The sequence below is a fragment of the Kitasatospora sp. NPDC096128 genome (assembly GCF_040303105.1).
Lineage (GTDB): Bacteria > Actinomycetota > Actinomycetes > Streptomycetales > Streptomycetaceae > Kitasatospora.
The window spans coordinates 1-81,208 of record NZ_JBEOSP010000041.1 but is presented as its reverse complement, the minus strand read 5'-3'; the positions used below and the strand labels follow the sequence as shown (position 1 = coordinate 81,208).

At 74.5% G+C, this 81,208-nt stretch carries 71 protein-coding genes; 35 read left to right on the top strand and 36 right to left on the bottom strand.

Going from position 1 to position 81,208, the window contains the following annotated elements:
• The first annotated feature begins 492 nt into the window (after positions 1–492).
• Together ABTY61_RS33605 and ptsP are read left to right on the top strand one after the other, a co-directional pair.
• Positions 493–942, top strand: a complete 450-nt coding sequence (locus ABTY61_RS33605) for a PTS sugar transporter subunit IIA (RefSeq protein ID WP_350508929.1) — start codon at positions 493–495, stop codon at positions 940–942.
• Positions 943–1,045: 103 nt separating this feature from the next.
• Positions 1,046–2,716: a phosphoenolpyruvate--protein phosphotransferase gene (gene ptsP, locus ABTY61_RS33600; RefSeq protein ID WP_350508928.1), complete on the top strand. Its 1,671-nt coding sequence runs from the start codon at positions 1,046–1,048 to the stop codon at positions 2,714–2,716.
• Positions 2,717–2,801: 85 nt separating this feature from the next.
• Here ptsP and ABTY61_RS33595 read toward each other — a convergent pair whose 3' ends face one another.
• The 3 genes from ABTY61_RS33595 to ABTY61_RS33585 form a co-directional block, all read right to left on the bottom strand.
• Complete coding sequence (locus tag ABTY61_RS33595) at positions 2,802–4,820, bottom strand: acetoacetate--CoA ligase (RefSeq protein ID WP_350508927.1); 2,019 nt, start codon at positions 4,818–4,820, stop codon at positions 2,802–2,804.
• Positions 4,821–4,949: 129 nt separating this feature from the next.
• Positions 4,950–5,498, bottom strand: a complete 549-nt coding sequence (locus ABTY61_RS33590; protein WP_350508926.1) for an NUDIX domain-containing protein — start codon at positions 5,496–5,498, stop codon at positions 4,950–4,952.
• A gap of 21 nt (positions 5,499–5,519) precedes the next feature.
• Positions 5,520–6,470: an NUDIX hydrolase gene (locus ABTY61_RS33585; protein WP_350508925.1), complete on the bottom strand. Its 951-nt coding sequence runs from the start codon at positions 6,468–6,470 to the stop codon at positions 5,520–5,522.
• A gap of 161 nt (positions 6,471–6,631) precedes the next feature.
• On the opposite strand from ABTY61_RS33585, the gene mmuM reads away from it, so the two are divergent.
• The 5 genes from mmuM to ABTY61_RS33560 all read left to right on the top strand — a co-directional run bounded on the left by mmuM (position 6,632) and on the right by ABTY61_RS33560 (position 12,902).
• The gene (gene mmuM / locus ABTY61_RS33580) at positions 6,632–7,576 is read left to right on the top strand and encodes a homocysteine S-methyltransferase (protein ID WP_350508924.1); all 945 of its coding nucleotides are present in this window, start codon (positions 6,632–6,634) and stop codon (positions 7,574–7,576) included.
• A gap of 149 nt (positions 7,577–7,725) precedes the next feature.
• Positions 7,726–8,490, top strand: coding sequence for an IclR family transcriptional regulator (locus ABTY61_RS33575; protein ID WP_350508923.1), 765 nt, complete (start codon positions 7,726–7,728; stop codon positions 8,488–8,490).
• A 300-nt stretch (positions 8,491–8,790) separates the two neighbouring features.
• On the top strand, positions 8,791–9,498 hold the full coding sequence (locus tag ABTY61_RS33570) for an MIP/aquaporin family protein (RefSeq protein WP_350508922.1): 708 nt from the start codon (positions 8,791–8,793) through the stop codon (positions 9,496–9,498).
• Between the two features lie 113 nt (positions 9,499–9,611).
• Positions 9,612–11,132, top strand: a complete 1,521-nt coding sequence (gene glpK / locus ABTY61_RS33565; protein WP_350508921.1) for a glycerol kinase GlpK — start codon at positions 9,612–9,614, stop codon at positions 11,130–11,132.
• A 174-nt stretch (positions 11,133–11,306) separates the two neighbouring features.
• Entirely contained in the window at positions 11,307–12,902 is a 1,596-nt protein-coding gene (locus ABTY61_RS33560) for a glycerol-3-phosphate dehydrogenase/oxidase (RefSeq protein ID WP_350508920.1), read from the top strand.
• Between the two features lie 178 nt (positions 12,903–13,080).
• Here ABTY61_RS33560 and ABTY61_RS33555 read toward each other — a convergent pair whose 3' ends face one another.
• Positions 13,081–14,301 (bottom strand): metal-dependent hydrolase family protein, encoded by a 1,221-nt coding sequence (locus ABTY61_RS33555; protein WP_350508919.1) that lies wholly within the window; start codon positions 14,299–14,301, stop codon positions 13,081–13,083.
• A 77-nt stretch (positions 14,302–14,378) separates the two neighbouring features.
• Between ABTY61_RS33555 and ABTY61_RS33550 the strand changes: the two genes are divergently transcribed.
• Positions 14,379–15,002 carry a TetR/AcrR family transcriptional regulator gene (locus ABTY61_RS33550; RefSeq protein WP_350508918.1) on the top strand — a complete coding sequence of 208 codons (624 nt, stop codon included), beginning with the start codon at positions 14,379–14,381 and terminating at the stop codon, positions 15,000–15,002.
• Positions 15,003–15,085: 83 nt separating this feature from the next.
• Here ABTY61_RS33550 and ABTY61_RS33545 read toward each other — a convergent pair whose 3' ends face one another.
• Positions 15,086–16,477, bottom strand: coding sequence for a GntT/GntP/DsdX family permease (locus ABTY61_RS33545; RefSeq protein ID WP_350508936.1), 1,392 nt, complete (start codon positions 16,475–16,477; stop codon positions 15,086–15,088).
• 2 nt (positions 16,478–16,479) lie between these two features.
• A complete protein-coding gene (locus tag ABTY61_RS33540; RefSeq protein ID WP_350508917.1) occupies positions 16,480–17,034 on the bottom strand; it encodes a gluconokinase in 555 nt (184 codons plus the stop codon).
• Positions 17,035–17,188: 154 nt separating this feature from the next.
• Here ABTY61_RS33540 and ABTY61_RS33535 point away from each other — a divergent pair, with 154 nt between their 5' ends.
• Positions 17,189–17,884, top strand: coding sequence for a FadR/GntR family transcriptional regulator (locus tag ABTY61_RS33535; RefSeq protein WP_350508916.1), 696 nt, complete (start codon positions 17,189–17,191; stop codon positions 17,882–17,884).
• Positions 17,885–18,052: 168 nt separating this feature from the next.
• A complete protein-coding gene (locus ABTY61_RS33530) occupies positions 18,053–18,391 on the top strand; it encodes a hypothetical protein (RefSeq protein ID WP_350508915.1) in 339 nt (112 codons plus the stop codon).
• A 46-nt stretch (positions 18,392–18,437) separates the two neighbouring features.
• On the opposite strand, the gene ABTY61_RS33525 is transcribed toward ABTY61_RS33530, so the two are convergent.
• The 4 genes from ABTY61_RS33525 to ABTY61_RS33510 all read right to left on the bottom strand — a co-directional run bounded on the left by ABTY61_RS33525 (position 18,438) and on the right by ABTY61_RS33510 (position 26,294).
• Positions 18,438–19,196, bottom strand: coding sequence for a phosphodiesterase (locus ABTY61_RS33525; RefSeq protein WP_350508914.1), 759 nt, complete (start codon positions 19,194–19,196; stop codon positions 18,438–18,440).
• Between the two features lie 19 nt (positions 19,197–19,215).
• Positions 19,216–23,781, bottom strand: a complete 4,566-nt coding sequence (locus ABTY61_RS33520; RefSeq protein ID WP_350508913.1) for a hypothetical protein — start codon at positions 23,779–23,781, stop codon at positions 19,216–19,218.
• A 49-nt stretch (positions 23,782–23,830) separates the two neighbouring features.
• Positions 23,831–24,706, bottom strand: a complete 876-nt coding sequence (locus ABTY61_RS33515; RefSeq protein WP_350508912.1) for a hypothetical protein — start codon at positions 24,704–24,706, stop codon at positions 23,831–23,833.
• A 79-nt stretch (positions 24,707–24,785) separates the two neighbouring features.
• Positions 24,786–26,294: a hypothetical protein gene (locus tag ABTY61_RS33510; RefSeq protein WP_350508935.1), complete on the bottom strand. Its 1,509-nt coding sequence runs from the start codon at positions 26,292–26,294 to the stop codon at positions 24,786–24,788.
• 220 nt (positions 26,295–26,514) lie between these two features.
• Here ABTY61_RS33510 and ABTY61_RS33505 point away from each other — a divergent pair, with 220 nt between their 5' ends.
• From ABTY61_RS33505 to ABTY61_RS33495, 3 genes are all read left to right on the top strand, one after another.
• Positions 26,515–27,552: an IPT/TIG domain-containing protein gene (locus tag ABTY61_RS33505; RefSeq protein WP_350508911.1), complete on the top strand. Its 1,038-nt coding sequence runs from the start codon at positions 26,515–26,517 to the stop codon at positions 27,550–27,552.
• Between the two features lie 189 nt (positions 27,553–27,741).
• Positions 27,742–28,266, top strand: a complete 525-nt coding sequence (locus tag ABTY61_RS33500) for a hypothetical protein (RefSeq protein ID WP_350508910.1) — start codon at positions 27,742–27,744, stop codon at positions 28,264–28,266.
• 142 nt (positions 28,267–28,408) lie between these two features.
• Positions 28,409–29,185, top strand: coding sequence for a LamB/YcsF family protein (locus tag ABTY61_RS33495; RefSeq protein ID WP_350508909.1), 777 nt, complete (start codon positions 28,409–28,411; stop codon positions 29,183–29,185).
• Positions 29,186–29,402: 217 nt separating this feature from the next.
• Here ABTY61_RS33495 and ABTY61_RS33490 read toward each other — a convergent pair whose 3' ends face one another.
• A complete protein-coding gene (locus ABTY61_RS33490; protein ID WP_350508908.1) occupies positions 29,403–30,191 on the bottom strand; it encodes an alpha/beta fold hydrolase in 789 nt (262 codons plus the stop codon).
• Positions 30,192–30,306: 115 nt separating this feature from the next.
• Between ABTY61_RS33490 and ABTY61_RS33485 the strand changes: the two genes are divergently transcribed.
• The 3 genes from ABTY61_RS33485 (at position 30,307) to ABTY61_RS42060 (ending at position 32,006) form a co-directional block, all read left to right on the top strand.
• Complete coding sequence (locus ABTY61_RS33485; protein WP_350508907.1) at positions 30,307–30,840, top strand: PadR family transcriptional regulator; 534 nt, start codon at positions 30,307–30,309, stop codon at positions 30,838–30,840.
• A gap of 57 nt (positions 30,841–30,897) precedes the next feature.
• Complete coding sequence (locus tag ABTY61_RS33480; protein WP_350508906.1) at positions 30,898–31,614, top strand: class I SAM-dependent methyltransferase; 717 nt, start codon at positions 30,898–30,900, stop codon at positions 31,612–31,614.
• Between the two features lie 86 nt (positions 31,615–31,700).
• Positions 31,701–32,006, top strand: coding sequence for an undecaprenyl-diphosphate phosphatase (locus ABTY61_RS42060; protein WP_502895471.1), 306 nt, complete (start codon positions 31,701–31,703; stop codon positions 32,004–32,006).
• Between the two features lie 90 nt (positions 32,007–32,096).
• On the opposite strand, the gene ABTY61_RS33470 is transcribed toward ABTY61_RS42060, so the two are convergent.
• A complete protein-coding gene (locus tag ABTY61_RS33470; protein ID WP_350508905.1) occupies positions 32,097–33,593 on the bottom strand; it encodes a HEAT repeat domain-containing protein in 1,497 nt (498 codons plus the stop codon).
• Positions 33,594–33,880: 287 nt separating this feature from the next.
• Between ABTY61_RS33470 and ABTY61_RS33465 the strand changes: the two genes are divergently transcribed.
• Positions 33,881–34,396 (top strand): PAS domain-containing protein, encoded by a 516-nt coding sequence (locus tag ABTY61_RS33465; RefSeq protein WP_350508904.1) that lies wholly within the window; start codon positions 33,881–33,883, stop codon positions 34,394–34,396.
• Between the two features lie 57 nt (positions 34,397–34,453).
• On the opposite strand, the gene ABTY61_RS33460 is transcribed toward ABTY61_RS33465, so the two are convergent.
• Entirely contained in the window at positions 34,454–35,935 is a 1,482-nt protein-coding gene (locus ABTY61_RS33460; protein WP_350508903.1) for a DNA-binding protein NsdB, read from the bottom strand.
• A 473-nt stretch (positions 35,936–36,408) separates the two neighbouring features.
• On the opposite strand from ABTY61_RS33460, the gene ABTY61_RS33455 reads away from it, so the two are divergent.
• A complete protein-coding gene (locus ABTY61_RS33455; RefSeq protein ID WP_350508902.1) occupies positions 36,409–37,620 on the top strand; it encodes an aminoglycoside phosphotransferase family protein in 1,212 nt (403 codons plus the stop codon).
• 22 nt (positions 37,621–37,642) lie between these two features.
• Here the strand turns inward: ABTY61_RS33455 and ABTY61_RS33450 are convergent, their stop codons facing one another.
• From ABTY61_RS33450 to ABTY61_RS33435, 4 genes are all read right to left on the bottom strand, one after another.
• A complete protein-coding gene (locus ABTY61_RS33450) occupies positions 37,643–38,869 on the bottom strand; it encodes an acyl-CoA dehydrogenase family protein (protein WP_350508901.1) in 1,227 nt (408 codons plus the stop codon).
• Positions 38,870–39,115: 246 nt separating this feature from the next.
• Entirely contained in the window at positions 39,116–39,199 is an 84-nt protein-coding gene (locus ABTY61_RS33445; protein ID WP_350508934.1) for a putative leader peptide, read from the bottom strand.
• 66 nt (positions 39,200–39,265) lie between these two features.
• Positions 39,266–39,760: a hypothetical protein gene (locus ABTY61_RS33440; RefSeq protein ID WP_188295628.1), complete on the bottom strand. Its 495-nt coding sequence runs from the start codon at positions 39,758–39,760 to the stop codon at positions 39,266–39,268.
• A gap of 782 nt (positions 39,761–40,542) precedes the next feature.
• Positions 40,543–40,788, bottom strand: coding sequence for a DUF397 domain-containing protein (locus ABTY61_RS33435; RefSeq protein WP_350508933.1), 246 nt, complete (start codon positions 40,786–40,788; stop codon positions 40,543–40,545).
• Positions 40,789–41,163: 375 nt separating this feature from the next.
• On the opposite strand from ABTY61_RS33435, the gene ABTY61_RS33430 reads away from it, so the two are divergent.
• Positions 41,164–41,703 carry a PTS-dependent dihydroxyacetone kinase phosphotransferase subunit DhaM gene (locus tag ABTY61_RS33430; protein WP_350508900.1) on the top strand — a complete coding sequence of 180 codons (540 nt, stop codon included), beginning with the start codon at positions 41,164–41,166 and terminating at the stop codon, positions 41,701–41,703.
• A gap of 24 nt (positions 41,704–41,727) precedes the next feature.
• On the opposite strand, the gene ABTY61_RS33425 is transcribed toward ABTY61_RS33430, so the two are convergent.
• Both ABTY61_RS33425 and ABTY61_RS33420 read right to left on the bottom strand, forming a co-directional pair.
• Positions 41,728–42,216 carry an NUDIX hydrolase gene (locus ABTY61_RS33425; protein WP_350508899.1) on the bottom strand — a complete coding sequence of 163 codons (489 nt, stop codon included), beginning with the start codon at positions 42,214–42,216 and terminating at the stop codon, positions 41,728–41,730.
• A gap of 319 nt (positions 42,217–42,535) precedes the next feature.
• Entirely contained in the window at positions 42,536–42,805 is a 270-nt protein-coding gene (locus ABTY61_RS33420; RefSeq protein ID WP_350508898.1) for a hypothetical protein, read from the bottom strand.
• Between the two features lie 339 nt (positions 42,806–43,144).
• Between ABTY61_RS33420 and ABTY61_RS33415 the strand changes: the two genes are divergently transcribed.
• The gene (locus ABTY61_RS33415) at positions 43,145–44,335 is read left to right on the top strand and encodes a polysaccharide deacetylase family protein (RefSeq protein ID WP_350508897.1); all 1,191 of its coding nucleotides are present in this window, start codon (positions 43,145–43,147) and stop codon (positions 44,333–44,335) included.
• Positions 44,336–44,474: 139 nt separating this feature from the next.
• On the opposite strand, the gene ABTY61_RS33410 is transcribed toward ABTY61_RS33415, so the two are convergent.
• Positions 44,475–45,245 (bottom strand): glutamate racemase, encoded by a 771-nt coding sequence (locus ABTY61_RS33410; protein WP_350508896.1) that lies wholly within the window; start codon positions 45,243–45,245, stop codon positions 44,475–44,477.
• A gap of 57 nt (positions 45,246–45,302) precedes the next feature.
• Here ABTY61_RS33410 and ABTY61_RS33405 point away from each other — a divergent pair, with 57 nt between their 5' ends.
• Both ABTY61_RS33405 and ABTY61_RS33400 read left to right on the top strand, forming a co-directional pair.
• Complete coding sequence (locus ABTY61_RS33405; protein ID WP_350508895.1) at positions 45,303–46,451, top strand: glycosyltransferase; 1,149 nt, start codon at positions 45,303–45,305, stop codon at positions 46,449–46,451.
• Between the two features lie 57 nt (positions 46,452–46,508).
• Positions 46,509–47,255 carry an SAM-dependent methyltransferase gene (locus ABTY61_RS33400; RefSeq protein WP_350508894.1) on the top strand — a complete coding sequence of 249 codons (747 nt, stop codon included), beginning with the start codon at positions 46,509–46,511 and terminating at the stop codon, positions 47,253–47,255.
• 18 nt (positions 47,256–47,273) lie between these two features.
• On the opposite strand, the gene ABTY61_RS33395 is transcribed toward ABTY61_RS33400, so the two are convergent.
• From ABTY61_RS33395 to ABTY61_RS33385, 3 genes are all read right to left on the bottom strand, one after another.
• Positions 47,274–48,149: an alpha/beta fold hydrolase gene (locus ABTY61_RS33395; protein ID WP_350508893.1), complete on the bottom strand. Its 876-nt coding sequence runs from the start codon at positions 48,147–48,149 to the stop codon at positions 47,274–47,276.
• A gap of 91 nt (positions 48,150–48,240) precedes the next feature.
• Positions 48,241–48,915: a thiol:disulfide interchange protein DsbA/DsbL gene (locus tag ABTY61_RS33390; protein ID WP_350508892.1), complete on the bottom strand. Its 675-nt coding sequence runs from the start codon at positions 48,913–48,915 to the stop codon at positions 48,241–48,243.
• Between the two features lie 110 nt (positions 48,916–49,025).
• The gene (locus tag ABTY61_RS33385; protein WP_350508891.1) at positions 49,026–50,228 is read right to left on the bottom strand and encodes a glycosyltransferase family 4 protein; all 1,203 of its coding nucleotides are present in this window, start codon (positions 50,226–50,228) and stop codon (positions 49,026–49,028) included.
• Positions 50,229–50,681: 453 nt separating this feature from the next.
• Between ABTY61_RS33385 and mscL the strand changes: the two genes are divergently transcribed.
• From mscL to ABTY61_RS33365, 4 genes are all read left to right on the top strand, one after another.
• The gene (gene mscL / locus ABTY61_RS33380; RefSeq protein ID WP_350508890.1) at positions 50,682–51,131 is read left to right on the top strand and encodes a large conductance mechanosensitive channel protein MscL; all 450 of its coding nucleotides are present in this window, start codon (positions 50,682–50,684) and stop codon (positions 51,129–51,131) included.
• A gap of 400 nt (positions 51,132–51,531) precedes the next feature.
• Positions 51,532–52,329: a DUF6643 family protein gene (locus tag ABTY61_RS42055; protein WP_502895469.1), complete on the top strand. Its 798-nt coding sequence runs from the start codon at positions 51,532–51,534 to the stop codon at positions 52,327–52,329.
• A 280-nt stretch (positions 52,330–52,609) separates the two neighbouring features.
• Positions 52,610–53,485 (top strand): MOSC domain-containing protein, encoded by an 876-nt coding sequence (locus tag ABTY61_RS33370; protein ID WP_350508889.1) that lies wholly within the window; start codon positions 52,610–52,612, stop codon positions 53,483–53,485.
• Between the two features lie 323 nt (positions 53,486–53,808).
• Positions 53,809–56,262, top strand: a complete 2,454-nt coding sequence (locus ABTY61_RS33365; RefSeq protein WP_350508888.1) for a right-handed parallel beta-helix repeat-containing protein — start codon at positions 53,809–53,811, stop codon at positions 56,260–56,262.
• 92 nt (positions 56,263–56,354) lie between these two features.
• On the opposite strand, the gene ABTY61_RS33360 is transcribed toward ABTY61_RS33365, so the two are convergent.
• Both ABTY61_RS33360 and ABTY61_RS33355 read right to left on the bottom strand, forming a co-directional pair.
• A complete protein-coding gene (locus ABTY61_RS33360; protein WP_350508887.1) occupies positions 56,355–57,521 on the bottom strand; it encodes a PLP-dependent cysteine synthase family protein in 1,167 nt (388 codons plus the stop codon).
• Positions 57,522–57,645: 124 nt separating this feature from the next.
• Positions 57,646–58,821: an ROK family protein gene (locus ABTY61_RS33355; RefSeq protein WP_350508932.1), complete on the bottom strand. Its 1,176-nt coding sequence runs from the start codon at positions 58,819–58,821 to the stop codon at positions 57,646–57,648.
• Between the two features lie 116 nt (positions 58,822–58,937).
• Between ABTY61_RS33355 and ABTY61_RS33350 the strand changes: the two genes are divergently transcribed.
• Positions 58,938–60,215: an MFS transporter gene (locus tag ABTY61_RS33350; protein ID WP_350508886.1), complete on the top strand. Its 1,278-nt coding sequence runs from the start codon at positions 58,938–58,940 to the stop codon at positions 60,213–60,215.
• Positions 60,216–60,336: 121 nt separating this feature from the next.
• Entirely contained in the window at positions 60,337–60,939 is a 603-nt protein-coding gene (locus ABTY61_RS33345) for a HutD/Ves family protein (protein ID WP_350508885.1), read from the top strand.
• A gap of 61 nt (positions 60,940–61,000) precedes the next feature.
• On the opposite strand, the gene ABTY61_RS33340 is transcribed toward ABTY61_RS33345, so the two are convergent.
• The gene (locus ABTY61_RS33340) at positions 61,001–61,882 is read right to left on the bottom strand and encodes an esterase/lipase family protein (protein ID WP_502895470.1); all 882 of its coding nucleotides are present in this window, start codon (positions 61,880–61,882) and stop codon (positions 61,001–61,003) included.
• 202 nt (positions 61,883–62,084) lie between these two features.
• Here ABTY61_RS33340 and ABTY61_RS33335 point away from each other — a divergent pair, with 202 nt between their 5' ends.
• Complete coding sequence (locus tag ABTY61_RS33335) at positions 62,085–63,506, top strand: PucR family transcriptional regulator (RefSeq protein ID WP_350508884.1); 1,422 nt, start codon at positions 62,085–62,087, stop codon at positions 63,504–63,506.
• 58 nt (positions 63,507–63,564) lie between these two features.
• Here the strand turns inward: ABTY61_RS33335 and ABTY61_RS33330 are convergent, their stop codons facing one another.
• Both ABTY61_RS33330 and ABTY61_RS33325 read right to left on the bottom strand, forming a co-directional pair.
• Complete coding sequence (locus tag ABTY61_RS33330; RefSeq protein WP_350508883.1) at positions 63,565–63,930, bottom strand: peptidoglycan-binding domain-containing protein; 366 nt, start codon at positions 63,928–63,930, stop codon at positions 63,565–63,567.
• Between the two features lie 202 nt (positions 63,931–64,132).
• Positions 64,133–64,888 carry an acyltransferase gene (locus ABTY61_RS33325; RefSeq protein ID WP_350508882.1) on the bottom strand — a complete coding sequence of 252 codons (756 nt, stop codon included), beginning with the start codon at positions 64,886–64,888 and terminating at the stop codon, positions 64,133–64,135.
• Positions 64,889–65,078: 190 nt separating this feature from the next.
• Here ABTY61_RS33325 and ABTY61_RS33320 point away from each other — a divergent pair, with 190 nt between their 5' ends.
• On the top strand, positions 65,079–65,840 hold the full coding sequence (locus ABTY61_RS33320; protein ID WP_350508881.1) for a maleylpyruvate isomerase family mycothiol-dependent enzyme: 762 nt from the start codon (positions 65,079–65,081) through the stop codon (positions 65,838–65,840).
• Positions 65,841–65,931: 91 nt separating this feature from the next.
• Here the strand turns inward: ABTY61_RS33320 and ABTY61_RS33315 are convergent, their stop codons facing one another.
• Positions 65,932–66,705 carry an enoyl-CoA hydratase family protein gene (locus tag ABTY61_RS33315; protein ID WP_350508880.1) on the bottom strand — a complete coding sequence of 258 codons (774 nt, stop codon included), beginning with the start codon at positions 66,703–66,705 and terminating at the stop codon, positions 65,932–65,934.
• Positions 66,706–66,927: 222 nt separating this feature from the next.
• On the opposite strand from ABTY61_RS33315, the gene ABTY61_RS33310 reads away from it, so the two are divergent.
• The 3 genes from ABTY61_RS33310 (at position 66,928) to ABTY61_RS33300 (ending at position 70,787) form a co-directional block, all read left to right on the top strand.
• Positions 66,928–67,725, top strand: a complete 798-nt coding sequence (locus tag ABTY61_RS33310; RefSeq protein ID WP_350508879.1) for an ATP-grasp domain-containing protein — start codon at positions 66,928–66,930, stop codon at positions 67,723–67,725.
• Between the two features lie 73 nt (positions 67,726–67,798).
• Positions 67,799–68,203: a RidA family protein gene (locus ABTY61_RS33305; RefSeq protein WP_350508878.1), complete on the top strand. Its 405-nt coding sequence runs from the start codon at positions 67,799–67,801 to the stop codon at positions 68,201–68,203.
• A 280-nt stretch (positions 68,204–68,483) separates the two neighbouring features.
• Positions 68,484–70,787 (top strand): glycosyl hydrolase family 18 protein, encoded by a 2,304-nt coding sequence (locus tag ABTY61_RS33300; RefSeq protein WP_350508877.1) that lies wholly within the window; start codon positions 68,484–68,486, stop codon positions 70,785–70,787.
• Positions 70,788–70,819: 32 nt separating this feature from the next.
• On the opposite strand, the gene ABTY61_RS33295 is transcribed toward ABTY61_RS33300, so the two are convergent.
• Positions 70,820–72,142, bottom strand: coding sequence for a geranylgeranyl reductase family protein (locus ABTY61_RS33295; RefSeq protein ID WP_502895468.1), 1,323 nt, complete (start codon positions 72,140–72,142; stop codon positions 70,820–70,822).
• A 157-nt stretch (positions 72,143–72,299) separates the two neighbouring features.
• On the opposite strand from ABTY61_RS33295, the gene ABTY61_RS33290 reads away from it, so the two are divergent.
• Positions 72,300–73,664 (top strand): dipeptidase, encoded by a 1,365-nt coding sequence (locus ABTY61_RS33290; RefSeq protein WP_350508876.1) that lies wholly within the window; start codon positions 72,300–72,302, stop codon positions 73,662–73,664.
• On the opposite strand, the gene ABTY61_RS33285 is transcribed toward ABTY61_RS33290, so the two are convergent.
• Complete coding sequence (locus ABTY61_RS33285; RefSeq protein ID WP_350508875.1) at positions 73,640–74,476, bottom strand: DUF4184 family protein; 837 nt, start codon at positions 74,474–74,476, stop codon at positions 73,640–73,642. The genes ABTY61_RS33290 and ABTY61_RS33285 overlap by 25 nt on opposite strands.
• A gap of 61 nt (positions 74,477–74,537) precedes the next feature.
• Positions 74,538–75,608, bottom strand: a complete 1,071-nt coding sequence (locus tag ABTY61_RS33280) for an NUDIX domain-containing protein (RefSeq protein WP_350508874.1) — start codon at positions 75,606–75,608, stop codon at positions 74,538–74,540.
• A 434-nt stretch (positions 75,609–76,042) separates the two neighbouring features.
• On the opposite strand from ABTY61_RS33280, the gene ABTY61_RS33275 reads away from it, so the two are divergent.
• Positions 76,043–76,957, top strand: coding sequence for a PfkB family carbohydrate kinase (locus tag ABTY61_RS33275; RefSeq protein WP_350508873.1), 915 nt, complete (start codon positions 76,043–76,045; stop codon positions 76,955–76,957).
• Positions 76,958–77,036: 79 nt separating this feature from the next.
• Here the strand turns inward: ABTY61_RS33275 and ABTY61_RS33270 are convergent, their stop codons facing one another.
• The 4 genes from ABTY61_RS33270 to ABTY61_RS33255 all read right to left on the bottom strand — a co-directional run.
• Positions 77,037–77,942, bottom strand: a complete 906-nt coding sequence (locus ABTY61_RS33270) for a C40 family peptidase (RefSeq protein ID WP_350508872.1) — start codon at positions 77,940–77,942, stop codon at positions 77,037–77,039.
• A 334-nt stretch (positions 77,943–78,276) separates the two neighbouring features.
• Positions 78,277–79,698, bottom strand: coding sequence for an acyl-CoA synthetase (locus ABTY61_RS33265; protein WP_350508871.1), 1,422 nt, complete (start codon positions 79,696–79,698; stop codon positions 78,277–78,279).
• Between the two features lie 178 nt (positions 79,699–79,876).
• Positions 79,877–80,839: an electron transfer flavoprotein subunit alpha/FixB family protein gene (locus ABTY61_RS33260; protein WP_350508870.1), complete on the bottom strand. Its 963-nt coding sequence runs from the start codon at positions 80,837–80,839 to the stop codon at positions 79,877–79,879.
• 39 nt (positions 80,840–80,878) lie between these two features.
• Positions 80,879–81,208 (bottom strand): electron transfer flavoprotein subunit beta/FixA family protein (locus ABTY61_RS33255; protein WP_502895467.1); only part of this gene is annotated, 330 nt, incomplete at its 5' end.

Sequence of the window (81,208 nt, the reverse complement as noted above, 5' to 3'; positions counted from 1 at the left end):
TGGCACGCTGTTGAGTTCTCAAGGAACGGACGCTTCCTTCGGACCGCCTTCCAGCGGGCCCTCCGGGCGCTTCGTTCTTTCGTGTTTCCAGCTTACCAGATGTTTTCCGCTCCGTTTACCGGGGCTTTCCGCATCTGAAATCTGGTGTTAACCGCCGAGTTGCGGCGACTCGGCCAACCATAGCGGGTCGCCAGCCGGAGTGCGAATCGAGGCGCGCTCGGGGTCACCCGGGTGGCGGCATGATTTGTTGCTCTCGCGAGCATATACAGCAATGGTCCTGATTCGCCAAGATGCCTGTAGAGTGCGGCGCATCGACCAAGAGGACTAGACCAGTCGCGAGTCGATGTGACGCCGGTCGGTAGACGGGCGGGGGCGTGGGTCTTCGCCCAGGAATGTCGACAGATGTCCGAAGTTGACATGATTTAGGCTTCAGTTGATCGTGTGCCGCACCTCGCGGCCGCTCGCTGAAATGCGCACTTGGGAGGCACAACCATGACCACTGTGACGTCGCCGCTGACCGGGCAGGTCGTCGGGCTCGCCGGCGTGCCGGATCCGGTGTTCTCGGGTGCGATGGTCGGCCCGGGCACCGCGATCGACCCGGTTCGTGAGCCCACCGAGGCGGTCGCTCCGGTGGACGGCGTCGTCGTCTCCATGCACCCGCACGCCTTCGTGGTGGTGGACGCGGACGGGCACGGTGTGCTGACCCACCTCGGGATCGACACGGTGCAGCTGAACGGCGAGGGCTTCGAGCTGCTCGTCAACAAGGGCGACACGGTGACCCGCGGTCAGGCCGTCATCCGGTGGGACCCGGCTGCGGTCGAGGCTGCGGGCAAGTCGCCGATCTCGCCGATCGTGGCGCTGGAGGCCACTCCCGACTCGCTGGGTGGCCTGGTCGAGTCCGGCAAGGTCCAGGCGGGCGACGAGCTGTTCAGCTGGAGCTGACCCCTCAACCACCGACACACACCCGCCCCGCAGGAGTTGACGGGGCGACCCGGCACTCAGCGGTTCCCGGCGGGGCCGCTCCTCTCAGCGGAGATATAGGTACATGGAGAAGACACTGCGCGGCGTGGGTGTCAGCCACGGGGTCGCGATCGGCCAGGTGCGGCACATGGGCACGGCGGTGCTGGAGCCCCCGACCACCCAGATCCCGACCGAGGACGCCCCGCGCGAGCAGGCTCGCGCCCAGGCGGCCGTCGAGGCCGTCGCCGCCGACCTGATCGCACGCGGCAATCTGGCCGGCGGCGAGGCGCAGGCCGTGCTGGAGGCCCAGGCGCTGATGGCGCAGGACCCCGAGCTGATGGCCGACGTGTCCCGCCGGATCGCCGTCGGCAGCAGTGCCGAGCGCGGCGTGTACGACGCCTTCGCGGCGTACCGTGCGCTGCTGGCCTCCGCCGGGGAGTACCTGGCCGGGCGCGTCGCCGACCTGGACGACGTGCGGAACCGAATCGTGGCGCGCCTGCTGGGCGTGCCGATGCCGGGGGTGCCGGACAGCGACGAGCCGTACGTGCTGTTCGCACGGGACCTCGCGCCGGCCGACACCGCGCTGCTGGACCCGACGCTGGTGCTCGGCTTCGTGACCGAGGAGGGCGGGCCGACCAGCCACAGCGCCATCCTGGCGCGGGCCATGGGCGTGCCGGCCGTGGTCGCGCTGCCGGGGGCGACGGATGTCGCCGAGGGCACGGTCGTCGCGGTGGACGGCAGCTCGGGCGACGTGCTGCTGGACCCCTCGCAGGAGAAGCAGGACGAGCTGCGGGCGGTCGCCGCCGAGCGCAAGGCCGCGCTGGCCGCCTCCTCCGGCCCGGGGCAGACCTCGGACGGGCACCGGGTGCCGCTGCTGGCCAACGTCGGCGGCCCGGCGGACGTGCCGGCCGCGCTGGAGAACGGAGCGGAGGGCGTCGGCCTGTTCCGTACCGAGTTCCTGTTCCTGGACGACTCGGCGAAGGCTCCCTCCGAGGAGAAGCAGGTCGAGGCGTACCGCAAGGTGCTGGAAGCCTTCCCGGAGGGCCGGGTCGTGGTCCGGGTGCTGGACGCGGGCGCCGACAAGCCGCTGGACTTCCTGACCCCGGCCGACGAGCCGAACCCGGCGCTGGGCGTGCGCGGTCTGCGCACCCTGCTGGAGCACCCGGAGGTGCTGCGCACCCAGCTGCGGGCGCTGGCCACGGCGGCCGAGGGCCTGCCGGTGCACCTCGAGGTGATGGCCCCGATGGTGGCCGACCGCAAGGACGCCGCGGACTTCGCGGCCGCGTGCCGCGAGGCCGGCCTGGACGCCAAGTTCGGTGCGATGGTGGAGATCCCGTCGGCCGCGCTGCGCGCCCGGTCGATCCTCCAGGAGGTCGAGTTCCTCTCGCTGGGGACCAACGACCTCGCCCAGTACACCTTCGCCGCCGACCGCCAGGTCGGTGCGCTGGCCCGGCTGCAGGACCCGTGGCAGCCCGCTCTGCTGGACCTGGTCGCCTCGGCCGCCGAGGCGGCGCAGGCGGTCGGCAAGAGCTGCGGCGTCTGCGGCGAGGCGGCCTCGGACCCGCTGCTGGCCGTGGTGCTGACCGGTCTGGGCGTCACCAGCCTCTCCATGGGCTCGGCCTCGATCCCGTACGTGCGGAGCACCCTGGCGAAGTACACGCTGGCGCAGTGCCGCCGGGCGGCCGAGGCCGCCCGGGCCGCGGACAGCGCCGAGGAGGCGCGGGCCGCCGCCCAGCAGGTGCTCTCCGGCGAGTAGTAGACGAGTAGGAGACCGGTAGCCGCCGAAGGGGCGCCCCCACCACACCCGGTGGGGAGCGCCCCTTTCGGCGTTCCCGGGCCGGTCAGGCCTGGCGGTCGACCCGGAGCCGCTCGAAGAAGCGCAGGTGGTCGAGGTTGTCGACGGAGCCGGGGTTGACGGCCTGCTCCAGCGGGGTGCCGGAGAGGATCCGCTTGACCGGGACCTCGATGCGCTTGCCCGTGAGGGTGTGCGGCAGGCCGCGGACGGCGATCACCTCGTCCGGGACGTGGCGCGGGGAGAGCTCGGTGCGCAGCGTGGTGCGGATGCGGCCGATGAGGTCCTGGTCGAGTTCGGCGTCGCGGGCGAGGACGACGAACAGCGGCATCCAGTAGCCGCCGTCGGGCTCCTCCAGGCCGATGACCAGGGATTCGGCGATCTCGGGGAGGCGCTCGACCACCTCGTAGATGTCCGAGGAGCCCATCCGGACGCCCTGGCGGTTGAGGGTGGAGTCGGAGCGGCCGTGGATGACGACGGTGCCCCGGGAGGTGACGGTGATCCAGTCGCCGTGGCGCCAGATGCCGGGGTAGGTGTCGAAGTAGCTGTCGTGGTACCGGGTTCCCTCGGGGTCGTTCCAGAAACCGGTGGGCATCGACGGGATGGGCTCGGTGACGACGAGCTCGCCGACGGTGTCGGTGTGCGGGTGGCCCTGGACGTCCCAGGACTCGACGGCGGCGCCCAGGCAGGGGGCCTGGATCTCGCCGAGGTACACCGGCAGGGTGGGGACGCCGCCGACGAAGCACGAGCAGACGTCGGTGCCGCCGCTGACCGAGGCGAGCCAGACGTCCTGCTTGACCTCGTCGTAGATCCAGCGGAAGCCGTCGGGCGGCAGCGGGGAGCCGGTGGTGCCGATGCAGCGGACGGCGGAGAGGTCGAGTTCGCGGCCGGGGTGGAGCTCGGCCTTGCGGCTGGCGATGACGTACGCGGCGGAGGTGCCGAGCACGGTGGCGCCGGTGCGGGCGGCGACGGACCACAGGGCGCCGGTGTCGGGGTGGCCCGGGCTGCCGTCATAGGTGACGATCGTGGCCCCGACCAGGAGGCCGGCCAGCAGGAAGTTCCACATCATCCAGCCGGTGGAGGTGTACCAGAGGAAGCGGTCCTGGGGGCCGAGGTCGAGGTGGAGGCCGGCCTGCTTGAGGTGTTCGAGCAGGATGCCGCCCTGGCTCTGGACGATGGCCTTCGGCAGGCCGGTGGTGCCGGAGGAGTAGAGGACCCAGAGCGGGTGGTCGAAGGGGACGGGCTCGAACACCGGCTCCACGTCGTCGGCGACCAGGTCGTCCCACTGGAGGGCGCCCTCGGGGGCCGGGGCGCCGAGCAGCGGGACGTGCACCACGGTGTGCAGGCTCGGGAGTTCGCGGCGCAGCTCGGCGACGACCTCGGTGCGGTCGTGGTCCTTGCCGCCGTAGTGGTAGCCGTCGACGGCGAAGAGGACCGCGGGTTCGATCTGCTGGAGGCGGTCGAGGACGCTGCGGGCGCCGAAGTCGGGGGCGCAGCTGGTCCAGACGGCGCCGACGGCGGCGGTGGCGAGCAGGGCGACGGCGGCCTGCGGGATGTTGGGCAGGTAGGCGCTGACCCGGTCGCCGGGTCCGACGCCGCGGGCGCGCAGGGCGGCGGCCAGGGAGCCGACCTGGCGGCGCAGCTCGGACCAGGTGAGGACGGCCGGCTGCTCGGTGGTCTCGTCCAGGTGGAGGATCGCCGGGCGGTCGGCGTTCCCGGGGTCTTCCGCGGCGCGCAGGGCGTGCTCGGCGTAGTTGAGGCGGGCGCCGGGGAACCAGCGGGCGCCGGGCATCGCCCGGTCGGCGAGGACGGCCTCGGGGGCTTCGGTGAAGCGGACGTCGAACCACTGCGTCACCGCCGTCCAGAAGCGGTCGAGGTCAGCGGTGGACCAGGCGTGCAGGTCCGCGTAGCGCTGGGCGGCCTGCTGGTCGTCGGCGGCCGGGGCGAGCGGGGCGGCCGGGGCGCCGTGGTGTTCGGCGGCCCAGGCCTGGAAGGCGACCAGACTGGTGGCGGCGGCGCGAGCGGGGTTGGGGCGCCAGAGCGGCTGGTCCTGGGAAGGGGTGCTCACGGTGGTGGTCTCCCGGCCGGTGGTCGGGACGGGTGAGCTCGTGGCCAACCCGTCCGGTTGGGCTGTCGGTGCAGACCATGCCATGCGAGCGGCCGCTGCGCCAGGGTCGGCGGGTGGTGCCGGGGCCGCTCAGCGGGGGGTGAACTCGCCGTCGAACCAGCGGCGCAGGATGCCGTTGTGGAAGTCCCAGACGAGCGCGGTGTCGGCCGTGGCGAGCAGCCAGCCCTCGGTCTCGTCGGTGGGGAGCGAGGGCGGGAGCTCGGCGAGCGGGCGGGCGGGGAGCAGTCCGCAGAGCATCACGAAGCGGCCGTTGGGGTCGGAGGCGGTGTGGATCAGGCGGACGTCGGAGGCGTCGGCCAGGATGCCGGTCTCCTCGGCGAGTTCGCGCACGCAGGCCTGCTGCCAGCTCTCGCCGTAGTCCATGTAGCCGCCGGGGAAGGCGAGTTCGCCGTAGCCGGGTTCGATGGTGCGGCGGATGACGACCAGGGCCGGGTCGGCGTCGGGGCGGGTGACGGGGAGGACGGTGACGGCGACGGGCAGCGGGTTGCGGTAGCCGATCTCGGCGCAGCCGGGGCAGGTGCGGGGCCAGCCCTCGGTGCCGGGCGGGTACGGCGTGCCGCAGAAGTGGCAGTGGGAGAACGGCCGGTGGGCGGTGCGGGTCGCTTCGTCGGTGGTCATGGGCGGATGGTAGCCCGGTGCTCAGCGGGGCCGGTCGTCGGTGCCGGGTGCTTCGAGGCCCTGGCCGTCCTCGCGGGCCGGGCGGAGCAGCGCGGGGTGCAGCAGCTGGGCGTCGCCCGCGTGGTAGGTGCGGGCGCGGGGGCCGCCGCGGGCGCCGCCGCGCTCGGTGGTGGAGCCGGTGCTCTCGACGAAGCCGGGGACGGAGAGGACCTTGCGGTGGAAGTTGCCGGGGTGGAGCTTCTCGTCCCAGACGGCCTCGTAGACGGCGCGGAGGTCGGGGATGGTGAAGTCGTGGGGCAGGAAGGCGGTGGCGAGCGGGCTGTACTCCAGTTTGGCGCGCACCCGGTCGAGGCCGTCGGCCAGGATGCGGGCGTGGTCGAAGGCCAGCCGGATCGGGTGCGGTGCGACCGGCCGGGGGCCGGTGTGCCCGTCGACGCCACCCCCGTGGGTGTCGGCGGGCACACCGGCGGCTGGGGCGCGGTCGAGGGACCGCGGGGCCGGGTCGAGGTCGGCCACCGGGTGCCAGGCGGCGGCCGCGGCGTCCGTTCCGGCCTGCGGGTCGGGCAGGTCCGGGGCGAAGGCCAGGTAGGCGACGGAGACGACGTGCATCCGCGGATCCCGCTCGGGGGCGCCGTAGGTGCCGAGTTGTTCGAGGTGCAGGCGGCAGAGCGCGGCCTCGGCCTCGGAGACGCCCTGCAGGCCCGTCTCCTCGGCGAGTTCGCGGGCGGCGGCCTCGTCGAGGCCCTCCTCCCCCGCTCGCAGGAAGCCGCCGGGCAGCGCCCAGCAGCCCTGGTAGGGCGGGGCGCCGCGTTCGACCAGGAGCACGTGCAGTCGGCCGTGCCGCAGTGTCAGTGCCACCACGTCGACGGTGACGGCGATCGGGGCGTAGGCGCGCGGGTCGTACGCGGCGAGCCACTGCTGCTCGGCCGTGGGCCCGGCGGCGGGCTGGGGGGACGCGTCGTCCGCTGCCATCGCCGGCTCCTCTCCGCGCCCCTGGGGCACTTGGTGCTGTCGTTCTCGGGATGAGCACAACGTAACGACTTCGTTCCCCGGCGGCAAACGGTTTTCCCGGTCGTCGGAGGTCTCCGGCTTCTAGGCTGTGACCAGGAACGACCGCGCCCGAGGAGGCCGAGATGCCCACTGCTGCCCCGCCGGACTTCGCCGCCGCGCTGGCGGCCGGCCCGCTGGTCCTGGACGGCGGGATGTCCAACCAGTTGGCCTCCGCCGGGCACGACCTGTCGGACGCGCTGTGGTCGGCGCGGTTGCTCGCGGACGACCCGGAGGCGGTGGTGGCGGCGCACCGGGCGTACTTCGCGGCCGGGGCCGAGGTCGCGATCACGGCGAGCTACCAGGCGAGCTTCGAGGGCTTCGCCCGGCGCGGGGTGGGGCACGCGGCGGCGGCCCGGCTGCTGGCGAGCAGCGTGGAGCTGGCCAGGGAGGCGGCGCGGGCCGAGCCGGGCGGGCGGCGGCGCTGGGTGGCGGCCTCGGTCGGCCCGTACGGGGCGGTGCTGGCGGACGGTTCGGAGTACCGCGGCCGGTACGGGCTGGACCACGCGGAGCTGGTGGCGTTCCACCGGCCGCGGCTGGAGGTGCTGGCGGCGGCCCGGCCGGACGTGCTGGCGCTGGAGACGGTGCCGGACGCGGACGAGGCCCGGGCGCTGCTGGAGCTGGTGCGCGGTCTGGGGGTGCCGGCCTGGCTGTCGTACAGCGTGGCGGACGGCCGGACCAGGGCCGGGCAGCCGCTGGCCGAGGCGTTCGCGCTGGCCGCCGAGGCGGACGAGGTGCTGGCGGTGGGCGTCAACTGCTGCACCCCGCAGGACGCGGACCTGGCGGTGGCGGTGGCCGCCGAGGTGACCGGGAAGCCGGTGGTGGTCTACCCGAACAGCGGGGAGCGGTGGGACCCGGACCGCCGGGACTGGCGCGGGGAGTCGACCTTCCGCTCCGCCCGGGTGGGCGGCTGGCTGGCGGACGGCGCCCGGCTGGTCGGCGGCTGCTGCCGGGTGGGCACCGACGGGATCGCCGCGCTGGCGGCGGAGGTGACCGTACGGCGCGGGGTGCTGAGCGGGGCGGACAGCTGAGGCGTGTCCCGGCGGCGGGACGGAAGGTTAACACCCGGCTGAGTGCGGGTTACCGAGGGGGAAGGTGCACGGACGGACGGCGGCCTGGCAGACTCGTCCCGTCACCACTGCGGTCGACAATGTCGACCGCCTGTCGCCCGGAGGTATCCATGCCCGGCCCGATCCAGTCGCTCTCCCGGGCCGCCGCGATCATGCGCCTGCTGGCCGGCGGCGAGCGCCGCCTGGGGCTGTCCGAGGTCGCGACGGCGCTGGGCCTGGCCAAGGGCACCGCGCACGGCATCCTGCGCACGCTGCAGCAGGAGGGGTTCGTCGAGCAGGACCCGGAGAGCGGGAAGTACCAGCTGGGCGCCGAGCTGCTGCGGCTGGGGCAGAGCTACCTGGACGTGCACGAGCTGCGGGCGCGGGCACTGGTGTGGGCGGACGACCTGGCCAGGGCGGCCGGCGAGACCGTCTACCTGGGGGTGCTGCACCAGCAGGGCGTGCTGATCGTGCACCACGTGTTCCGGCCCGACGACACCCGGCAAGTGCTGGAGGTCGGTTCGATGCAGCCGCTGCACAGCACCGCGATCGGCAAGGTACTGGTGGCCTACGACCCGGTCGCGCGCGGGGAGTTGGGCGACGGGCCGTACGAGTCGTACACCGTGCGGACGTTGACCGGGGCGAGCGATCTGGACGCCGAGTGCGCGCTGATCCGCGAGCGCGGCTGGGCGGACTCGATCGAGGAGACCTGGGAGGGCGTGGCCTCGATCGCCGCGCTGATCCAGGACCGCCGGCGCAACCCGGTGGGCGCGGTGTGCATCAACGGGCCGGTGGAGCGGGTCTGCGAGGACGGCTTCGTGAAGCCCTCGCTGGTGGCCTCGGTGCGCAGCGCGGCGCGGGCGATCTCCCGCGACCTGGGCGCCGGGCGGTTCTGAGCAACGCGGTCGATTCGTCACGCTGAGGCGCGGACGGGCGGTGAGCCTGTCCGCGCCTTGGCGTTTTGCCCCGATTCAGGGCGCTCCGCTGGGTAACTTCGGGGCATGCGCCGAGGCAAGGGTCACAGCTGCGTAACCCCGCCTTGACGCGGGGGCGACCTGCGGAGGAAGCTTCCGCATGACGGTCGACATTGTCGAACGACGGCCGGGAAGATCACTCCCCCGATGCGCTCACCCGCACAGGGATCGACCCGCCGCCTGCCCCCACCCGCACCTCCGGGCCATGACAAGGGAGTCTTTGTGTCCGCGTTCTCCAACGGCGACGTCTTCGTCGGCGAAACCCTCGGCACCGCCGCCCTGATACTCCTCGGCGGCGGCGTCTGCGCCGCCGTGACGCTCAAGAAGTCGAAGGCCTTCAACGCCGGCTGGCTGGCGATCACCTTCGGCTGGGGCTTCGCGGTCCTGGTCGCCGCCTACATGTCGGCTTCGAAGTCCGGTGCCCACCTCAACCCGGCCGTCACCATCGCGCTCGCGGTCAAGAGCGGCGACTGGAGCCAGGTGCCGCTCTACATCGGCTCCCAGATGCTCGGCGCGATGATCGGCGCCACGCTCGTCTGGCTCACCTACCTCGGCCAGTTCCAGGCCAACGAGGAGCCCACCCTCGGCATCTTCTCGACCGGGCCCGAGATCCGGAACCCGTTCCAGAACGTGATCACCGAGGTCATCGGCACCTTCGTGCTCTGCATGGCGATCCTCACCCTCAACCCGGACCTCAAGGCCGGCGGCACCGTGATCGTCGCCCTCACCGTGGTCGGCATCGGCCTCTCCCTCGGTGGCCCCACCGGCTACGCGATCAACCCGGCCCGCGACCTCGGCCCGCGCATCATGCACTCCATCCTGCCGATCCCCGGCAAGGGCGGCTCCGACTGGTCCTACGCCTGGATCCCGGTCGTCGGCCCGATCCTGGGCGGCCTCGCCGCCGGCGGCGTGTACAACGCCCTGTTCTAAAGGCCCGGTTGGAAACCGCCGAGCACGGGGACTGACCGGACGTACGGGTACCGAACGTCCGTGTCAGGCCCACCCACCCCGTAACCCCCGAACTTGAGCCGAGGACCCTCCACATGACCTCCACTGGCAACTACATCGCCGCGATCGACCAGGGCACCACCTCCAGCCGCTGCATCATCTTCGGCGCCGACGGCCGGATCGTCTCCGTCGACCAGCAGGAGCACCGGCAGATCTTCCCCCAGCCCGGCTACGTCGAGCACGACGCCGCCGAGATCTGGACCCGGGTGCAGTCGGTCGTCCGCGGTGCGCTGGAGAAGGCCGGCCTGACCAAGGACGACATCCGCGCGATCGGCATCACCAACCAGCGCGAGACCACCGTCCTGTGGGACAAGAACACCGGTGAGCCGGTGCACAACGCGCTGGTGTGGCAGGACACCCGCACCGAGGCGCTCTGCCGCGAGCTGGGCCGCAACGTCGGCCAGGACCGCTTCCGCCGCGAGACCGGCCTCCCGCTGGCCAGCTACTTCGCCGGCCCGAAGATCCGCTGGCTGCTGGACAACGTCGAGGGCCTGCGCGAGCGCGCCGAGGCCGGCGACATCCTGTTCGGCACCATGGACACCTGGGTGATCTGGAACCTCACCGGCGGTGTGAACGGCGGCAAGCACGTCACCGACGTGACCAACGCCAGCCGCACCATGCTGATGAACCTGAACACCCTGGCCTGGGACGAGAAGATCGCCGACTCGATGGGCGTGCCGCTGGCCGTCCTCCCGGAGATCCGCTCCTCGGCCGAGGTCTACGGCGAGGCCGTCGGCGACCTGGCCGGCGTCCCGGTCGCCGCCGCGCTCGGCGACCAGCAGGCCGCGCTGTTCGGCCAGACCTGCTTCAACGAGGGCGAGGCCAAGTCCACCTACGGCACCGGCACCTTCCTGCTGCTGAACACCGGCGAGAAGATCGTCAACTCGTACCACGGCCTGCTCACCACGGTCGGCTACCGGATCGGCGACCAGGCCCCGGTGTACGCGCTGGAAGGCTCGATCGCCGTCACCGGCTCGCTCGTCCAGTGGCTGCGCGACCAGCTCGGCATCATCTCCACCGCCGCCGAGATCGAGACCCTCGCCAACACCGTCGAGGACAACGGCGGCGCCTACTTCGTCCCGGCCTTCTCCGGCCTGTTCGCCCCGTACTGGCGCTCCGACGCCCGCGGTGTGATCGCCGGTCTGACCCGGTACGTCACCAAGGGCCACCTGGCCCGGGCCGTCCTGGAGGCCACCGCCTGGCAGACCCGCGAGGTCGTCGACGCCATGCAGAAGGACTCCGGGGTCGAGCTCACCGCCCTCAAGGTCGACGGCGGCATGACCAGCAACAACCTGCTCATGCAGAACATCGCCGACGTCCTGAACGCCCCGGTCGAGCGCCCGTACGTGGCCGAGACCACCGCCCTCGGCGCCGCCTACGCGGCCGGTCTCGCCGTCGGCTTCTGGAACGACCTCGACACCCTGCGGGCCAACTGGCACCGCGCCGCCGAGTGGACCCCGCGCATGGACGAGGCCACCCGGGAGCGCGAGTACAAGAAGTGGCTCAAGGCCGTGGAGCGCACCATGGGCTGGGTGGAGGAGGAAGAGACCAACTGACCGACCAGCCGGCCGGGGCCCCGCGCCCCGGTCGGCCGCCCGCTGTTCCGGCACCGGGCGACACCGTGTTTCACCGGCCCGCCGCACCGGGCCGACCGGCCTCTCCAGCAGGGGCCGCACCGCACCCGAGAGGAGTAACGGCGCAGCCGGAACAGCGCGCCGTACACAACCACCATGGCAACCATCCCGACCCTGGGCGCCGAGCGCACCGCCGGCCGCACCGCCTCCCGCGCCGAGACCCGTGAACTGCTCGGCAAGGCCACCTACGACCTGCTGGTGATCGGGGGCGGCATCCTCGGCACGGCCGTCGCCTGGACCGCGTCCCAGGCCGGCCTGAAGGTCGCCATGGTCGACGCCGGCGACTTCGCCGGTGCCACCTCCAGCGCCTCCTCCAAGCTCGTCCACGGCGGTCTGCGCTACCTGCAGACCGGCGCGGTCAAGCTGGTCGCCGAGAACCACAAGGAGCGCCGCGCGCTCTCCACCGACGTGGCCCCGCACCTGGTCAACCCGCTGACCTTCTTCGTGCCGGTCTACAAGGGCGGCCCGCACGGCGCGGCCAAGCTCGGCGCCGGCGTGTTCCTGTACTCCGCGCTGTCCGCCTTCCGCGACGGCATGGGCCGGGTCTCCACCGCCGCGCACGCCGCCCAGCAGGTGCCCGCGCTGCGCACCGAGGGCCTGCGCTCGGTGGCCGTCTACGGCGACCACCAGATGAACGACTCGCGCGTCGCGGTGATGACCGTGCGCGCCGCCGTCGACGCCGGCGCCGTGGTGCTCAACCACGCCGAGGTCACCGGCCTGCGCTTCACGGGCAGCCGGGTCACCGGCGCCGAGCTGCGCGACCGCCTGGACGGCAGCGAGTTCGGCGTGAACGCCCGCCTGGTGCTCAACGCCACCGGCCCGTGGGTCGACCACCTGCGCAAGATGGAGGACGCCGGCGCCGCGCCGTCGATCCGCCTCTCCAAGGGCGCCCACGTCGTCGTCAAGCGCCGCTCGCCGTGGCGCGCCGCGCTGACCATCCCGATCGACAAGTACCGCGTCTCCTTCGCCATCCCGTGGGAGGACCACGTCCTCCTCGGCACCACCGACGAGGAGTACACCGGCGACCCGAAGGACGTCCGGGCCACCGACGCGGACATCGACCAGATCATGGGCGAGGCCGCGCACGCGATCCGCGACGAGCACCTCGACCGCGACCTGATCACCTACTCCTTCGCTGGCCTGCGCGTGCTCCCCGGCGGCCCCGGCGACACCGCCGCCGCCAAGCGCGAGACCGTCGTCACCGAGGGCCGCGGCGGCATGCTGTCGGTCTCCGGCGGCAAGTGGACCACGTACCGGCACATCGGCCGCGCCGTGCTGGAGAAGCTGGCCCACGTGCCCGGCACCGGCCTCGCCGAGGACATGTCCCCGATCGCCCCGACCGTCCCGCTGCCGGGCGTCGGCGCGCCGAACGCCGTCGCGCACCGCCTGCTGATCGACCGCGAGCCGGGCTCCCGGATGGAGCCGCTGGTCGCCAAGCACCTGGCCAGCCACTACGGCACGCTCTCCTTCGACATCGCCCGCATGATCGACGAGAACCCGGAACTCGGCCGGCCGATCCACGAGGACGGCCCGGACGTCTGGGCGCAGGTCGCCTACGCGGCCGAGAACGAGTGGGCGTACACCGCGGACGACGTGCTGCGGCGCCGCACCACCATGACGGTGCGCGGGCTGGACACGCCGGAGATCCGGGACGAGGTCGAGGCCTTCCTCGCGAAGCGCGGGACCAAGTAAGCACGGCCTCGCGAAGCGCGGGACCAAGTAAGCACGGCCTCGCGAAGCGCGGGACCAAGTAAGCACGGCCTCGCGAAGCGCGGGACCAGGCAGGAACGCAACTGCGGTACGGCGGGCGGGCGTTCGGGGTTTCCCCGGGCGCCCGCCCGGCGTTTGGGCAGGACCGTTTGGGCAGGACCTAGACGACGGCGCCGGCCTTCACCACGTGCCGGAGGTGCCGCTCGGGGCGGGTCAGTACGGTGAGGTCCGCCAGCGGGTCGCCGTCGACGACCAGCAGGTCCGCGTGCGCGCCCGGCGCGAGGGTGCCGATCTCCCCCGCCAGCCCGAGCAGCCGGGCCGCGGTGGTGGTGGCCGAGCGGAGCACGTCGGCGGCGGGCTGGACCTGGGCACGCAGGGTGAACTCCGCCAGCTGGGCGTGGTGCAGCGGGCCGAGCAGGTCGCTGCCGTAGACCAGGTTGACGCCCGCGCGGTGGGCGCGCTCCAGGGCCTCCAGGCCGCGGTCGCGCACCTCGGCGAGCTTGGCCAGTGAGGCCGGCGGCAGGCCGGAGGCGGCGCCGAGCTTCGCGGTCTGCTCGTAGGCGACCAGGGTGGGGACCAGGAAGGCATCCTTCTCCAGCAGCAGCGCGACGGTGGTGTCGTCCAGCAGGTTGCCGTGCTCGACGCAGCGCACGCCGGCCCGCAGGGCGCGGTCGATCGCCCGCGGGTGGTAGGCGTGCACGGTGACGTAGCGGTTGTGGTTCTCCGCCTCCTCGACGGCCGCCCGGATCTCCTCCTCGCTGTACTGGACCGCGGCGATCTCGTCGTGCGGGGAGGCGACGCCACCGGAGAGCAGCACCTTGAGGTGCCGGGCGCCCTTGCGGAACTCGTCCCGGGCGGCGGCGCGCACCCCGTCCACGCCGTCGGCGATCCGCCCGAAGTGGGGGCGGGCCTCGCAGCAGGGCAGCGAGTCGTCGCCCAGCGGGCGCAGGTCGCCGTGGCCGCCGGTCTGGGAGAACGCCTTGCCGCCGTGCAGCAGGCGGGGGCCGGGGACGAGGCCCTCGGCCAGGGCGCGGGCCATGCCGTGGTCGGCGCCGCCGACGTCGCGGACGGTGGTGAAGCCGCGGCGCAGCATGCGTTCGGCCTCGGCGAGGGCGCGGACGGTGGCGTAGCCGGGGGTCCAGTCCGCGACGTCGCGCAGGTCGAGCGAGGTGACCAGCAGGTGGACGTGGGCGTCGATCAGGCCGGGCAGCACGGTGCCGCCCCGCGCGTCGAGGATCCGGACCCCGTCGGTGGCGGCCGGCGGGCGGCCGGTGCCGGTGGCGGTGATCCGGCCGTCGGCGGCCTCCAGCCAGCCGGGCTCGGTGCGGGCGCCGTCCTCGGGGTGGAGGAGGTGGGCGTTGGTGATCAGCAGGCGGTGCATGGCTCAGTGCCCTTCGCAGTTCAGTACGGCTCGTATTGAATACGACTCGTACTGAATACACCATGTATCGTGCTGGTGTGAACCCACCCCCCGCCGACACCGCCGCTCCCCGCCCGCCCCGCCGACGCGTCCACACCAGGGCCCGGCTGCTCGCCGCGGCGGGCGAGCTGTTCCTCACCGTGGGCTTCGCCCGGACGAGCATCGAGGACGTCTGCGCCGCCGCCGGGTACACCCGCGGGGCCTTCTACTCGAACTTCGGCGGCAAGGAGGACCTGCTGCTGGCGCTCTTCGACGACCAGGCCGCCGAGCGGATGGCCGAGCTGGAGCGGCTCGCCGCCGCCTGCGAGGCGCTGGCGCCGCCGGAGCGCGCCCGGCTGCTGGTCGAGGCGCTGCTGCGGGTCGAGCCCGCGGAGACCGGGTGGATCCTGCTGTTCCTGGAGTTCCGGCTGGTCGCGGCCCGGTCCGAGGCGCTGGCCGAGCAGGTCGCCGCGCACGACCGGACGGTGGCGCGGGCGCTGGCGGACGTCCTGGAGCGGGCACTGCCGGAGCTGGTGCCGGCCGGGGCCGACGCCCGGCAGACGGCGGCGGTCGTCCTGGCCGCGCGGGAGGGGCTGCTGGCCCGGACGGCGGCGGGCGGTGCGGCGGCCGAGGACCTGCTGGCGGCGACCGCGGCGGTGCTGTCGGGGCTGCTGGGGCACTGAGGGCACCGGGGTCATCGACCGGAACGCCGAGGGGCGGCACCCGTTACGGGTGCCGCCCCTCGGCGGTGCTGCGGGTGGGCGCGCTAGATGATCAGGCTCAGCGGCATGATCAGCGCGATCGCGACCACCGAGATGATCGTCTCCATCACCGACCAGGACTTCAGCGTCTGCCCGACGCTCATCCCGAAGTACTCCTTCACCAGCCAGAAGCCGGCGTCGTTGACGTGCGACAGGAACAGCGAGCCGGCCCCGATCGCGAGCACCAGCAGGGCCGCGTGGGTCGAGGACATGTTCGCGGCGAGCGGGGAGACGATGCCGGCCGCGGTGATGGTGGCGACCGTCGCCGAGCCGGTGGCCAGGCGGATCAGCACGGCGATCAGCCAGCCCAGCAGCAGCGCCGAGATGTGCCACTTGCCGGACCACTCGCTCACCGCGTTGCCGACGCCCACGTCGATCAGGGTCTGCTTGAAGCCGCCACCCGCGCCCACGATGAAGACGATGCCGGCGATCGGACCGAGCGCCTTGCCGACGGTGTCGGAGATCCGGGCCTTGTCGAAGCCGGCCGCCCGGCCGAGGGTCAGCATGCCGAGCAGGGTCGCGGCGAGCAGGGCGATCAGCGGCGAGCCGACGAAGTCGAGGACCCGCTGGCCGGTCGCCTTCGGGTCGTCGATCACCACGTCGGCCAGCGCCTTGCCGAGCATCAGCACCACCGGCAGCAGGATGGTCGCCAGCACCGCGCCGAAGGACGGGGTGCGCTCCTGCTTGACGGCCTCCTCGGGGGCCGTGGCGGCCGGGATCTCCAGCGGGCCGACCCAGCGCTCGGCCACCCGGGCGAACAGCGGTCCGGCCACGATCAGGGTCGGGATCGCGATCAGCAGGCCGAGCGCCAGGGTGATGCCGAGGTCGGCCTTCAGCGCGTCGACGGCGACCAGCGGGCCCGGGTGCGGGGGCACCAGGCCGTGCAGCACCGACAGGCCGGCCAGGGCCGGGATGCCGACCCGCATCAGCGGCACGTTGCCGCGGCGGGCGACCAGCAGCACGATCGGGATCAGCAGGACCACGCCGACCTCGAAGAACAGCGGCAGGCCGAGCACGGCGGCGATCAGCGCCATCGCCCACGGCAGCGCCTTGTTGCCGGTCCGGGACAGCACGGTGTCGGCGATGATGTTGGCGCCGCCCGAGTCCGCGAGCAGCTTGCCGAGCATCGCGCCCAGGCCGATCAGCAGGCCGACGCTGGCCACGGTTGCGCCGAAGCCCGTGGAGAAGCTGTTCAGCAGCTTGTCGAAGGGGACGCCCGCGACGGCGGCCAGCAGGCCGGAGCCGAGCGTGAGGGCGAGGAACGGGTGCAGCTTCAGCTTGGTGATCAGCACGACGATCGCGCCGATGCTGAGCAGCACCGCGATCAGCAGCTGGGAGTCGCTGCCGGTGTGCGGCAGGGCCGGTGGGGGGGCCGCGGCCAGGAGGGTGGGGGCGATGCTCACGCGAGGTCTCCATTGACGGGCCGCAGCAGCGCCACGGCCATCTCGACGAGTTCTTCGGGGGACGGGCCCACGTCCAGGACGGCGCCGCGCTCGTCCGCACCCAGGGGCTCCAGGGCGGCGTACTGGGATCCGAGCAGCGACGTCGGCATGAAGTGGCCGGAGCGGTGCGAGAGCCGGTCCTCGACCAGCTCGTGGCCACCGCTGAGGTGCAGGAAGAAGGCGCCCGGGGCGTCCGCGCGCAGGATGTCGCGGTAGCCGTGCTTCAACGCCGAGCAGGTGACCACGCCGCCGGTGCCGGCCTCGGTGCGCTCCTTGAGCCAGGCGCCGATGGCGCGCAGCCAGGGTGCACGGTCCCGGTCGTCCAGCGGGGTGCCGGCGGACATCTTGGCGATGTTGGCCGGCGGGTGGAACTCGTCCGCCTCGGCGAAGGGGAGGTCGAGGCGGTCGGCCAGGAGGCGGGCCAGGGTGGTCTTGCCGACACCGGAGACGCCCATCACCACGACGGTGAGGGGGGTGCCCGGCAGGGCGCGGTTCTCGACGTTGAGAGCCATCGGTGGTGCTCCTTCGTTGCAGGCCGCCACTATCGCCTCAAAGATATGACGTATTCAAGTGGGGGAAACCAAATCGTCATACTTTTACTTCCTCGCCGCGAGGGACCCGCGGGCGGGGTGGGGGCTGGTGACGGGTGGCGTCTAGGCTGGGCGGATGGAGATCCAGGGGCTGCCCGGTCGGGTGCTTGACGAGCTCGGGCCGGCGATCGCCTCCGGGGAGATCCCCGAGGGCGCGGTGCTGCGCGGGGAGGACCTGGAGGGACGGTTCGGGGTGTCCCGGACGGTCGTCCGGGAGGCGGTGCGCATCCTGGAGGGGATGCGCCTGGTGGCGTCCCGGCGACGGGTCGGGATCACCGTCCAGCCGAAGTCGCTCTGGGACGTGTTCGACCCGATGGTGATCCGCTGGCGCCTGGCCGGCGCGGACCGGCCCGCCCAGCTGCGCTCGCTCGGCTCACTGCGGGTGGCCGTCGAACCGGCCGCGGCCGCGCTCGCCGCGAGCCACGCGACCGACGACGACCGGCGCGAACTCAGCTCGCTGGCCGTGGAATTGACGGTCGCCGCCCGGGAGGCCGACCTCACCACCTTCCTCGGGTACGACATCGCCTTCCACGCCCTCGTACTGCGCGCCTCCGGGAACGAGATGTTCGCCCATCTCGGCGACACCGTCGGGGCGGTGCTCACCGGCCGCACCGAGTACCATCTGATGCCCCATCAGCCGGAGCCGTACGCGATCAGGCTGCACCGGGAGGTCGCCGACGCGATCTGCGGCGGGGACGCCGCGCACGCCGAGCGGGCGATGCGGACGATCGTCACCGGCGCCCTGGAGGAGCTCAACCTGCAGCTGGACTAGCCCCCGGCGGCCGCCCGCCCGGATGACACGGTTTGGCGGCAGTTCGGTGGATTCGGACGCATGGTCCGGGTTCGACGGGGCAGAGTGAGGCGAGGGGGCGCATTTCGTGTGCACCCTTCCCGTGTCCACCACCCGTCCACCACCGAACCCGCGCCTGGGGGTCGCCCGATGCCCGTGCCACGCCGACGCCGACGCCGACGCCGCCTGCCCGACGAGGTGCGCTCCGCCGCCGTCCGGGCGGTGCTCTGCCTCTCCTTCACGCTGGTGGGCGTGGTGGTCGCGACCCTGGCCTCGTACGCGGGCAGTTGGCTGATGACACCCGCGCTGATGGCGATGGGGCTCGGGGTGTTCGGCACGATGTGGTGCCTGCTGGAGATCCTGGTCTCCCGCCAGGTCGCCGCCCAGCGGATGCGCGGGCCGAACTCCGCGTCGCCGATGGCGGGCAGCCGGGGCGCCCCCGAGCCGCTGGCCGCCCGCCCGTTCCCCCGGCCGGGCCCGCGGACCTGACCCCGCCCGGGGAACCTCCGCGGACCGTACGGCGATCGGCGGATCGTCAGAGAACGATCCGGTAGTGGGTGGTGAGTCGGCCGTCGCCGTCCAGGACGTGGAAGGCGAGCATCGGCGGGTGGTCGAAGGTGATGCCGCGGCCGCCCTCGCAGGGCAGCGCGATGGTGGAGACCACCCCGGGTGCGACCAGCAGCGGCAGGCCCGCGAAGGTGGTCGCGGCGGGGGTGTGGGAGTGCCCGCAGAGCAGCGCGGCGACCCGGGGGTGGCGGCGCAGCACCTCCGCCAGGCGCGCCTCGCCGAACTGGCGGATCCCGTCGACGTACGGGACGTGCAGTTCGACCGGCGGGTGGTGGAAGGCCACCAGCGCGGGCAACTCCTGGCGGCCGGACGTCAGTTGGGCGTCCAGCCAGGCCAGGGTCGGGTCGTCCAGCAGGCCGTCGTGCTGCCCGGGTATCGAGGAGTCGAGCATCAGCACGTCGGCGCCGGCCAGTCGGTGCAAGCGGTTGACCGGCTCCGCCGAGGGCTCCTCGCCGAGCAGCACCTGCCGGTACGGCGCCCGGACGTCGTGGTTGCCGGGGCAGGTGAGCACCGGGTGCCGCGAGGTCAGCGCCTTGGCGACCTGCTCGTACTCCTCGGGCAGGCCGTGGTCGGCGAGGTCGCCGGTCACCAGCACCGCGTCCAGCGGGCCGGGCAGGGCGTTGAGGTACGCCATCACCTGCTCGGCCCGCCGCCGGGCGCGCTTGCCGCCGTCCCGGCTGTGGACCTGGCCGAGGTGGATGTCACTGAGGTGCGCGATCGTCAGCATGGCGATCACGCTAACCAGTTCACGGCTGGGCGGGAACCTCCGCGGGGCGCTTGAACATCCGGGTGGCGGTGATCTCGCCGTGGATGGTCGGGCCGTCCGGGTCCTGGGGGGCGGGCAGGCCGGGGCGCAGGTGCTCCTCCACCGAGATGTACTTGAGGCCGGCCCGCAGGTCGGCGTCGTTGCGCAGCCGGATCACCAGCGGGAACTCGGCGAGCGCGGTGGTGTCGAACAGGCCGGTGGTGTAGATGAGCTGGACGCCGAGCGCGTCCGCGACCGCGCGCTGGAGCTCCAGCAGATAGGTGGCGTTGGCGCGGCCGATCGGGTTGTCGAGGAACAGCGTGCCGGCGTGCCGCAGTTGGGACTGGCCGCGGTCGTTGGCACGCAGCGCGGCCATCGTGCAGTAGAGCGCGATAGCGGCGGTGAGCAGCTGGCCGCCGGAGAAGACGTCGGACATCTGGCCGACGCTCACCCGCTCGGCACGCAGCACCGCGTCGGGCTTGAGGATCTCGACGCTGACGCCCTTGGGGCCGATCGCGGCGGCGACGCCGCGCAGCAGCAGGGACATGCCGTCGCGGCGCAGGTCGCTGTTCTTCCGGACGGCGGCACGGGTGGCCTCGTCGATGACCTCGCCGAGGCGCTCGACCAGGGTGGCGTGGTCCGGGTCCTCGAAGCGGATCCGCAGGAACTCCTGTCCGGACCACTCCCCCAGGCCCTCGGGCAGCCGGGACAGCCGCTGGGCGGCGCGCAGGGTGGTGAGCGAGGACTCGACCAGTCCGCGCAGCCGGTCGACGATCGAGCCGCGGTTCTTCTCCAGCTGGGTCAGCTCGTCGGTGAGCACCCGCAGCCGGGGGGCGAAGGCGGCGGCCCAGGCGGCGGCGTGCTCGGGCAGCGCGGAGGCGGGCAGTTCGCGGATCTGCTGGCGGGCGGGGGTGCGGACGGCCTCGTAGCGGGCGGCGTTGGCGTGCCGGACCAGCGCGTCGGAGGCGTCCCGGACGGCGAGTTCGGCGGAGGACAGCTCGCCGACGGCGGTCCGCAGGCCGCGGCGGGCGTCGGTGGAGGCGTTGCGGGCCTCGGGCAGCGAGCCGAGGTAGGGCTCGACCGGCTGGCCGTCCTCCTCCTGCTGCTCGCGCAGGCCGTCGCGCAGCTGGCCGGCCAGCTCGTCGAAGTCGGCGCCGGCGGACTGGGCGGCGTCGAAGGTGCGCTGCAGGTCGGCGTGGGCGGTGCGGGCGGTGTCGACGGCCTCGCGGCACTCGGCGAGCCGGCCGGTGGCGGTGCGCAGCAGGGCCTGGGCGTGCTCGGGGTCGGTGGGGACGAGGTCCTCGGGCAGTTCGGTGTGCGCCTCGCCGTCGGCGGGAGCGGAGCGTTCGACCTCGCCGCGCAGCCGGCCGAGCTGCTCGCTGGCGGCGGCGGAGCGGGCCTCGATGGTGGCGACCAGTTCCTCGGCGCGGGCGACGGCGGCCTGGCGGGCGGGGCCGTCGGCGCCGTCGGGGCTGCCGAGGAGTTCCTCGGCGCGGGTGCGGACCTTGTTGGTGAGGCGGTCGAGCTCGGTCGCGGCGGCGGCCTCGTCGCCTTCGGCGCGGGCCTGCTCGGCGCGCAGGTCGGCGCCGACGCCGACCTTCTCGTACAGCTGGGAGGCGGCCCGGTAGGCCTCGCGCAGGGCGGGCAGCGCGGCGGGGGCGGTCTGCCCGGCGGGCTCGTCGGCCTGCTCGGCGGCGGGGATCTCGGCGCGTTCGGCGCGCAGCGCGCGCACGGTGCGGCGGGCGTCGTCGGCGGCGCGCTGGGCGGCGCGGCGGTCCTCGTCGCAGGTGCGGGCGCGTTCGGCGCAGACGGCCTGGCGGCGGTCGCACTCGGCGGCGTCCTCGGCGAGTTCGCGCTGGCGGCGGGCCCAGTTGGCGCGCTCGCGCAGGCGGAAGGCGAGGCCGGAGAGGGCGTCGGCGCGGCGGCGGGCACGCTGGGCGGTCTCGCGGTGCTCCTCGTGGGCGGAGGCGGCGGCCGCGTGGTCGGTCTCGGCCTCGTCGTGGTCGGCGCGCAGGGTGGCCAGGGCGGCGGCGGCCTGCTCGGCGTGCTCGCGGGCGGCTTCGGCGGCGGCGGCGAGTTCGGCGAGGGTGCCGGGCGGGCAGCTGGCGTGCCAGGAGGCGAGGCGGGCGGCGAGGGCGCGGTCGGCGCCGAGCCGGCCGGCGAGTTCGCGGATGTGCTCCTCGCGGGCGGCGGCGCGGGCGCGCAGTTCGCGGCGCTCGCCGTCGGCGGCGGACTCGTCGTGCATGGCCGGGTTCGGCGGCACCAGGAAGAAGGCGGGCTCGTCGGTGATCGGGGCGATCAGCGAGGCGGCGGCGCCGACGGCGACGGTGGAGCGCGGCAGCAGGGCGGCGGCCTGGAGGGCCTCGCGGGCGCGTTCCAGCGAGGACGGGTCGGTGACGACCACGCCGTCGACGAGTTCGGGGCGGGCGGCGAGGATCGCCTCGTGGTCGGTGGGGTCGACGGACTGGGCGAGGTAGCGCCAGCCGGGCAGGGCGGGGATGCCGTGCTCGGCGAGGTACTCGACGGTGGCCAGCACGTCGGGGCCGGGCGGCAGCAGGCCGCCGTCGCCGAGGGCGGCGAGGATCCGGGAGTCGTCGGCGGCCGCGGTGCGCAGGTCGAACAGGGTGCGTTCGGCGGTCGCGATGGCCTCGTCGAGGAGTTCGCGCAGGTACTCGGCGTTGCGGTCGAGCACGGCGGGGGTGAGGAAGCCGGCGTCCTCCTCGGCGTCCTCCTGGTAAGGGGTGAGGGAGAGCAGGTCGGCGAGCCGCTGCTCGGTGGCGAGCAGGGCGGCGGTGCGCTGCTCGGCGGCCAGCGCGCGGGCGGCGTCCTTGCGGGCGTCGCCGGCCCGCTCGGCGGCGAGTTCGGCGCGGGAGGTGGCGGCGGCGGCCTCGCGCAGCCGGACGGCGCCGGCCTCGGCCGCGGCGCGGGCCTGGGCGAGGGCCGCGGCGGCGGCCTTCTCCACGTCGGCGGCGTGCAGGGCGGCGCGGGCCGGGTCCACGTCGCCGTCGGAGTCGATGAAGCCGGCCTCGACGGCGGCCTCGGTCTCCTGCTCGACCTCGGCGAGGCGCTGGCGCAGGTGCTCGGCCTCGCTGCGGGCCTTCTGGGCGGCGGTGGCGGCCTCGGTGGCGTCGGACTGTGCCTTGGCGCCGTCCTCCTGGAGCTCGCTCGCGCGCTGCTCCTCGGTGTCGGCGCGGGTTTCGGCGGCCGCGGCGGCGGCCTCCAGGGCGCGGGCGAGCGCGCTGGCGGCGCGGGCGCGGGCGGCGAGCGCGGGGGCGGCGTCGAGTTCGGCCTCGCGGATCGCGGCGGCGACCCGGGCGACCCGGTCGGCGGCGGCGCGCTGGCGCAGTACGGCCTCGGCGGCCTGCCAGGCGGAGTGCAGGGTGCGGGCGTCGATGAGCTCGCGGCGCAGGGCGGCGGCCTCGGCGGTGGCCGCGGCGAGGCTCAGGGTGGCGTGCCGGTGGGTGAGTTCGTCGGCGATCAGGCCGTGCCGGGTGCGGTCGGACTCGGCGGCGGTGACGGCGGCCGCGGCGGCGGCGACCTCGACGGCGAGGTCCTGGGCGCGGTCGCGCTCGGCGGCGGCCCGGGAGGTGAGGGCGTGGGCGAGGCGGCGGGCGCGGCGTTCGGCGGTGCGGTGGGCCTCGCGGACGGTCTCGCGGGCGGCGGTGGCCTCGACGATGCGTTCCAGCAGGTCGAGCGAGCCGGCGGTGAAGTCGCGTTCGGCGGTGAGTTCGGAGCGCAGGCCGAGCTTGGCGGCGAAGCCGTGGACGAGGTCGGCCAGGCCGTCGGTGTCCCGGGTGTCGGTGACGGCGCGCAGCAGCAGGTCGGTGAAGTCCTTGTCCTGCTTGACCGCGAAGAGGCCGGCCGCCTCGCCCTCGTCGGCGTTCATCTCGCGCTGGTAGCGGAAGAGTTCGGGGTCGAGGCCGAGTTCGCCGAGGTGTTCGGTCCAGCGGTCGTGGCCGTCCTCGAAGACCAGGTCGAGGTGCGGGTGCGCCTTGCCGGCCTCGGTGAGGGCGTCACGGAAGCCCTTCATGGTGCGGCGGCGGCCGCGGGCCTTCTGGTCGCCGGCCAGGCTGACCCGTTCGGCGACCGGCAGGGAGTCGAGGGTGAGGCCGGGGCCGGGGCGGAAGGAGTACCAGGTCTCGGCGAACTTGCGCGGGTCGGAGGAGACCTGGCGGCCGCGCCACTCGCTGACCTTGCCGACCACGATCAGTTCGCCGGTGACGGTGTGCTGCCACTCCAGGGCGACGTGGCCGCAGTCGTCGGCGAGCAGGAACTTGCGCAGCACGCCGGAACTGGCGCCGCCGAGGGTGTTGCGGTGGCCGGGGAGCATCACCGAGAAGATCAGCTTGAGCAGGACGGACTTGCCGCCGCCGTTCTCCAGGAAGAGCACGCCGGCCGGCGCGGGGCGGCGGACCGGGCCCTCGGTGTCCTCGCCGAACAGGCCGATCTGCTGCGGGGCCGGGTCGGCGACGGGCTCGCCGACGCCGCGCAGGTCGAGCACCGTGTCGGCGTAGCGCGCGCCGGCCGGTCCGATCGAGTAGAGGCGGACCCGGTTGAGCTCGTACATGTGCGGCGGTTCTCCGTGCGTCTACGTGGGTGTCAGAACGGTGGGGTGGTCAGAGCGAGTGGAAGGGCAGGCCGGCGTCGGCGACCAGCTCGTCGGAGGTGTCCGGCGGCAGCAGGCTGGCGGTGCCGTCGGAGACCGGAACGATGCCGAGGTCGAGCAGTTCGGCCATCGCGGCGCTGCCGGCCAGGTCGCGGACCTGGAGCTGGTAGCGGGCGGTGGTGCGGTAGGTGCCGCCGGAGTCGTCGGAGACCTTCTGCAGGAAGCCGGAGTCGACCAGGAACATCACCGCCTTGGCGACGATGCCGATGGTGGAGCCGGAGAGCCGGCGGGCGTCCTTGGTGGCGCCGGTGGCGGTGCGCCGGGCCCAGACCCGCCAGGCGGCCTCCAGGCCGGGGGCGTCGCTGGCCGGGTCGGTGTTGGCGCCGTCGGCGTCGGCCTGCTCCTCCAGGCGGCGGCAGGCCTGGCGGACGAAGGAGTCGACGCCGTTGACGGTGATCCGGCCGAGGTAGCCGTCGTCGGCGAGGTCCTCGGGGCGGGGGAAGGCCATCGCCGCGACGGCGAGGTGGGCCAGTCCGTGCAGGAAGCGGTCGGTGCTCTCGGAGGCGGCGCGGCGCGAGTAGTCGCCCATCCGGACGGCGAACAGCGACTCCTCGGCGGCCGCGACGGCCATGCCGGCCCGCGGCGAGACCTCCAGGACGACCAGGCCCATGCCGGTGGCGATGGCGTCGGCGAGCCGGGCGAACGGGGGGTCCTCGCGGTGGCGGCGGACGAGTTCGGCGTACTCGGCGTCGCGGGCGGGGAGCAGCTTGGCCTGGAGGCCGAAGGAGACCAGCCGGGCGGCGTCGGCGACGTCGGCCGGGGTGATCGGCGCGGGGGCCGCGGGTTCGGTCTCGGCCGCCCAGGACGTGTCGTGGTGGGTCGTCACGGGCGGTGCTCCTCGGGGGTGGCTCGGTGGTGGTGGTTCGTCACGGTGGTGCCTGTGGTTGTGTCGCGGTCGGGCCCGGTCAGCCGGCGTCCTTGCGGTCGGCGGCCATGCCGACGGCGTCGAGCAGGGCGCTGCCGACGATCAGGTCGGCGCCGCCGAACTCCCGGTCGCGCAGCGGGGTGCCGTCGTCCACGGCGAACAGCAGCCGCTCCTCGCCCTGGCGGTAGGCGGTGCCGACCGGCGGGCTGGCCGCGTGCACGGCCAGCAGGGCGACCAGGTAGGGGAGTTCCGGGTCCTGCTTGCGGGCGTCGGCGAGCAGGCCGGAGAGCCGGCGGGGGGCGTCCGGGGGCAGGTCGAGGAGTTCCTGGGCGGCTTCCAGCTGGGCTTCGGAGAAGCGGCTGTCGTCCGGGGTGGCGACCAGGTCCGGATCGGGCAGTTCGGCGCCGAGGTGCTCGCGCTCGACCGGCGGGGTGAGCAGCAGGTCGACCAGGTCGGCGACCCGCACCGAGACGGGCGTGCGCAGGCCGGCGCCGCGGGCGAAGAAGGCGCCGGTGGGGCGGACGGCCTGCTCTATCGGCAGCCGCAGCACGGGGGCGAGCAGCTGCCCGTACAGGTCGATGCCGCTGCGGGCGCCGGGGGTGGCGAAGGCCTGCCGGTCCTGCTCGGCGCGGAACAGCGGGCCGGCCTCCAGCAGGCGGGTCTGCAGCTGGGTGTGGCGGCGGATGCAGTCCTTGACGATGTCGACCAGCTCGGCGGCGCGGCGCTTGTGCTCCTGGTCCTCGGCCTCGTCGCGGGCCTTGCGGATGTTGGTGAGAATCGCGTTCTCGTGCCGGTAGCGGTCGGCGATGTGGTCCAGCGCCTCGTCGATGAGGTCCGGGACGGCCTGCATCCAGTCGACCGCGCGGACGTTGCGGCGGGTGGCGTCGAGGGCGCGGCGCAGCGTCTCGGCGTACTGGACGGTGCGGTAGCGGGCCTGCTCGGCGGCCAGCTGGGCGTCGGCCAGGCGGCCGCGGCGGATCAGCACCTCCAGCTTGACCTCGGCGGCGATCTGGGCCGAGGTGACGTCGGTGTCGAGCGCGCCGACCAGGACGTTGACCGCCTCGTCGGTGGTGCGCAGGTAGACGCCGCCGTCGGGGCCGGGGACCTCCTCGATCAGCTTGAAGTCGTAGTCCCGGCGGACGTACTCGCCGTCGGCGCCGAAGGTGCCGTAGACGGCGCGGAAGCCGCGGTCCACGCTGCCGACGTTGATCAGCGACTCCAGCACCCAGCGGGCGACCCGCTCGTGCTCGGGGGCGGGCCGGCGCGGGGCCTGGGCGGCGACCCGGGGGAGCATCCGGGCGAGCACTATGTCGCGGTCGGCCCCGGTGTCGAAGTCCATGTGCAGGGTGACCAGGTCGATCGCGGCGAGGCCGACCTCGGCCATCGCGTAGCCGCCGTACTCGCCGGCCAGGTTGACCTTGCGGCTGTCCAGGTCGTGCAGCGGGGCGGTGCAGGCCAGCGCCTTGAGCCGGCGGGCCAGGCCTTCGTCGGCGGCGGGGCCGGGCGCGGGCCGCGGGGCGGGCACGGCGGCGCCGGCGGCCGGGCGCAGGCCGGGCTCGGTGGGCGGGTCAGCGATGACGGTCACGGAGGACAAGATTAGAGGTTCGCACCGACATCGACCGAAACGGCCCTTGTGGACGGGCGGCGCGGCAGCTGAGCGGCACCGTACGGGGCCGAATCAGAACGGGGTTTCGACGGGATTCCGCCATTCTCGAACGGGCATGCGAGAAAGCCGTGGGCCGGCGCGACGGTTCGGTGATGATCGACCCATGATCACCCGACTCGCGAAAGCCGGCCTCGCCGCCGCGCTGTCCGTGACCACCCTCCTCACCGGCGCCGCCGTCGCCGCGGCCGCGCCGACCGACGCGCCCGGCCCCTCGGCGCAGCACGTGACGGTCTCGCTGAACGGCTACCTGCCGAGCACCACCCCGCCCGGGCCGGGCGGGTTCTCGGTCAGCTGGAGCTCGGCGGGGACGGCCGACCTCACCGGGCCGACCCACATCACCCTCGACCTGCCGCAGGGGCTCACCACCGACGGCGCGATGTTCTACTCCACGCCGTACGACTACACCTTCACCGAGACCGTCTCGCCGGACGGCCGCCACCTGGACGCCGTGCTGGTCGGCTCCCGGCGGGTCGGGTTCTCCGAGTTCATGAAGCTGAAGGTGTACGGCGACCCGACCAAGGCGTCCGGCCAACTGGTCGCGACCATCGGCAACCCGAACGACACCGACCCCGCCGGCCACGTCGCGATCGCGACCCTGGACGGCAGCACCCCGGCGCCGGTCGTCCCGGACGCGCCGTCCGTGACCGGCCTGGACACCACCACCGGCCCGGGCACCGGCGCCACCCCGGTCACGGTCAGCGGCAGCAACCTGAGCCACGGCATGGTGCTGGTCGGCGGCGTTCCGGCGCCGGGCAGCTGCACCGACACCGCCTGCACGGTGACCACGCCCGGCGGGTCGGGCAGCGCCCCGGTCAGCGTGGTGACCCCCGGCGGCACGGCGGCGGCGCCGGTCGCCTTCGACTACACCGGTGCCGCCCCGCCGGCGCCGCCCGTGCCGACGGTCACCTACCTGGGCCCGGCCAGTGGGCCGGCGGCCGGCGGTACCTACGTCGCCATCGCGGGCGCCGACCTGACGTACGGGTCGGTGCGGTTCGGCGGGGTGCCGGCCGGCCGGGTCTCCTGCGGCCCGAGGTTCTGCACGGCGTACGCGCCGTCGGCCGCCCAGCCGGGGCCGGTGGACGTCACGGTCACCACGGCGGGCGGCACCAGCGCGCCGGTGACGTTCACGTACACGGCGTAGCCGCTCCTCCCCCGATGCCCGGGTGCCGCTCCGGCGCCCGGGCATCGGTGCGCGCGGGCACCGGCGGCCCGAGGAGATAGTTGAACATGTTCAAATCGAGGGTCCAGAGTCGACCGTACGCAGACGGGACAAGGCCCGGCTGCACATTCGGCATGGGCGCGCGCCCGGCGCGCGCGGGAGGTATGCGTGATGGACGGCGATCCTGCGGTCATCCTGCGGCGGGCCCGGCGGTGGCTCCGGTTCTTCCTGGTCTGCCTGGTGCTGAGCGGCCTGACCGCCTTCCCGCTGGAGACCGAGACCCGCTGGCTGGTCGAGCTCGCCACCGGCCCGGCCGCCCCGCTGACCGACCACCTCCCGGCCGTCACGGCCTGGTTCGAGCGGGTCCACACCGGCATCGCCGAGACCGACCGGCAGTACCCCTTCCTGGCGTACGGCACCGACTGGCTGGCCTTCGCCCACCTGGTGATCGGCGCCGCCTTCTGGGGGCCGCTCAAGGACCCGGTCCGCAACATCCGGGTGATCCGCTGGGCGGTGCTCGCCTGCGGCGCGGTGATCCCGCCGGCACTGATCTGCGGACCACTGCGCGGGATACCGCTCGCGTGGCGATTCATCGACATGTCGTTCGGTGTCTTCGGCGTCATTCCGCTGCTGATCGTGCTGCGCGCCCTGCGTCCGCTGGAACGTTCCTTCCAGGAGCGCCTTGCCGCGAACTGAGTCGGTGGCCCACAGCGCCGCCCCGGGGCGCGAATGACCAGGCCGCGCGCCGGGGGGCCCGTCGGCCGTCCGGGTCACGGCCGACGGGCTTCATCGCAAGGCCCTACCATCTGGCTCAACAGCTGCTGGGAGGCGGACGCGCGTGGCCGATGCGGTGATCGATCTCAATGCGGACCTCGGAGAGGGGTTCGGGCGCTGGACCCTGACCGACGACGAGGCGCTGCTGTCGGTGGTGACCAGCGCCAACGTCGCCTGCGGCTTCCACGCCGGGGACCCGTCGACGATGCGCCGGGTCTGCGCCCTGGCCGCCGAACGCGGCGTCCGGATCGGCGCCCAGGTGTCCTACCGCGACCTCGCGGGATTCGGCCGCCGCGCCATGGACGTCCCGCCGGAGGAACTGGCCGACGAGATCGCCTACCAGATCGGCGCCCTCCAGGTCTTCGCCCGGGCCGCCGGCTCCCGGGTCTCCTACGTCAAACCGCACGGCGCGCTCTACAACCGGGTGGTCTCCGACTCCGAGCAGGCCGAGGCCGTGGTGGCCGGGGTGCTGCGGGCGGGCGCGGTCTGCGACGGGCCGCTGCCCGTCCTCGGACTGCCCGGCTCCCGGCTGCTCGCCGTCGCCGAGGGGGTCGGACTGCCGGTGGTCGCCGAGGCCTTCGCCGACCGCGCCTACACCTGGGTCGGCACCCTCGTCCCACGCCGCGAGCCCGACGCGGTGGTGCACGACCCCGAGACGGTCATCACCCGCGCCGTCGGGATCGCCCGGGACGGCACGGTGGAGGCCGTCGGCGGCGACCGGATCGCCGTCGAGGCCCGCTCGCTGTGCGTCCACGGGGACACCCCCGGGGCCGCGCAGCTCGCCTGGCGGATCCGCGGTGCCCTCGCCTCGGCCGGGGTGCGGGTCGAGGCCTTCTCATGACGAGTGGGCCCGGCGGGCCCGGCGGGCCGACACGGCCGGGCGGTTCGGGTCCAGGCGGTTCGGGTCCAGGCGGTTCGGGTCCGGGCGGTTCGGGTCCGGTGCGGCGGATCGGCGAGCGGGCGCTGCCGGTCGGGCTCCCGGGCACCGCCGAGGTCGCCGACGGACACACCGGCGCGAGCCGAGTCGAGCGAACCGCGGGCGGCGCGGCCCGGGCCGCCTAGGCGGGTGCCTGCCCGCCCTCGTCCGCGCCCAGGGCGACGGCGGCCGCAGCCGCGAAGCCGTCCGGGTTGTCGAGCATGATGTTGTGCCCGCAGTCCGGCACCTCCACCACCCGTACCCCGGCCGCGCGCAGCCCGTCGGCGCCCGAGGGGCCGTCCGCCTCCGGGTGGATGAAGGTGCGCGGGAGGTCGAGCCCGAGCAGCATCGCGCGCATGGTCGGATCGCTCCCCCGGGCGAGGTGCACGGCGCTGCGGTACAGGCCCTCGGGGCCGGCCAGCCGCATGGTGGACCACCAGGACGGGCCGACCCGTTCGGCGACCTGCGCCCGGCCGCCGGCCAGGAACTCGGCCTCGGTGTAGCCCGCGATCCCGCTGCTGCCGATCCGCTCGGGGTCGGGCGCGATCGGGTCGAGGTTGGCGTCCACCAGCACCAGCCGGGAGACCAGCCCGGGGTGGCGGTGGGCCAGGACGATCGCGATCGCGCCGCCCATGCTGTGGGCGACCACCTCGACCTGGCGGAGTCCGGCCGTCGTGACGGCCGCCGCGACCGTGTCGGCGTGCTCCTCCAGGGTGTAGCCGAAGTCGGCGGGCCGGTCGCTGATCCCGAAGCCGAGCAGGTCGAGCAGCAGGGAGCGGCGCCCGGCGAGCAGCGGGTGGACGGCGGCGGCCGCGAAGTAGACGGGCGAGCTGGCGCCGAGGCCGTGCAGGTAGAGCCGGGCGGGCTCGGCGCCGGGCAGCTCGACCCAGCGGATCCGGTCGTCGTTCGGGGTGACGGGGATTTCGCGCACGCTCACACGCTCCTGGGTCGATCGGTGCTGTCGAGGCGACACGATACCTCGACACCGAGGTATACCGGAACCGATATATCGCCACACCGAGACGCGGATCTGGGAGAGTGACCCCATGCTCAAGCTCGCGATCCTCGGGTTCCTGTACGACCGGCCGCTGCACGGCTACGAACTGCGCCGCCACCTCGCCGCGCTCACCGGCCACATCCGCCCGATCAGCGACGGCTCGCTCTACCCCGCGATCAAACGGCTGGAGGCCGACGGCCTGCTGGTCCGCGAGACCGAGCCCGGCAGCGCCGCCGCACCCCGGCACACCCTCCACCTGACCGGGGCCGGCCGCACCGCGCTGCTCGACCGGCTGCGCGAGCCCGAGCCGCTCGACATCAGCGACGGGAACCGCTGGACCACCGTGGTCTCCTTCCTCCGCCACCTCGACGACCCGGCCGCCCAGGCCGCCGTGCTCCGCCGCCGCCTGGCCTTCCTGTCCGAGCCCGCCAGCTTCTTCTACGAGGGCGACCGCCCGCGCACCGCCGAGGAGTTCACCGACCCGTTCCGGCGCGGCCTGCTGTTGACCGCCCGGGCCACCACCGAGGCCGAACTCGGCTGGCTGCGCGCCACCCTGGCCGAGCTGGAGCTCCTGACGGGCTGACCGAAAGCCGCCCGGACGCCCTTCCCTCCCCGCCCCGGGCGTGCTCCGATGACCGCCATGGGCAACGACTTCGACGAGAACGACGATCGACGCGAGGGCTACGACGGCACGGGCACGGGCGCGATCACCCCGGACGGCTGCTCGGTGGAGGTGTGGACCCGGCTCCCGGCGGGCGACATCCCGGACGTGATCGAGGCAGCCGTCCCGCCCGGCGCCAGCATCCTCGAACTGGGCTGCGGCGTCGGCCGGATGACCCACCCCCTGATCGAGCGCGGCTTCGCCGTGACGGCCGTGGACGAGTCCGCCGAGATGCTGGCCCGGGTGCGCCCGGAGGTCCGCACGGTGCGCAGCCCGATCGAACGGCTGGACCTCGGCGAACGCTTCGACGTCGTGATGCTGGCCTCCTTCCTGGTGCACGCCGGCGATCCGGCCGTGCGCCAGGGCCTGTTGGAGACCTGCCGCCGCCACGTCGCCGAGGACGGCTGCGTGCTGGTGCAGCGCGAGGGCGAGGACTGGCACCGCAACGTGCCCCGGGAGAGCCGGATCGCCGGGACGGACGGGGTGGCACGGATCCTCTCCACGACACCGGTCGGTTCCGGGGTGAATTCGGTCCGGTCCGAGTACGTATTCCCGGACGGCACCTGGACCCAGACCTTCCTGTCCCGCCCGCTCACCGCGGCGGCCTTCGAGGAGGCCCTGGCGGACGCCGGACTGCGGGTCGAGACGTACCTGACGGAGGACCGCACCTGGGTCCGGGCCCGACCGGCCGGCTGACCCGGCTGAGAACCCGGCACGGATCCGACTGAGAACCCGGCGCGGATCCGGCGCGGGCCGGACGTGAACTCGGCACGGCGGCACGGATCCGGTACGCAAAGGCCGGTCAAAGGGCGAACAAAGAACTGTCACCTCCACCCCGTACCATCGGCCGCGCGCCGGGCGCTGGAGCTGTTCAGGATCGGCGAGGGCCCGGCCCCGGCCTGGGGCCGACGATCCTGGCCGCCCTGATCGCCTTCGCGGTCGGCTACGCGGCGATCGCCTGGTTCCTCGAGTACATCTCGAACAACAGCTTCCTGCCGTTCGTGGTGTACCGGGTACTGCTCGGCACCCTGATCATCGGCCTGGTGGCGGGCGGCGCACTGGCCCCGGACGCGGGCCCGGTCAAGTAGAACCCAGTTCCACCGACGGCCGCCCGGGCGGCGACGCAGTGGGGCCGGGGCACCGTGTCGGTGCCCCGGCCCCACTGAACGCTGACGGGCCTACCGGCCGGAGTCCCTGGCGGTCAGCCGGCCGCGTACGGCGGCGTGGACCTCGGCCTCCTCGGCCGGGTCGGCGGCGAGCCTCCGCAGCCGCTCCAGCACACGCGCGTCGCCGGTGGTGGCGACATGGCGCGCGGCGAGCTCGCGGGTGGACTCCTCGCAGTCCCAGAGGCACTCGACGGCGGGCCCCTCGGGGAAGTGCACGTCGGTCACGGCGAGCGCCCGGGCGGCGCGGCCGCGCAGTTCGGAGGAGGCGGCCTCCCCGTAGATGTGGCGCAGGACCGGGACGGCGTCGGCGGCGGCCAGCCGCCCCGCACCGTCGACCAGGGACCCGAGCCCAGCACCGCTGACCCCGCGCACGGAGATCCAGCGGCGCAGTCCGGCGACCACCAGCGGGGCGTCGGCCGGCTCCCCGGCGTCGGCGAGCAGGCGCACGGCGGTCTCGCCGAGCGCGCTGTCGGCCCCTCCGCTGGCCGGGTCGGCCCAGCGGCGGGCCTGGGCCAGCACCTCGGGGCCGCGCATCCGGCCGAGCAGCTCCAACGCTGCCCGGACCATCCGGTCGTCCACGTCAGCTGCTGCGGCCTCGATCAGTTCGAGGGCGGCCGGGTCGCGCTGGTCGACCAGGTAGCGCAGGGCGGCCCGGCGGGCGCCGGGCAAGCCGTCGCGAGCGGCCTCCAGCAGGACCGGCCGGTCCTCGGGCCGGACCACGGCGGTCAGACAGCGGGCGGCCGCGGCGGCGCGGCGGTCCACCGCGTCGGGGCCGGAGCGGTCCTCGTCGGTGCGCACAGGCTCGGGGCGGCTCAGGAAGGCGCCGGCGCCGAGGTCGCCCAGCCGGCCCTGGTCGGCCCAGGCCAGGACGTCGGCGGTGGACCAGCCCGGGGTGACGCCGCCGCGGTTGAGCTGGCGCTGCCAGAGGTCGAAGGGCGACTGCTCGCCGGCGGCGGCCACCCTCGGGTGGTAGGCCGCCCAGAGCCGCCAGGGCCGGGGCTCGTAGGCGTTGCGGATGAAGTCGCGCAGCTCGGCGTCGCCCTCGGGGCCCGGCGGGAAGCGGTCCAGCACGGCGGTGCCGAGCAGCAGCAGGCCCCGGTCGTCGTCGCGCAGGGCGAGCTCGTCCAGGGCCCAGGCCCAGTTGGCGCCCGTGGCGGCGTACTCGCGCAGCATCAGCAGCGCGTCGCGCCGGCCGTACGCGGCGAGGTGGCCCAGGACGGAGAGGGCGAGGCCGGTGCGGCTCTCGTCGTCGCTGACGAGGTCCTCGGCGGAGTGGAGGTGGTCCTCGATGCCCTCGAGGGAGGCCTCCAGCTCCATGTAGAGGCGTGCGTAGTAGAGGGAGCGGCTCTCGACCTGCCAGTCGGCCCGCGGATCCCTGGTGACGCATTCCTCCAGCGCGGCGATGGCCTCGGCACGGTCGGCAGCCAGCGCATGGAGCTGCCCGTCTCCACGGCCTCGCTGAAGGAGGCCAAGGAGGCTGGCGCTAGGTGCTATCACTGGCTCGAACATGAGGTCAGCATCCGTTGCGGCGGTCGTAGTGGCAACGGGATTTCCGTCGCCGGGGTCTCTGGTCGGTACTGCGGTGGGCGCCCGGGCGCCGGAATCACCGAAGGTTACCGCCTCGGGCCCCCTTCCGCACACAGGGCAACGAAGGCCCCTGCCAGGGTGGCATATGCCAGAGGAATTTTGCCTGCGTTCTGTCCAAATCGCCCACGCCGGTCGCGACGCTGTGCGACAGTCTTCTCACCACCACCACGCCCCGCGCACGGCGGGGCACACCGAGCGATGGACCCGTCATGAACATGCCCTTAGGCACCGCCCGCCCGCCGGACACCGTCACGGTGGACGGCGCCCGGGCGGGCGCGGACGGCACCGGCACGGACTCCGCCGACGACGGCTCCGCCAGCGGAACGGACGGCAGAGTGGACGGCACGGCGCAGGATCCGTCCGGCCCCCATCTCGGCAAGGCCGGCACCGGGGACGACCGGGCCGTCGGCTCCGCCGAGTGGGACCTGCTCACCGACCGGGTCCGCTGGGACCAGGCGACCTACCTCCTCCTCGGCTGCGACCCGGGCCACGGCCCGCTCAGCCTCGACCGGCTGCCCGACCGCCTCCCCGAGGCGGACCGGCCGCTGCTGCGCCGGATGATGACCGACGCCCTGGTGCACGGCCGCCCGGCCGCCGGCACCCTGCGGATCCGCCGCCCCTGCGGACGGCACGACCACGTCGAGTGCGCGGGCGAACCCGTGCTCGACGCCGACGGCACCGTCACCGCGCTGCGGATGCTGCTCCGGCCGGCTCCGTCGGCCTGAGCCCGCGCCCTTCCCCGGGACAGCCCCTCCCGAGCCCTCCCCGACCGGCCGCCCGTCTCACGACGGTCGCGGCCGGTTCTTGGCGTCCGCCGCCCGCAGCTCCCGGCCGAGTTCCGCCCGCAGCTCGTCCACCACCGGCAGCCCCCGGTAGCGGGCGGTCAGCCGGTACATCTCGCGCAGCCGGTCCCAGGTCCGGTGCGAGGAGTTCTGGCCGATCAGGTTCATCACCATCTTGGCCTGGAACTCCGCCGCGTCCGGCTCCCCGGTGATCCAGTGCACCGAGGCCAGGGTGATCCGGTCGAACAGCGCCGAACGCAGCTGCCCGGTGCCCTCCCGCAGGGTGATCACCCGCTCCGCGTGCCGCCGCGCCTGCGGGGCCGCCGCCGGGTCGTGCTCGGACAGGGTGCGCAGCACCAGCGCCTGCATGCCGCGCAGTTCGGCCTCGTCGAAGACCTGCATCCAGGACGGCGGCGGCTCCGGCGAGTCCTCGGTGAACAGGTCCTCCGCCTCGCCGAGCAGCCGGTAGGTGTCCTGGGAGTGCCCGATCGAGGCGTGCGCCCAGGCCTCGACGGTGTTGAACATCGCCCGCGTTCTCGGCAGCACCAGGCCGCCCCCCGCCTTGGCCGCCGACATCAGCTCGATCGCGTCGTCGGCCCGGCCGAGGTGCACCATCTGCCGCGCGGCCCGGGAGATCGCCTCGCCGGCCCGCGGCCGGTCGCCGGCCTCCTTGGCGGCCTCGGCCGCCATCATGAAGTACCGCTGGGCGGTGGGCTCCAGGCCCACGTCGTGCGACATCCAGCCGGCCAGCACGGCCAGGTCGGCCGCGACCAGCCACAGCCGCTGCTCCACCACCGGCGCGTGCCGGTGCGTCAACAGGCCGCCGACCTCGTTGAGTTGACCGACCACCGCCTTGCGCTGCAGCCCGCCGCCGCGGGCCGCGTCCCAGGCCCGGAACACCTGCACGGAGCGCTCCAGCGACTCCACCTCGTCGAGCCCGACCGGGCCCGCGTCGTACACGTCGACCACCGGGCGCGCGCCGCCCCCGGTGACCACCTGGCGCTGGCCGGGCAGGGCCGCCGCGTACGCGACCGCGTCCCCGCCCAGCCAGCCCCGCAGGGAGTCGGCGACGACCGCCCCGGCCGTGAGCGCGGCTCCGGCACCCATCAATCCACGTCGGTTCAGCATGAGGTCCATTCCCGTGAACTCGGTGAGGACCGCGGCTGTTCGATCCGGCGACCATGGCACTGCTGCGGACGGCTCCGCTCCGGACCTGGTGGGCCGGTGTCGTTCCAGACCGAGGTCCTCAGTGGTGACGACACGTCCGAGCCGCTCCGTGAACACGGCCGCCAGCACCCTCGGCACCGGATCGCGCGGGATCTCCCCCTGCTCGATCCACCGCCGTACCCTCGACGTGTCGGTGGACAGCTGCTGCTGCCCCAGCGCGGCACCCCGACGGTTGACCAACCGGGCCAGTTCGCCCTTGGACCATCCGGTCAGGACGAACAGATCGGCGAGTCGGGTGTTGGGTTCCCTGCTCAAAATGAAGCCCCCAGGTTCCTCGGCACTTCGAGGCTAGAGGCTCCGGCAAGTGCCAGGCGAGCATTCGCCACCGTTCGCCAGGGCCCGCCAGACTACTAAGCCAGTGCCCGACGGGTGTGTTGTAGGGATGCGCCACCTCGCCCCTCGGGTCGGGCGGCGTCCCACCGGCGTCGGGGCAGTCCCCCGACCGTGGCACGGGACGCTCCCGGTCCTCACCCGAGGGGGTGGCGCGGCCGGGTGGCGCGGGGGCGCCGGGCACGGCCACGGCAGTCCGGTCGACCGCATTCCCCAGGGTGCGGACGGCCGGAGCACTGTCGAACAGGGGTTCCTGACCCCGCGTCCGTGCCCGGCGCCCGCGCACCACCCACCGACCGAAGCAGGGCCGCCGTCACGCCAGGAAGCACGCGGCGCCAGCCCTCCCCCGCCCCGCGGGGCGAACCCGCAGACGGACCGGAAGGGACCACCCTCAGCCCATGTACTCCTCAGCGACGACCCCCACGCCGACCGCGACCCGCACCGCGCTGCGCCCCCCCACCGCAGCCACCGGCCGGCCCGGCCCCAAGCAGGTGCCCCCGACGAGCCGCCCGGCGGCTCCGCGCGGCACCGAGGGCCGGTCCGCGGACACCCGGGTCCCGACCGGGCGCACGGCGCTGGGGCTGCGCACCCCCGAGGCCGCCCCGCCGCCCGGCCACCGCCTCCCGCTCGCCCGGCTGGCCGACGGCCAGGTGCTGCGCACCCGGCGGCCCGGCCAGCCGGCCGGGCCCGAGCGGATCGACCCGGCGGCGCTGCAGACCCCGTCGGTGCGGGCCGCGCTGGGGAGCATCGCGCGGATATGTCCGGCGTTCACCCCGCGCCAGGTCCTGCGCGAGGGCAGCCGCCACATCCTGGTGGCGGGCACCATCGGGCGGGCTCCGGTGGTCGCCAAGTGCCTGGCGCCGCAGGCGGTGCGGAGTGAGTACTTCGAGCAGCTGGTGGCCGACTTCCACCACGAGGTCTCGGTCTACCGGGCGTTCGTCCGGCACCGCCCGCCGGTGCGGCTGCCCCGGCTGGTCGCGGCCGACCACGACCGGTGCGTGCTGGTCATGGAGCGCGTCCCCGGCCGCCCGGCCGCCCGGGAGCGCCACCCGGTCAACGCGCCCACCCCGGGCGAGGTCCGGGCGCTGCTCGGCGCCGTCCGGACGCTGAACCTCTGGCGGCCGCCGAGCGACGTCTTCCAGCCGCGCCTGGACTACCAGTTGGAGATCGCCCGCTACCACTCGGTGGGCCAGCTCACCGACCGGGACGCCGGCGACCTGCGCGGCCTGCTGCACGGCCTGGGCCACACCCCGCTGCAGCTGTGCCACGGCGACGCCCTGCTCAGCAACATGCTGCTGGCGCCGTCCGGGCCGGTGCTGGTCGACTGGGAGCAGGCCGGCTGGTACCTGCCGGGCTACGACCTGGCGGTGCTGTGGAGCGTGCTCTCCGGCGACACCGCCGCCCGCCGCCAGATCAGCCAACTCGCGCAGAGCGGCGGCACGATGGCCCGGGACGCGTTCCTGGTGAACCTGGTGCTGGTGCTGATGCGGGAGATCCGGCTGTACGACGTGCCGGGCGCGGGCGAGGAGCAGCGGATCATGATCCGCCGGCTCTACGACGACGCCGCGCTGGCCCGCCGCGCGGTCCGGGCGGCGGTCGGCACCCGCTGAACCCCCGGGCCGCCCTGGCGCGCTACGCCTTGGCGCCGCGCGCCAGGGCGGCCCGGCCGGCGTCGTCCAGCACGGCCTCCTCGGGCGCCAGGTGCACCCGGCTGCTGAGCACGTCCCGCAGGTAGCGCTCGAGCGGGTGACGCCGGCTCAGCCCCGGGTTGCCGGTGAGCGCGACGGCCTGCTGAACGGCCGTCACGGCGGCCCGGGTGGCCAGCAGGTGGGCCGGACCGGTCCGGCCCACGGCGTCCGGTTCCCCCCGGTCCACCCGGGGGGCCAGGCCGTGCAGCAGCTCCTCGGCACCGATCAGCTGGGCGTCGATCTCGCCGAGGGCGGCGCGGTAGCGCGGCAGGGTGCCGAGCGGTTCGGTCAGATTGGCCGGAGTCCGCTGGTTCAGGAAGCGGATCAGCCAGGCTTCGGCGGCCCGGGCGACCCCGACCGCCACCGCGGCGAGGGCCAGGTCGTGCCAGGCGCGGGCGAGTTCGGCCTCCGCGCCGTCCTCCTGGCCGGGTGTGCGCAGTCCGAGCCCGAGTTCGAGCGGGACCCGCACCGCGTCGAGGACGACGTCGTGGCTGGCGCTGGCGCGCAGGCCGAGCTGGTCCCAGGTCGGGTCGATCTCCAGGCCCTCGCTCTCGCCCCGGACCAGGAACGTGCCGACCCTCGGCTCGGGTTCGTCGGTCCGGGCGGTGACGGCCATCCAGGCCAGCGCCTCGGCGCCGGTGCAGTACGTCTTCCGGCCGGTCAGCAGCCAGCCCTCGTCGTCCCGTCGGGCGACCGTCGTGGGCAGCGCTGCGGTCGGTCCGCCGGGTTCCGCCCGCAGCGTGTTGACCAGCGCGGGCCCGCGCCGGGACTCGGTGAGCAGCCGCCGGTAGCCGGCCGCCGGCCAGCTCGCGCGGCGGGCCTGCTCGGCGTGCTGGAGCAGGGTGAAGGCGGTGACCACGGCCACCGAGGCGTCCCCGCGGCCGAGTCGGGCCAGCACCCGGACGGTGTCGGCGAGTGTGCCGCCCGGTCCGCCGTACCGCTGGGAGACGGTCAGGGCGAGCAGCCCGGCCTCGTGGACGGCCTCGATGCCCTGGTACGGGAAGGTCGCGTCGCGGTCGTGCTCCTCGGCGCGGGCGGCGAGCAGGTCGACCACCCGGGGCAGCCCGGCCAGGGCGGCCTCGACCGCCGAGCGGTCGGGCCCGGGGGCGGCGACCGGGACGGGCGGCACGGGTGCCGCGGGCCGGACGGGACGGGTGGGGACCGAGGGCACGGGGTGGCCGGAATCCGATGATTCGGTTCGATCACGATCGTTCGGTGAGCGATCGTCGGCGGCGATGGTCGTCATGGGGCTGGTGCCTCCGGGCGGCAGCGTGGGCTCAGCGGATGCGGGCGGCACGCCGTACGGGCGGCGCGTGGAACGAGCCGGCGGCCCCGGAGGCCGGCCCGCGGCCCACCCCCGGCTTCGGCGCCGACCCGGTCCGGTCGGCCACCCGCCGCCACGGGGGCGAGATCCCCCTCAGCGGCCCGGACACGCCGCGCCGGCGGTCCGGCACAGGTCCAGATGCCTGCGACGGGTCAACAGCGGGAGACGGCACGGCATGTCCGCGACTGTACGAACCGGTGATCGATACCGTCAAGCAGCGTCCGAGCCCCGGGCGGGGCCCGGTCAGCCCTGCTGGAACATGTCGGCCGGAAGCGGCTTCAGCAGCTGATACAGGTCGTCCGAAATCGGTCGGTCCCAGGACGCGATGGTGACCAGCACGCCGTCGCTGCGGCCGAACTGGGCGCAGAACACGCGCTCCTCGCTGACCTTGACCTTCTTCACGATCAGCAGGTCGTCCCCGAGCATCACCGGGAAGTCCTCGGCCGAGGCGAACTCGACCGGCTCGTCGTTCTCCAGCGCCGCGAGCAGCTGCCGCACCTCGAAGGGCACGTCGTCACCGGTCTCCCGGGCGGGCGAGCCCTCCGGGAGGTTGCCGATGAACATCGCCGGGCCCCTGCCGCCGAACAGGTCGTAGCGCAGGAAAATCCCCTGGCAGGAGCCGTCCGGGCCGGTCATCATGGCCGCACCGAAGTCGCCGGGCCAGTCGCCCGGGTCCATCGCGAGCACGTCGAAGTCCGGGCCGGCGGGCTGTCCGGAGCGACGGCGGAGAAAAGACATGGGAACATCGTACGTGTCCGGCACACCGCACTCGCGAGGCGGGTGGGACTCCGACGGGGGACGGGCGGGAGGTCGACGCTCAGAGACCAATGTTGACTCTGAGCAACCGTCCGGGCTACGTTCGGTTCAGCACGACAGCCGTTCTGGGTTTCACCCTCCGGGGGGACGGCATGTCGCAACGCGGCCCTACACGCGTATCCCTCACTGTGCACTTGTCGTGCCGAACTGCCGAGCACCCAGCTTCGTCATCGCACACTGCACAACACACAAGCCAACAGTTCCATTGCAGTTCCGTGCAACAAGAGCCAGATCCGCGGGGCCCCGGCCCGTCGCTCCCGTGGATCTGCTCGGGACGCCGCCGCGTGGGGGCGTGCGGGTCCCGAGCAAACGGTGCCGTCTCCGAGTCGCTCTCGGCGTCGGCGCCAGCCTCCCGGCGACTGCCGGCCCCTCGTGGGCCGGGACCGGCCGACGCACCCCGGTGCGCAGGGGATGACTGGGAGGATGGCCTGGCAATGCTGCCGGGCCGCAACAGCAGGCGCCGTGTCTGGCCGCGTGGGGGCGGTGGGCACGGCGTCTGCCTGTGCTCATACTCTGAGCTGCGTTTGTCTAACAGTCAACAGAAATTCTGACGGGGCACGCTCAAAAGATCATCGGTTGTGATGTTCGGTACCGGGATCCGCGGCCCGACCGACCCCGGACACACCGGCGGAGCGGACCCGGACGCCGCAGGTCTTCCTGCAGCTCGGACCGCTCCGCGGGGGCGCCCGGACGGCGCGGGTGGCTCAGGTGAGGTCGAACTCGCCGTCCCGGGCGCCGAGCACGAAGGCCCGCCACTCGGCCGGGGTGAAGACCAGGACCGGCCCGTCCTCCTGACGGCCGTCCCGCATCCCGATGTACCCGTCCACGAACGCGATCTGGACATCCCCGACGCCCTGGCTGCTGCACAGCCACTCGGCGCCGGTGAAGTCCACCTTCGGCTTCCCGTTCCGCGCGAGCTCCGGCTCGGCGCCGACCGCTCCGCCGTTCACCCCGCCGTTCACCCCGGCGTCCACCCCGGTGTCCGTCCCGCTGTTGACTGCCACTGACCGATCTCCTCCCGACGGCGTTCCAGCGCCAGCCTAACCACACCTCCCGGCCCCGGTCAGCGGGTTGGCGAGGACTCCCCCGCGCGGGGAGGAGGGGGCGGCGGGCGGTGGAGGAGCGGTCGGGGGCCGGTGGGGCGTGTCCCGACCGACCCGGCCGCCGGCAGCTGCCAGAGTGCTGCCAGGACGCGTACGGACCCGCCCTCCGGGCAGCCATCCCTCGGCGGGCGTCCTGGCGGCCGGGCCGCCGGGGCGGCCCCTCCAGGCCCCCCGGGGCCCCGACGACCACCTCGCCCACCACCTCGCCCCAGGGAGCAGCCGATGAGCCGCCGGGACGGCACCCGCGCCGACGTCATCCCCATCTCCGACGCACCCTCGGCCCACCCGCCGGCACCCCGCACCCCGCTCGCGCCCACCCCGCTGCCCCGACCCGCCCCGGCCCGGCCCGGCGCGCACGGCCGGGTCGGGATCGTCCTGGTCTCGCACAGCCAGGAACTGGCCACCGCCGTACGCTCCCTGGCGCTCACTCTGACCGGATCCGACTCCCCCGCGCCGGTCGCCGCGACGGGCGGCGACCCGGCGGACGGACCGGGCATCAGCGCGGTACTGGTGGCCGCCGCCACCCGGCGGGTCGACCAGGGCCACGGCGTGGTGGTGCTCGCGGACCTGAACGGAGCCGTCAGCACCGTGCGGGCCCTGCTGTCGGAGGCCGACGAGCACGGCCTGCCGTTCCCGGTCCGCTTCGCGAACGCCCCCTTCGTCGAGGGCGCGGTGGCCGCCACCGCGACCGCCACCGCGGGCGGCGACCTGGCCGCGGTCCTGGACGCCGCGGAGGAGGCCTACCGGCAGCAGAAGGGCTGAGTCCGGCCCGGCCCGGACCCGGCCTCAGGGGCGCTCCCGGCCCTCCCAGGTGAACACCGCCGGGCCCTCGCACTCCAGTGCGTGGCGCAGCCGCGCGTGCTCGAAGTCGAGCATCGGCGGCAGCTCGTCCAGCCCGAACCAGCCCACCTCCAGGGACTCGTCGTCGTTCACCCGGGCCTCGCCGCCGACCGCCCGGCAGCGGAAGGTCAGCACCAGGTACTGCGTCACGTCGCCGTTCGGGTAGTGGACCGGCGGGGTCACGGTGGCCGAGGCGAGCAGCTCGGGCACGACCTCCACGCCGGTCTCCTCCAGGCACTCGCGCACCACGCCGTCGGCGGGCTGCTCACCGGGGTCGAGGATGCCGCCGACCGAGGCCCACCGGCCGTCGTCGGCCCGGCGGGCGAGCAGCACCCGGTCGCGGTCGTCCACGACGATCGCGGCGACGGCGCTCAACCAGAGCGGGCGGGTGCCCACGAGGGAGCGGAGTTCGAGGAGGAAGGGAGGAATCGCCATGTGACGCAGCCTATCCAGCCCGCCGGGCGGCTCCCCGGGGCCGTCGCCGCCGGAATTCATGAGGCGAACACGACAATTTATGGCTGTCTCTCGGCACTTCCCCGCCGGGCGTTCCGGATCGCGAGAACGCATTCATGACAGAGGAGCGGAAGCGGTTGTCCGGGAATGCGGAGGAAGGGGGTGCGAGATTGTCGGAAGCGATGAAATTCGGTCGTTCTGACCAAATTCGCTCTATCTGTTGATCCGTCTGTTGATAAGTTGATCAACCGTATACGACCATCCGGCCCGGCACCCGCCGGAGTGACCCGCCGGGGCACCCTCAGAGCGCGGCGCCCCGCCGACGGACCACCCCGAAGACGATCCGGCCGAGCAGCAGGACACCCGCCGCCAGGCAGCCCGCCACCGCCATCGCCCACGCCGGACCGTCACTGTCCGGAACTATCACGGCCACCACGATGCCCAGCACCAGGCAGGCCACACCCGCCGCCGCCAGCGGAATCCGGTGGGTGACAAGGGCTCCGCCGCTGCACGCGCGGTTCCACCGGGTCGCCCCGTGCAGGTGGAAGGGATCACGGTCCGCATCTGCCATGAGCCCAAGGTACCCCGGGCGAGCCCCCGAAGCAGCCCGCAGGGAGTGCGGCTCCGCGCACCCTGCGCAACCGCCCCGTGAGGCTCCTCCCGGACCGCGACCACGTGTACGGGCTCCACAATCAGTCCACGAAAAATCCTCGTCCCCCCGGTACAACCATCCGCCCGGTGGAGCGGTCTCAATGGCATCGAGTGATCCAGGAGCCGTTCACGGGAAGGGTGAAAACCCCCACCGAGAACCGGAATACCCAGGGAGCGGAGCCGCCGCCCCCTGGAGTCGGAGGCCGGGCTCCGTCCTCCGGCGGTACCGCCACGCCGCTCGGCGACCAAGGGGGAACCGTTGCCGCAGACCCAATCCACCCCATCGACCGCCACCGCACGCGCCAGGCCCCGACCCGGCATGCGGCCGCTCCCACCACCCACCGGCTGCGCGTCCGACCACCACGGCGACGGCCGACCCCGCCCGGCCGTCGAGACCACGCTCCTCGACCCGGACCTCCTCGAGACGGCATGGCTCGAGAAGCCCCGGGTCGAGACGGCACTGCTCGACGCCACCCGGCTCGACGGCAAGCGCCTCGAGACGAAGCACGTCGACGCGAAGCACACCGACCCGGAACAGCAGGACGCACGGGGCGAATGGCTGCGGTTCGCCCCCGTACAACCGCTGTTCCGGGCCCGGGCCGCCCAGCGACTCGCCGTCCTCGCCTACCACGGGGTGACCGACCACCGCTCCTTCGGCGCCCAGCTCGACCGGCTGCGAAGGCTCGCCACCCCGGTCTCGCTGCAGGCCGTCCTCCAGGCCGTCACCGAACGGCGGCCGCTGCCGCCGCGCAGCGTCCTGGTCACCTTCGACGACGCCGACCGGAGCGTCCTCACCCACGCCCTGCCCGCCCTCGACACCCGCGGCATCCCCGCCACCGCCTTCGTCATCTCCGAACTCATCGGCACCGAACGCCCCTTCTGGTGGCACGAGGCCGACTTCCTCGCCCGCCACGGCGGCCGCGCCCGCTCACTCGACTGCGGCCACCCCTCCCAGCTGCTCCCCCGGCTCAAGGCCATGCCGGACCCGGACCGGCGCCGCAGCCTGCACGAACTGCGGGTCAGCGCCGACCGCCGGCCCCCCAGCCAGGAACAGCTCACCCCCGCCGACCTGCTCGCCCTGCGGGACGGCGGGGTCGCCATCGGCAACCACACCCAGGGGCACCCGTGCCTCGGCCGCTGCGACGACACCACCGTCCGCACCGAGATCACCGGCGCCCACGAGGCCCTCACCCACTGGCTCGGCGAACCCCCCATCGCCTTCGCCTACCCCGACGGCGGCCACGACCCCCGTGCGGAAACCGTCCTGCAGGAGCTCGGCTACCGCCTCGGCTTCCTCTCCGACCACCGCCTCGGCCCCCGGCTCCCGGACCACCCCCTCCAGATCAGCCGCCTCCAGGTCGACTCCACCACCAGCATCCGCCGCTTCGACACCATCCTCTCCGGCCTCGAGCCCGCCTACCGGCGCTGGCGCCGCCAAGAGGTGGCCTGACCGGTGACACCGCCGCGCAGGAGGTCGGCCGGGTCGGCTTCCTGCGCGGATCGGCTTCGAAGGATGCGGCCGTGCCGGCGCCCGGGCGCCCGGGAAGTCGGCCTCGTCGACTCCTCCGGGTCGACTCCTCCGGGCCGGCTCAGGCGGGGACGGCGGTGAGGGCGAGGCCCTGGGGGTACAGGGTGGCGGTGGGGGGGAGGGTGGCGGGGACGCCGGCGTGGAGGACGGTGAGGGTGCCGGTGCCGGTGCGGGTGGGGTCGGCGACGCGGCGGAGGGCCTGGGCGGCGACGGCCTCGGCGGAGCCGTGCAGGACGAGGGCCGGGGAGGCGGCGGGAGCGACGGCCGCGCGGATGCGCTCGGCCACGAGTTCGTAATGGGTGCAGCCCAGCACGAGGACGTCGGTGCCCTCCGGCGTGCGGGCCGCTGCGTCGGCGATGGCCGCGGTGGTGGCCTCGTCGTCGCCGTGTTCGACGGCGTCCGCAAGGCCGGGGCAGGCGACCTCGGTGACCTCGGCGGTGCCGCCGAAGTCGCGGATCAGCCCGCGCTGGTAGGCGCTGCCGGTGGTGGCCGGGGTGGCCCAGATGGCGACGCGGCCGCCGAGGGCGGCGGCGGGCTTGATCGCGGGGACGGTCCCGATGACGGGCAGCCCGGGTTCGAGTTCGGCGCGCAGGGTGTCGAGCGCGTGGACCGAGGCCGTGTTGCAGGCGATCACCAGGGCGTCGGGCTCGAGGGCGGCCGCGGCCCGGCAGCAGCCGAGGGCCAGCTCGGTGACCTCTTCGGGCGTGCGCGGCCCCCACGGCATCGAGGCCGGGTTGGAGGAGAGCACCAGATCGGCGTCCGGGCGCAGCTTCCGAATCGCGGCGGCGGCGGCCAGCAGGCCGATTCCGGAGTCCATCAGTGCGATCTTCACGAGGCAAGACTTTAGTCGATCCACCTCTCGCGGCCGGTTCTGCGGCAGACTGCCGGGGTGACCGTCCTGCTCTGGATCGCCGCCTCCTCCCTGCTGGTCTGGCTCTGGCTGGCGTGCTGCCACGGTTCGTTCTGGCGCACCGACGTCCGGCTGCCGCCGCGTCGTCCGCCGGCGCGGTGGCCGGAGGCGGCGATCGTGGTGCCGGCCCGGGACGAGGCGGCGGTGCTGCCGGTGAGCCTGCCGTCGCTGCTGGCGCAGAAGTACCCGGGGCGGGCGCGGGTGATCCTGGTGGACGACCACAGTTCGGACGGCACCGGCGCGCTGGCGGCGGAGCTGCGGACGCTGGACGGGCTGGAACTGACCGTCACCACCCCTCCCCCGCTGCCGGCGGGCTGGACGGGCAAGCTGTGGGCGCTGCGGCACGGGGTGGAGCTGGCCGGTCCGGACGTGGAGTACCTGCTGCTGACGGACGCGGACATCGCGCACGGCCCGGACTCGCTGGCCGAGCTGGTGGCCGCGGCCGAGTCCAACGGGCTGGACCTGGTGTCGCAGATGGCCCGGCTGCGGGTGGAGACCGGCTGGGAGCGGCTGGTCGTCCCCGCCTTCGTGTACTTCTTCGCCCAGCTGTACCCGTTCCGCCGGAGCAACCGTCCGGGTTCGCGGACGGCGGCCGCGGCGGGCGGCTGTTCGCTGGTGCGGCGGGAGGCGCTGGAGCGGGCGGGCGGGGTGGCGGCGATCCGCGGGGCGGTGATCGACGACGTGTCGCTGGCCCGGGCCGTGAAGTCCACGGGCGGGCGCACCTGGCTGGGCCTGGCCGGGGAGGTGGACAGCGTCCGCCCCTACCCTCGGCTGGAGCAGTTGTGGCGGATGGTGTCGCGCAGCGCGTACGCCCAGTTGCGGCACTCGCCGCTGTTGCTGCTCGGGACGGTGCTGGGGCTGGCACTGGTCTACCTGGTGCCGCCGGTGGCGACGGTGGCCGGGCTGGTGGCGGGGGTGCCGTGGGTGGCGGTGGCGGGCGGGGCGGCCTGGGCGCTGATGGCGGGCACCTACCTGCCGATGGTCCGGTACTACGGCCGGCCGGCCGCGGCCGTGCTGCTGCTGCCGTTCACCGCCTCGCTGTACCTGCTGATGACGGTGGACTCGGCGGTGCAGCACTGGCGCGGCCGGGGCGCGGCCTGGAAGGGCCGGACGTACTCGCGGGCGTGAGGCCGGACACGGGGAAAAGCCCGGCACGACGGGCCGGACGGGGCCCATACTGCTCGGATGGACCGTCAGCGGATCTCCCGGCTCGCCCACGCCCACCACCCGATCGCGGCGCCCCTGGCGGACGGGTCGGTGTCCCGGCTGCTGGAACGCGCGCTGGGCGGGCGGGAGACCGGCCGGGTGCTGGACCTCGGCTGCGGCGAGGGCGCCTGGCTGCTGCGGGCGCTGGCCGCGCGGCCGGGCTGGCGGGCGGTGGGGGTGGACGTGGACGCCGAGGCGCTGACCCGGGCCCGGGAGACGGCGACGGCGCTCGGCGTGGTGCGCCGGATCGGCCTGCACCACCGGGACGCCCGGGAGTTCACCGACCGGGAGCCCTTCGACCTGGTGCTCTGCGTGGGCGCCACCCATGCCTTCGACGGGCTGCTGCCCACGCTCGCGGCGGCGCGTGAACTCCTGGCGCCGGGTGGGCGGTTGCTGGTCGGCGAGGGGTTCTGGGAGCGGGATCCGTCCCGGGCCGCGCTGGCCGCGCTGGGCGCCGCCCCGGAGGACTACGCAGACCTGGCGACGACCACCGACCGGGTGCTCGCGGACGGCTGGACGCCGGTCCACGGGCACGTCAGCACGGCACGGGAGTGGGACGACTACGAGTTCTCCTGGACGGGTTCGCTGGCCGAGTGGGCCCTGGACCACCCGGAGCACCCGGACGCGGTGGCCGCCCGCGCGGCCGCGGACCACCATCGCGGCAGGTGGCTGCACGGCTACCGGGGGACGCTCGGCTTCGTCACCTATCTGCTGCGCCGCGACTGAACCACCCCGACAGCCGCGCTACTTCTGCGTCCGGGCGAGGAAGTCGTCGATCAGCGGGGCGATTTCGGGCAGCTTCTCCTCCAGCGCGAAGTGCCCGGTGTCGAAGACGTGCAGTTCGGCCTCCGGCAGGTCGCGCAGGTAGGCGCGGGCGCCGGCCTCGGTGAAGAAGGCGTCGTTGCGCCCCCAGATCACCAGTGCGGGCGGCTGGTTGGCGCGCAGCCAGGCCTGCCACTCCGGGTAGAGGTCGACGTTGGAGAAGTAGTCGAGGGCCAGTTCGACCTGGATGTCCTTGCGGCCGGGCAGGTCGAGGAAGTGCTGGTCGAGGGTCCAGCCGTCGGGGGCGACCAGGCTCGGGTCGCCGGTGCCGCCCTCGTACTGGCCGCGGGTGACGTCCAGGGTGAGGATCGAGCGGGCGGCGTCCTCGGCGCCGGGAACACCGCGCCGCTGGGCGATGAACCCCCGTGCCAGGTCGGAGAGTCCGTCCTCGTAGGCGTTGCCGTTCTGGACCACCAGGCCGGTGATCCACTCCGGCCGGCGGGTGGCCAGGCGCAGGCCGACGGGGGCGCCGAAGTCGAAGACGTACAGGGCGAAGCGATCCAGGCCGAGGGCGAGGCAGAAGCGCTCGATGACGTCGGTGAGGGTGTCGAAGCGGTAGCTGAAGGCGTCGGGCGCGGGGCTGTCGCTGTGGCCGAAGCCCGGATAGTCGGGGGCTATCAGGCGGTAGCGGGTGCCGAGGGCGTCGAGCAGTCGGGCGTACTGGTGGGAGGCGGCGGGGAAGCCGTGCAGCAGCAGGAGGACGGGGGCGTCGGCCGGGCCGGTCTCGCGGTAGAAGACGCGCAGGCCGTCGAGGTCGATGTGGCGGTGGTGCACGTGGGGGATCGTCAGCTCGCTCATGCTAACCATTAAAGCGCATATGAATGGTTAGGCATAGGGCTTTCGCGGAAGCGAGCCGAAGCGGACTGACCGATCGTCATCCACCGGCGGTTCAGTGCTTCTGCAACTGCTCCCGCTGCACCAGGTAGTCGAGCACCTCGGGCATCGCGTCGACGCCGCCGGCCTTGGTCGGCGAGGTCCGGTACTCGCCCTGGACGACCACCGTCGGCAGCTCGTTGACGCCGTAGCGGACGAACTGGGCGGCCGCGTCGTCCACCGACTGCCGCACCGCGGTGGAGCGGTAGGCCGCGCGGAAGCGCTGGGAGTCGACGCCGTGCCGCACCGCCCAGTCGGTGACGGCGGTCTCGGTGGTGAGGTCGGCGTGTTCGGTGTGGATCGAGCGGAAGGCGCTGCTCTGCAGTCGCTCGACCAGGCCGAGCCGCTCCAGCGTGTAGTACAGCCGGGCGTGGGCGCGCTGCACGCCCTCCTCCGGACTGCCCGGCCAGATCGCCGGGACCCGGCGCAGCGCGACGTCGGAGCGGTGCTTCTCGGCCCAGGCCTGCAACGGCTGCTCCAGCGCCTGGGAGTGGCCGCAGTCGTACCAGAAGAACTCGACGGCCTCGGTACGGGTGTCCTCACGCACCGGCTGCGGGTGGTCGAGCTTGACGAACTGCTTTCCCTCGGAGGGGGGTTGGTGGGTCATCGCACTGGCCTGGAGAGGGGAGGCGGCGATCCCGGCGGCAATGACGAACAGGACGGTGGAGCGCAGCAGCGACTTCGAGTTCACACCGGGCAGTGTGGTGCCGACGGCCCGTTACCGACGAGTCGGTACGGGGCGGCGGGCCCGGATTCCCCCGAAAGGCTCAGCTGGGCCCGCAGGCCTTGACGCCCCGCGACTCAGCTCGGTGGGCCGCCCGTCCACACCTCGGCGACCAGCCGCTGCCAGTCATCCACCACCGCGCCCAGCTCGAAGTGCTCCAGCGCGTGCGCCCGGGCGGCCGCGCCGAGGCCCGCGCCGTTGCAGGCCAGCACCTTGGCCAGCGCCTCGGCCAGCGCGAGCGGGTCCCCCGGGGCGACCAGCGCTCCGGTGGCGCCGTCCCGGACCACCTCGCGGACCCAGCCGACGTCGGTGGCCACGGCGGGCACCCCGGCCAGGGCCGCCTCGATCAGCGCGCCGGGCACCCCCTCGCTGTCGCTGGTGAGCAGCAGCGCGTCGGCGGCGCGGTAGAGCGGGGCCGGGTCGGGCAGCGGGCCGAGGAAGTGGGCGCGGGCGGCGGCCGGGTGGCGGGCCAGGGCCTCCAGCAGCGGGCCGTCCCCGGCGACGGCCATCCGGACGTCGGGCAGCCGGTCGAGCACGTCGAGGGCGAGGTCGAGCCGCTTCTCGGGGGCTATCGCGCCGATCCAGGCGACCAGCAGGACGTCGGCCGGCAGGCCCAGGGCGTGCCGGGCGGCGCGCCGGTCGTCCCGGCCGTCGGCGGGCGGATAGCTTTCGGCGGCACGGGAGTTGGGGATCACCCGGACCTTGCCGCCGGGCAGCGCGAACTGTTCCTCCAGCACCCCGCGGGCCTCCTCGGTGAGTGTGGTCACGGCGGCGGCGAGGCGCATCAGGGCACCGCCGCGCAGTCTGCGCAGCCGGTTGGCGGTCCAGTAGCGGGGGTGGCCGACCGAGACGTAGACGAAGGGGGTGGGGGTGCCGGCCAGGGCGAGGGCGCAGGCGGCCAGGGTGTCGGAGCCGTGGGCGAGCACCACGTCGGCGGCGCGGGCGGCGGAGCGCAGGGCGAGCAGGGTGCTCGGGCGCAGGCGGCCGGGCCCGAGGACGGCGGCGGCGCGCGGCCGGGCGGTGTCGGGGCAGCCCTCACCGCAGGTCCCCGGCACGGCCGTCCCGGCGGTGCACACCCCCGGGGCGCCCGCGGTCGGCCGGGCGGGTGGTACGGCGGGGTGCGGGGCGAGGGCGCACAGCGCGGAGGCCTGGCCCCGGCGGCGCAGTTCCCGGTGGAGGTCACGGGCGAAGTTCTGGGCGCCGCCCCGGCGTTCGTCGCTGATCAGGTGCAGGACGCGCGGGCGTGCTCCGGCCGAATCGGCCGCCGTATGGTCGGGCATGGACCGACCTTGGCACAGCGCCCCGCCCGGTACAGCCCCTTCGCGCAACCTGGCGGTGGCCCGTGCGCCCGCGCCCGTACACCCACTGTGCGCTGAGGACCCGCCGTCGTGCGCCGGTTGCGACCGCCGTGCGCCCCGCCTCGCCCCCGCCGCTCCGTGCGGCCGCCCTCCGCTCCCCCGCACGCCGCGCCGGGGACCGGCTCACGCCGCCGGCGGCGGCCCGCACCGGCGCGTCACCCCAACGGGTCAACCGCGGACCGGCGGCGGCCGGACGGCCGGTACGCGGACGGCCCGTGCCCCGCCCGGGCCCGCCGGGACCGGTCCGTCGCCCGGTTACGCGGATCGGGTGAACGCGGTTGGACCTCGACCCGCGCCGGTCGGCAGGATGTCCGGCCGGGGCGCCCGCCGTTCTGCCCCATCTCCCCCTTCCCCGCTCGGATTTGGAGTCACCCGGTGTTCAAGGGATTCCGCAGCTTCCTGCTGCGCGGCAACGTGGTGGACCTCGCGGTCGGCATCGTGATCGGCGCGGCCTTCACCGCCGTCGTCACCGGGTTCGTCAGCGCCTTCCTCACCCCGCTGATCGGGGTCGCCACCGGCGCGGTCGGCGACTTCACCCAGAAGACCTTCGAGGTGGGCGGCACCAAGTTCCCGTACGGCCTCTTCGTCAACGCGCTGATCGGGTTCGTGCTGGTCAGCGCGCTCATCTACTTCGCCGTGGTGGTACCGGTCGGCAAGCTGCAGGAGCGCTTCGAGAAGGCCGCGCCGGCGCCGGCCGCCAAGGCCGACTGCCCGGAGTGCCTGAGCTCGATCCCGGCCGCCGCGACCCGCTGCTCCTTCTGCACCACCGAGGTGGCCGCCCGGCCCGGCCTGCCCGCGCAGTCCCAGGCGCTGCAGTCGCACTGACGCCCCGACGACGGGGCCGACCGGCGGCCGGGAGGAGCCCCCGACCGCGTCCGGATCCACCCACTGTGGGCGCTCACGGGAAATTTATTCCCCAAACATTCACGAGCCCCCGCCGGACCGTCGGCGGGGGCTCGAATGCGCCGGCGCACGCCCCGTCCGCAAAAGTTTCTCCATGAGGCCCCCGAGCGTCCACCGGCCGGTCACCGCAAGGCCTTGCGACAGCTGCGTCCGGGTGCTGTTCGACCACTGACAGGGCATCAGGACTGTCCGGAACTGAGTGCCGGTATGTCCGTTCTTCCTACTTTCGAAACCTTTGTGCGGGCGAAGACTGTGTAAACACTCGAACTGCTCCCCCTCCCGCTCTCCTCAGCAGGCGCATTGTGGGCTTACCGTATGCCCCATGACCTCGCCCCGCTCCTACGACGGAGTCGGCTACCCCTCTCCGTCCTTCTCCTCCGGCACGCCGATTTACGACAGCCTCGTGGCTGAGCGCGGTGTCCCCCAGATCGCACCCATCAACGTGCCGGCCGCCCTGCCGCCGGCCCTGTCCTCCGGTTACGGATCCGGCCTCGGCCAGACCTACGACAACCGGTACGGCAACGGGTACGAGAGCGCCGGCAGCAACCTCCCCGCGCTGCCGCCCGCCCGCCTCGCCCTGGGCCCCGGCCCGAGCAGCGGCCCCTCCGCAGGTCCCGCCACGGCGTACATCCCGGCGCAGCCCGCGCCGGCGTACGCCTCCGCGCCGCAGCCGCCCGTCCCCGGTTACGGCGCCCCCCAGCCGTACCAGCGGCAGCAGCCCGCCGCCCCCGCCTTCGCGCAGACCGCCAGCGGCGGCTACCAGCCGTCCGGCGGCCAGAGCTTCGGCGGCCAGAACACCTTCATCGGCCAGGGCGGCCAGCAGACCTTCGGCGCGCAGCCGACCGGCGGACCGGCCGGTTTCGGCCAGGGCCAGCCCGGCGGCCTCCCGCAGGGCGGTCCGCAGAGCTTCGGCGGCCAGCAGTCCTTCGGCGGCCCGAACCCGGCCGGCCCCGGCTTCCAGGGCCAGGGCGGCGACCAGGGCTTCGGCGGCGGCCAGCTGCGCCCGGCGATGGCCCCGGTCGCACCGGTCCGGCCGATGCAGCCGCAGCGCCCGGGCCCGTACGGCGAGCCCAACGGCTACCAGCAGGGCGGCTACCAGCCGCAGGGCCAGGGCTACTGAGCCCACCCGCACCACGGGGCCGACCCCACCGGCCCGCACCCGCACCACCTGAGCACCACCCGGCGCCCCCCGTACGCCGGGCGAACGGAGAACGGGTCATCCACGGACCGCCCGGCACGCCCCCACGGCGTACCGGGCGGTCCGTGCGCGTACGGAGCCTCCGGAGCGGCCGCACCGAACCGAACCGAACCGCACCGTACCGAACCGCACGGAACCGCACCGGCCCGGGCCGCCCCGGGGCAGCTGCGTCCGGTCGGATCACTGCTGGCAGGATGGGGGAATGCACCTCACCGGACTTCACGTCTACCCCGTCAAGTCGATGTACCGCCTGAGCCCGGACACCGCCGCGGTCCATCCCTGGGGCCTGGCCGGAGACCGCCGCTGGATGCTCGCCGACCCCACCGGACGCTTCGTCAGCCAGCGTGAGAACCCCGCCCTCGGACAGGTCCGGGTCGACCTGCTGCCCGCCGGCGCACTGGCGCTGACCGCCCCCGGCGGCTCCCGGATCGAGGTCGCCGCCCCCGCCGCCACCGCCGGTGACCCGGTCGCCGAGGTCGAGGTCTGGGGCACCCGCTTCCACGCCGTCGAGGCCGCCAAGGACGCCCACGAGTGGATCGCCGACCACCTCGGCGACTACCGCCTGGTGCACCTGGACGACCCGCGCGCCCGGCCCGTCGACCCGGAGTACGGCCGGGACGGCGACACCGTCTCGATGGCCGACGGCTTCCCGCTGCTGCTCACCACCACCGCCTCGCTGGACCGGCTCAACGAGCTGATCGCCGCCGAGCACCCGGAGGGCCACGAGACCCTGCCGATGGAACGTTTCCGCCCCAACGTGGTGGTCGACGGCTCCGCGGCCTGGGCCGAGGACGGCTGGCGCCGGATCCGGATCGGCGCGCTCACCTTCCAGGTGGTCAAGCCCTGCGGCCGCTGCGTGGTCACCACCACCGACCAGGAGAGCGGCGAGCGGCGCGGCCCCGAACCGCTGCGCACCCTGGCCCGGCACCACAAGCTGATGCGCAAGGCCGCGTTCGGGCAGAACCTGATCCCCGAGCGCCCGGTCGGCGTCGAGGGCGACGTGCTGGGGACGCTGCGCGTCGGCGACGACGTCGAGGTCCTGGAGGACGGGGCGCACTGGCCCGCCGACGGGCGCTGAACCGCCGCCGCGCCCTGCCCCGGCCCAGCGGCCGGTCGGCCGGTCGGCCGGACCGCCCCGACCGACCCGGACTTTCGCGACCGGCCCACCCGGACGGAACTCCGGCTGTGCGCGCTCGTTGAAACCAGTGGTCGGAACCTGTGACCGGGGTGGGCGCCTCCGGTGTCCGCGCCGCGACGGACCGCCGGGCCGAGCCGCCCGGGCCGGTCCGCGCGAGCGGACGGATCACCCGTCCGGGCGCGCTACGGTGGGCGGACGGCCCGCGCACCCCCGCGCCCACGGCCCGTTCGCCGGCACGACGAAGGTGGGGACGACAGACCGTCATGGCTGAGCACAGGGTCCGGGTCACCCAGGACAGCGCATCCCGCTGGCGCCGCCGCGCGGGCGAGTACGACACGCTCACGGAAGCCCTGGCCGCCGCCGAGCCGGGCGACACCGTGACCGTCCGGCCCGGCACCTTCCGGGAGAACCTGCTGCTGGACAAGCCGGTGACGATCGTTCCGGCCCAGGGCCCGGGCACCGTGCGGATCGAACCGGCCTCCGGGGTGGCGATCACCGTCACCGCCGCCGCGACCGTGCGCGACCTGGTGGTCGAGGGCGGCGACAGCTCCGCGCCCGCCGTCCTGGTCACCGGAGCGCAGGCGACGCCCGCGTTCAGCGGTTGCCGGATCGAGACCCGCTCCGCCACCGGCGTCGAGATCAGCGGCGGCGCCCGCCCGACCCTGCGCGGCTGCGTGGTCGCCAACCCCGGCGGTCTCGGCCTGCGGCTGCGCGGCGAGGGCACCGCCGCCGCCTTCGAGGACTGCGAGGTCGCCGCGGCCGGCCAGGCCGGACTCGCCGTCCTCGGCGGGGCCACCGCCGCCCTGGACCGCTGCCGCATCCACCACGCCTCCGGCGCCGGAGTGCTGCTCTCCGACCCCGGCAGCGCCGCCGAGCTCACCGGCTGCGAGATCTACGAGATCCGCGGCAGCGGCGTGCAGGCCGAGGCGCAGGCCGGCGGGCGGCTGGTCGACTGCGACATCCACCGGGTCACCGGCAACGGCCTCACCCTGGACGGCGAGGCCGAACTGGTGCTCACCGGCTGCCGGGTGCACGACCTGCCGGAGAACGGCGCCGACCTGCGCGGACGCGCCAAGCTCACCCTCTCCAACAGCACCGTGCGGGACTTCGGGCGCGGCGCGCTGTCGGTCTGGGACCAGGGCACCGAGGCGGTCGCCGAGTCCTGCCGGATCCACGGCTCCAGCGGCGAGTACCCGGCGCTGTGGGTCAGCGACGGCGCCCGGCTCACCCTCACCGACTGCTCGCTGTACGACCTGCCGGACGCGCTGTTCGTCCTCGACCGGGACTCCGCCGCCGTCGCCCGGGGCTGCTCGTTCAGCCGGATCCGCAGCTCCGCGGTCTCGGTCAGCGGCGGGGCCACCGTCGAACTCGCCTCCTGCCGGGTGCAGGAGGCCGGGACCGGGCTCTGGTTCCGCGACCACGGCAGCGGCGGACTGCTCACCGACTGCGAGATCTCCGACGTCGCCACCGGGGTGATCGTCACCAAGGGCGCCGACCCGGTCCTGCGCGAGTGCACCGTACGGGCGAGCACGGACGCCGGGGTGTACGTCTCGGCCCAGGGCCGCGGCACCTTCGAGGACTGCCGGGTCTCGCACGGCAAGGGCTTCGGCTTCCACATCATCGACGGGTGCCGCACCCAGCTCATCCGCTGCCGGGCGGAGCAGAACGAACGGGCCGGATTCGAGTTCTCCGAGCCCGGACCGATCGCCGAGGGGTGCACCTCGGACGACGTGGCACCGCTCGCCCCGAACGGCCCGCCGACCTCCGGGCGGCCCGAGCTGCCGACCCCGAGGTCGTCCCGACTTCCGTCGGCCGTACCGGTGTCGACCGCCCCCTCGACGGTGTCGGCGGCGACCCCCGCAGCCGCAGCGACGGCCGCGATCGCCCCGATCCCGGACTGCCGGCCGGCCGACGAGGCGCTCGCCGAACTGGACTCGCTGGTCGGCCTGGCCACGGTGAAGCAGGAGGTGCGCACCCTGATCGACCTGATCTCGGTCGGCCGACGGCGCCGCCAGGCCGGCCTCAAGGCCCCCTCGCTGCGCCGGCACCTGGTCTTCACCGGCGCCCCCGGCACCGGCAAGACCACCGTCGCCCGGCTGTACGGCGAGATCCTCGCCTCGCTCGGGGTGCTCCAGCGCGGACACCTGGTCGAGGTCGCCCGGGTCGACCTGGTCGGCGAGCACATCGGCTCCACCGCGATCCGCACCGCCGCCGCCTTCGACCGGGCGCGCGGCGGGGTGCTGTTCATCGACGAGGCGTACACGCTCGCCCCCGAGGACGGCGCCCGGGACTTCGGGCGCGAGGCGATCGACACCCTGGTCAAGCTGATGGAGGACCACCGGGACGAGGTGGTCGTCATCGTGGCCGGCTACACCGCCGAGATGGAGCGCTTCCTCTCCGCCAACCCCGGCGTCTCGTCCCGCTTCTCACGGACCGTCACCTTCCCGGACTACTCGGCGGACGAGCTGCTGGAGATCGCCCGGGCGCAGTGCGCGGAGCACGAGTACGCGCTCGCCGAGGCGGCCGAGGGCGCGCTGCTGGACCACTTCGCCCGGCTGGAGCGCGGTCCCAACTTCGGCAACGGGCGCACCGCGCGGCAGGTGTTCGAGACCATGGTCGAGCGCCACGCGGTGCGGGTGGCCGCCCTGGCCGACCCGTCCACGGAGGAGCTGCAACTGCTCGTCCCGGCCGACCTGCCGACCGCGCCGCTGCCGTAACGGGCGGGAACTCCCCCACCGGAGCGGGGCGTTGGGCCGGGCACGGCAATGCTTCCGCACGTGTCGACCCGGCACCCCGCCCCCGTGGGGCGTCAGCCCGTCCAGGCGCCGCCCGCCAGGAAGGACTCCATCGCGGAACGGTACGGCGCGATGTCGATCCGCTCGCCGGCCAGCCAGTCGTCCGAGTAGTACTTGTCCAGGTAGCGGTCCCCCGGGTCGCAGATCAGGCCGACCACGCTGCCGGTACGGCCGGCCGCCCGCATCTCGGCGACGATCCGCAGCGCGCTCCACAGCCCCGTCCCGGTGGAGGCCCCGGCCTTCTTGCCGAGCACCTGCTCCAGCACCCGCACCGCGGCGATCGAGGCGGCGTCCGGCACCTTCATCATCCGGTCGACCGCCCCCGCCACGAAGCTCGGCTCCATCCGGGGGCGCCCGATGCCCTCGATCCGGGAGCCGCTCCCGCAGACGGCCTCCGGGTCGTGGTTCACCCAGCCGTCGAAGAAGCAGGAGTTCTCCGGGTCCGCGACGCAGATCCGGGTGTCGTACTGCATGTAGTGCACGTACCGGGCGATGGTCGCCGAGGTGCCGCCCGTCCCGGCGGTGGCGACGATCCAGGCCGGCTCGGGGTGCGGCTCCAGGCGCAGCTGGGCGAAGACCGACTCGGCGATGTTGTTGTTGCCGCGCCAGTCGGTGGCCCGCTCGGCGTAGGTGAACTGGTCCATGTAGTGCCCGCCGGTCTCCTCGGCGAGCCGCGCGGAGGCCTCGTACACCTCGTCCGAGCGCTCGACCAGGTGGCACTCGCCGCCGTGGAACTGGATCAGGTCGATCTTGGCCTGGCTGGTGCTCTTGGCCATGACGGCGATGAACGGCACCCCGATGAGCTGGGCGAAGTACGCCTCGGAGACGGCGGTGGAGCCGCTGGAGGCCTCGATCACCGGCTTGCCGGGGCGGATCCAGCCGTTGCAGAGCCCGTAGAGGAAGAGCGAGCGGGCCAGACGGTGCTTGAGCGAGCCGGTCGGGTGGGTGGACTCGTCCTTGAGGTAGAGGTCGATCCCCCACTCGGCCGGCAGCGGGAAGCGCAGCAGGTGGGTGTCGGCGGAGCGGTTGGCGTCGGCGTGGACCTTGCGGACCGCTTCCTTGAGCCAGGCGCGGTACTGCGCGTCGGAGCGGTCGACGTCGACGGTCGGCTCGATGCCGACGGCGGGCGTGGTGCCTGCGGTCGACTCGATGCCGGCGGTCCCACCGAACTGGGTGCTCATGGTCACTACTCCCTCGTTGCGGCCCCCCGCTGCTCACTACGAGTGTACGAGGGTCACGATAAGTGACCGTTTTCGGATATCCAGCTTCCGCTTATTGCCCCTCCGGCAACACCGGATGCCAGCGCTACACCGGCACCGACTGCGGGTCCGCCAGGTACGGCCCCCAGCCGAGCTCGGCGGCGCCCGCGAGCGCGCCGTGCGCCAGCTCCGCGCCGACGATCGGCACCCGCCCGCTCCGCCCCCACAGGCTGCGGTCGGCGACCACCGCGCGCAGCCGGTCCGGGGCGGCCTCCAGGAGGTCGAGGTGGAGGCCGCTGAGCACCACCCGGTCCGGGTTGAGGATGTTGGCGACCCCGGCCAGTCCGAGCCCGAGCCGGTCGATCACGTGCTCCACCGCGGCCCGCGCCCGCTCGTCCGTCGCGGCCGCCCAGCACAGCTCGCGGGCCTGGTCGAGCAGCGGGCGGCCCGGCTCCGGGGTGCGGCCGGCGGCGGCGAACAGCGCGTCGGGGTCGGTCTCGGCGTTGAGGCAGCCCCGGTTGCCGCACGCGCAGGGGCGGCCCTGCGGGTCGACGGTGAGGTGGCCGACCTCCAGGGCGAGCCCGGCGCTGCCGGTGTGCAGGTGCCCGTCGATCACCAGCGCGCCGCCGACGCCGCGGTGGCCGGAGGTGACGAAGAGCAGGTGCCGGGCGCCGCGCCCGGCGCCGTGCCGGTACTCGGCGAGGGCGGCGAGGTTGGCGTCGTTGGCGATGGCGGTGGGCAGCGGGTGCACGGCCTTCGGGCCGTGGTCGGCGCGGCCGACCTCGACGTCGTACAGGTCGGCGACCGGAGTGCCGCTGGGCCAGGCGAAGTGCAGCGCGGCGAGCGCGGTGCCGTCCGGCTCGGTGACCGGGTTGGGCAGTGCGAGCGCGGCCGCCAGGCAGCGGCGGTCGGTCGCGCGGGCCAGCTCGGCACCGGCCTGGGCGACGGCGCGCAGCATCCGGACCGGGTCGGTGGCGGCGGGCAGCGGCAGGTGGACGGGCGGGTCGAGCAGTCCGCCGAGGCCGGCCAGGGTGACACTCAGCCCGTCGGCGTGGATCTGGCCGGCGACCACGACCGGGCCGCGCGGGTCGATCGCCAGCCGGTGCGAGGGACGGCCGCGGCCGCCGCCGGCCGGGCGGGAGTCGACGGTGATCAGACCGAGCGCCTCCAGTTCGGCCGTGACCGCGCCGGCGGTGGCCCGGGTGACGTCCAGGGCGCGGGTGAGCGCGGACCGGGTGGGCGTCTGACCGGTGTGGATGAGCGAGAGCGCGGGGCCGAGCAGCGTCCGACCGCGGTCGGGGGCCGCGCGGCGGTGGGCGTCACGCTGCGCGTCGGAGTCGGCCGCGGAGCGGGGCCGCGGGCTTGATGGTGAGAGCTGCACACCCCTATTGTGACTTTGTGCCGCTTCGAAACAAAATCCGTTCCCACCGCCACGCCGACCCGTCCTCCCACCAGTCTCGCAGCACACCCCCGGCCGCGGACAGACCCTGGAGCCCCGCACGGCTCGCACTCACCGCCTTCTTCGCCGTCGACGGCTTCCTGTTCGCCGCCTGGGTCGTCCGCATCCCGGACGTCCGCAGCCAGGTCAGCGCCACCCACAGCGCCCTCGGCCTGGCCCTGCTCTGCCTGTCCGTCGGCGCCGTCCTGACCATGCCGCTTGTCGGCCGGCTCTGCCTGCGCTACGGCTCGCGACCGGTCACGGTCGGCTCGCTCGCCCTGCTCAGCCTGGCCGTCCCGCTGCCCGCGCACGCCCACTCGGTACTCTCGCTCGGCGGCGTACTGCTGCTGTTCGGCGCCGGGTACGGCGGCGCCAACGTCGCCATGAACAGCGCCGCCGTCGACCTCGTCGCCCAGCTGCGCCGGCCCGTCATGCCCAGCTTCCACGCCGGGTACAGCCTGGGCGGGCTGCTCGGCGCGGGCTTCGGCGGGCTGCTCGCCGACCGGCTGACCACCGCGTGGGCGCTCGCGCTCGGCGGACTGCTGGGGCTCGCCGTCACCGTCGGCTCGGGCGTCGTCCTGCTGCGCAGCCCGGCGGCACCGATGGTCGCGCCGGAGCGCTCCGGCGGCTCGACCGGCGCTGCTGAGGCCGCCACCGACTCGACCGCCGCCGGCCCGACCGCCGCCGCGACGACCGGGGCGCCCGTCCGACTGCTGGTGCTGCTGCTCGGCCTCACCGCGCTGTGCACGGCGTACGGCGAGGGCGCGATCGCCGACTGGACCACCCTCCACCTCACCGACGACGTCCACGCGAGCGCGGGAACGGCCGCCGCCGGGTACGCCGCGTACGCCTTCGCCATGACCAGCGGGCGGGTGGGCGGCACCTGGCTGTCCATCCGGCTGGGCCAGAACCGGCTGATGCTGCTCGGCGGGCTCACCGCGGCGGCCGGCATGCTGCTCGCCGCCCTGGCCCCGTCGGTGCCGGCGGCCATCGGCGGGTTCGTCCTGGTCGGCCTCGGGCTGGCGAACCTGTTCCCGCTCGCCATCGCGCGCGCCGGTGCGACGGGCGGGCCGCAGGGCGTCGCGCTCGCCTCGACGCTCGGGTACGGCGGGATGCTGATCGGGCCGGTGGTGATCGGCTTCCTCGCCGACGCGGTCGGGCTGCCGCTGGCGCTGACCACCGTCGCGGTCGCGGCCACCGCGGCGGCCCTGCTGCCGCTGACGGTCGGACGGCGCTGACGGGCGGACGGCGCTGACGGGCGGACGGCGCTGACGGGCGGGCGACGCCGACCGGCCCGCGGGCCTGACGGGTCGGCGGGCCGGTGACGGCGGCGCTCCGGAAGTGGCAGGATGCGGCCCCATGACCACCACCGGAGGCATCCAGGTACTGCGGGCGAGCGAGCGCCCGGCCACCCCGTGGCTCAACGGGGGCGGGGTGACCAGGGAGGTCGCCGGGTTCCCCGCCGGGGCCGGGCTGAACGCCTTCGACTGGCGGGTGAGCCTCGCCGATGTCGCCTCGGCCGGCCCGTTCTCGCCGTTCCCCGGGATCGACCGGGTGATCACCCTGGTCGAGGGCGCGGGCATGGCGCTCACCGTGGACGGCGTCGAGCAGCTGGTCGACGCCCCGTTCCGCCCCTTCGCCTTCTCCGGCGACGCCGGGACGGACTGCCGGCTGCTCGGCGGTCCGGTGGTGGACTTCAACGTGATGACCCGCCGCGGCCGGGTCACGGCCGTCGTGGAGCTCCTGACCGGGCCCGGCACCGTCCCGGTCCCGTCGGCCGCGACCGTCCTGCTGGTCTGCCTGGCCGGGTCGGCCACCGTCGACCGCGGCACCGAACTGACCTGCTACGACGCCGCGTTGATCGACGCGCCCGGCGCCCACGAGCTGCGGCCCGAGGGCGTCACCGCCGCGATCACCTTCCGTCCCGCCGCCCGTACCGCCGCCAGTACCGCCGCCCGCTGAGCGACGCCCGCCCGTGCCCCCGGTTCCGACGGGGGCACGGGCGGGCGCGGCACCGGTGCGGTCAGCCGCAGAACACCGGCGTGGCGTGCGCCGGGTCCAGGGCGTCGGTCACCAGGTGCAGCGCCGTCGGCGAGAACGCGATGGCGACGTGCTCGGCGAGCGTGACCGGGCAGTGGTCCTGCAGCACCTCGTTGTCGACGGCGGGCCCGTTCAGGAACTGGGTCCGCCACGGGGTGACGACCTCGTCGTACACGGTGGAGATCACCGTGTAGTGCACCCCCGGCACGGTGTCCGGCCGGGAGGCCATGGCGGCGTTGAAGTCGGAGCCCACCGCCTGGTCGCGGCAGGCCTGGCAGAGGGTGTAGATCAGGTCCGCCGCCCCGGGGAAGTACGGCGCCAGCTTGGTGATCCCGTCGAGGGTCGTGCCGTGGTTGGACGGCGCCAGGCCGATCAGCTTGTCCACCTTCGAGGCCCCGCCGAGGAACTTCAGGTAGTAGTTCGGCAGCATACCGCCCTGCGAGTGCCCGACGATGTCGACCTTCGCCGCACCGGTCGCGGACCTCACCAGGTCGACGAAGCGGGCGAGTTGCGCCGCCGACGCGGGCACCGGCCCGAGGCCGCCGATCGGCAGCAGCAGACCGCTGCCGGTGGAGGTGACCCCCGGGACGGTGCCGTAGTCGAGCGCGAAGACGCAGTACCCGAGGCCCTTGAGCAGCGGGGAGAGCGCCAGCCAGTTCTCGTAGCGGTTGGCGAAGGTGCCGTGCACCAGCACCACCGGGTCGGGGTGCGCGGCGGACGGCCGGCAGCTCCAGTCGTTGGCGCCGGGCGGCGAGGCCACCGAGTCGCCGTCGGGCGGGAGTTCGGCCGCGGTGGCGGCCGGGGCAACGGCCGGGGCGACGGCCGGGCCCGCCGCTGCGGGGGCCGCGGCGGCGCCGGCCAGCAGCGCGCCCGCCAGGACGGTCGCGCCGAGGGCTCCGCCGAGCCGACGGCGCAAGGGACTTGCGGAGAAGCGGAGAAGTGGGGTTCTCAACTGTTGCCTCCACGGCCGAAGTTTGTTACCAACAGGTAACTCGAGTGGCTCAATGATGCGGTCGCCCCTCCGGCCCGGCCCTTGGGCGTCCCCCAGACCTGGACGGTGTTTCCCTGTGACCGGTCACAACGCACCTCACTGCACCCCCACCGGCCGCCCCGCCGACATCCCCGCGCGCCTGCCCGCCGACGCCCTCGCGCACCGGGCCGCCGACACCCCCGCGGAGACCGCCGGGCCCCGCTCGCCGTGGCACGTCCCGGTGATCGGCGGCCTCCCGGCCGACCAACGACTCCTCGGCGGCGTCCGCGAGTTGGCCGCCACCGTGGTCGCCGCCCTGCTGGAGCGGGTGCCGGTCTACCACCGCCTCCCCCGTGAGCAGCTCACCGGCGAACTCACCCGGGACACCGAGCGCCGCATCCGCGGCCTCGCCCACGCCGTCCGCACCGGACTCCCCGCCCCCGCAGAGGAGTTCACCGCCGTACGGGAGGCCGCCGCGCGCCGCGCCGAGGAGGGCCTGCCGCTGGACGCCGTCCTGCTCGCCCACCACCTCGGTCTGGAGGTCTGCTGGGAGTTCGTCACCCGGGACGCCCACGCCGGGGACGCCGCCGACCTGCTGGTACTCAACCGCCTGCTGCTCGACCAGCTCCGCCGGGCCACCACCGCCGCCGGCACCGGCTACCTGGACGGGCAGCGCTCGGCCGGCGACCGGAGCTCCACCGCCCGGCAGTCCCTGCTCACCGCGCTGCTCGCCGGCACCCCCGCCGAGGAGGCCGCCGCCCGGGCCGGCACCGAACTGCCGCCCGGTTACGCCGTGCTGTGCCTGTCCCTCGCCGACCACCCGGACGAGCACTCCCCCGGCATCGACCCGGTCGTCGCCGCCCGCCGCAAACTGCGCCGCTTCGGCGCCGAGCTCGACCACAGAACACGGCGGTCGGCGCTCTCCGCGCTCACCTCCTCGGGCGGCCTGCTGCTCGTCCCGCTGCCGGCCCCGCCGGACCGGGCCGGCGAGCCGACCGACCGGACCGACCGCACCGACCGCGACGCCGACGAGACGGCCTGGCCGCTGCTCGCCGCCACCCTCGCCGCCGCCGCCCGCGCCGCGGGCGTGCCCGTCCTGGCCGGGGCGGCCGCCGCGGTGCCCGCCGAGGTGCCGGACGCCGCCGCCCTCGCCTACGAAGTCCTGGACGTCGCCCGGGCGTTCGGCCGCCCGCCCGGGCTGCACCGGCTGGACGACGTGCTGCTGGAGTACCAGCTCACCCGGCCCAGCCGGGCCCGTGCCCGGCTCGCCGCACTGCTCGAACCGCTCACCGACGGCGGGGAGTTGCTCACCACCCTGCGCACCCACCTGGCCGGCGGCCTCAACCGCCGGCACACCGCGAGCGCCCTGCACCTGCACCCGAACACCGTCGACTACCGGCTGCGCCGGATCGCCGTGCTGACCGGCCTGGACCCGGCGAGCCCGGCCGACATCCTGCGGATCACCGCCGCCATCGCCGCGCGGACCGCCGAACAGCCGGACCCCGCACGCCGGTTGTGAAGGCGAATGCCCGCACCACCGAAGACTCGGTGGTGCGGGCGTCGGTGACGAGTGGCGCTCAGCAGTTCAGGTTGCTGTGGGTGATCACCCAGGAGTTCAGTGTGGACCAGGTCTGCGGCCCGACGACGCCGTCCTGCCCGATGCCGGCACAACGCTGGAACGTCCAGACGGCCGAGTCGGTTGCCGGGCCCCACATGCCGTCCACGTCCAGGTTCGGGCTCCCGGAGGAGTACGGGACGTGGTTGAGCTCGCACTGGAGCTGCCTGACGGCGTCGCTGGTGGGCGAGGCGGAACTGAGCGTGGGCTGGGAGTTGGTGTAGCCGCAGTACTGCGAGGCCTGCGCCGAGGCGGTGGGCGCGGTCGCGAGGCCGGCCGCGAGCACGAGTCCGGCGGTGACGAGCCCGCCGACGAGACGGTTGCGCATAGGAGTCCCCCGTTCGATGGATCGATCGTTCGAAGTCATGGCAATCTTCGAACGAACGGCACGCTAGCCGACCGATCGTCAGGAAACAGGAGCATTCAGCTAAAAGATCAACAAAACGATGGCCCCGGAGCTCCGTCACGGAACGCCGTTCACGCCGTCACGGACCGCCGCGACCGCCGTGAGCGCCGGGACGGAACGGCCGTCAGTCCCGCTCCCCCGGCAGCCGCAGGTCCCACCCGACCAGGGCCCGCAACTGCTCCGCCGTCACCCCGTCCGGCACCGGGCTGGGCGGTTCGTGGCGCAGCGGCGGCTGCCAGCCCTCCTCCTCGGTCCACCGCCGGACCACCTTGGCCGGGGCTCCGGCGACCACGCTGTGGTCGGGCACCTCGCCGCGCACCACCGCACCCGCCGCGACCACCACGTTGCGGCCGATCCGGGCCCCCGGCATGATCACCGCGCCGGTGCCGATCCAGCTGCCCGCGCCGATCTCCACCGGCTCGTTGCGCGGCCACTGCTTGCCGATCGGCAGCTCGGTGTCCCGGTACTCGTGCGCCTGGTCGCTGACGTACACCCCCGGGCCGGTCCAGACGTCGTCGCCGATCACGATCGACTGGTGGCCGACGATGTGGCTGTCCCGGCCGATCACGCAGCCGCCGCCGATCCGCACGATCGGCTCCGGCCCGAGGTCGAGACCGGGCAGGAAGCCCGCGCTGATGGTGACCCGCTCACCGATGATCGAGAAGGGCCCGATGGTGATCCACTGCTCGTTGAACACCGCCCCGAGCGGGAACGCGAGGGTGGTGCCGTCGCCCAGCTCGCCGAACCGGTACGGGCCCGGGTTCCGGTTGCTGACCGCACCGGTCCGCTGCATCCAGCGCCAGCCCCGGTGGACGAGGCGTCCGGCGGCCCGGCGGCCACCGGCCCGGACTGCGGAGAGGAGGGAACGGGTTATCGGCATGCGCTCACGTTACCGGCCCGTAGCGTCCACCCGGCGGCCGGGAGGCCGACATCACACCGGCCCCGCCGCCCCCTCGCGCACCACCCCGGGCCGTCCCCACCGAGACCTTTCCGCACCCCGGCCGGACCGGCCCCCGCGGCCGTCCGAAATTCCGCCACCGATGTCGGACGACAGTGGAAGACTCCGTCCCATGGAGATCACCGAGCACATCGACGCAGTGCGCCGCGAGGGCGTCCTGCTGGCCGACGCCGCCGCCCGCGCCGACCTCACCGCCCCCGTCCCGACCTGCCCGGACTGGCAGTTGGGCGACCTGCTGCGCCACATCGGCACGGTCCACCGCTGGGCTGCCGCCTACCCGTCGAAGGGTCTGCGGGCGCCGTTGGACGAGCCGGGCCGACAGGCCGTCGTCGGCCCGGACCCCTCGGACGCCGCCCTGATCGACTGGTACCGCGAGGGCCACGCCGCGCTGGTGACGGCCCTGTCCGAGGCCCCGGCCGACGTCGAGTGCTGGGGCTTCCTGCCCGCGCCGAGCCCGCTGGCCTTCTGGGCCCGGCGCCAGGCGCACGAGACCGCCGTCCACCGCTTCGACGCCGACGCGGCGGCCGGTTCGCCGGGCCCGACCGTGGACGGCGCGCTCGCCCTGGACGGCATCGACGAGCTGCTGCGCGGATTCATGCTCCGCGGCCGGCCGAAGGTGCACAGCGACCAGCCGCGCACCATCCGGATCCGGCCGACCGACGGCCCGGGCTCCTGGTACCTGGCGCTCTCCCAGGAGCCGCTCACCGTCACCACGGAGGAGCGCCCCGAGCCCGCCGACCTGACCGTCACCGGCCCGGCGGCCGAGCTCTACCCGCTGCTCTGGAACCGGCTGACCGTCGAACGGGCCGGGCAGGTCGAGCTCAGCGGCGACCTGGACCTGTTCGACCACTGGCGGACCACCGCGGCGATCTGACCGCGGCCCCGTGCCGGTCGGTCCGCCCGCAAGGCCGGCCCGCCCGTCAGCCGGGCCGACCGACCGTACGGCGGGCCGGTGGCCGGGCGGCTCAGCGCACCCAGGCAGCCGGCCGCTTCTCCAGGAACGACCGCATCCCCTCCTGCGCCTCCGCCGATCCGAACAGCCGCGCCGACAGCTGCACCAGCTCGTCCGCGTCCCGCTGGAAGGACCGCGCCACCTCGGCGTTGGCCAGCCGCTTCGACTCCGCCAGCCCCTGCGGCGAGCCCTGGCGCAGCGCGTCCAGCAGGCCCTTCAGCACCACACCGGTGTCCTCGCTGGACTCGGCCGCCTGGGTGATCAGACCGATCCGGGCCGCCTCGGCCGCGTCGAAGACCTCGCCGGTGAGGTAGTAGCGGGCGGCGGCACGCGGCTCCAGCTTGGGGCGCAGCGGCAGCGAGATGACGGCGGGCGCCAGGCCGAGCCGGACCTCGGTGAAGGCGAAGGTCGCGGCCGGTCCGGCGACGGCGAGGTCCGCCGCGCCGATCAGGCCCAGGCCGCCGGCCCGGGCGTGCCCGTCGACCACGGCGATCACCGGCTTGGTGCAGTCCACGATCGCCTTCTGCAGCTCGACCAGGCCGCGCGGGCCCACCGTCGGGTCCGCACCGGTCGCCTCGGAGAGGTCCGCGCCCGCGCAGAACACCTTGCCGGTGTGGGTGAGCACCACCGCGCGGACGTCCCGGTTCGCCGCGGCCAGCGCCAGTCCGGCGTGCAGCTCGGACATCAGGCGTGAGGAGAGCGCGTTGCGGTTGTGCGGCGAGTCGAGGGTGAGCGTGGTGACGGCGTCCGCGGTGCTGACGCGGACGAGGGGCTCTGCGCTGGTCATCGGCGTGGGCCTGCCTTCCGGCTGAGGGTGGGTCGGACTGCGGGCGCGGCCCGGGGTGCCCGGACCGCGCCCGCACGACTCTGGCACGCCCACCCGCCCCTCGGCCAGAGCCGGCCGCCGTCCAGCGGCCCCGGCCGCCCGCCGTCCACCGGCGCCCACCGCCCGGCGGCCGGACCGAAAACCGCTGGTGGCGGTGCTCGCCCACCCGGCAGCATGGGCGCCATGACCACCGACCCCCCGGTCCTGCTGCTCGCCCCGCGGATCAACGAGACCGGCCTCCAACTGCGCACCGCCGCCGGGCTGCGCGGCCTGCGCGCGTACACCGCCGCCTCCTGGCAGGCCCCGGGCGACCTGCTCGGCGCCGCGGTGCACGTGTACGGCGGGCCGCTGTTCGCCGACGCGGTCGGCCGCGAGCTCGGCCTCGCCCTGCTGGAGCCGGCCGAGGACTGGTTGGCCCGGCTGCCGCTCGCGCTGACCGGTCGGCGGGTGTCCGCGACCACGCTGGCCGGGGCCCGGACACTGCGCGGCCCGGCCTTCGTGAAGCCGCCCGCGGACAAGCTGTTCGCCGCCCGGGTCTACCCCGACGGCGGCGCACTGCCCGGGCCCGAGCTGCTGGACGGTGACACCCCGGTGCTGGTGAGCGAGGTGGTGCGGTTCCGCGCGGAGTACCGGCTGTTCGTCCTGGACGGCGCGGTGCGGACGGGCTCACGCTACTCGGTGGACGGCGACCTCTCCGTCGCACCGCTCGGTCCGGACGGCGCCGAGGTGCTCGCCTTCGCCCGCGACGTGCTGGCCGCCTCGGCCGCGCAGGCCCCACTGCCGAGCGCGGTGGTGGTGGACGTCGGGCGGACGGACGGCGGCTGGGCGGTGGTCGAGGCCAACGCGGCCTGGGCCAGCGGCGGTTACGCCGCCGAGCCGGACGATGTCCTGGACGTGGTGCTGCGCTCCGCCGGTCCCGCCGCCCAACTGGCCGCGGCCGACCGGCCGTTCCTGCGCGAACTGCCCGAAGTCGTGCGCTGAGGGGCGGGTTGGCAGGGGGTGACGGGGGCCACCGCTTGCGGTCAGGGCGCACGGTGGCGCACGATCGGGCACCATGACCACCACGCACCTCACCCACATCACCGAGCCGCCCGGCGTCGCCCCCGGGACGGGATACACCCACGTCGTCACCGGTACCGGCCGGCTGGTCCAGGTCTCCGGGCAGGTCGCCTTCGACGAGCAGCGGAACCTGGTCGGCGCGGGTGACCCGAAGGCCCAGGCGCGCCAGGTCTTCGAGAACCTGCGCCGCTGCCTGGCCGCCGCCGGCGCCGACTTCTCGGACGTCGTCAAGTTCACCTTCTTCATGACCGACATCGCCCACCTCGCGGCGATCCGGGAGGCCCGCGACGAGTACCTGGGCGACCTGCCGCTCCCGGCCGCCTCCGCGATGCAGGTCGCGGCCCTGTTCCGGCCCGACGTGCTGATCGAGATCGAGGCGATGGCGATCGTCGAGGAGTAGCGGAGCAGCGACGCCGGGCGCCACCCGGAGCCACCCCTCCCGCCGTCCGGCCCACCGGGCGGCGGGCCCTCGCCGAGCACCGCTGGGCGCCGAGCACCGCTGGTCGCCGAGTACCCCCAGGGCTCCACCAACTCCCCACTGGTACAGACCTGTTGACGCATTGGTCCAGTCCTCCTACAGTGCCCATGCCCCGCCTCCCCACGACGCGGGCACCGATCGCCCACGGAGCACCCCCGGTTCTACGTCACCCTGTCCAACCCCCACAGCCACAGGGAGAACCATGCCCGCTCGATCCCGGGCGGGACGCCCACGCCTGCGCGGCAGACTGCTCGCGCTGCTGTCCGTCCTGCTCCTCCCGCTCGCCGCCCTGACCGCGCTCGCCGCCCCCGCGAGCGCCGCCGGCAGGCTCACCGCCACCTTCACCACCGCCGACAACGGCTCCTGGTGGCAGGGCACGTACATCGTCCACAACGACAACGCCACCGCCGTCACCGGCTGGACCCTGGACTTCGACCTCCCGCCCGGCGTCACCATCGGCAACAGCAGCAACGGCACCGCGACCGTCAACGGCCGGCATGTCACCGCCACCGCCGCGTACTACAACGCGACCGTCAACGCCCACAGCACCACCGAGCCGTACAGCTTCTGGTTCGTCGGCACCGGCCCGGTCTCCACCCCGCTCAACTGCCGCATCAACGGCGACAAGTGCGACGGCTCCGCGGACGTCCCGCCGTCCGCGCCGGGTATCCCCACCGTCACCGGGTCGACCGCGCACACGCTCGCCCTGAGCTGGCCGGCCGCCACCGCAGGGGACTTCCCGGTCGCCTCCTACGACGTGCTCAGCGGCACCGCCGTGCTCGCCTCCAGCCCCACCGCCGGCGTCCTGGTCACCGGACTCACCCCGGCCACCACGTACACCCTGACCGTCCGCGCCAAGGACAGCCGCGGCAACACCGGCCCGCCCAGCGCGCCCGTCACGGCCGCCACCTTCGACCCGTCGACGGACACCGTCCCGCCGACCGCGCCGACCGGCCTCCGTGCCACGGCGGTCGGTTCCTCGGACCTGACGCTCGCCTGGGACGCCGCCACCGACAACGTCCGGGTCGCCGGGTACGACGTCTACCGGGGGGCCACGCTGGTGACGACGGTCGACGGCGGCACGCTGACCGCGGCCGTCGGCGGCCTGTCGCCGTCCACCGCCTACACCTTCACGGTGGTCGCCCGCGACCCCGCCGACAACACCTCGCCCGCCTCCGCCCCGCTCAAGGTGACCACCGCGGACATCGTCGGCGCCGGCAAGTACGCCCGGGTCGGCTACTTCGTCCAGTGGGGCATCTACGGCCGCCAGTACTTCGTCAAGAACCTCGACACCTCGGGCAGCGCCGCCAAGCTCGACATCGTCAACTACGCCTTCGAGAACATCGATCCGGTCAACCTGACCTGCCTCGCGGGCGTCACCAAGGGCACCACCGCCAACCCGGAGGACCCGGACCAGGGCACCGGCGCCGGGGACGCCGACGCCGACTACGCCCGCCCGATGAGCGCCGACCAGTCGGTGGACGGCGTGGCCGACGACGGCTGGGGCAAACTCCGCGGCAACTTCAACCAGTTGAAGAAGCTCAAGGCCAAGTACCCGAACCTGAAGGTGGTCGTCTCGCTCGGCGGCTGGACCTACTCCAAGTACTTCTCCGACGTCGCCGCCACCGACGCGTCCCGGCAGAAGTTCGTCAAGTCCTGCGTCGACACCTGGATCAGGGGCAACCTGCCCGCCTACAACGGCGCCGGCGGTGACGGCACGGCGGCCGGGATCTTCGACGGCATCGACCTCGACTGGGAGTGGCCCGGCTCCGGCGACGGCCACCCGGGCAACCACTGGAGCGCGAACGACAAGGCGAACCTGACCCTGCTGGCGGCCGAATTCCGCAAGCAGCTCGACGCGTCGGGCGGCCCGCACAAGCTGCTCACCGCCTTCACCCCGGCCGATCCGGCGAAGGTCGCGGCCGGCTGGGACCTCACCAAGGTCTTCGACTCGCTCGACATCGCCAACGTCCAGGGCTACGACTTCCACGGCTCGGGCAGCGACAACTCCTGGGAGCCCAACCGCACCGGCCAGGCGTCCAACCTCTACCCGGACCCGAACGACCCCTACACCTTCCACTTCAGCGTGGACACCGCCGTCCAGACCTACCTCGGAGCCGGGGTCAACCCGCGCAAGCTGACCATCGGCTTCCCGTTCTACGGGCGCGGCTGGCAGGGCGTGGCGGACGGCGGCGCCAACGGCGCCTGGCAGTCCGCGAACGGCGCGGCACCCGGCCAGTTCGCCGAGGAGGCCGGCACCCGCGGGTACCAGAACCTGATCACCGGCGTGCCCGGCCTGACCGTCTACCACGACCCCAAGTCCGTTGCCACGTACGGCTACACCGGCGCGAACGGCCAGTGGTGGACCTTCGACGACAGCTGGTCGATCGCCCGGAAAGCGGCCTACCTCAAGTCCAAGAACCTGCTCGGCGGCATGATCTGGGAGATGTCCGGCGACACCCCGTCCGGCACCCTCATGTCGGCCCTCGACACCGGGCTCAAGTAGCCTCCGCCGGACAGCGAACCGGGCCGGAGGACCTACCGCGAGGCCATCGCCATCAGCTTGCGCGCCGCCGGGTTCTGCCGCAGCAACTGCGCGAAGGTGGTGTGCCCCTGGGTGGTCCGGGCGAACGCCCGCCACGCCGCCGGCACCGAGGTGACCGCCACGTGGAACAGGTACGGCCGCCGTTCGAAGGCGCCGAGCAGCTGCTTGCCCGCGCGCATCTCCACGCCCAGCCCGGCCTTGATCGCGAACGCGTAGTTCAGCGCCTCGCGCCGCACCGAGGCCGCGTCGCCCGCCTCCGCGACCCGCACCGCCCACTCGCCGGCCAGCCGGCCGGAGCGCAGCGCGTACGAGATGCCCTCGCGGGTCCACGGCTCCAGCAGTCCGGCCGCGTCGCCGGCCACCAGGACCCGGCCGCGGGAGAGCGGCGAGTCCTCGGCCCGGCAGCGGGTCAGGTGCCCGGACTCGATCCGCGGGGTGAAGCCGGACAGGCCCAGGCGCCGGATGTAGTCGGCCAGGTACTGCTTGGTCCGCTCGCCGTCGCCGCGCGCCGAGATGACGCCCACGGTCAGGCTGCTGGTCTCGGTCTTCGGGAACACCCAGCCGTAACTGCCGGGCAGCGGGCCCCAGTCGAGGTGGATCCGGCCCGACCAGTCGGCGGCGACCTGCGGCGGCACCGGGATCTCGGCCTCCAGGCCGAGGTCGATCTGGTCGAAGGTGACGCCCACGTGCCGGGCGATCCGGCTGGCGCTGCCGTCCGCGCCGACCACCGCGCGGGCCTCGAAGGTGCGCCCCTCGGCGGCCGTCACAAGGGCCGTCCGGTGCTCGCCGCCGCGCTGCTCGACCCCGGTGACGGTCACTCCGGTGACCAGCACCGCCCCGGCCTGCTTGGCCGCCTGGACCAGCCGCAGGTCGAACTCGTCCCGGTTGACCAGCCCGAACAGCATCCGCTTGGAGCGGCGGGTCCTGGTGTACTGCCCGTCGTAGGCGAAGGTGACGGCCGACACCCGGTCCTGCAGCGGCAGTTCGAAGTTCGGCGGCAGGCTGTCCCGGGAGGGGCCGATGATGCCGCCGCCGCAGGTCTTGTAGCGGGGGTGCTCGGCCTTGTCGAGCAGCAGCACCCGGCGGCCCTGCACGGCGGCGGCGTAGGCGGCCGAGGCCCCGGCCGGTCCGGCGCCGACCACCACGACGTCCCAGACGCCGTCGGGCGGCTGCGGCGCCTCGTCGAGCGCCTTGTCGAGCGGGCCGTCCGACGGGCCGTCCGACGGGCCGTCCAGCGAGCCGTCCAGCGAGCCGTCCAGCGGGCTGTCCAGCGGGCTACGGGAATCAGGGCTTCCGGAGTCAGTCACGTCGACCAATCCTATGCGTCCGCCCGGCCTCCCGGACGCCGCACCACCCGCCGACCGGGAAGCTCCCCGATGCCCTCCGAACGGCTCCGCCTATGATCGGCGGTACCCCAACCGCCACCTCCGCCCGCACCACCCCCCGGGCGGACCAGTCCCCTTCGGAGCCCCGATGTCACAGCCCCTGGCCGACGCCGTCCGGTCCCTGATGGACCGTGCCCGCACCGACCTCGCCGAGCTGGTCGCCTTCCCGTCGGTCGCCGACCCGCGGCAGTTCCCGGTCGAGGAGTGCCAGAAGGCCGCGCACTGGGTCGCCGAGGCCTTCGCCGCCGAGGGCCTGACCGGCATCCGGCTGCTGGACACCCCGGACGGCACCCAGTCCGTCTACGGCGAGCTGCCCGGCCCCGAGGGCGCCCCGACCGTCCTGCTCTACTCGCACTACGACGTCCAGCCCCCGCTCGACGAGAGCGGCTGGCACAGCCCCGCCTTCGAGCTGACCGAGCGCGACGGCCGCTGGTACGGGCGCGGCGCCGCCGACTGCAAGGGCAACATCCTGATGCACCTGACCGCCCTGCGGGCACTGCGCCAGGTGTACGGGGACGGCTACCCGGTCGGCCTGAAGATCATCGTGGAGGGCTCGGAGGAGCAGGGCACCGGCGGCCTGGAGCGCTACGCCGAGGCCCACCCCGAGCTGCTGGCCGCCGACGCCATCGTGATCGGCGACACCGGCAACTTCGCCCCCGGCCTGCCGACCGTGACCGCCTCGCTGCGCGGCATGACGGTGGTCGAGGCCTCGATCTCCACCCTGGCCGGCAACCTGCACTCCGGCGCCTTCGGCGGCGCCGCCCCCGACGCGCTGCAGTCGCTGATCAAGGTGCTCGCCTCGCTGCACGACGAGAACGGCGACGTCGCGGTCGCCGGGCTGGCGGCCGACCAGACCTGGGAGGGCGTGCAGTACGCGGAGGAGCAGTTCCGCGCCGACGCCAAGGTGCTCGACGGCGTCGCCCTGACCGGCACCGGCAGCGTCTCCGACCGCCTGTGGGCCCGCCCGTCCGTCACCGTCCTGGGCATCGACGCCCCGCCGGTGATCGGCGCCACGTCCTCCGTGCAGTCCGCCGCCAAGGCGCTGATCAGCCTGCGCGTCCCGCCGGGCATGGAGACCGAGGCCGCCCAGGACGCCCTGGTGGCGCACCTGGAGGCGCAGGTTCCGCTCGGCGCCCGGCTGACCGTCCAGCGCCAGGGCAACGGCGCGCCGTTCCGCGCCGACACCGACGGCCCGGCCTACGAGGCGATGGCCGAGGCGATGGCCGAGGCCTTCGGCACCGCGATGGTCGCGGCCGGCGAGGGCGGCTCGATCCCGCTCTGCAACACCCTGCGCTCGCTCTACCCGCAGGCCGAGATCGTGCTGATCGGCGTCGAGGACCCGACCACCCAGATCCATGCCGTCAACGAGAGCGTGGACCCGCAGGAGCTGGAGCGGATGGCCCTCACCGAGGCCCTGTTCCTTCGCCGCTACGCGGAACTGCGCACCGTCTGACGGGAGTTCGCACCGGTCCCGGGCCGCCCGCCGCGCCGACGGCGGGCGGCCGCGACCACCGCCGCGTAGCCGACCGCGCCCACCGCGAGCCCGGCACCGGCCCCGAAGCACACCTCCGGGACGAGGTTGCGCCGCAGCGGGCTGAGCCGGTGCAGCACCCCGGCCGCGGTGGCCGCGGCCAGCACCGCGGTGGCCGTCCGCCTGGTCCGCGGCGCGAGCCGCACGGCCGGCCGCACCGGTTCGACGGCCCGCACCGCGCGCGCCGCCCAGCCGCCCATCGCGGCCAGCGCGAGCGCCGAACTCCCGTACTGCAACGCCTCGTAGACCGGGACGCCGGCCACCGTCCGGTCCAGTACGGGCAGCAGCCGCACCCCCAGTCGGCCGCCGTGGGTGAACGCGTCCCAGCCGACGTGAGTGAACGCGCCGACCGCCGCCGAGGCCAGGAACCAGGCCGCGTCCGCACCCCGGACGCCGGCGCAGCCGGCCCCCGCGCCCCCGGTCCGGCGGGCCGTCAGCGCCTCGGCGCCGCCCGCCCACCGCTCGGGCAGCAACCCCACCAGCGGCGCCCGCAGCAGCCCGTGCCACCCCGCCACCAGCGCGCCGGCGATCGCCACGTCCAGCGTCGGCACCGCCCACCAGGCGTGGGTCAGCCCGCCGTGCCGGTACGCCCCGGGCAGCAGCGACTCGGCGAAGAACGGCACGTCGGGCGCCATCGACCCGGCCACCAGCGCCGAGGCCACCAACGGCCCGCGCCGACCGGCGGCACGCAACAGGGGCAGGACGGCGGCGGGATGGCTCAGCGTGAACGGCATGCCCTCATCCTGACGCCCGCACCGCCCACCCCACCAACCGGGGGCCGGGCCCGCAGCGCCCCTACGCGGCGTCCGCCGTACTGGCCAGGCGGCCGAGCGCCACCCGGCAGCCCGCCTCCAGGTACCGCAGCTCCCCGCTGCGCCGGGCCTCCAGCGCGGCGGCCAGCCGCCGGTAACGGCTCGGCGGCAGCAGGTCGGCCGACTCGTCGAGGGTGACGAACCGGCAGCCGCGCAGTTCCTCCTGCTGCAGCAGCAGGTTCCGCCGGCCCGTGTCGTCCAGCAGCCCGCCGTCGTACATCAGCCGCAGGCCGCCGCGGCGCGGGCCGGTGCGCGGCTCCCAGTCGACGGCGAGCAGCCGCAGCACCGAGGGGTCGAGGCGCAGCCCGAGCTCCTCGGCGGTCTCCCGCAGGGCGGCGTCGGTGGGGGCCTCGCCGCGTTCGACCACGCCGCCGGGGAAGTCCCAGTCGGGCTTGTAGACCGGGTCGACCAGCAGCACCCGGTCCTGCTCGTCGAAGAACAGCACGGCCGAGGCCACGGTGTCGCCGGTCGGGTCGGGGGTCTGGACGATCGGGCAGCGCGCGTCGCCGACCCGGACGAGTTCGGCGATCCGGTGCGCGGTCTCGCGCGGGGTGAGCCCGCTGGTGTCGAGCATCCGGGCGTCGCCGACCAGCCAGCGGCGGGCGGCCCGGTAGCGGGGCAGGTGCTCGTAGCACCAGGTGCGGACCCGCTCGCTGCGCTCCGGATCGCCCGGGCATTCGTCGCGGTGCGCGATGCGCTCCCGCAGGATCGTTTCTTCTGGGTCCAGCACGAAGTGGTGCACCGCGATCCCGTGGGTGGCGAGATCACCGAAGATCTCGTCCCGGTAGTCCTCTCTGAGCAGGGTCATCGGCACCACCAATGGTCCGCTGACCTCCCCGAGCAGCGCGGCGGCCGTCTCGGGCACCAGCCGACGCCAGGCCGCGAGGTCCTGGAAGTCGGACACCGTGGCCAGCCGGTCGGCCGGAAGCATCCGGCGCAACCCGAAGCCGACCAGCTCGGGATCGAAGAGCACGCTCCCGGGCAGCAGTTCCACCAGCTCGCGGCAGGCGCTCGTCTTGCCCGCCCCGAATGTGCCATTGACCCAGACGATCACAACGTCCCCTGCCCTCGACTTGCCCCGATGCCGTTCGCACCGGGCAGCGCCCCCGTCGGCCGAACCAGCGCCACCCGTGGTGGTACCCGCGCCACGCCGCTCCCCAAAACTGCTCGTCGCGCCCGCCCGCGCGCCCCGGCCCGCCCCTTGACAGCGGCATGTGCCCAGGCCACGGGCCCGGTACGGATATATGCGGACCGGCCGCCATCAAAGCCGCACCCTGCCACCACACCGTTCGCACAGGAAGTCGGACCGGCCGACTTCCGGCGCGCGCCCCGACCGTACGCCGCTCGCGCCGCCCCTGCGCCCTCCCGCTCCCCTCCGGCCGAGGTTCCCGCACCGCCGCCGCGCCCACCGGGACAACCGGCCCCGCGCGGACAACGAGCCCCGCGCACCACTTGCGCGGCCCGCACCCCGCCGCGTACAGAGGAACGATGAAGCTGCACCCCGCCGGCCGGGTCATCGTCATCGGCTCGGTCAACACCGACCGGATCCTCCGCTGCCCCGTGCTCCCCGCGCCCGGCGAGACCGTCCTGGCCACCGACGCCACCCGGGGGTTCGGCGGCAAGGGCGCCAACCAGGCGGTGGCGGCGGCCCGGATGGGGGCCGCCACCCACCTGGTCGCCAAGGTGGGGCGCGACGCCGAGGGCGAGGCGGCGCTCGACGACCTGCGCGGCGCGCAGGTCGAGACGGGCGCCGTCCGCATCCACCCCGACGCGCCCACCGGCCAGGCGATCGTCATGGTCGACCCGGCCGGCGAGAACAGCATCGTGGTGGTCCCCGGCGCCAACGCCCGGCTGACCCCCGACGAGGTCACCGCCGCCCTGGCCCGGCTCCACCTGCTCCCGGTCGACGTCCTCCTCACCAGCAACGAGGTCCCGGCCGAGTGCGTCCGCGCCGCCGCCGCGGCCCTGCCCGCCGCGGGAGCACGCGGCGGCACCCGCTGGCTGCACAACACCGCCCCGGCCGGGGCCCTGCCCGAGCCCGGCCCCACCGGCCGCCGCCCCCTGGTGGTCGCCAACGCCGTCGAGGCGCGCCAGCTCACCGGCGCCGCGGACGCCGTCGGGGCGGCCCACGCCCTCGCCCGGCAGGGCGAGGGGGCGGTGGTGACCCTCGGCGGCGAGGGCGCCCTGGTCGTCACCGGCGGAGTACTCACCCGGCTGCCCGCGCCCGCCGTCCGGGTGGTCGACACCACCGGCGCCGGCGACGTCTTCTGCGGCGCGCTCGCCGCCGGCCTGGCCCGCCTCGCCGAGCTGCCCGACGCGGCCGCCACCGCCGTCGCCGCCGGGGCCTTCGCCGTCACCGCGCTCGGCGCCCGCGGCGCGCTCCCCCGCCCGACCGACCTCTGACCGCCCGTCCGGACACCGGCACGCGGGTGCGGGTGTGCGGGGCGTCCGGCCGACCGGCCGGACGCCCCGCACCCGTGCGCTACGGCCGTCCCATGAACGCCGGGTAGTACCCGCGGCTGATCCCCGAGATCCGGATCAGCGTGCCGGGCCGCGCGGCCTCCACGTACTGGTTGTTCCCCAGGTAGATCGCCACGTGCTGGATGCCCCGGGCGGTGCCGTCGGGCGACCAGAACAGCAGGTCACCGCGGCGCAGCTGGCTCGCCCTGATCGGCGTGGTCGCCGCGTACTGGTCGTTGGCGACCCGCGGCAGGTCGATGCCGCCGCGCCGGAAGGCCTGCTGCACCAGGCCCGAGCAGTCGTACCCGTCCGGCCCGTTGCCGGCGGTCCGGAACGGCTTGCCCAGCTGGGCGAGCGCGTACTCCACCGCGGTCTCGACGTCCTGGTCCTCCGCCACCTCGTGGGAGGAGCCCGAGGAGCCGGCGGAGGACCCGGAACCGCCGGTCCGCTGCAGGTAGATGTCGTAGTGGGAGGTCCAGCGCCACTCCCCCTTGCTGTTCTTGAACCAGTACCGCGAGCCGTCCCAGCCCTGCTTGATCCCGCCGTTCGAACCCTTCGAGGAGGAGCCCGACTTCGACGAGGACTTCGACGAGGACTTCGACGAGGACTTCGCGCCGCCGGTCCGCGCCTCGTACACGCTGTAGTGGGTGGTCCAGCGCCACTGCCCCTGGCTGTTCTTGAACCAGTACCGCGAGCCGTCCCAGCCGGCGTGCGCCGGGGCCTTCTCGGCCGCGGCGGGGGTCACGCCGGTGCCGAGGCCGATGGCCCCCGCGCCGACCGCGATCACGGCCGCCATGCCTATCCCCCGGCGGATCCGCGCGGCCCGCGAGGGACGGGCGGTGTCGGCGGGGCGGGCGGCGGTGGCGGGGGCGTGCTGCCCGGTCGGTTCGTCGGCGGCATCCGGTGCGCCGGTGTTGACGGTGGTCATCCCTGCTGACTTCCTTCACTGCTGCGAACGCACTGCGGCGTACGGCCGCCGGAAGGGCGGCTGCGGAAACTGCTGCGGACACGCGGTACGCCCCGGCAGGGCCGGTCCGTACCCTCGGCAGACCCCCGTCCGACCTGCCACGGCCTCCGGCTGTGCGACCGGGGGCCGCGGCGTGCCGGACGGGGGTTCAGTTCTGCCTGCGTGTCACGTTAGGCACGCGTCCGCTCACGGCGCGCAGTGGAGTGCGCCAAAGGGAGGTTTCCCGGGCGGCGGCCCCCGACGGCGCATCAGGGTGAGGACCCGTCACCGGCCGGGCGTGTCCGACGCCCCCTCATCAACGCCCGTCGGCCTCCGCCAGCAGCTGCTTCTTCAGCACCTTTCCCAGGGCGTTCCTGGGTAGTTCGGGCACCAGCACGACCCGGCGCGGGCGCTTGTGCGCCGAGAGCCGCTCCGCCACGAAGGCCGTCAGCTGTTCCCCCGTCACGGCGCCGTCCGGGATGACGTACGCGACGATCGCCTGTCCGAGGTCCTCGTCCGGCGCGCCGACCACGGCCGCGTCGGCGACCGCCGGGTGGTCGCGCAGCGCGGCCTCCACCTCGCCGGCGCCGATCCGGTAGCCGCCGCTCTTGATCAGGTCCACCGAGGCGCGGCCGACGATCCGGTGGAAGCCGTCCGCCCCGATCACCGCCACGTCCCCGGTGCGGAACCAGCCGTCCGCCGTCCAGGCCTCGGCGTCCGCGTCCGGCCGGTTGAGGTAACCGCTGAACAGCGTGGGGCCGCTGACCTGCAGTTCGCCGACGCTCTCGCCGTCGTACGGCACCGGCTCGCCGTCCTCGCCGACCAGCCGGGTGCGCACCCCGTCCACCGGCAGCCCGACGCTGCCGGGGCGCCGCTCGCCGTCCGCCCGGGTGCTGACGGTGATCAGCGACTCGGTCATCCCGTAGCGCTCGATCGGGGCGTGCCCGGTGAGCGCCGCCAGCTTCTCGAAGACCGGTACGGGCAGCGGCGCGCTGCCGGAGACCAGCAGCCGGGCCGTGGCGAGCCGCCCGGCCGCCTCCGGGTCCGCCGCCAGCCGGGACCAGACGGTGGGCACGCCGAAGTACAGGCTGCCGCCCGCCTCCGCGTACCCCGCCGGGGTCGGCCGTCCGGTGTGCACCAGCCGGCTGCCGGTGCGCAGGGCGCCGAGCACGCCGAGCAGCAGCCCGTGCACGTGGAACAGCGGCAGCCCGTGGACGAGGGTGTCCTCGGCGGTCCATTGCCAGGCGGCGGCGAGGGCGTCCAGGTCGGCGGCGATCGCGGCCCGCCGGATCACCGCGCCCTTGGGGGCGCCGGTGGTGCCCGAGGTGTAGAGCACGAAACCGGTCGCGTCGGGGGCCGGCTCCGGGTAGCCGGTCGCCGAGCGCTCGGCGAGGTCGACCGGCAGGGCCTCCACCGGCCCCGCGTCGGGCACCGGCTCCCCCACGGCGTGCGCCAGCAGGACCGCGCCCGAGTCGCGCAGGATGTGCTCCCGCTCCTTGGGGCCCGAGTCGGGCGGCAGCGGCACCACCGGGACGCCCGCCAGCAGTCCGCCGACCACGGCGGCGACCGTCTCCACCGTGGGCCGGGCGAGCACCGCGAGCGCGGGAGCCCCGGCCACCCGGTCGGCCACCGCGGTCGCCGCGCCCAGCAGCCCCTCCCGGGACAGCGCCCGGCCGTCGATCCGCAGCGCGTCCGCAGCGTCGCCGTGGTCGCCCTGAAGTGCCGTCAGCAGTGCCATGCTTCGGTCCTCGCCCTCGTCCTCGCCCTGATCGCCCCGGGGCTCCCGCCCCCTGGCACCGTCGGGCCGACTCTACGGGCCGGTGCGGCGCTCCCCGCCGCCCGGGGCACAACGGCGGAGGGCGCGGCACCGAGCACCCGGTACCACGCCCTCCGGTCCATGGGACCCGTTCCGCGGATCAGCCCTTGCGGGTCTTCACCTCGGCGGTGAGCTGCGGCAGCACCTGGAAGAGGTCGCCGACCACGCCGTAGTCGACCAGCTCGAAGATCGGGGCCTCGGGGTCCTTGTTGACGGCCACGATGGTCTTCGAGGTCTGCATGCCGGCCCGGTGCTGGATGGCCCCGGAGATGCCCGCCGCGATGTAGAGCTGCGGCGAGACCTGCTTGCCGGTCTGGCCGACCTGGTTGCTGTGCGGGTACCAGCCGGCGTCGACGGCGGCGCGCGAGGCACCGACGGCCGCGCCCAGCGCGTCCGCGAGGTCCTCGACCACGCCGAAGCCCTCGGCGGCACCGACGCCGCGGCCGCCGGAGACCACGATGGCGGCCTCGGTCAGCTCGGGGCGGCCGGTGGAGACGCGCGGGGTGCGCGAGGTGACCTTGGCCGCGTTGCCGGTGAACTCCACCGACACGTTCTCGACCGCGCCGGCCGCCGGAGCGGCCTCCGGGGCGACGGCGTTCGGCTTGACGGTGATGACCGGCGCGCCCTTGGTGACCGTGGACTTCACCTGGAAGGACGCGGCGAACACCGACTGGGTGGCGACCGGAGCGCCGTCGCCGGCCTCCAGGTCGATCGCGTCGGTGATGATGCCGGAGCCGAGGCGCAGCGCGACGCGGGCGGCGATCTCCTTGCCTTCGCCGGAGGACGTCACCAGGACGGCGGCCACGTTGTTGGCCTTGGCGATCTGGGTCAGGGCGTCCACCTTCGGGACGACCAGCTGGTCGGTGAACTCGGTGCCGTCCGCGATGTACACCTTGGCGGCGCCGAACTCGGCGGTCTTGGCGGCGATGTCGGCGGCGGCGGTGCCCGCGCCCAGCACGACCGCGGACGGCTCGCCGATGCGGCGGGCCAGGGTCAGCAGTTCCAGGGCCGGCTTGCGGAGCGCGCCGTCGGCGTGGTCCACCAGGACGAGAATCTCAGCCATTGCTCTATGTCTCCGTGTTTCGCTGGGTCGGGGGCGGGGCTAGATGAACTTCTGGTCGGCGAGGAAGGCGGCGAGCTGCTTGCCGCCCTCGCCCTCGTCCTTGACGACCGTGCCCGCGGTGCGCGCCGGGCGCGCCGCCACCGAGTCGACCGCCGTCCACGATCCCGCCAGGCCGACCTCGTCCGCCTCGATGCCCAGGTCGTCCAGGTCCAGCGACTGGACCGGCTTCTTCTTCGCCGCCATGATCCCCTTGAACGAGGGGTAGCGCGCCTCGCCGGACTGGTCGGTCACCGACACCACCGCCGGCAGCGCCGCCTCGACCAGCTCGGTCGCCGCGTCACCGTCCCGACGGCCCTTCACCACGCCGCC

Excerpts from the sequence above, each read along its gene's own strand:
- ABTY61_RS33575 (WP_350508923.1), top strand. The coding sequence starts at position 7,726 with ATGCCCGGCCCGATCCAGTCGCTCTCCCGGGCCGCCGCGATCATGCGC.
- ABTY61_RS33290 (WP_350508876.1), top strand. The coding sequence starts at position 72,300 with ATGTCACAGCCCCTGGCCGACGCCGTCCGGTCCCTGATGGACCGTGCC.
- ABTY61_RS33315 (WP_350508880.1), bottom strand. The coding sequence starts at position 66,705 with ATGACCAGCGCAGAGCCCCTCGTCCGCGTCAGCACCGCGGACGCCGTC.
- ABTY61_RS33420 (WP_350508898.1), bottom strand. The coding sequence starts at position 42,805 with ATGGCAGATGCGGACCGTGATCCCTTCCACCTGCACGGGGCGACCCGG.
- ABTY61_RS33560 (WP_350508920.1), top strand. The coding sequence starts at position 11,307 with ATGGCAACCATCCCGACCCTGGGCGCCGAGCGCACCGCCGGCCGCACC.
- ABTY61_RS33465 (WP_350508904.1), top strand. The coding sequence starts at position 33,881 with ATGAACATGCCCTTAGGCACCGCCCGCCCGCCGGACACCGTCACGGTG.
- ABTY61_RS33505 (WP_350508911.1), top strand. The coding sequence starts at position 26,515 with ATGATCACCCGACTCGCGAAAGCCGGCCTCGCCGCCGCGCTGTCCGTG.
- ABTY61_RS33500 (WP_350508910.1), top strand. The coding sequence starts at position 27,742 with ATGGACGGCGATCCTGCGGTCATCCTGCGGCGGGCCCGGCGGTGGCTC.
- ABTY61_RS33445 (WP_350508934.1), bottom strand. The coding sequence starts at position 39,199 with ATGCCGTGCCGTCTCCCGCTGTTGACCCGTCGCAGGCATCTGGACCTG.
- ABTY61_RS33270 (WP_350508872.1), bottom strand. The coding sequence starts at position 77,942 with ATGACCACCGTCAACACCGGCGCACCGGATGCCGCCGACGAACCGACC.
- ABTY61_RS33455 (WP_350508902.1), top strand. The coding sequence starts at position 36,409 with ATGTACTCCTCAGCGACGACCCCCACGCCGACCGCGACCCGCACCGCG.
- ptsP (WP_350508928.1), top strand. The coding sequence starts at position 1,046 with ATGGAGAAGACACTGCGCGGCGTGGGTGTCAGCCACGGGGTCGCGATC.
- ABTY61_RS33330 (WP_350508883.1), bottom strand. The coding sequence starts at position 63,930 with ATGCGCAACCGTCTCGTCGGCGGGCTCGTCACCGCCGGACTCGTGCTC.
- ABTY61_RS33530 (WP_350508915.1), top strand. The coding sequence starts at position 18,053 with ATGCCCGTGCCACGCCGACGCCGACGCCGACGCCGCCTGCCCGACGAG.
- ABTY61_RS33430 (WP_350508900.1), top strand. The coding sequence starts at position 41,164 with ATGAGCCGCCGGGACGGCACCCGCGCCGACGTCATCCCCATCTCCGAC.
- ABTY61_RS33480 (WP_350508906.1), top strand. The coding sequence starts at position 30,898 with ATGGGCAACGACTTCGACGAGAACGACGATCGACGCGAGGGCTACGAC.
- ABTY61_RS33345 (WP_350508885.1), top strand. The coding sequence starts at position 60,337 with ATGACCACCACCGGAGGCATCCAGGTACTGCGGGCGAGCGAGCGCCCG.
- ABTY61_RS33535 (WP_350508916.1), top strand. The coding sequence starts at position 17,189 with ATGGAGATCCAGGGGCTGCCCGGTCGGGTGCTTGACGAGCTCGGGCCG.
- ABTY61_RS33555 (WP_350508919.1), bottom strand. The coding sequence starts at position 14,301 with ATGCACCGCCTGCTGATCACCAACGCCCACCTCCTCCACCCCGAGGAC.
- ABTY61_RS33325 (WP_350508882.1), bottom strand. The coding sequence starts at position 64,888 with ATGCCGATAACCCGTTCCCTCCTCTCCGCAGTCCGGGCCGGTGGCCGC.
- mmuM (WP_350508924.1), top strand. The coding sequence starts at position 6,632 with ATGCCCACTGCTGCCCCGCCGGACTTCGCCGCCGCGCTGGCGGCCGGC.
- ABTY61_RS42055 (WP_502895469.1), top strand. The coding sequence starts at position 51,532 with ATGACCTCGCCCCGCTCCTACGACGGAGTCGGCTACCCCTCTCCGTCC.
- ABTY61_RS33385 (WP_350508891.1), bottom strand. The coding sequence starts at position 50,228 with ATGCCCGACCATACGGCGGCCGATTCGGCCGGAGCACGCCCGCGCGTC.
- ABTY61_RS33305 (WP_350508878.1), top strand. The coding sequence starts at position 67,799 with ATGACCACCACGCACCTCACCCACATCACCGAGCCGCCCGGCGTCGCC.
- ABTY61_RS33590 (WP_350508926.1), bottom strand. The coding sequence starts at position 5,498 with ATGACCACCGACGAAGCGACCCGCACCGCCCACCGGCCGTTCTCCCAC.
- glpK (WP_350508921.1), top strand. The coding sequence starts at position 9,612 with ATGACCTCCACTGGCAACTACATCGCCGCGATCGACCAGGGCACCACC.
- ABTY61_RS33300 (WP_350508877.1), top strand. The coding sequence starts at position 68,484 with ATGCCCGCTCGATCCCGGGCGGGACGCCCACGCCTGCGCGGCAGACTG.
- ABTY61_RS33585 (WP_350508925.1), bottom strand. The coding sequence starts at position 6,470 with ATGGCAGCGGACGACGCGTCCCCCCAGCCCGCCGCCGGGCCCACGGCC.
- ABTY61_RS33605 (WP_350508929.1), top strand. The coding sequence starts at position 493 with ATGACCACTGTGACGTCGCCGCTGACCGGGCAGGTCGTCGGGCTCGCC.
- ABTY61_RS33265 (WP_350508871.1), bottom strand. The coding sequence starts at position 79,698 with ATGGCACTGCTGACGGCACTTCAGGGCGACCACGGCGACGCTGCGGAC.
- ABTY61_RS33365 (WP_350508888.1), top strand. The coding sequence starts at position 53,809 with ATGGCTGAGCACAGGGTCCGGGTCACCCAGGACAGCGCATCCCGCTGG.
- ABTY61_RS33485 (WP_350508907.1), top strand. The coding sequence starts at position 30,307 with ATGCTCAAGCTCGCGATCCTCGGGTTCCTGTACGACCGGCCGCTGCAC.
- ABTY61_RS33275 (WP_350508873.1), top strand. The coding sequence starts at position 76,043 with ATGAAGCTGCACCCCGCCGGCCGGGTCATCGTCATCGGCTCGGTCAAC.
- ABTY61_RS33425 (WP_350508899.1), bottom strand. The coding sequence starts at position 42,216 with ATGGCGATTCCTCCCTTCCTCCTCGAACTCCGCTCCCTCGTGGGCACC.
- ABTY61_RS33470 (WP_350508905.1), bottom strand. The coding sequence starts at position 33,593 with ATGTTCGAGCCAGTGATAGCACCTAGCGCCAGCCTCCTTGGCCTCCTT.
- ABTY61_RS33540 (WP_350508917.1), bottom strand. The coding sequence starts at position 17,034 with ATGGCTCTCAACGTCGAGAACCGCGCCCTGCCGGGCACCCCCCTCACC.
- ABTY61_RS33370 (WP_350508889.1), top strand. The coding sequence starts at position 52,610 with ATGCACCTCACCGGACTTCACGTCTACCCCGTCAAGTCGATGTACCGC.
- ABTY61_RS33440 (WP_188295628.1), bottom strand. The coding sequence starts at position 39,760 with ATGTCTTTTCTCCGCCGTCGCTCCGGACAGCCCGCCGGCCCGGACTTC.
- ABTY61_RS33525 (WP_350508914.1), bottom strand. The coding sequence starts at position 19,196 with ATGCTGACGATCGCGCACCTCAGTGACATCCACCTCGGCCAGGTCCAC.
- ABTY61_RS33310 (WP_350508879.1), top strand. The coding sequence starts at position 66,928 with ATGACCACCGACCCCCCGGTCCTGCTGCTCGCCCCGCGGATCAACGAG.
- ABTY61_RS33360 (WP_350508887.1), bottom strand. The coding sequence starts at position 57,521 with ATGAGCACCCAGTTCGGTGGGACCGCCGGCATCGAGTCGACCGCAGGC.
- ABTY61_RS33285 (WP_350508875.1), bottom strand. The coding sequence starts at position 74,476 with ATGCCGTTCACGCTGAGCCATCCCGCCGCCGTCCTGCCCCTGTTGCGT.
- ABTY61_RS33260 (WP_350508870.1), bottom strand. The coding sequence starts at position 80,839 with ATGGCTGAGATTCTCGTCCTGGTGGACCACGCCGACGGCGCGCTCCGC.
- ABTY61_RS33320 (WP_350508881.1), top strand. The coding sequence starts at position 65,079 with ATGGAGATCACCGAGCACATCGACGCAGTGCGCCGCGAGGGCGTCCTG.
- ABTY61_RS33520 (WP_350508913.1), bottom strand. The coding sequence starts at position 23,781 with ATGTACGAGCTCAACCGGGTCCGCCTCTACTCGATCGGACCGGCCGGC.
- ABTY61_RS33400 (WP_350508894.1), top strand. The coding sequence starts at position 46,509 with ATGGACCGTCAGCGGATCTCCCGGCTCGCCCACGCCCACCACCCGATC.
- ABTY61_RS33395 (WP_350508893.1), bottom strand. The coding sequence starts at position 48,149 with ATGAGCGAGCTGACGATCCCCCACGTGCACCACCGCCACATCGACCTC.